The 113,975-nt window shown below is 71.0% G+C and carries 103 protein-coding genes and 2 pseudogenes (1 of these 105 cut by a window edge); 55 read left to right on the top strand and 50 right to left on the bottom strand.

The genetic code is table 11. From position 1 onward, the window contains the following. Positions 1 to 134 precede the first annotated feature (134 nt). The 3 genes from OG510_RS34985 (at position 135) to OG510_RS34975 (ending at position 4,906) form a co-directional block, all read left to right on the top strand. On the top strand, positions 135 to 1,901 hold the full coding sequence (locus OG510_RS34985; protein WP_406142035.1) for a hypothetical protein: 1,767 nt from the start codon (positions 135 to 137) through the stop codon (positions 1,899 to 1,901). 398 nt (positions 1,902 to 2,299) lie between these two features. Continuing rightward, positions 2,300 to 4,246 carry an amino acid permease gene (locus tag OG510_RS34980; protein ID WP_406142711.1) on the top strand — a complete coding sequence of 649 codons (1,947 nt, stop codon included), beginning with the start codon at positions 2,300 to 2,302 and terminating at the stop codon, positions 4,244 to 4,246. A gap of 159 nt (positions 4,247 to 4,405) precedes the next feature. After that, entirely contained in the window at positions 4,406 to 4,906 is a 501-nt protein-coding gene (locus OG510_RS34975; protein ID WP_406142034.1) for a hypothetical protein, read from the top strand. Positions 4,907 to 4,912: 6 nt separating this feature from the next. On the opposite strand, the gene OG510_RS34970 is transcribed toward OG510_RS34975, so the two are convergent. From OG510_RS34970 to OG510_RS34955, 4 genes are all read right to left on the bottom strand, one after another. After that, entirely contained in the window at positions 4,913 to 5,497 is a 585-nt protein-coding gene (locus OG510_RS34970; RefSeq protein ID WP_406142033.1) for a hypothetical protein, read from the bottom strand. 132 nt (positions 5,498 to 5,629) lie between these two features. Continuing rightward, complete coding sequence (gene htpX, locus OG510_RS34965; protein ID WP_406142032.1) at positions 5,630 to 6,535, bottom strand: zinc metalloprotease HtpX; 906 nt, start codon at positions 6,533 to 6,535, stop codon at positions 5,630 to 5,632. A gap of 204 nt (positions 6,536 to 6,739) precedes the next feature. Then, complete coding sequence (locus tag OG510_RS34960) at positions 6,740 to 7,954, bottom strand: cytochrome P450 (RefSeq protein ID WP_406142031.1); 1,215 nt, start codon at positions 7,952 to 7,954, stop codon at positions 6,740 to 6,742. Between the two features lie 52 nt (positions 7,955 to 8,006). After that, positions 8,007 to 8,198, bottom strand: coding sequence for a ferredoxin (locus OG510_RS34955; protein WP_164260341.1), 192 nt, complete (start codon positions 8,196 to 8,198; stop codon positions 8,007 to 8,009). 179 nt (positions 8,199 to 8,377) lie between these two features. Between OG510_RS34955 and OG510_RS34950 the strand changes: the two genes are divergently transcribed. Next, positions 8,378 to 8,839 (top strand): MarR family winged helix-turn-helix transcriptional regulator, encoded by a 462-nt coding sequence (locus tag OG510_RS34950; RefSeq protein WP_406142030.1) that lies wholly within the window; start codon positions 8,378 to 8,380, stop codon positions 8,837 to 8,839. A 214-nt stretch (positions 8,840 to 9,053) separates the two neighbouring features. On the opposite strand, the gene OG510_RS34945 is transcribed toward OG510_RS34950, so the two are convergent. Genes OG510_RS34945 through OG510_RS34935 form a run of 3 tightly spaced genes read right to left on the bottom strand, consistent with a single transcriptional unit; the run spans position 9,054 to position 12,718 of the window. Beyond that, positions 9,054 to 10,391, bottom strand: coding sequence for a M20/M25/M40 family metallo-hydrolase (locus OG510_RS34945; protein WP_406142029.1), 1,338 nt, complete (start codon positions 10,389 to 10,391; stop codon positions 9,054 to 9,056). Beyond that, on the bottom strand, positions 10,388 to 11,764 hold the full coding sequence (locus OG510_RS34940; protein WP_406142028.1) for a cytosine permease: 1,377 nt from the start codon (positions 11,762 to 11,764) through the stop codon (positions 10,388 to 10,390). Before OG510_RS34940 ends, OG510_RS34945 begins: the two co-directional genes overlap by 4 nt. Next, positions 11,765 to 12,718 (bottom strand): DUF1177 domain-containing protein, encoded by a 954-nt coding sequence (locus OG510_RS34935; RefSeq protein ID WP_164260349.1) that lies wholly within the window; start codon positions 12,716 to 12,718, stop codon positions 11,765 to 11,767. It abuts the gene before it with no gap. Positions 12,719 to 12,841: 123 nt separating this feature from the next. On the opposite strand from OG510_RS34935, the gene OG510_RS34930 reads away from it, so the two are divergent. The 3 genes from OG510_RS34930 to OG510_RS34920 all read left to right on the top strand — a co-directional run bounded on the left by OG510_RS34930 (position 12,842) and on the right by OG510_RS34920 (position 15,352). Next, complete coding sequence (locus OG510_RS34930; RefSeq protein WP_406142027.1) at positions 12,842 to 13,660, top strand: IclR family transcriptional regulator; 819 nt, start codon at positions 12,842 to 12,844, stop codon at positions 13,658 to 13,660. 62 nt (positions 13,661 to 13,722) lie between these two features. Continuing rightward, entirely contained in the window at positions 13,723 to 14,451 is a 729-nt protein-coding gene (gene pepE, locus OG510_RS34925) for a dipeptidase PepE (protein WP_406142026.1), read from the top strand. 253 nt (positions 14,452 to 14,704) lie between these two features. Further along, positions 14,705 to 15,352 (top strand): phosphatase PAP2 family protein, encoded by a 648-nt coding sequence (locus tag OG510_RS34920; RefSeq protein WP_406142025.1) that lies wholly within the window; start codon positions 14,705 to 14,707, stop codon positions 15,350 to 15,352. 58 nt (positions 15,353 to 15,410) lie between these two features. Here OG510_RS34920 and crcB read toward each other — a convergent pair whose 3' ends face one another. Together crcB and OG510_RS34910 are read right to left on the bottom strand one after the other, a co-directional pair. Next, on the bottom strand, positions 15,411 to 15,785 hold the full coding sequence (gene crcB, locus OG510_RS34915; protein ID WP_164260356.1) for a fluoride efflux transporter CrcB: 375 nt from the start codon (positions 15,783 to 15,785) through the stop codon (positions 15,411 to 15,413). Positions 15,786 to 15,849: 64 nt separating this feature from the next. Then, the gene (locus OG510_RS34910) at positions 15,850 to 16,344 is read right to left on the bottom strand and encodes a fluoride efflux transporter FluC (RefSeq protein WP_406142024.1); all 495 of its coding nucleotides are present in this window, start codon (positions 16,342 to 16,344) and stop codon (positions 15,850 to 15,852) included. A 322-nt stretch (positions 16,345 to 16,666) separates the two neighbouring features. Here OG510_RS34910 and OG510_RS34905 point away from each other — a divergent pair, with 322 nt between their 5' ends. Next, on the top strand, positions 16,667 to 17,416 hold the full coding sequence (locus OG510_RS34905; protein ID WP_406142023.1) for a DedA family protein: 750 nt from the start codon (positions 16,667 to 16,669) through the stop codon (positions 17,414 to 17,416). Positions 17,417 to 17,451: 35 nt separating this feature from the next. Here OG510_RS34905 and OG510_RS34900 read toward each other — a convergent pair whose 3' ends face one another. Together OG510_RS34900 and OG510_RS34895 are read right to left on the bottom strand one after the other, a co-directional pair. Further along, a complete protein-coding gene (locus OG510_RS34900; RefSeq protein WP_406142022.1) occupies positions 17,452 to 18,753 on the bottom strand; it encodes a PP2C family protein-serine/threonine phosphatase in 1,302 nt (433 codons plus the stop codon). A 69-nt stretch (positions 18,754 to 18,822) separates the two neighbouring features. Further along, on the bottom strand, positions 18,823 to 19,653 hold the full coding sequence (locus tag OG510_RS34895) for a hypothetical protein (RefSeq protein ID WP_406142021.1): 831 nt from the start codon (positions 19,651 to 19,653) through the stop codon (positions 18,823 to 18,825). Positions 19,654 to 19,878: 225 nt separating this feature from the next. Between OG510_RS34895 and OG510_RS34890 the strand changes: the two genes are divergently transcribed. Next, positions 19,879 to 20,136: a hypothetical protein gene (locus OG510_RS34890; protein WP_406142020.1), complete on the top strand. Its 258-nt coding sequence runs from the start codon at positions 19,879 to 19,881 to the stop codon at positions 20,134 to 20,136. Between the two features lie 179 nt (positions 20,137 to 20,315). Here the strand turns inward: OG510_RS34890 and OG510_RS34885 are convergent, their stop codons facing one another. Continuing rightward, positions 20,316 to 20,960: a DUF305 domain-containing protein gene (locus OG510_RS34885; RefSeq protein WP_406142019.1), complete on the bottom strand. Its 645-nt coding sequence runs from the start codon at positions 20,958 to 20,960 to the stop codon at positions 20,316 to 20,318. Between the two features lie 100 nt (positions 20,961 to 21,060). Continuing rightward, entirely contained in the window at positions 21,061 to 21,528 is a 468-nt protein-coding gene (locus OG510_RS34880; RefSeq protein WP_406142018.1) for a hypothetical protein, read from the bottom strand. 304 nt (positions 21,529 to 21,832) lie between these two features. Between OG510_RS34880 and OG510_RS34875 the strand changes: the two genes are divergently transcribed. From OG510_RS34875 to OG510_RS34855, 5 genes are all read left to right on the top strand, one after another. Then, entirely contained in the window at positions 21,833 to 22,852 is a 1,020-nt protein-coding gene (locus OG510_RS34875; RefSeq protein ID WP_406142017.1) for a cation diffusion facilitator family transporter, read from the top strand. A gap of 174 nt (positions 22,853 to 23,026) precedes the next feature. Continuing rightward, positions 23,027 to 23,293: a heavy-metal-associated domain-containing protein gene (locus OG510_RS34870; protein WP_406142016.1), complete on the top strand. Its 267-nt coding sequence runs from the start codon at positions 23,027 to 23,029 to the stop codon at positions 23,291 to 23,293. Positions 23,294 to 23,404: 111 nt separating this feature from the next. After that, entirely contained in the window at positions 23,405 to 25,663 is a 2,259-nt protein-coding gene (locus OG510_RS34865) for a heavy metal translocating P-type ATPase (RefSeq protein WP_406142015.1), read from the top strand. Positions 25,664 to 25,809: 146 nt separating this feature from the next. After that, positions 25,810 to 27,537, top strand: a complete 1,728-nt coding sequence (locus tag OG510_RS34860; RefSeq protein WP_406142014.1) for a helix-turn-helix domain-containing protein — start codon at positions 25,810 to 25,812, stop codon at positions 27,535 to 27,537. A gap of 279 nt (positions 27,538 to 27,816) precedes the next feature. Beyond that, entirely contained in the window at positions 27,817 to 28,206 is a 390-nt protein-coding gene (locus tag OG510_RS34855) for a hypothetical protein (protein WP_406142013.1), read from the top strand. Between the two features lie 88 nt (positions 28,207 to 28,294). On the opposite strand, the gene OG510_RS34850 is transcribed toward OG510_RS34855, so the two are convergent. Then, entirely contained in the window at positions 28,295 to 29,113 is an 819-nt protein-coding gene (locus tag OG510_RS34850; protein WP_406142012.1) for an MBL fold metallo-hydrolase, read from the bottom strand. Positions 29,114 to 29,269: 156 nt separating this feature from the next. After that, a complete protein-coding gene (locus OG510_RS34845; protein ID WP_406142011.1) occupies positions 29,270 to 30,310 on the bottom strand; it encodes an NAD(P)-dependent alcohol dehydrogenase in 1,041 nt (346 codons plus the stop codon). A gap of 94 nt (positions 30,311 to 30,404) precedes the next feature. Between OG510_RS34845 and OG510_RS34840 the strand changes: the two genes are divergently transcribed. Then, positions 30,405 to 31,025 carry a TetR family transcriptional regulator gene (locus OG510_RS34840; RefSeq protein ID WP_406142010.1) on the top strand — a complete coding sequence of 207 codons (621 nt, stop codon included), beginning with the start codon at positions 30,405 to 30,407 and terminating at the stop codon, positions 31,023 to 31,025. A 32-nt stretch (positions 31,026 to 31,057) separates the two neighbouring features. On the opposite strand, the gene OG510_RS34835 is transcribed toward OG510_RS34840, so the two are convergent. Further along, the gene (locus OG510_RS34835; protein ID WP_406142009.1) at positions 31,058 to 31,756 is read right to left on the bottom strand and encodes a TetR/AcrR family transcriptional regulator; all 699 of its coding nucleotides are present in this window, start codon (positions 31,754 to 31,756) and stop codon (positions 31,058 to 31,060) included. 101 nt (positions 31,757 to 31,857) lie between these two features. Between OG510_RS34835 and OG510_RS34830 the strand changes: the two genes are divergently transcribed. From OG510_RS34830 to OG510_RS34810, 5 genes are all read left to right on the top strand, one after another. Next, a complete protein-coding gene (locus tag OG510_RS34830) occupies positions 31,858 to 33,444 on the top strand; it encodes a methylmalonyl-CoA mutase (protein ID WP_406142008.1) in 1,587 nt (528 codons plus the stop codon). Between the two features lie 58 nt (positions 33,445 to 33,502). Then, entirely contained in the window at positions 33,503 to 35,071 is a 1,569-nt protein-coding gene (locus OG510_RS34825) for an acyl-CoA carboxylase subunit beta (protein ID WP_406142709.1), read from the top strand. 28 nt (positions 35,072 to 35,099) lie between these two features. Next, positions 35,100 to 35,306 (top strand): acyl-CoA carboxylase subunit epsilon, encoded by a 207-nt coding sequence (locus tag OG510_RS34820; RefSeq protein WP_406142007.1) that lies wholly within the window; start codon positions 35,100 to 35,102, stop codon positions 35,304 to 35,306. A gap of 126 nt (positions 35,307 to 35,432) precedes the next feature. After that, positions 35,433 to 37,202 (top strand): acetyl/propionyl/methylcrotonyl-CoA carboxylase subunit alpha, encoded by a 1,770-nt coding sequence (locus OG510_RS34815; protein ID WP_406142708.1) that lies wholly within the window; start codon positions 35,433 to 35,435, stop codon positions 37,200 to 37,202. 145 nt (positions 37,203 to 37,347) lie between these two features. Continuing rightward, complete coding sequence (locus OG510_RS34810) at positions 37,348 to 38,997, top strand: hypothetical protein (RefSeq protein WP_406142006.1); 1,650 nt, start codon at positions 37,348 to 37,350, stop codon at positions 38,995 to 38,997. 1,492 nt (positions 38,998 to 40,489) lie between these two features. Here the strand turns inward: OG510_RS34810 and OG510_RS34805 are convergent. Continuing rightward, entirely contained in the window at positions 40,490 to 41,245 is a 756-nt protein-coding gene (locus OG510_RS34805; protein ID WP_406142005.1) for an SDR family NAD(P)-dependent oxidoreductase, read from the bottom strand. A gap of 118 nt (positions 41,246 to 41,363) precedes the next feature. Further along, the gene (locus tag OG510_RS34800) at positions 41,364 to 42,161 is read right to left on the bottom strand and encodes an SDR family NAD(P)-dependent oxidoreductase (RefSeq protein ID WP_406142004.1); all 798 of its coding nucleotides are present in this window, start codon (positions 42,159 to 42,161) and stop codon (positions 41,364 to 41,366) included. A gap of 356 nt (positions 42,162 to 42,517) precedes the next feature. Here OG510_RS34800 and OG510_RS34795 point away from each other — a divergent pair, with 356 nt between their 5' ends. Then, positions 42,518 to 42,979, top strand: coding sequence for a MarR family winged helix-turn-helix transcriptional regulator (locus tag OG510_RS34795; protein WP_406142003.1), 462 nt, complete (start codon positions 42,518 to 42,520; stop codon positions 42,977 to 42,979). 92 nt (positions 42,980 to 43,071) lie between these two features. Continuing rightward, positions 43,072 to 44,250, top strand: a complete 1,179-nt coding sequence (locus OG510_RS34790) for a cytochrome P450 (RefSeq protein ID WP_406142002.1) — start codon at positions 43,072 to 43,074, stop codon at positions 44,248 to 44,250. A gap of 51 nt (positions 44,251 to 44,301) precedes the next feature. On the opposite strand, the gene OG510_RS34785 is transcribed toward OG510_RS34790, so the two are convergent. The 7 genes from OG510_RS34785 to OG510_RS34755 form a co-directional block, all read right to left on the bottom strand. Further along, a complete protein-coding gene (locus OG510_RS34785) occupies positions 44,302 to 46,293 on the bottom strand; it encodes an acetoacetate--CoA ligase (protein WP_406142001.1) in 1,992 nt (663 codons plus the stop codon). 62 nt (positions 46,294 to 46,355) lie between these two features. After that, entirely contained in the window at positions 46,356 to 46,934 is a 579-nt protein-coding gene (locus OG510_RS34780) for an RBBP9/YdeN family alpha/beta hydrolase (protein ID WP_406142000.1), read from the bottom strand. Beyond that, the gene (locus OG510_RS34775) at positions 46,931 to 48,271 is read right to left on the bottom strand and encodes an MFS transporter (protein WP_406141999.1); all 1,341 of its coding nucleotides are present in this window, start codon (positions 48,269 to 48,271) and stop codon (positions 46,931 to 46,933) included. The genes OG510_RS34780 and OG510_RS34775 overlap by 4 nt, the downstream gene beginning before the upstream one ends. 64 nt (positions 48,272 to 48,335) lie before the next feature. Then, positions 48,336 to 49,250 (bottom strand): TauD/TfdA dioxygenase family protein, encoded by a 915-nt coding sequence (locus OG510_RS34770; protein ID WP_406141998.1) that lies wholly within the window; start codon positions 49,248 to 49,250, stop codon positions 48,336 to 48,338. 61 nt (positions 49,251 to 49,311) lie between these two features. Then, complete coding sequence (locus OG510_RS34765) at positions 49,312 to 50,286, bottom strand: quinone oxidoreductase family protein (RefSeq protein ID WP_406141997.1); 975 nt, start codon at positions 50,284 to 50,286, stop codon at positions 49,312 to 49,314. Positions 50,287 to 50,409: 123 nt separating this feature from the next. Beyond that, complete coding sequence (locus tag OG510_RS34760; protein ID WP_406141996.1) at positions 50,410 to 51,468, bottom strand: 3-keto-5-aminohexanoate cleavage protein; 1,059 nt, start codon at positions 51,466 to 51,468, stop codon at positions 50,410 to 50,412. 395 nt (positions 51,469 to 51,863) lie between these two features. After that, positions 51,864 to 52,895 carry an AraC family transcriptional regulator gene (locus OG510_RS34755; RefSeq protein WP_406141995.1) on the bottom strand — a complete coding sequence of 344 codons (1,032 nt, stop codon included), beginning with the start codon at positions 52,893 to 52,895 and terminating at the stop codon, positions 51,864 to 51,866. A 114-nt stretch (positions 52,896 to 53,009) separates the two neighbouring features. Here OG510_RS34755 and OG510_RS34750 point away from each other — a divergent pair, with 114 nt between their 5' ends. Further along, positions 53,010 to 54,509, top strand: coding sequence for a long-chain-fatty-acid--CoA ligase (locus tag OG510_RS34750; protein ID WP_406141994.1), 1,500 nt, complete (start codon positions 53,010 to 53,012; stop codon positions 54,507 to 54,509). A gap of 28 nt (positions 54,510 to 54,537) precedes the next feature. Here the strand turns inward: OG510_RS34750 and pntB are convergent, their stop codons facing one another. The 3 genes from pntB to OG510_RS34735 all read right to left on the bottom strand — a co-directional run bounded on the left by pntB (position 54,538) and on the right by OG510_RS34735 (position 57,796). After that, positions 54,538 to 55,962: a Re/Si-specific NAD(P)(+) transhydrogenase subunit beta gene (pntB, locus tag OG510_RS34745; RefSeq protein ID WP_406141993.1), complete on the bottom strand. Its 1,425-nt coding sequence runs from the start codon at positions 55,960 to 55,962 to the stop codon at positions 54,538 to 54,540. After that, entirely contained in the window at positions 55,959 to 57,518 is a 1,560-nt protein-coding gene (locus tag OG510_RS34740) for a Re/Si-specific NAD(P)(+) transhydrogenase subunit alpha (protein ID WP_406141992.1), read from the bottom strand. Before OG510_RS34740 ends, pntB begins: the two co-directional genes overlap by 4 nt. Positions 57,519 to 57,661: 143 nt before the next feature. Then, positions 57,662 to 57,796, bottom strand: a complete 135-nt coding sequence (locus tag OG510_RS34735) for a hypothetical protein (protein ID WP_406141991.1) — start codon at positions 57,794 to 57,796, stop codon at positions 57,662 to 57,664. A gap of 299 nt (positions 57,797 to 58,095) precedes the next feature. On the opposite strand from OG510_RS34735, the gene rpmG reads away from it, so the two are divergent. From rpmG to OG510_RS34690, 9 genes are all read left to right on the top strand, one after another. Beyond that, a complete protein-coding gene (gene rpmG / locus OG510_RS34730) occupies positions 58,096 to 58,260 on the top strand; it encodes a 50S ribosomal protein L33 (RefSeq protein ID WP_406141990.1) in 165 nt (54 codons plus the stop codon). 47 nt (positions 58,261 to 58,307) lie between these two features. Further along, positions 58,308 to 58,565 (top strand): type B 50S ribosomal protein L31, encoded by a 258-nt coding sequence (locus OG510_RS34725; RefSeq protein WP_406141989.1) that lies wholly within the window; start codon positions 58,308 to 58,310, stop codon positions 58,563 to 58,565. 44 nt (positions 58,566 to 58,609) lie between these two features. Continuing rightward, positions 58,610 to 58,846, top strand: coding sequence for a 30S ribosomal protein S18 (gene rpsR, locus OG510_RS34720; protein WP_406141988.1), 237 nt, complete (start codon positions 58,610 to 58,612; stop codon positions 58,844 to 58,846). Between the two features lie 90 nt (positions 58,847 to 58,936). After that, positions 58,937 to 59,884, top strand: coding sequence for a metal ABC transporter solute-binding protein, Zn/Mn family (locus OG510_RS34715; protein ID WP_406141987.1), 948 nt, complete (start codon positions 58,937 to 58,939; stop codon positions 59,882 to 59,884). 11 nt (positions 59,885 to 59,895) lie between these two features. Continuing rightward, a complete protein-coding gene (locus OG510_RS34710; RefSeq protein WP_406141986.1) occupies positions 59,896 to 60,789 on the top strand; it encodes a metal ABC transporter ATP-binding protein in 894 nt (297 codons plus the stop codon). Beyond that, on the top strand, positions 60,786 to 61,667 hold the full coding sequence (locus OG510_RS34705) for a metal ABC transporter permease (protein ID WP_406141985.1): 882 nt from the start codon (positions 60,786 to 60,788) through the stop codon (positions 61,665 to 61,667). The genes OG510_RS34710 and OG510_RS34705 overlap by 4 nt, the downstream gene beginning before the upstream one ends. A gap of 321 nt (positions 61,668 to 61,988) precedes the next feature. Further along, positions 61,989 to 62,981, top strand: coding sequence for a dihydroxyacetone kinase subunit DhaK (gene dhaK / locus OG510_RS34700; protein ID WP_406141984.1), 993 nt, complete (start codon positions 61,989 to 61,991; stop codon positions 62,979 to 62,981). Between the two features lie 33 nt (positions 62,982 to 63,014). Next, positions 63,015 to 63,611: a dihydroxyacetone kinase subunit DhaL gene (gene dhaL / locus OG510_RS34695; protein WP_406141983.1), complete on the top strand. Its 597-nt coding sequence runs from the start codon at positions 63,015 to 63,017 to the stop codon at positions 63,609 to 63,611. Beyond that, positions 63,608 to 64,012, top strand: coding sequence for a PTS-dependent dihydroxyacetone kinase phosphotransferase subunit DhaM (locus OG510_RS34690; protein ID WP_406141982.1), 405 nt, complete (start codon positions 63,608 to 63,610; stop codon positions 64,010 to 64,012). The genes dhaL and OG510_RS34690 overlap by 4 nt, the downstream gene beginning before the upstream one ends. Positions 64,013 to 64,251: 239 nt before the next feature. On the opposite strand, the gene OG510_RS34685 is transcribed toward OG510_RS34690, so the two are convergent. Beyond that, positions 64,252 to 64,878 carry an LAETG motif-containing sortase-dependent surface protein gene (locus tag OG510_RS34685; RefSeq protein WP_406141981.1) on the bottom strand — a complete coding sequence of 209 codons (627 nt, stop codon included), beginning with the start codon at positions 64,876 to 64,878 and terminating at the stop codon, positions 64,252 to 64,254. Between the two features lie 483 nt (positions 64,879 to 65,361). On the opposite strand from OG510_RS34685, the pseudogene OG510_RS34680 reads away from it, so the two are divergent. Further along, positions 65,362 to 66,246, top strand: a pseudogene (locus tag OG510_RS34680) (family 16 glycosylhydrolase); the annotation flags it as partial. 105 nt (positions 66,247 to 66,351) lie between these two features. On the opposite strand, the gene glsA reads toward OG510_RS34680, so the two are convergent. Then, on the bottom strand, positions 66,352 to 67,674 hold the full coding sequence (gene glsA, locus OG510_RS34675; RefSeq protein WP_406141980.1) for a glutaminase A: 1,323 nt from the start codon (positions 67,672 to 67,674) through the stop codon (positions 66,352 to 66,354). Positions 67,675 to 67,771: 97 nt separating this feature from the next. Between glsA and OG510_RS34670 the strand changes: the two genes are divergently transcribed. Beyond that, entirely contained in the window at positions 67,772 to 68,905 is a 1,134-nt protein-coding gene (locus tag OG510_RS34670; protein ID WP_406141979.1) for a chemotaxis protein, read from the top strand. Between the two features lie 204 nt (positions 68,906 to 69,109). Here the strand turns inward: OG510_RS34670 and OG510_RS34665 are convergent, their stop codons facing one another. Continuing rightward, positions 69,110 to 69,604 carry a DUF5709 domain-containing protein gene (locus OG510_RS34665; protein ID WP_406142706.1) on the bottom strand — a complete coding sequence of 165 codons (495 nt, stop codon included), beginning with the start codon at positions 69,602 to 69,604 and terminating at the stop codon, positions 69,110 to 69,112. 447 nt (positions 69,605 to 70,051) lie between these two features. Between OG510_RS34665 and rho the strand changes: the two genes are divergently transcribed. Further along, entirely contained in the window at positions 70,052 to 71,200 is a 1,149-nt protein-coding gene (gene rho / locus OG510_RS34660; RefSeq protein ID WP_406141978.1) for a transcription termination factor Rho, read from the top strand. Positions 71,201 to 71,233: 33 nt separating this feature from the next. On the opposite strand, the gene pgm is transcribed toward rho, so the two are convergent. The 3 genes and pseudogenes from pgm to OG510_RS34645 form a co-directional block, all read right to left on the bottom strand. Then, on the bottom strand, positions 71,234 to 72,874 hold the full coding sequence (gene pgm / locus OG510_RS34655) for a phosphoglucomutase (alpha-D-glucose-1,6-bisphosphate-dependent) (protein WP_406141977.1): 1,641 nt from the start codon (positions 72,872 to 72,874) through the stop codon (positions 71,234 to 71,236). A gap of 212 nt (positions 72,875 to 73,086) precedes the next feature. Beyond that, positions 73,087 to 74,133 (bottom strand): annotated as a pseudogene (locus OG510_RS34650) (chitinase); the annotation flags it as partial. Between the two features lie 175 nt (positions 74,134 to 74,308). After that, a complete protein-coding gene (locus OG510_RS34645; protein WP_406141976.1) occupies positions 74,309 to 75,121 on the bottom strand; it encodes a class I SAM-dependent methyltransferase in 813 nt (270 codons plus the stop codon). Between the two features lie 138 nt (positions 75,122 to 75,259). Between OG510_RS34645 and OG510_RS34640 the strand changes: the two genes are divergently transcribed. The 4 genes from OG510_RS34640 to OG510_RS34625 all read left to right on the top strand — a co-directional run bounded on the left by OG510_RS34640 (position 75,260) and on the right by OG510_RS34625 (position 81,050). Then, positions 75,260 to 76,015: a TetR/AcrR family transcriptional regulator gene (locus tag OG510_RS34640; RefSeq protein ID WP_406141975.1), complete on the top strand. Its 756-nt coding sequence runs from the start codon at positions 75,260 to 75,262 to the stop codon at positions 76,013 to 76,015. Further along, positions 76,012 to 77,724 carry an acyl-CoA dehydrogenase family protein gene (locus OG510_RS34635; protein ID WP_406141974.1) on the top strand — a complete coding sequence of 571 codons (1,713 nt, stop codon included), beginning with the start codon at positions 76,012 to 76,014 and terminating at the stop codon, positions 77,722 to 77,724. The genes OG510_RS34640 and OG510_RS34635 overlap by 4 nt, the downstream gene beginning before the upstream one ends. Before the next feature lie 521 nt (positions 77,725 to 78,245). Continuing rightward, the gene (locus OG510_RS34630; protein ID WP_406141973.1) at positions 78,246 to 80,138 is read left to right on the top strand and encodes a glycosyl hydrolase family 28-related protein; all 1,893 of its coding nucleotides are present in this window, start codon (positions 78,246 to 78,248) and stop codon (positions 80,136 to 80,138) included. A 162-nt stretch (positions 80,139 to 80,300) separates the two neighbouring features. Beyond that, positions 80,301 to 81,050 carry a hypothetical protein gene (locus OG510_RS34625; RefSeq protein WP_406141972.1) on the top strand — a complete coding sequence of 250 codons (750 nt, stop codon included), beginning with the start codon at positions 80,301 to 80,303 and terminating at the stop codon, positions 81,048 to 81,050. 85 nt (positions 81,051 to 81,135) lie between these two features. Here the strand turns inward: OG510_RS34625 and OG510_RS34620 are convergent, their stop codons facing one another. Both OG510_RS34620 and OG510_RS34615 read right to left on the bottom strand, forming a co-directional pair. Further along, entirely contained in the window at positions 81,136 to 82,989 is a 1,854-nt protein-coding gene (locus OG510_RS34620; RefSeq protein ID WP_406141971.1) for a phospholipase C, read from the bottom strand. A 154-nt stretch (positions 82,990 to 83,143) separates the two neighbouring features. Then, on the bottom strand, positions 83,144 to 84,406 hold the full coding sequence (locus OG510_RS34615) for an EfeM/EfeO family lipoprotein (protein WP_406141970.1): 1,263 nt from the start codon (positions 84,404 to 84,406) through the stop codon (positions 83,144 to 83,146). 88 nt (positions 84,407 to 84,494) lie between these two features. Between OG510_RS34615 and OG510_RS34610 the strand changes: the two genes are divergently transcribed. After that, positions 84,495 to 85,370, top strand: a complete 876-nt coding sequence (locus OG510_RS34610; RefSeq protein WP_406142705.1) for a PaaX family transcriptional regulator C-terminal domain-containing protein — start codon at positions 84,495 to 84,497, stop codon at positions 85,368 to 85,370. Here the strand turns inward: OG510_RS34610 and OG510_RS34605 are convergent. The 5 genes from OG510_RS34605 to OG510_RS34585 form a co-directional block, all read right to left on the bottom strand. Further along, entirely contained in the window at positions 85,367 to 86,164 is a 798-nt protein-coding gene (locus tag OG510_RS34605; protein ID WP_406141969.1) for a 3-hydroxybutyrate dehydrogenase, read from the bottom strand. The two genes, OG510_RS34610 and OG510_RS34605, sit on opposite strands and share 4 nt — an antisense overlap. A 175-nt stretch (positions 86,165 to 86,339) precedes the next feature. Further along, positions 86,340 to 86,834 carry an NUDIX hydrolase gene (locus tag OG510_RS34600; protein WP_406141968.1) on the bottom strand — a complete coding sequence of 165 codons (495 nt, stop codon included), beginning with the start codon at positions 86,832 to 86,834 and terminating at the stop codon, positions 86,340 to 86,342. A 20-nt stretch (positions 86,835 to 86,854) separates the two neighbouring features. Further along, a complete protein-coding gene (gene lnt, locus OG510_RS34595; protein WP_406141967.1) occupies positions 86,855 to 88,471 on the bottom strand; it encodes an apolipoprotein N-acyltransferase in 1,617 nt (538 codons plus the stop codon). 57 nt (positions 88,472 to 88,528) lie between these two features. Then, positions 88,529 to 89,050 carry a hypothetical protein gene (locus tag OG510_RS34590; protein WP_406141966.1) on the bottom strand — a complete coding sequence of 174 codons (522 nt, stop codon included), beginning with the start codon at positions 89,048 to 89,050 and terminating at the stop codon, positions 88,529 to 88,531. A 59-nt stretch (positions 89,051 to 89,109) separates the two neighbouring features. Continuing rightward, on the bottom strand, positions 89,110 to 89,895 hold the full coding sequence (locus OG510_RS34585; RefSeq protein ID WP_406141965.1) for a glutamate racemase: 786 nt from the start codon (positions 89,893 to 89,895) through the stop codon (positions 89,110 to 89,112). A 58-nt stretch (positions 89,896 to 89,953) separates the two neighbouring features. Here OG510_RS34585 and OG510_RS34580 point away from each other — a divergent pair, with 58 nt between their 5' ends. Next, the gene (locus tag OG510_RS34580; RefSeq protein WP_406141964.1) at positions 89,954 to 91,192 is read left to right on the top strand and encodes a glycosyltransferase; all 1,239 of its coding nucleotides are present in this window, start codon (positions 89,954 to 89,956) and stop codon (positions 91,190 to 91,192) included. A 64-nt stretch (positions 91,193 to 91,256) separates the two neighbouring features. Here OG510_RS34580 and OG510_RS34575 read toward each other — a convergent pair whose 3' ends face one another. Further along, positions 91,257 to 92,561: a TerD family protein gene (locus OG510_RS34575; RefSeq protein ID WP_406141963.1), complete on the bottom strand. Its 1,305-nt coding sequence runs from the start codon at positions 92,559 to 92,561 to the stop codon at positions 91,257 to 91,259. Positions 92,562 to 92,844: 283 nt separating this feature from the next. On the opposite strand from OG510_RS34575, the gene OG510_RS34570 reads away from it, so the two are divergent. The 3 genes from OG510_RS34570 to OG510_RS34560 all read left to right on the top strand — a co-directional run bounded on the left by OG510_RS34570 (position 92,845) and on the right by OG510_RS34560 (position 96,844). Continuing rightward, positions 92,845 to 93,288, top strand: a complete 444-nt coding sequence (locus OG510_RS34570) for a DUF6643 family protein (RefSeq protein ID WP_406141962.1) — start codon at positions 92,845 to 92,847, stop codon at positions 93,286 to 93,288. 401 nt (positions 93,289 to 93,689) lie between these two features. Beyond that, positions 93,690 to 94,298 (top strand): hypothetical protein, encoded by a 609-nt coding sequence (locus OG510_RS34565; protein ID WP_406141961.1) that lies wholly within the window; start codon positions 93,690 to 93,692, stop codon positions 94,296 to 94,298. A gap of 89 nt (positions 94,299 to 94,387) precedes the next feature. Beyond that, entirely contained in the window at positions 94,388 to 96,844 is a 2,457-nt protein-coding gene (locus OG510_RS34560; RefSeq protein ID WP_406141960.1) for a right-handed parallel beta-helix repeat-containing protein, read from the top strand. Here the strand turns inward: OG510_RS34560 and OG510_RS34555 are convergent. Continuing rightward, entirely contained in the window at positions 96,804 to 99,245 is a 2,442-nt protein-coding gene (locus OG510_RS34555; RefSeq protein ID WP_406141959.1) for a hypothetical protein, read from the bottom strand. The genes OG510_RS34560 and OG510_RS34555 overlap by 41 nt on opposite strands. 226 nt (positions 99,246 to 99,471) lie before the next feature. Here OG510_RS34555 and OG510_RS34550 point away from each other — a divergent pair, with 226 nt between their 5' ends. Both OG510_RS34550 and OG510_RS34545 read left to right on the top strand, forming a co-directional pair. Beyond that, positions 99,472 to 100,305 carry a DeoR/GlpR family DNA-binding transcription regulator gene (locus OG510_RS34550; protein WP_406141958.1) on the top strand — a complete coding sequence of 278 codons (834 nt, stop codon included), beginning with the start codon at positions 99,472 to 99,474 and terminating at the stop codon, positions 100,303 to 100,305. A gap of 152 nt (positions 100,306 to 100,457) precedes the next feature. After that, a complete protein-coding gene (locus OG510_RS34545; RefSeq protein WP_406141957.1) occupies positions 100,458 to 101,159 on the top strand; it encodes an alpha/beta hydrolase in 702 nt (233 codons plus the stop codon). 41 nt (positions 101,160 to 101,200) lie between these two features. Here the strand turns inward: OG510_RS34545 and OG510_RS34540 are convergent, their stop codons facing one another. Then, positions 101,201 to 101,590, bottom strand: coding sequence for a hypothetical protein (locus tag OG510_RS34540; RefSeq protein WP_406141956.1), 390 nt, complete (start codon positions 101,588 to 101,590; stop codon positions 101,201 to 101,203). A gap of 216 nt (positions 101,591 to 101,806) precedes the next feature. Between OG510_RS34540 and OG510_RS34535 the strand changes: the two genes are divergently transcribed. Further along, positions 101,807 to 102,280 (top strand): SRPBCC family protein, encoded by a 474-nt coding sequence (locus OG510_RS34535; RefSeq protein ID WP_406141955.1) that lies wholly within the window; start codon positions 101,807 to 101,809, stop codon positions 102,278 to 102,280. Positions 102,281 to 102,310: 30 nt separating this feature from the next. Here OG510_RS34535 and OG510_RS34530 read toward each other — a convergent pair whose 3' ends face one another. Beyond that, positions 102,311 to 103,444, bottom strand: a complete 1,134-nt coding sequence (locus OG510_RS34530; RefSeq protein WP_164265665.1) for a PLP-dependent cysteine synthase family protein — start codon at positions 103,442 to 103,444, stop codon at positions 102,311 to 102,313. Between the two features lie 222 nt (positions 103,445 to 103,666). Here OG510_RS34530 and OG510_RS34525 point away from each other — a divergent pair, with 222 nt between their 5' ends. Then, positions 103,667 to 103,978, top strand: coding sequence for a hypothetical protein (locus OG510_RS34525; protein WP_406141954.1), 312 nt, complete (start codon positions 103,667 to 103,669; stop codon positions 103,976 to 103,978). Positions 103,979 to 104,117: 139 nt separating this feature from the next. Then, positions 104,118 to 104,621, top strand: coding sequence for an ATP-binding protein (locus OG510_RS34520; protein WP_406141953.1), 504 nt, complete (start codon positions 104,118 to 104,120; stop codon positions 104,619 to 104,621). Positions 104,622 to 104,700: 79 nt separating this feature from the next. On the opposite strand, the gene OG510_RS34515 is transcribed toward OG510_RS34520, so the two are convergent. Next, complete coding sequence (locus tag OG510_RS34515; protein WP_164265662.1) at positions 104,701 to 104,991, bottom strand: SHOCT domain-containing protein; 291 nt, start codon at positions 104,989 to 104,991, stop codon at positions 104,701 to 104,703. A 231-nt stretch (positions 104,992 to 105,222) separates the two neighbouring features. Between OG510_RS34515 and OG510_RS34510 the strand changes: the two genes are divergently transcribed. From OG510_RS34510 to OG510_RS34500, 3 genes are read left to right on the top strand one after another with little or no spacing between them, the layout of a single operon-like run. Further along, positions 105,223 to 105,798 (top strand): TetR/AcrR family transcriptional regulator, encoded by a 576-nt coding sequence (locus OG510_RS34510; protein WP_406141952.1) that lies wholly within the window; start codon positions 105,223 to 105,225, stop codon positions 105,796 to 105,798. Between the two features lie 37 nt (positions 105,799 to 105,835). Then, a complete protein-coding gene (locus OG510_RS34505; protein ID WP_406141951.1) occupies positions 105,836 to 106,417 on the top strand; it encodes a DUF4865 family protein in 582 nt (193 codons plus the stop codon). Beyond that, the gene (locus OG510_RS34500; protein ID WP_406141950.1) at positions 106,411 to 107,313 is read left to right on the top strand and encodes a phosphotriesterase; all 903 of its coding nucleotides are present in this window, start codon (positions 106,411 to 106,413) and stop codon (positions 107,311 to 107,313) included. Before OG510_RS34505 ends, OG510_RS34500 begins: the two co-directional genes overlap by 7 nt. Before the next feature lie 59 nt (positions 107,314 to 107,372). Here OG510_RS34500 and OG510_RS34495 read toward each other — a convergent pair whose 3' ends face one another. Further along, entirely contained in the window at positions 107,373 to 108,584 is a 1,212-nt protein-coding gene (locus tag OG510_RS34495) for an ROK family protein (RefSeq protein WP_406141949.1), read from the bottom strand. Positions 108,585 to 108,671: 87 nt separating this feature from the next. Between OG510_RS34495 and OG510_RS34490 the strand changes: the two genes are divergently transcribed. Next, a complete protein-coding gene (locus OG510_RS34490; RefSeq protein ID WP_406141948.1) occupies positions 108,672 to 109,907 on the top strand; it encodes an MFS transporter in 1,236 nt (411 codons plus the stop codon). Positions 109,908 to 109,928: 21 nt separating this feature from the next. After that, positions 109,929 to 110,672 carry a maleylpyruvate isomerase family mycothiol-dependent enzyme gene (locus OG510_RS34485; protein WP_406141947.1) on the top strand — a complete coding sequence of 248 codons (744 nt, stop codon included), beginning with the start codon at positions 109,929 to 109,931 and terminating at the stop codon, positions 110,670 to 110,672. A gap of 64 nt (positions 110,673 to 110,736) precedes the next feature. Here the strand turns inward: OG510_RS34485 and OG510_RS34480 are convergent, their stop codons facing one another. From OG510_RS34480 to OG510_RS34470, 3 genes are read right to left on the bottom strand one after another with little or no spacing between them, the layout of a single operon-like run. Beyond that, on the bottom strand, positions 110,737 to 111,402 hold the full coding sequence (locus tag OG510_RS34480; RefSeq protein ID WP_406141946.1) for a response regulator: 666 nt from the start codon (positions 111,400 to 111,402) through the stop codon (positions 110,737 to 110,739). After that, entirely contained in the window at positions 111,399 to 112,883 is a 1,485-nt protein-coding gene (locus OG510_RS34475) for a sensor histidine kinase (RefSeq protein ID WP_406141945.1), read from the bottom strand. Before OG510_RS34475 ends, OG510_RS34480 begins: the two co-directional genes overlap by 4 nt. A gap of 59 nt (positions 112,884 to 112,942) precedes the next feature. Beyond that, a complete protein-coding gene (locus tag OG510_RS34470; RefSeq protein ID WP_406141944.1) occupies positions 112,943 to 113,638 on the bottom strand; it encodes a TetR/AcrR family transcriptional regulator in 696 nt (231 codons plus the stop codon). Positions 113,639 to 113,782: 144 nt separating this feature from the next. Between OG510_RS34470 and OG510_RS34465 the strand changes: the two genes are divergently transcribed. Next, positions 113,783 to 113,975: the beginning of a nitroreductase family deazaflavin-dependent oxidoreductase gene (locus OG510_RS34465; RefSeq protein WP_406141943.1), read on the top strand. 257 nt of this gene lie beyond the right edge of the window; 193 of the gene's 450 nt are visible here — the first part of the coding sequence; the start codon lies at positions 113,783 to 113,785; its stop codon lies off the right edge, out of view.

Genomic DNA, 113,975 nt, shown 5'->3' with positions numbered 1-113,975 from the left:
CGGCCGCCCGCCGCCGCGGGCCCTCGGCCTCCCTGCCGTCCTAGCCTTCGAAACATCAGGCCGCACCGCGGACGCCGTCCGCGCGATGCCTGCCGCTGCTTTCCGGTCCGGGGTTCACCATGAAGGAAGCTGCCATGGACGACGGCCCGCCCGCACCAGGCCCGGCCACCGGAACGCGCCGGCCGACGGGTGGCCCCGACCGGGTGCTGCGGGCCGGGCGGCTGCCTGCCGCGGCTCCGCCGCAGTGGCACCGCGGGCTGACCGTCGTCGCGGTCGTCAGTCTGTTCATCGGCACCCGCGACCTCTGGACCCGGGCCACCGCGTCCCACCCGGCGGCCGCGGCGATCGTGACGGTCTGTTACGCGGGGATCCTGACGTGCGGTGTCCTCGCCCTGTCCGTACGCGGCCGCCGGGCCCTGGCCAGGGTGGACCTGGCGGTGCTGGGTCTCGCGATCACTCTGGTGATCTGCCAGTACTGGCTGGATCACGCCGGGTCCGACGAGGGTGTGCTGACCGCGCAGGCGGCGAACGCGATCCTGCACGGCCGGCCGGCCTACGGTCAGCCGTGGCCGTGGCTCTTCAGCACGCCGAAGGTCGGGGTCACCAAGACCATGTCGGGCGGCGCCGACTACACGTACGCCTATCCGCCGCTGACCGCGCTGATCGCCGCTCCGGTGCACGCCGTGGTGCACTCCACGGCCGCCGCGACCCTGGTGACCACCGCGGCGCTGCTCATCGGCACGCTCGCCCTGTGGGTGCTGCTCCCCGCGCCCTGGCGTCCCGCGGTCACCGCTGTCTGTCTGGGCTTCGGGCTGCTGCCCGGTTACGCGAGGTCGGGTTACCCGGCCGTGGTGGCCCTGGCCTTCCTGGTCCCCGTCGTCGTCCGCTGGCCCGACACCGGCGCGGGCGGTCGCCTGGGGCGGTACGGGGTGTTCCGGGCGGTCTGCCTGGGTGCGGCCTGCGCCAGTCAGCAACTGGCCTGGTTCCTCGTCCCGTTCCTGCTGATCGGTGTCCACGCCGTACGCCGCGGTGAGCTGGGCGGGCGGGCCGCCCGCGCGGTGACCGCCCGTTACGCCGGTACGGCTCTTCTCACCTGGGCGGTGTTGAACGCCTACTTCGCCGCCGACAGCTTCCACGGCTGGCTCAACGGCTCACTGCTGCCCATCACACAGGGCGCGATCCTGCACGGCCAGGGCGCCATGGGCGTCTCCTACTACTTCACCGACGGCAGCAGCCGCCTGGACTTCTACTCGTACGCGAGCGTGCTGCTGCTCCTGGGGCTGCTCGCCGCCACCCTGCTCTTCGTCCGTCGGCTGGGCCCCGCCCTGACCGTGCTGCCCTGGCTGCCCTTCTATCTCGCCACGCGCTCGCAGGACGGCTACTTCCTGCTGATGACCCCGCTGTGGCTGGCGGCCGCCGCCACCGTCCCGGCGTCCGCGCTCGCCACGGCCTGGCGGCCGATGATCCCGCGCGTGCGCTCGTTCCGTGCCAAGGCCGTGGTGGCGACCGTGCTGGTCGTACCGTCCCTGCTCTGTCTGACGGTGGCGGCCGCGAGTCCGCCGCCGCTGCGTATGACCGTGACGGCGCGGCTCGCCGACCGCCCGCACCGGGGCATCACCTCGGTCCGCGTGCACGCCGTGAACACCACGGGTCATCCGCTCTCGCCACACTTCGCCAGCCGTACCGGGCAGGGGACGTCCGGCTGGTGGACCATCCGATCGGGCCCGCACACCATCGCCCCGCACGCCTCCGCCTCGTACCTCGTCAGCCCGCCGGGCGGCTTCCGCAGGCTGCCCCGTGGCGGCGCCCGCTTCTATCTGATCGCGGTGAGCGACAAGCCGATGACCATCACCACCGCCGCACTGCCCTCGGCCGGGGACCACGGGGACGGGCCGCGGTGAGCGGGACGCGCGGGCAGGATCCCGGGGCGGACGGGCGGGAGCAGCCCGGCCTGTCCGGTTCGCTGGTCTCCGTCCCCGAGCTGAGCGAGGAGCAGTCGACGCTGCTGCGGCTGGTCGGGCGGGAGTGGGGGCGAGTGTCGGCGGCGCCCGCCGCCTGGCGCCATGCCCTGCCCGTCGACCCGGACGTCGGACGGTTCCCGGAGCCCGCGCAGATCGTGCCGGCCCGCTTCGGGCGTTTCGTGCCGGTGGCCCCGTTCGCGAGCCGGCCCGCCGGTTCGGGCGCACAGGACGTGGAGGTCGGCTGGGAGGAGGCGGGCGGGGCCGGCAGGACACGTTCCAGGATCCGGCGCGCCGTACTGGGGGCTCCGCTGCGCAGTTCGGCGGTCGCACGCGAGCGGATGCGGAAGCTGGTGGCGCTGCCGGTGCTCTCGGCGGACGCGCTGTCGTCGGTGGCGTACGGGCCCGAGGCGCTGCTGGCGGTGCTGGTGCTGGCGGGCGCGCCGGGGCTGCGGTACTCGGTTCCGGTGGCCCTGGCGATCGTCTTCCTGATGCTGGCCGTCGGGGTCTCGTACCGGCAGACGATCCGCGCGTACCCCCAGGGCGGCGGTTCGTACATCGTCGCGACGGACAATCTCGGCCGGGTACCGGGTCTGGTGGCGGCGGCCGGTCTGATGACCGACTACATCCTCACCGTCGCCGTCTCCATCTCGTCCGGCACGGCGGCGGTGACCTCGGCGCTGCCGGGTCTTGCGGGCGACGCCGTACCGATCGGTGTCCTGGTCATCGCCCTGCTCCTCGCCGGGAATCTGCGCGGGGTCAGACAGGCGGGCGCGCTGTTCGCCGCACCGACGTACGCGTTCGTCATCGCCATCGCCGCCCTCATCGGTTTCGGCCTCTACCACGCCGCGGGCCGGGACTTCTCCGCTGTGCCCGCACCGCCGCACCACGCGGTCGAGGGGGTCGGACTGCTGCTCGTGATGCGGGCCTTCGCGTCGGGTTCGACGGCCATGACCGGTATCGAGGCGATCTCCAACGCCGTACCGGCCTTCAAGCCCGTCGCCTGGCGCAATGCGCGCACCACGCTCTCCTGGATGATCGGGCTGCTGATCGCGCTGTTCGCGGGGACGGTCGCCATGGTCCACCTGGAAGGTGTCGTTCCGGAGCCGGGCGAGACGGTGCTGTCACAGCTGGCCCACCGCAGTTTCGGGTCGGGCGGCATGTACGTCTTCACGCAGGCGGCGACCGCTCTGGTGCTGCTCCTCGCCGCGAACACCGCGTACAACGACTTCCCCCGGGTGCTCTTCCTGCTGGCGCGCGATCATCACGCGCCACGGGTCTTTCTTCGGCTGGGCGACCGGCTGGCCTTCAGCAACGGGGTCATCCTGCTCTCCGTGGCGGCGGCGGTGGTCTATGTGGCCTTCGACGGGAGGACCGACTCGCTGATTCCGCTGTACGCCGTCGGAGTCTTCCTCGCCTTCACGCTCTCCCAGAGCGGCATGGTGGTGCACTGGTGGCGGGCGCGCAGCAGGCACTGGCGCAAGAGTCTGTGCTTCAACGCCACCGGGGCGCTGCTGTCGGCGGTCGTCTTCGTCACGGCCGGCATCACCAAGTTCACCGAGGGCGCCTGGCTTGCGCTGGTCACCGTGGCGCTGTTCCTGCTGGTGACCACGCGGATCCGCCGCCACTACGACACGGTGGCCGAGGCGCTGCGGCTGCACCCGCAGGCCATCGAGGTCCCCAGCCGTACGATCACGCCGCGCTCCGGCAGTTCGCTGCCCGCCGGGCGGAACCGACCGCCGGGCGGGGCGGAACCGCCGGAGCGGACAGAACCGCCGGGCCGGGCGGAACCGCCGTCCGGAGCCGCTCGGGAGGACCGTGAGCAAGAGGACCGTGGGCAGGAGCAACGTCAGCAGGAGGACCGTGAGTCCGAGGACTCACCGGAGTCGATCAGCCATCTGTCCGTCGTCCTGATCGACGCGCTGCACCAGGCGAGCATGCGCGCGCTCGCCTATGCCGCCTCCCTCCAGCAGCCGGTTCTCGCGCTGCACGTCAGCCCGGGTGACGAGGACGCCGAACGCTTCCGCGAGGCGTGGCTCCTGTGGGGCGACCACCTTCCGCTGCGGATCGTGATCTCGCCGTACCGCGCCACCGTCACCCCGCTCGTCGGCTACATCGAGTCGCTGCACCACCAGCGCCCGGATCTGACCATCACGGTGATCCTTCCGGAGATCGTGGTACGCCACTGGCGGCACCGGCTGCTGCACAGCCCGCTCGGCGGGCGGCTGCGGCGGGCGCTGCGGCCCCTGCCGAAGATCGTGGTGACGACCGTGCCGTTCCATATCTGAGTCCGCGTCCGGGGCCGCGTCCGGGCACCCGCCGTCGCCGCTGTCGTTGCCGTCGAGCGGGGAATACAGTGGAATCGACATAAGGATTTATCCGCTTTGTCTGCTGGTTGAAGCAGCTCCCGCCGCGCGGGACCGCGACCCAGGGAGGTCGGGCCGCCCATGAACTCGGAACGCGCCGAACGGCTGGTGACTGCGCTGCGCGCCCGTGGGGTGATGGCGCATGTGGTCGAGGTGGGTGTCTACCAGTTCGGGGTCCGTGTCGTCATCGACTGGAACATCGAGGCGGTCTGGGACACGGACGGCGCGGCGGGGCTCGACGCGCAGGTGCTCAGCGACGGGATGCTGGTGGGGTTCGTCCCGCACATCGCGGGCTCTGAGGACTTCACCGAGGAGCAGCTGGTCGACGCCATCGCGACCACCGGCTACTCGACCGAGGGACTCCGCCCGCCGCCCGACACCACCGGGGGCGGCACCGGCACCGGCACCGGCAGGAGTACAGACTCGGGTACCGACGCAGCCACCGGCACGGACAGCGCGAGCGGGTCCGGCCGCCCCGCAGACAGCCCGGACACCCCCGCTCCCCCGGTTCCGCCCGCCGATGACCGGCCGTCCGCCCCGCCCGGCCACCGCAAGCCGAAGGGCCACTGGTGGCAACGCTGACCGCTGTTACAGACCCGGCGCGCCCCAGACGGGGAACCAGCGGGCGAGGTCGGACTCGATACGCAGGTCGTCTCCCAGGACCGCCTTGACCTGGAGTTCCAGCGGGCTGTTCCGCTTCTCCGTACCGTCCGGCATCGGCGCGAAGGGGAAGAACGTACCCCGCTTGTACAGATAGACCAGCGCGAGCGGCCGTTCCTCGACGTCCTTGAACGCCAGCAGTGAGCAGAGCAGCTGCGGGCCGAACCCGCCGTCCTCCAGCAGCGAGTTGACGGCGTGCAGGTCGTTCACGAGAGCCGCCAGGTCGTCGGGCGGCTGCTGCGCCAGCAGCCAGGTGTAGCCGTACGAGTCCTGGCTGAACCGGACCGGGGCGCCGCCGCGCCCGGTGTCCGCGTCGAGCAGTTCCTCGACGTCCTGCTTGATCCGGGCGAAGCCGCCGCCCTCGACGCCCGCGAAGCAGACGGACCCCATCCCGGTGGGGGTGAATCCCGCGCCCGCCTGGAGGGTGAGCGCGGCGGACGGCACGGCGAACAGCTGGTCAAGGTCGGGGCGGACCGGCTTGCTCCGGCCGAGGATGCTGTCGAGAAATCCCACGGGGCGTACTCCTACGGGGTCAGGACGGCCGGACGCCGGACGCCCGCCGCTCTTCGGTCACGGACGGCCGCGCCGGACTCCACAGCAAGTCGCGGGCGGTGGTGTCATGGGCTGATGTCGTGGGCGACGGCGTCACGGGCGGGCGAGTTCGGTGGAGATCCGGGCGAGCTGGTCAAGGCGCTGTTCGAGCGTCGGGTGGGAGGAGAACAGCCGGCTCAGGCTCTCCTTCGAGGAGAACGCGGGCATGAAGTAGAGGGCGTTGTACGGCTCCGCCTTCCGCAGGTCCTCGGTGGGGATCCGCGCCATCTGGCCGTTCACCTTGGTGAGCGCCGAGGCGAGAGCCGACGGACGGCCGGTCAGCAGGGCGGCGGCCCGGTCGGCGGACAGCTCACGGTAGCGGGAGAGCAGCCGGGTCAGCAGGAAGCTGATCACGTACACCGCGGCGCTGACCAGCGGGACGAGCACGATGGCGAGGCCGAGCGGTCCCGCGTTCCTGCTGTTGCGGGCGAGTCCGCTCCACAGGGTGATACGGGTGATGAGCCCGGCCAGCACGCCGAGGAACGAGGCGATCGTCATCACCGCGGCATCGCGGTGGGCCACATGGGACATCTCATGGGCGAGGACCCCCTCCAGCTCTTCGGGCTCCAGCCGGCGCAGCAGTCCCGTCGTCGCGCAGACGAGTGCGGTGCGCTCGCTCCGGCCGGTCGCGAAGGCGTTCGGGATGTCGCTGTGGGAGATGGCCACTCTGGGTTTGTCCATGTCGGCGAGCGCGCAGATCCGGTCGATCGCGCCGTGCAGCTCGGGGGCCTCCTCCGGAGTGACCTCGTGCGCCCCCATGGTGACGGCCGCGATCTTGTCGCTGAACCAGAACTGAGCGACGAAGAGAACACCCGCGACCACCAGAATGATCGGCCAGGCGCCACGCAGCAGAACGAGCAGCACGCCGACCAGGACGACATACAGCAGTCCGATCAGGAACATGGTGCTCACCATGCGCGTGGTGAGACCGCGGTCGAGGGTGTAGCGGCTTCGTGTCATCTTCGTCTCCTGTAGCGGGTTCTCCCCCTTCGTCAATTGTCCTCCTTCCGTGTAAAGGCAGGGTATGCAGCGGGTTCTGTGATTTTTCCGTTCGGCCGGAAACTCCGCCCGCAGAATCGCTCGCCGGCCGGCCCGGACAGGAGCGCCGGAACGCCGGTGCCGCGGACCGCCCGACGCTCGGGGCGGTCCGCGGCACCGGTCGTGTCACCAGGCGACGGGCAGTTCGTGGACGCCGTAGACGGCCATGTCGGTACGGAAGGGGATCTCGTCGAAGGGGCGGTCGAGCCGCAGTTCTGGCAGCCGGCGCAGCAGAGCCGGGTAGGCGAGCTGCAGCTCGACACGGGCCAGGTTCTGGCCGAGGCACTGGTGGGGGCCCGAGCCGAACGCGAGGTGCCTGCGGGCCTGCCGGTCGACGTCGAGTCGGCCCGGCTCGTCGAAGACCTCGGGGTCACGGTTGGCGACGTCGGTCGCGCAGATCACCGCGTCACCCGCCTTGATGAGCTGCCCGCCGACCTCGATGTCCGCGGTGGCGACGCGGCGCCGTCCCAGGTGGGTGATGGTCAGATACCGCAGGAGTTCCTCGACCGCGCCCGCGACCCGCTGGGGGCTGCCGTCGCGGACCGCGGCCAGCTGCTCCGGGTTCTGGAGCAGTGCGCAGGTGCCGAGGGCGATCATGTTGGCCGTGGTCTCGTGCCCGGCGACCAGCAGCAGCCGCGCCTGTTTGGCGCATTCGTCGCGGGTGCTGATCCCGGGCACCAGATAGTCCGCGGCGAGCCGGCTGAGCAGATCGTCACCCGGGTCCTTGGCCTTCTTCTCCACCAGGTCGCCCAGGTAGTCGACCAGTTCCTGCGAGGAGTCCAGGGCGTCCTGCGCGCTGCTGCGGGTGTCGATGATGACGGCGCTCGCCCGCTGGAAGAACCCGTGGTCCTCGTACGGCACACCGAGCAGCTCGCAGATGACGAGCGAGGGCAGCGGCAGCGCGAAGGACGTGACCAGGTCGGCGGGCGGTCCGGCCTGCTCCATCCCGTCCAGCAGGTCGTCGATGATGCGCTGTATGCGGTCCCGCAGGGCCTGGGTGCGTTTGATGGTGAAGTCGCCGGTGAACCGCTTGCGCTGCTCGTTGTGCTCCGGCTCGTCCATCGTGATGAACGTGCGGTTGTGAGCACGGGTCGCCTCGCTGCCCGGGCTGAAGCTCGGATAGGAGGGCCGCCTGTTGTCGGCGCTGATGCGCTCGTCGCGCAGCAGCGCCACCTGGTCCGCGTGCCGGGTCACGTACCAGGCCGTGGCGCCGTTCCAGAGCGTGACCCGGGAGATCGGCTCCGAGGTGAGCAGCCCGGACATCTCCGGCGGCGGGTCGAAGGGGCATCCGGCGGCACGGCGGGTGCTGTACGCGGGTGCAGCGGTGGGGACCTCGGTCATCGTCGTCCTTCCACGGTGGGGAGTGGGGTGGTGCGGGGGCCGGGCCGCCCGGTCAGGACAGGGTGATGGCGGCGGCCGGACAGATCTGCGCGGCCTCCTCCACTGCGGCGTGCTGCTCGGCGGGCGGGCTGCTGTTCAGTACGACGACGATCCCGTCCTCGTCCCGCTGGTCGAACACCTCGGGGGCGGCGAGTACGCACTGGCCCGCAGCACAGCACTTGTCGGTGTCCACGGTGATCTGCACGTCGTTCCTCCAGCACTAGGGGATGAGCGCGTTACTTAACCAAAGTAACTTCTCACCCCGGACGCTAGTACTCCGCTCACCACCTCGGGAAGCCCCAGTGCATGCATAGGGCATCTTTCTGGCCACCGGATCCGTACGCGCGGGGAGCCGGAGCGGGCGGCGTACGGGATCATCGTGGCGTGGACCATCCCGAGCCCGGCGGCTCCGCCGCCCAAGACCTCTACCGATCACTCGCCGATCTCGCCTACACCATGGCGGGCAACCGCGCCCACATGCGGCTCCGCCTCCAGGCGGACGTCACGGTCGACCGTGCCTCGCTCGCCCTGCTGCGCACCCTCACGGCTGCGGGCTCCCCGCTGCGGATGGTCGAGATCGCACAGGCCCTGCTGGTACAGGCGCCGCATGTCACCCGGGAGATCCGCAGTCTGAAGGAGCGCGGCCTGGTGTGCACGGTCCGGGATCCGGGCGATCACCGGGCCCGCCGGATCGCCGTCACCGACGAGGGCCGGGAGGTCGTGGCGCGCGCGGAGGAGGCTGGAAGGCGCTGGCTCGACGACAGCCTGCGGGGCTTCTCGCCCGACGATCTGGTCACGGCCGCCGCGGTCCTCGACCGGGTCGTCGAGGCGTACCGCAACCCCTGAGCCGGCCCCGTTCACCCTGCCGGACGGCGCACGGACGAATGGCCGATTACCAGGTCTCCCCCGCCGCCCGCGAAGCCGCCCCGGGCCGCTCGCCCGCGCCGGCCGCCCGGTGAAACCGCCGCTCCGCTCGCCCGTACCACGCAGTACGCCCCCGGCGTCCAGGACGTCGAGGGCGTACGCGATCACGGGCCGGTGCGGGCCCGCGGCAGGGCGGTCAGGCGCTCTGCCAGAGCCGGGTCATGACCCGTACACCGAACCGCAGTCCTTCGAGCGGCACCCGCTCGTCCACTCCGTGGAAGAGCCGCCCGTAGTTCAGGTCGTGCGGGAGCTTGAGCCCCTTGAAGCCGAAGCAGCGGATGCCCAGGTGGGTGAACGCCTTGGCGTCCGTACCGCCCGGATTGCAGTACGGCACCGGGTGGCCGTCCGGGTCCTCGGCGCGTACCGCGTCGCACATCGCGTCGACCAGCGGACCGTCGAAGGTGGTCTCCATGGCGAGGTCGTGGTTGACCCACTCCCGGCTGACCGACGGCAGCAGCAGGGCGTCGATGGCGTCGATCAGCTCCTGCTCGTGACCGGGCAGGAAGCGGCCGTCGACGCGGGCCGTGGCCCGGCCGGGGATGACGTTCGTCTGGTAGCCGGCCTGGAACATGGTGGGGTTCGCGGAGTTGCGCAGCACCACCTGCATGAAGTCCGCCACCGGGCCGAGCCGGGCGAGGCTGCCCTCGATGTCGTCCTCGTCGAACTCGACACCGTAGAGCCGGGCGGCCTCGGCGAGCAGGGCCCGCACCGGCTCGATGAGCCGGATCGGGAAGGTGTGCCGGCCGATGCGGGTGAGGGACTCGGCGAGGTCGGTCACGGCGTTCTCGTCGTTGGGCGACGAGCCGTGCCCGGCCCGGCCGGTGGCGGTCAGCTCCATCCAGGCCATACCGCGCTGGGCGTTCTCGATCGGGTAGAGCCTGCGGGTGTCGTCGATGGCGAAGGAGAAGCCGCCGCCCTCGCCGATCGCCTCGGTGACCCCTGCGAACAGCTCGGGCCGGTGCTCGACGAGCCAGTGCCCGCCGAACTTGCCGCCTGCCTCCTCGTCCGCGAGGAAGGCCAGCACCAGGTCCCGGGAGGGCCGGGTGCCCGTCCGGGCGAAGTGCCGGGCGGTGGCCAGCATGACGGCCACCGTGTCCTTCATGTCGATGGCTCCGCGGCCCCAGAGATACCCGTCGCGGATCTCTCCGGAGAACGGCGGCACCTGCCACTCGGAGGCGTCCGCCGGTACGACGTCGAGGTGGCCGTGGACCATCAGCGCGCCGCGCTCGCGGTCGGCGCCCTCGATCCGGGCGATGACGCTGGCACGTCCCGGCGCGCTCTCGATCAGCTCGGATTCGATACCGGCCTCGGCCAGCTTGGTCACGACCCAGTCGGCGCAGGCGCGTTCGTTGCTGATGGGGTTGGAGGTGTCGAAGCGGATCAGCTCGGCGCAGAGGTCGATCACCTCGCGCTGTGCCTCTTCGGACGCGGGGACCGGTCCGGCCGCCGCGGTGTAGCTGTCGGGGGTGTTCATGCCGCTCCCACGGGGGTGTTGTTGTCGGCGACGGGGAGGTCGGGGGTGGTCTCCAGCGTCGATGTGCCGTACGGCTTGATCCAGCCCAGCAGGCCCAGCGCCGCGTACAGCACGAACGCGGTGATCAGCGAGTTGAGTGCGGGGATGCCGCCGTCGTAGAACTTGCCGACGCAGAACGCCGCGATCCAGATGACCAGGGACATCGGGACCCAGGTGGGCGAGGTGGCCGGCAGGGTCTGGGCCTCGCGGGTCTCGTCCAGCGGCTTGCGCATCCGCCGGACGACCCAGTACTCGGCCACGATGATCCCGCCGATCGGCGGGATGGCGACACCCAGCAGGGACAGGAAGTCGGTGAAGTGGGTCATGATGCCGACCGCGGACAGCAGGGTGCCCGCCAGCCCCAGCACGATGGTGACCACACCGCGGTGCAGGCGCTTGCCGAAGACGACCTGGAAGAAGTTGACGACGCCGAGCGAGGAGCCGTACAGGTTCCAGTCGTTGACCTTGGCGGTGGACATCAGGACCACGATGACGCCGATCGCACCCGAGGTGCTCAGCACGATGTGCGAGACCTGGTCGCTCTTCACGAGGTGGCCGAGCAGGACGCCCGTCATACCGACGATGTACTCGGAGAGGATCATCGACGAAGCGCTCTGCAGGAAGACGTGCGAGCCCTTCCTGTTGAAGCGGGTCATCTCGGGCGCGACGATCGCACCCGTCATGAAGCCGCCCGCGATGGCGGTGGCGGCCACCGCCAGCGAGATGTGCTGGGCCGGCGCCGGCGAGTGGACCAGGTCCATGAAGGAGTGCTTGGTCAGGGTGGAGATGACCGACCAGGCGACCAGCGCGAAGAACAGCGGCGTGACGATCTTGGCGAAGACGGCCATGTACTTGAAGCCGAAGATCACCAGGAGCGTGACCGCCAGCCCCGCGAGCACACACCACATCCAGGAGGGCCCGCCGACCAGCGAGGAGACACTGTCTCCGAAGATCGTGTTCTGTACGCCGAACCAGCCCACCAGGCTGACCGCGATGACGAAGCTGACCAGCGCCGAGCCATTGCGGCCGAAGCCGACCCAGCGGGTGAGCAGCGGCGTCGCCAGCCCCTCGCGCATTCCGGCCAGGCCGATGGCGAAGATGACGATCTCCAGGGTGACCGCGCCCAGCGTGAAGGCGAGGAACGCCTGGCCGAAGGTCATCCCGACGCCGATGGTGGCGCCGAGCGTGAACTGGGAGATGGACCCGGACTGGGCCAGCCACTGGAGCAGCATGCTGCCGAAGCCGAAGCGCTTGTCGCGCGGGACACGGGAGAGCGCGTAGTCGTCGCTGCCGATGCCCTTGGTGACTGCGTCAGCGGGTGGTGAAGTAGCCATTCATGACTCCCTGGGCGGGCGGCCGAGGGTCTGCAGGTGCGACAGCGACCCATAGCGGTTGACGAGATTGTCGAACTCCACCGCGTCGTGGAAGTCCAGTTGCCCGCCGGCGTAGACCTTGGCGGTCTCGACGGCGAAGCGGGCGGCGGACGCGATGTCCGTCTCATGGCTCGCGCCCGTCTGGCATCCGGGCACCGCGGCAGCCGACGTGATCGCGAGGCCGACGACCGGAGCGGCGGTCGCCGTGGCAGGCTGCAGAATCGAATTGATGTGGTGTGCCCCATTACCGTACGGAGTGATGTCCTGTGTCGTCACGGGGTAAGTGACCAACGGCTCACCCGTCACGACGGCGAGCAGCTCGCCGAGCTGCTCACTCACCCGCAGCACCCAGCCCTCCTTGACGGTGGGCGACAGGGCGAGGCCCTTGTGGTTGATGATGCGGTTGCCCTTGGTGGTGTCGATGGAGAGGACCGCCTCCATCTCGTCCGTCACCTCGTGGCGGTTCATGGTGGCGATGTCCACCGGTGAGCCCATGAACGGCACCGGGTCGTGCGGCTCGGTGGGCGCGTCCGGGCAGATGTGGGTCGCCACGATCACGTCACCGGGCAGGATGTCGCCCCGGCGGCGCATGTCGAGCAGTTTGGCGGCCGTGGCCAGCGCCGCGGCCGCGCCGTCGGCGTCCGAGACGAGGCCGGTCACCTCGGGCCTGGCGCCCACTCCGCCGAGCCGGCCGACCACACCGAGGGTGCGGGCCGTGCCGCCCGACGACCGGCCGCGGCTGCCCGGGATGCGGATCTGTACGAAGTCGGTGGATCCGCGCTCCCCGGCCACCGTGGTGACCCCGGCGCCCGACCCCTCGGGACCCGCCACCGCGTCGAGGTACTCGACGACGCGCTTTCCGTCGGCCGCGGGATCGTCCAGCAGATCCACGATGTCCAGGACGTACTTCAACATGAGGGGCCTTTCTCGCTGCGTCAGCACCCGCTGAGTTCCGGGGGTGCTGACAGCAGATTCGGGATCCGATAGCGTTGAGCGCAACTGTTTCCCTCTATTTGCAATTCGGGTCTGGATGGTGAGATGACGATGGCCGAGATCGACCTGGACCGTCGCAAGCCCGCGGGCGCGCTGCAGACCGTCGACCGGGCGCTGCTCGTGCTGCTGGCCTTCGAGCGCACCCGCCCCGACTGGGGGGTGACCGAGGTGGCCGCCGAATTCGGCTGGGACACCTCCGTCGCCCAGCGCCTGCTGTCCACGCTGGCGGGCCGCGGTTTCCTGGTCTCCGACCCGGCCACCAGGCGCTACCGCATCGGCCCCGCCGTACTGCGGCTGAGCCGGCAGTGGGAACGCTCGGGCTCCCTGGAGCTGCTGGCCGGTCCGGTGCTGGAGGACCTGTGCCGCACCACGGGCGACACCGTGCTGTTCTGCCTGCCGGACAGCTTCCACATGCGCTGTGTGGCGGCGGAGGAGGGCGAGTCGGGGCCGCTGCGGTACTACCCGCTGGTCGGCGAGCTGTATCCGGCGCACGCCGGCGCGACCAGCAAGTCGTACTACGCGTTCCTGCCCGACGACCAGCGCCACCGGCTCTTCCGTGCCCGCCCGATGGCCCGCTTCACCGACCGTACGGTCACCGACGCCGATCTGCTGGAGCAGGAGTTCCTGCGCATCCGCTCCCAGGGGTACGCGTGGACGGTCGGCGAGTACGACAACGGGATCGCCACGGTCGCCGTCCCGGTGTTCCTCGGCCGGGAGCCGTACGGCAGTCTCAGCCTGGGCGGCGCCGAGGAGCGCTTCTCCGACGGCCCCGAGCCCCGGCTCGACAGTCTGCGGCAGGCCGCCCAGCTGCTTGAGAAGCGGCTCACCCACCCGCCCCAGCACTCCCGCCGCCCGCGCGCCTGACCCCACCCCCGTCCGACCCAACCACCCATCCCCCACTGTCCCTTCACCGAAAGAGCGCCACCGTGAATCTGCTGCTGCTGTCCAACTCCACCCAGTACGGGCGCGGTTACCTGGAGCACGCCCTGGACACCGTCACCGGCTTCCTGCCGCGGGGCGCCAGGCTCGCCTTCGTCCCCTACGCCCTGGCCGACCACGACACGTACACCGCGCGCGTGCGCGGCGCCCTGGAGCCGGCCGGGATCTCGGTGCGCGGGGTCCACGAGAGCGGCGATCCGCTGGCCGAACTGGCCGCAGCGGACGCCGTGTTCATCGGCGGCGGGAACTCCTTCCGGCTGCTGAGCGCTCTGTACCGTACGGGTCTGCGCGAGGCCGTACGCGACGCGGTGCGCGGCGGGCTCCCCTATATGGGCGCCAGCGCCGGCACCAACATGGCCGCCCCCACCCTGCGCACCTCCAACGACATGCCCATCGTGCAGCCGCCGTCCTTCGACACGCTCGGTCTTGTGCCGTTCCAGATCAACCCGCACTACCTCGACCCCGACCCGGGCAGCACGCACAAGGGCGAGACGCGCGCCGAGCGGCTGACCGAGTTCCTGGAGGAGAACGACGTACCCGTACTGGGCCTGCGCGAGGGCAGCTGGCTGCGGGTGGAGGGACCGGCGGCGACGCTCGCCGGGGAACGCCCGGGTGTCCTGTTCACCCGGGGCGCGCCCGCCCGCGAGCTGCCGGTGGACTCCGACGTCTCCGCACTGCTCACCACCGAGCCCCGTTTCGACTCCCCGGCGTCCTGAGCGCGCCCACCGTGTGAACACAGGCACCGGCTGAGGGGCCGGACTCCGTGTCCGGCCCCGGACGGCCGGGGCCGGGCCCTGCTGTCCGGGGCCACGGTCCGTTCAAGCGGGCGTCACCCGCCGTCCATGATTTGGCTCCCCCCTGGGCACCGTCTACAGTCCGTCTACAGTCCTGTAGATCCATTCAGACCGTGGATGCCGTACGTCTCCCGCGGAGCATGGCAGCCCCGACCGAGCCTGAGAGTTCCGCCTGATGACTGCTGTCTCCCCGGTGCCGCTGGCCTTCAACGGCTCACACATCGACGGTTCGCTGTTCACCACCGTCACGGACTTCGCACGAGACACCCGGTGGCTGAACGCCCCGCTGGAATCGTGGACCAACATCGGCCTCGGCGTGTTCGCCGTCCTGATGGTCGTCGGATGGTGGCAGGCCCGGCGGCGCGACAGCGCGTCGATGGCTCTCGCACTGGCCGTGCCGGTGAGCGTCGTGGTCGCCTTCGCCGTGGCCGAGGTGGTCAAGAAGCTCGTGTCGGAGGTGCGGCCCTGCCGCTCGATGCCGCACGCGTTCATCGTGGAGACCTGCCCGGTGCCGTCCGACTTCGCCTTCCCCAGCGGCCACACCACGACGGCCGCGGCGACCGTGGCGGCCCTCTATCTGCTGAACCGGAAGCTGAGCGCCATCGCCGCGGTCTTCGCGCTCTTCGAGGCGTTCACCCGCGTCTATGTGGGCGCGCACTACCCCCACGACGTGCTCGGCTCGGCGATCCTCGCCCTGCCCATCGCGTTCCTGACCAGCCTGGCGCTGCGCCGCCTCGGCACCCCGCTGGTCGAGCGGCTGCGTACCGGGGTGCTGGCCCCCGTGCTGACCGCGGGCCCTGCCGGGTCCCACGCGGCGGGCTGACACAACCGAGCGGACGGCCGCCCCTTCGGTGGGAGGGCCTCAGCTTGCTGGGAGCGCCTCAGCCCCAGAACGCCTGGGCCAGGGACGCTCCCACGAAGGCCGCGCCCAGCCCCGCCACCACACTCGCCGTGACATTGGCCGCGGCGAAGAAGCGGGCCCCGTCCTGCGCCAGCCGCAGCGTCTCGTACGAGAACGTCGAGTACGTCGACAGCGCCCCGCAGAGCCCCGTACCGATGAGCAGCTGCACCTGGGACGACGCGGCCCCCGCGGCGACCGCGCCGGTGACCAGCCCCAGGACCAGACACGCCGAGACATTGACGGCGAAGGTCCCCCAGGGGAAGACGGTGTCGTGCGACGCCTGCACCCTGCGGTCGGTGAGATAGCGCAGCGGGGCGCCGACCGCGGCCCCCACGATCACCAGCAGCCAGTTCAACGTTCCTCCTCGTCATGGCCGGTACGTCCGGCGCTCTCACGGATGTGCGCGGTGGCCCGCCCGGTCATGGCCGTCGCCCCGCGACGAGACGCCGGGTCAGGGTGGTGGTGGTCCGGACGGCGGCGAGCGCGGCCAGCAGTGTCAGCGCCAGACTGGCCAGCGCCGTACGGGCATGGCCGCCATCGACCAGCCCCTGGATGTCCACGGCGTAGGTGGAGAAGGTGGTGAAGCCGCCCAGGACGCCGGTGCCGAAGAAGGGGCGTACGAGCGGGTGCACCGACCTGGCCTCGGTGATGAGCACCATGAACACGCCGATGACCGCGCAGCCCACGGTGTTGACCACGAGGGTCGTCCAGGGGAAGGCCCCGCCTGCCGTGGGCCACAGGAGCCCGGCGCCGTACCGTGCGGACGCGCCGGCCATCCCGCCGAGCGAGACAGCCGCCAGGACCGGCCACTGGGCTTCCCGCGCTCCGTCGCGCCGCGCGGGAATGGCGGTGGCGGTATCGGGGTTCGAGCTGACGGGGTCGTCCACCGTCGGGGCGTGGGGCTGTGTCGTCACGTGGTTCTCCTACTCGGCGGTCACCGCACGCACCGGGCGCGCGTCATCGCAAGTAGGGACCGTTGGCGGCGCCATCGCCGCAGTTCGGATACGGCGGGCCCCACCGCCGCACGGGAGACCACCGGCCTCCCGACCTGCCTGATCATACCGTGGCCGGTCACAGCCCGCTCCGGACGCCTGCGGCCCGAGAGGTAGCGTCGCCGTAGTGCGGATCGGCGCGGCGGCTGACAGCCTCGGACACCACGGCCCGCGCTCGCTCGGGGCCGCGAACAGCGCTGGCAGACCATGACGGCGGGGACATGGCGGCAGGGAAGGAGACACGGTGGGCACGATCACCGACTGGCTGTCCGGGCTGTCCGGGGCCGCGGTCTACGCCGTCGTCGCCGCTCTGGTCTTCTGCGAGGACGCGCTGTTCTTCGGCTTCGTCATCCCCGGCGAGAGCGCTGCCGTCATCGGGGGCGTACTGGCCGCGCAGCACCAGGTGTCCGTCTTCTGGCTCGCTCTCATCGTGGTGGCCGCTGCCATCGCCGGGGACTCCGTCGGATACGAGATCGGCCACCGGTTCGGCCCGCGGCTGCTGGCGTCGCGATCCCTGCGCCGCCACCGGGACGGCATCGAATCGGCCCGGGACCTGATCCGCCGCCGGGGTCCTGTGGCCGTGTTCCTGGGCCGCTTCGTGGCGTTCTTCCGCGCGGTCATGCCGGCGCTCGCGGGCGCTTCCGGCATGCGGTACCGCACCTTCCTCCTGTTCAACGCGCTCGGCGGACTCGTCTGGGGTGTGGGCTTCACACTGATCGGCTACGCAGCGGGCAACGCGTACAGCAGCATCGAGCACTACGTCGGCCGGGGCGCCGCGCTGCTGTTCGTGGGGCTGGTCGTGGTCGTCCTGGTCGTCAGGTACGTCCGGCGGCGCCGCAGGAGTGGCGAGGAGGCCGAGGACCCCCGGCCCCCTCAGGACCCCGAGGACCCCGAGGACCACAAGGACCCCGAGGACCACAGAAGCGGCGGGGCGTCCGTGGACCCGGACGACGGCGCCGCCGACAGCACCGGCACCGCGCACCCGAGCGACTGAGCGGCTGAGCGGCTGAGCGGTCGGGGCCCGGAGCCTCAGGAGCGCGGGGGCACGCGCAGTGCCAGGATCGCGATGTCGTCGAAGTGGCCGTCCGTGAGCCGCACCAGCAGTTCGTCGCAGAAGGTCTCCAGCGGCTCACCCGCCAGACTCGCCGTGTGCTGACGCAGCCTGGTGAACCCCCTGCCGATGTCCTCACCGGGCCGTTCGATGAGCCCGTCCGTGTAGAGCAGCAGGGTGGAGCCCGGTTCCAGCACGGCCAGCGCGTCCTCCCGCTCGATGGCCGGGTCCACTCCGAGGAGCGGGGCAAGGCCCTCCTCCAGGAGTCTGCTGCCGTCGGCGGGGCTGGTCAGCACCGGGGGCGGGTGCCCCGCGTTGGTCCAGTGCACGAACCACGGCCCGGTGGGGGGCGTGTAGAGGCGCGCGATGACGCTGGTGACGAGTTCGATGGAGCTGAGCCCCTGCATCACACCGTCCAGCCTGCGCATCACACCGGCGGGCGAGTCGCCGCTGTCGTACGCCAGCGACCGCAGCATGTTGCGCAGCTGCCCCATGCCCACGGCCGCGGCGAGATCGTGTCCGACGACGTCTCCGACGGCCAGCACGGTGGAGCCGTCGCTCAGCCGGAAGGCGTCGAACCAGTCACCACCGACTTCGGCCCCCTCCCTGGCGGGCACATACCGTGCGGCGAGTTCCAGGTGCTCGATCCCCGACAGGTCGGGCAGCAGCGAGAGCTGCAGCTGCTCGGCGGTGCGCAGCTGGATCGCGTACAGCCGGGCGTTCTCGACGGCGAGCCCGGCCCGGTGCCCCAAATCGACCGCGAGGGAGGTCTCCTCCTCGCCGAACGGCTCGGCGGACCCGGTACGGACGAGGCTCAGCGCGCCGAACACCTCTCTGCGCACCTGGAGCGGCACGATCAGCACCGTCCTGGCGTCGAGGGCGCGGTAGAGCTCCAGCTGCGCGGACTGGAGCGAGCCGGCCGGCGCGTACCCTCCGAAGCCGGTCACCGTCACCGGTCCCGCGCCGCGCAGCACCCGGGCCAGGGGCGCGGCGAACTCGTCGGACCAGGGCAGGCTGTCCGGCGCTGGTGGCAGCTCACGGCCCGGGTCGCGGTGCACGGCGGCCAGCCTGCGTACCCCGCCGTCCGCGACGAGATCCACCACACACGCGTCCGCCACCTGAGGGACGATCAGTCGTGCCAGCCGGTTGAGTGCCTCGTCCGCGTCGAGAACGCTCGACAGGGCGGTGCTGGCGTCGGCGAGCAGCCGCAGCCGGGCGGTCGCCCGCTCCAGATCCTGTCCGACCGCCGCGAGCCGGTCCTCCGCGTCGTCTGTGGCCACACCGCCAGTCTGCACGAGACGTACCGGGTCACCACCGGGGCGACGCGGAGGAAGGATCCCGCGGGCGGTTCACATACGCCCCTGCCAGGAGACCGACGAGTTGATGGTCGGGCTGGAGTTCGCGTCCCACTGGTTGAGGATGCCGTCCCAGTCGTGCATCGGACCGGTGGTGAAGTCGGCGAGCGGCGGCTGCTGGTCCCAGGGGGTCTGCTGGTGGACCTGCTGGTGCTGGGCCGGGTCGTACCACTGCTGGGAGGGTGCGGCGGCAGCCGCCTCGGCGCCGGAGCGGCGGTGGCGCCCCGACCGGTCGGGGGGCGGCGCGGCGTAGGTGAGGTGGCCCTGGGTCTCCAGATAGCGCGCCCTGGCGACCAGGTGCGCCAGGTCGAGACCGAGCTCGTTGGCCAGTACGGAGAGGTCGACCCCGGTGCTCCAGGCACCGACGAGAACGGCGTCCACGGCCGGGGAAGCGGCGGGTTCCTGGACCGGCTCGTCGGGAACGGGAGGGACGCCGGGAGCCTGCGAGGGGCGCGGCGCCGGGATGGTGGCACGGAACTGCTGGGCGGCCTCGGGCGCCTGCTGCGCCTGGCTGCTGTCGACGCAGTCCACCGGAGGCGGCTCGGGATGCTCGGGGGCGTGCTCCGCCAGGAGCGCCTGGGCCACCGCGCGGGCGTCGTCCTTGCCCACGGTGCGCCGGGCGATGCGTACCTCGCGTTCCGGGAGCCCGAGCAGTCCCGCGACGGTGCTGTCGCTCCCCAGCGTCACCGCGAACGCGGCGAGCGTCCGAGTACGCACCGCGTGTCCCTCGTCCAGCGCCCCCTGGGCACGGCGCACCTCTTCGTCATTGGCGCAGAACGCCTGTGCCAGCACAGCATGCCGCTCCCACAGCTCCCTTGGATCCATGGCCGGATCAACGCTGGATTGCCCGTTTTGAAACGACTTAACGTTGAATTACATCGAAGAGGGTAAATCACAGCTTATCGTTCTGTCCGTGGGGAGTTACTCCGACGGGCGGTGGTCGTTACCCCCGTCATGAACGCACGCGCGCCCGCCACCACCACAGCCAGGGGTTCAGCGGTATTCATCCCGCCACCCGCACAGGCCCCGCTGCTCCCCACGCCGCAGCCGGTGGCATCTCAAGGCCCTCCCCCGTCAACGGGAAGGCATGCCGGCGCTTACACGTTCGGCCGAACGGACTCCAGGACACCGCTGTACTCGGAGCTGGCCGCCCAGTGGACAGCACGTGGCGCCACGGTACCGGGTGCCCCCGACCCGGAGTGGCAGCGCCTGGTCTCGTACGACGCCCTCATCGTCGAAGTCGAGTCCGTCCTGCGGGACTTGCGCCCCCACCGGGCCCAGGAGACCCGGCTGCTGCCCGGCGCCTGACCTCTCCAGCGCAGATACGAGCGCGGATACGGGACAAGGGGCCGGCCGTACGGCAGCGCACGGTTCCGGGCCCTCCGTGACGAGGGCCCGGAACAGGGGTTACGCAGCGCCCGGCGGACCGTGCCGGTCACGGCCCGCCGGGCGCGGAGCGGGGCTCAGAGCGGGGCGCGGAGCGGGGCTCAGAGCCGGTCGAGGATCTTGTGCATCCTGGCGACTTCGGCCCGCTGGTCCTTCACCACGGCGACAGCGAGCTTCTTGGCCGCGGGGTTGCGGCCCTTCTTCTGCTCGTCATCGGCCATCGTGATCGCGCCCTCGTGGTGGCCGATCATCATCTCGGTGAACTTTCTGTCGAAGTCCTTGCCCTTGGCGGCCTTGAGTCCGGTCATGGCCTTGGCGGTCATCATGCCGGGCATGGACGAATCACTGCCGTGGTCCATGCCCGGCATGCTGTGATCCATGGACGGGGACGCGGGCTTGCCCCACGACGACAGCCAGCCCTGCATCGTGTTGATCTCGGGGCCCTGAGCCTTCTCGATGTCGGCGGCCAGGCTCTTGATCTCCTGGTCCGATGCCCGGCCGTCGGCCAGTTTCGCCATCGACACGGCCTGCTGGTGGTGCGGGATCATCATCTGCGCGAACGACACGTCCGCCGCGTTGAAGTTCCCCGCCGCCGGGGCGGAAGCACCGCTTCCGTGGTGGGTACCTGACGTGGACGATTCAGTGCCGCCGGAGCCGCAGGCCGCGAGTCCCAGCGCGAGAGCGGCGACGGCACCGGCGGCCACACCGGCGCGGCGGCGTGCGGAGGAGTACGAGTGAACAGACATGGCGGGGTCTTTCCGGGTGGGCGCGCCGCAGGGCGCGCAGGGTGAGCGGGAACCGTTGCCGGATGCCCGGGCCGTACCGGCCGGGTCCGGCGCGGCCCTGTCACGCCCGCGCGATACACACCTGCAGCAGCAGACTTCGCCCGCTTCTCGGCGGCCCTCTCCGGCCGGTGCGGCCCGGGAGCAGCGGCCGGCCGCTCAGCGCCCCGGCTGCCAGGAGTGCGCTGCCGGCCACCCCACCGAGGCCCGCGGGCTTGAGCAGGGTGTGGTCGCGTGCGGGGGTCGACACACAGACCGCCCCGCGCATCTCCGACTCGGGGCCGGCCCGGAACGCGGAACCGGAGTGAGCGGTGGCCGGATGGGCGGCCTCGGCCTCGGGCGCCATCGCGGAATGGCCGTGACCGCCGGGCATGACGGCCGCCGCGGAGGCGGTGGCGGACACCCCGTGGCAGCCGCCGGCCGCGGAGGCCGGTGCGCCGTGCATCAGGAACAGGCCGAGGAGCAGCGCGCACATCACGGCCGGCCGGGCCATGACCCGCATGACCCGTCGGCGTGCGGCTCCGCTGCTCACCCGACTCCCCGCTCTGCGTGTTCCGGCTCTTGTGTTCCGGTGCGCCGTCCTGCCGACCGCCACTCGCTCAGGGCGGCCCGGCCGTCACCGTACGGCCCGACGATACCCCGGCCTGGTATCGGACGCCCGGCCGGGCCCTCTCCCCCGCACCTGGCGGGTGACGCGGCGACCTGCCCGCCCGGCCCCGCGCACGGTGCGCGGGCAGCGCCGTTATCGACACTGGTAACCGACATCGGTGCAGCCTTTGCACGGATGGCCCGTACTGAGGTTCACTGCCGGTCTGCGACCGCACAGGGGGCATCACGTGAGCAGCCACGATCACCACCATCCGGGCTCGGGTGACCACGGGCACAGCCACGGCGTGGCCCAGGACGCGGACCGCCGCTGGCTGGGCGGCGCCCTCACCCTGATCCTCGTCTTCATGGCCGGGGAAGTCGTCGTCGGACTGGCCTCGCACTCCCTCGCCCTGCTCTCCGACGCGGCCCATATGCTCACTGACGCCGCGTCCATCGTCCTGGCACTGGTCGCGATGCGGCTGGCCGCACGCCCCGCCAGGGGCGGCTACACCTTCGGCCTCAAGCGCGCCGAGATCCTCTCCGCCCAGGCCAACGGCATCACCCTGCTCGTGCTCGCCGCCTGGCTGGCCTACGAAGCGGCGCGGCGCCTGATCGACCCTCCGACGGTCACCGGTGGCCCGGTTCTGGTCACCGCGCTCGTCGGAGTCGCCGTCAATCTCCTCGCCGCCTGGTGCATCTCCCGGGCCAACCGCACCAGCCTCAACGTCGAGGGCGCCTACCAGCACATCCTGACCGACCTGTACGGCTTCATCGCCACCGCTGTCGCCGGTGTGGTGGTGCTGACCACCGGGTTCGCCAGGGCCGACGCCATCGCGACGCTGGTCGTGGTGGCCCTCATGGTGCGCGCCGGCGCCGGGCTCGCCCGGGCATCGGGCCGCATCTTCCTGGAAGCCGCCCCCGCGGGCACCGACCCGGACGTCCTCGGCGACCAGCTCGCGGCGCAGGACGGGGTCGTGGAGGTCCACGATCTGCACGTCTGGCAGATCAGCTCCGAGCAGACCGCCCTGTCCGCCCATGTGCTCGTCACCCCGGCCGGTGACTGCCACGCCGTACGCCGCGGCCTCGAACGGCTCCTGGCGGACCGGTGGAACATCACCCACACCACCCTCCAGGTCGACCACGCCCATACGGCCGCTGCCGTACAGGACCTCACCATCGGCGCCGCCCCGCCGTCCGCCGCCCGTTCAGCGGCGCACTGCGAGGACGCCCACGGGCCCACGCACCACGCCGGGCCGCACGATCACTGATCCCGCAGGGGCGGGCAGGGACGGTATACGGGCGGCTCCGCCCGCCGCGGTGACCCGACAGGCGAGGGAATACCCCCCTTGGGTATGGTGTTCCTGTCTTCGGGAAGACGGGTGCGCAAGGCGAGACCCTGCTCCATCCGACTGCCCGCTCACAGCGATCCTAAGGAAGATGCGATGACCTCCCAGGCAGACTCCCGCTCCGGTGCCGCGACCGACGTCGCGGCCGGCCCCCTCACCACCACGTACCAGGTGTCGGGCATGACCTGCGGCCACTGCGAAGGCGCGGTCTCGGAGGAAATCTCGGCGATCGACGGCGTGACCTCGGTGCAAGCCGTGGCCGCCACCGGCCGGGTCACGGTCGTCTCGTCGGCGGCACTGGACGACGAAGCCGTCCGCGCCGCCGTCGACGAGGCGGGCTACGAGCTCACCGGCCGTCTCTGACGTTCCGTCCCGCCCGGGGCCGCTCCGTCCCGGGCCTGGGATTCCACTCCGGTCCGTACCGCCCCGCTCATACGGAAGCCGTACGCACCGGACTCCCCCAGGAGACACGCAATGACCACTACGGCTCACCAGGAACCGGTGGCTCCGGCCGCCGAAGTCGAGCTCTCCATCGGCGGGATGACCTGCGCGTCGTGTGCGGCGCGCGTCGAGAAGAAGCTCAACAGGCTGGACGGTGTCACCGCCACGGTCAACTTCGCGACGGAGAAGGCGAAGGTCTCGTACGGCGAGGGCATGGATGTCGCGGACCTGATCGCCACCGTCGAGAGAACCGGCTACACCGCCGAGGAGCCGGCGCCGCCGGCGGCCGAGGAGCCCACGGAGTCCGGACCACCGGCGGACGACGGTGAAACGGTCACGCTCCGGCAGCGGCTGCTCGTCTCACTGGCTCTCTCCGTACCCGTCGTCCTGATGGCGATGGTGCCGGTCCTGCAGTTCGACAACTGGCAGTGGCTCTCCCTGACGCTCGCCGCCCCCGTCGTCGTCTGGGGCGCCCTGCCGTTCCACCGAGCCGCCTGGACCAACGCCCGGCACGGCGCCGCCACCATGGACACCCTGGTCTCCATCGGCACGCTGGCCGCGCTCGGCTGGTCGCTGTGGGCCCTGTTCTTCGGCACGGCCGGAATGACGGGGATGCGGCACGGGTTCGAGTTCACCGTGTCGCGCGCCGACGGATCGTCCTCCATCTATCTGGAGGCCGCGGCCGGGGTCACCACGTTCATCCTCGCCGGGCGCTATCTGGAGGCGAAGTCCAAGCGGAAGGCGGGCGCCGCACTGCGTGCGCTGCTGGAGCTGGGCGCCAAGGACGTGACCGTGCTCAGGGACGGCCGCGAGACCCGGGTCCCGGTGGCCGCACTGGTCGTGGGCGACCGCTTCGTCGTACGTCCCGGGGAGAAGATCGCAGCCGACGGCGCCGTGGTGGACGGGGCATCGGCCGTCGACGCCTCGACGCTGACCGGTGAGTCGGTGCCGGTCGACGTACGGACGGGCGATCCCGTCACCGGGGCCACCGTGAACGTCTCGGGCCGGCTGGTCGTCGAGGCCACCCGGGTCGGCGCCGACACCCAGCTGTCCCGGATGGCGCGGCTGGTCGAGGAGGCCCAGAACGGCAAGGCCGAGGTGCAGCGCCTCGCCGACCGGATCTCCGGCGTCTTCGTGCCCGTCGTCCTCGTCATCGCGCTGGGCACGCTGCTGACCTGGCTGGTGGCGACCGGGGACGCCACCGCCGCGTTCACCGCGGCCGTGGCCGTACTGATCATCGCCTGCCCGTGCGCCCTGGGCCTGGCCACCCCGACCGCGCTGATGGTCGGGACGGGGCGCGGCGCGCAGCTGGGCATCCTCATCAAGGGCCCGGAGGTCCTGGAGTCCACCCGCCGGGTCGACACCGTCGTACTCGACAAGACCGGCACCGTCACGACCGGGCGGATGGCCCTCCAGGACGCCCTCACCGCGCCGGGTGTCGGCGAGAAGGAACTGCTGCGGCTGGCCGGCGCGCTGGAGCACGCGTCCGAGCACCCCATCGCCCAGGCCATCGCGGCCGGCGCCACAGAGCTGGCCGGTCCCCTCCCCGTGGCCGAGAACTTCGAGAACGTCGCCGGGCTCGGCGTCCAGGGCATCGTCGACGGGCACGCGGTGCTCGTCGGCCGGGAGAAGCTGCTGGCCGAGTGGGCCATCGCGCTGCCGCCCGGGCTCGCGGACGCGAAGGCGGCGGCGGAGGCGGAGGGGCGCACAGCGGTCGTCGTGGCCTGGGACGGTGAGGCCCGGGGCGTGCTCACCGTCGCCGACGCCGTCAAGGAGACCAGCGCCGAAGCGGTCGCCCAGCTGCGGGCGCTCGGCCTCACGCCCGTACTGCTGACCGGCGACAACAAGGCGGTGGCCGAGTCCGTGGGCCGCGCCGTCGGGATCGACGAGATCATCGCCGAGGTACTGCCGCAGGACAAGGTGGACGTCATCAAGCGGCTGCAGGGAGAAGGCCGTTCGGTGGCGATGGTCGGCGACGGCGTGAACGACGCGGCCGCACTGGCCACCGCTGATCTGGGCCTGGCCATGGGCACCGGCACGGACGCGGCCATCGAGGCCGGGGATCTGACGCTGGTACGGGGCGATCTGCGCGTGGCGGCGGACGCGATCCGGCTCTCGCGCAGGACCCTCGGCACCATCAGGGGAAATCTGTTCTGGGCCTTCGGCTACAACGTGGCGGCGCTGCCGCTGGCCGCGGCCGGGCTGCTCAACCCGATGATCGCCGGGGCCGCCATGGCCTTCTCCTCGGTCTTCGTGGTCACCAACAGCCTGCGGCTGCGCTCCTTCAAGTAGCCACGGCGGTACGGAAGATCCGTCGGGCCCCGGCGCGGCACCCGCTGCGCCGGGGCTCTCCATGACAGGGACCACTTCTGTCCCGTCCGTGCGGCCGGAACCGTTTCGCCTGAGGGGACACCGCTCCCTTGGATAGCCTGCTGGTCATGGCTGTCCACGGGGGAGACGACCGTCGTTCGGAGCAGGCCGCAGGGCAACTGGCCGCACTGTTACAGGTCTTGAAGCAGCGCAGCGGTCACAGTTACGGGGTTCTGGCCGGGCGGGTGTTCACCACGAGCTCCACGTTGCACCGGTACTGCACGGGGGCGAGCGTTCCGCAGGACTGCCGGGTGCTGGTGGCTTTCGCGGAGGAGTGCGGTGCGGGGCCGGGCGAGCTGGAGGACCTGCTCCGCCTGTGGCGGGCGGCCCGGCGCCGGCTCCCCGAACCGGCACAAGCGCAGACACAGGCACAGCCACCGGCACCCGCACCCGCACCCGCACCCGCACCCGCACCACCTGACCGGCCACCGCCCGCAGCGGCGACAGGTGAAGCGCCCGCAGCGAGCCCGCAACACCGGGCGAGGTGGCGGCTGCCGCGTACGGCGCTGGTGATGGCCGTGGTGCTGATCGCGGTGTTCATGATGTCCGGGAGCGGGGTCCAGGAGCGCGGGCGGCGCGCTGTCGCGGATCCCGGCGGGCCCGGGATGTCCTGGGTGTGGGCGCCTGATCCGGTCGACCCGGCCGGGTTCGGGGTGACGCTCAATTCCAACACCGGTGCCATGCCGTCGTTCCGGGTCGGCGGTGTGCGGCTGTGGGACAGCGGCACCCGCTGGGCGGACCTGGAGCCACGGCGGGGCGCGTTCGCCTGGGCCCCGCTCGACCGGCTGGTGGCCGGGGCGCGCCGCGCGGGCAGACCGGTGTTGTTCGTGTTCGGCGGGACACCGGCCTGGGCCGCTCCGGCGGGCGGCCGCTCGCTCTACGCCGATGACTCCCGCACCGCACCGCCCGACTCGCTCGCCGACTGGGACCGCTTCGTGCGGGAACTCGTCCGGCGGGACCGGGGCAGGATCGCGGCCTATGAACTGTGGGACACCGCGGACGACCAGCATTTCTACACCGGGAGCGCCGCGAGGCTCGTCGAGATGGTCCGGCGTGCGGCCGGCATCATCCGGCACGCCGATCCGGGCGCGACCGTGGTCTGCCCCTCCATGGAGCGGGCCGGTGAACCGGCCGGGAAGGACTTCGTACGCCGGTTCGCGGCGCTCGGCGGGTACCGGTTCTGCGATGTGGCGGGCCTGAAACTGCGTCAGCGGCCCGGCGCGGAGCCACCGGAGCAGCTGTACGAACAGGTGCGTACCGCGTACGAGACCCTCCACTCGGCCGGCGCGGGGATTGCGCTGTGGAACACCGGGCCCGCCTACGACATCCCCCACGGGCCGCGGCTGACCGGGACGCGGGCGGCGGACTATGCCGTACGCACCTATCTGGTCGGACTGGCTGCCCGGGACCTGCATCTGGAGCGCACTTACCTGTACAGCTGGGGCGGTACGCGTGTCCCGGTCGTACTGCAGGCGGAAGGCAGACCGCCGACCGCCGCGGCGCGCGCGGTCGGGCAGCTGCAGGACTGGCTGGCAGGGGCGAGCACGGTGGGGTGCGGCCACGGCCCCGCGGCCGGCCTGCCCGCAGCGGTGTGGCGGTGCGACTTCCGCAGGCCGGGGGGCGCCGGACAGGAGAGCGTGCTGTGGGCCGGCGAGGGACGCACGGCTGTTCCCGTGCCCGCGGGCGCCGTGGCGGTGGCACGCATCGGCGGCCGCCAGGAGCCGCTCCACGGCCGCACCCTGACGGTGACCGGTACCCCCGTCCTCGTCCTGAGCCGCCCCCACGGCCGCGGCTGACCTTCCCCTCCTCCCCTCCCCCGTCCCACGACCGTCCCAGCCGCCGGCGTCCCCGCAGGCCAGGCGGTATCTCCCAACCCGCCGTCCCGGAACGCTCCGTCGGGGTCGTCCCCGGGGGTGCGGCCGACCAAGGTGGGTGCCGTCCTCGTCCGACGGGCACCAGGCAGCGGTTCCTCGCGCCCCGGCACGGCGGACGCCGGTTTCACCGGAGACGGTTTCACCGCTTCAGCAGAGACGGTTCCCGCGCGGACCGTTTCCCACAGACGGGAGAGAACAGATATGCCCAACCAGCGTGAGAAGGCCAGGATCCGCCGGATCGCCGCAGTGACCGCAGGTGTGGCGGCGCTGCTCGGGGGTTCGCTGATGACCGCGTCGGCGGCGAGCGCCACGATGACCCCGGCGAGCACCACCAAAGCCTATGTGGGAGGCGGGCACGCAGGTTACAACACCGCCAACCACCACGCCTGGGTCTGCGACGACAAGAGCGACGGGCACTCGGTCTACGGGGTCTACTACTTCGCGGACGGCAATACCCAGTACACCCTCAGCGACAAGGACGGCCACAACTCCAACTGTGCCGACGCGTACTTCGACAAGAGTGCGACCAGCTACAAGGTCTGCCTCAGCAAGGCGGGCATCGACCCGTGCAGCGGCAGGGTCTATCCCTGACCACGAGGAGACCGGGGGAAGCTGAACCAGGTCCCGGGCCCGCGCCGCACCGGCGAGGGCCCGGGGCCTGTCCCGTACCGACCGCGGCTCACGGTGGCGGCCGTTCGCCGCGCAGCCGTGCGATGTAGCGGTCGGCCGAGCGGCGGACGGCCGCTGCGCCGTCGCCGATCACGACGCGGCCCCACCAGCCGCCGTAGACACGGTCGAAGGCGAACCGTTCGACTCTGCGGGCGATGTCTTCGACGGTGTGCTCGTCGAGGGGGATGAAGTTGGGGAAGCTCCACATGAAGCTGACCCAGCGCCGGTCCTGGACGACGGCGACGGTGTCGCCGGTCAGCAGCGCGCCCCGGCCTTCGGAGCCGGCGGGCCAGTGCAGCACGGAGGCTCCGTCGAAGTGGCCGCCGATCCGGGCCAGGGTCAGTCCGGGAACGGGTTCGGCTTCGTCGTCGAACAACTCGATGCGGGGCGAGGGCCGTTGGATCCACTGCTGGTCCGCGCGCGGGATCAGGACCCGGGCGTCGAAAGCCTCGGCGAACTCGATGTGGGCGCCGTAGAAGTGCGGATGGGACATACAGATCGCGTCGATCCCGCCCAGCCGGGCGATCTGCCGTTTCGCGTCGTCGTCGAGCAGGGGCACGCAGTCCCACAGCACGTTTCCGTGCGGCGTACGGACCAGCAGAGCGCGCTGGCCGATCGCGACCGAGGGCTGCACACCGATCCCGACGAGTCCGGGTTCCTCGTCACGCAGTTCGTTGGTGTGGTCGCGGGCCAGTTCACCCATCGTGGTCCAGCGCTGTCCCTCCGGACCGACGTACTGGCGCTCGTCCTCACAGACGGGACAGTGCGCCGGAGGCTGTCCGGTGTCCGGGTACTGCACGGCGCAGGTCGCACAGATCCACTCAGGCATACGGCCGGGTCTCCTCTCTCAGCCCCCGTCAGCCATGGTTCCGTGTCCCGCCGTCACGAACAGGCAGGGTCCGCCGACCCTATCGGCGTCACCCGCGCTTTCCCCTTCCCCGCGTGCCCGCGCGTCGACGATGCCATGGCCCGGCCAACTGCCGCCTCAGTCCAGGTCGGACATGTCGAGCACGAAGCGGTAGCGGACGTCGTTGCGCCGGAGGCGGTCGAGTGCCGTGTCCACCTGTGCCGACGGGAGTACTTCGACGTCGGCTGCGATGCTGTGGTCCGCGCAGAATTGGAGCATCTCGGCTGTCGCCCGGCGGCCCCCGCTGCCCCCGGAGCTGAGCTTCTTGCGGCCGATGAGCAGATCCATGGCCTCGACGGTGACGGGACCGAGGTACCCGAGGAGGCTGAGGGTGCCGTCCATCGCCACCAGCTTCAGATACGGGGCGAGGTCGTGAGGGGCGGAGATGGTGTCGATGACGACGTCGAAGGTGTCACGCGCCGTGGCCATGCGCTGGGGGTCGGTGGAGGCGATGAGGTCGTGGGCGCCGAGCTCGCGGGCGTCGTCGCGCTTGTCCTCGGTGCGGCTGATGACGGTCGTGGTGGCGCCGAGTGCCACCGCCATCTTGACCGCGAGGTGACCCAGGCCGCCGAGCCCGGCCACGGCGACACGGCTGCCGGGGCCCACGCCGAGGGAGCGCAGGGGTTCCCAGACGGTGACGCCGGCGCACATCAGCGGGGCGGCTGCGGCCGGGTCGAGACCTGAGGGGAGCCGGTAGGCGAAGGTGTCGCGCACGACGTACTCGCGGGAGTAGCCGCCCAGGGTGGTCGACCCGTCCTGCCGGTCGGTGCCTCCGTAGGTCAGCGTCGGGAAGGAATGGCAGAAATTCTCCTGTCCGGCTTCGCACATGGCGCACACGCCACAGGAGTCGACGATGTTGCCCACCGCGACGGCGTCGCCGACCGAGAAGGCGGTCACCTCCCGTCCGGTCCCGGCCACCACGCCGGTGAATTCGTGACCGGGCACCAGGGGCGCCTCCGTGTCCTGGTCGTGGGCGCTCAGGGCGTGCAGGTCGGTGTGGCACACACCGCAGTGGTCGACCCGCACCGCGATGTCGTCGGGGCGCAGGTCACGGCGCTCCAGCGAAGTGCGCCGCAGCGCCGTCGGCCCCGCCGCCTGCCATCCGGTGGTCGTTCGCATTCCCACTCCTTAAACAGACTGTTCGGTCTGTCGAAGTCTAAGCACGACCCGACCGCCAAGGCAAACCAACTGTTCTGTTTGGTAGGCTGCGGGCATGCCGGAACAGCCCCAGACCTCGCGAGGCGCCGCGACCTACCAGCGCATCCTGGACGCCGCCACCGAAGAGTTCGCCCAGCACGGCATCGCCGGGGCGCGCATCGAACGCATCGTGAAGGCAGCGCACACCAACAAGGCGCAGCTCTATGCCTACTTCGGCGACAAGGAACGGCTCTTCGACGCGATCTTCCTCAGCTCGCTGGAGCGGATCACCAACGTCGTACCCATCGACGCCGACGATCTCGCGGACTGGGCCGTCCGTCTCTACGACGAGTATCTGCGCCGCCCCGACCTCATCCGGCTGGCGACCTGGACACGGCTGGAGCGCCGGCCTGCCGGGCACCTCGTCGAGACCCATCAGCACTACGACGACCACAAGCTCACGGCCATCGCCGAGGCCCAGACCGCCGGGCGGATCCGCGCGGGCGACCCGTTCGACATCATGGCCGTGGTCATCGCCATGTCCATGGCCTGGTCACCGGTCAGCAACGTCTACGCGGCCGGCAACCAGGAACCCGATGCCGTACATGAGCGGCGCCGCACCCTGCTCCGCGACTGTGTCCGAAGCGCCACCGCGGCCGACAGGGGCGACACGCCCCCCGCCGACAAGGCCCCCTGACCCCCGGCGGCCGGATCAGCCCGCGGGCCGGATCAGACCGTGGGCCCGCGTTCGGCCAGCCGCCTCAGCGAGGGAAGCAGAGCCTCCAGGTCCTGCTCGGTACGGAAAGCGACGATCATCGTGTCGGCCCCCGCCGCCCCCGCCGCAACGTTCTCGCGCTCCGGCGGTCCCGAAAAGAGCGCCAGAACCTCACGCATCGCCTCGTCCACCTCAGCCACCGGCTCGGAGCACTCGTCGCGGAGCCAGCGGCGCAGCACATGGTTGTGGGCCGAGACCACCGACGCCGCCATGAGCTCGGCCCGCAGTGAGGCCGCCGCCGTCGGGTCCCCCATCCAGTCCGCGATGAACTCGCGGAAGAGCCGCTGATAGCGCGCCACACTGGCGATCTCCCGGTCGCGCAGGGCGGTCACCTTGCTGGTGAGCGCGTAACGCCGGCGGGCGAGGTCGCCTTCGTCGATGTAGTGCAGGAGGACCAGGCGCACCGCGTCCGACACGGCGACCAGGGCGGTGCTCTGGCTCGACGTGGCCAGCCGGTCCCTGATCAGGTCGAGGAGCCGGTCGTGATCGGGGAAGATCACCGCTTCTTTGGACCGGTAGTGCCGGAAGAACGTCGTACGCCCGACTCCGGCCCGTTCCGCGATGTCGTCGACGGTCGTCTGCTCGTATCCGCGCTCGTCGAAGAGCGCGAAGGCGGCGTCCGCCAGGCGGATTCGCGCGGGTGGCTTGCTCATGACGGCCCATCCTCCCCTGTCTCGCAGGCCGAGACCACTTGCCCACTACAATGGTACTGAGTACCGTCTCACCGATATCCAGTACCGCAGGAGGTTGGGATATGGGTTCTCTTGCAGAGAGCGAGTCAGGACTGCCGATCCAGACGCTCTACGACGGCTGGTCACTGGCGGACTTCGACGCGGACACCAAACTGGGCAGCCCGGGGAAGTTCCCGTTCACCCGGGGCGTGTATCCGTCGATGTACACCGGCCGGCCATGGACCATGCGGCAGTACGCCGGGTTCGGCACGGCGAAGGAGTCCAACGAGCGGTACCACGAGCTGGTGGGCGCGGGCACGGGCGGCCTGAGCGTCGCCTTCGACCTGCCGACGCAGATGGGGTACGACTCCGACGAGCCCGTCGCCCGCGGCGAAGTGGGCAAGGTCGGCGTGGCGATCGACTCGGTCGAGGACATGCGGACGCTGTTCCGGGATCTGCCCCTGGACCAGGTGTCGACATCGATGACGATCAACGCACCGGCCTCGGCCCTGCTCCTGCTCTACCAGCTGGTGGGTGCCGAACAGGGCATATCCGGCGACCGGTTGACGGGCACGGTCCAGAACGACGTGCTCAAGGAGTACATCGCCCGCGGCACCTACATCTACCCGCCGAAGCAGTCACTGCGCCTGATCAGCGACACCTTCGCCTACTGCCACCGGGAGATGCCCCGCTGGAACACGATCTCCATCTCCGGCTACCACATGGCCGAGGCCGGAGCCACGCCCGCGCAGGAGATCGCCTTCGCCCTGGCCAACGCGAAGGAGTACGTACGGGCCGCGATCGCCGCCGGGCTCGATGTCGACGACTTCGCACCGCGCCTGTCGTTCTTCTTCGTCGCCAGGACCACGCTGCTGGAGGAGATCGCGAAGTTCCGCGCCGCCCGCCGTATCTGGGCGCGCATCATGCGCGACGAGTTCAAGGCCAGGAACCCCAAGTCGCAGATGCTGCGCTTCCACACCCAGACCGCGGGGGTGCAGCTGACCGCGCAGCAGCCTGAGGTCAACCTCGTCCGGGTCGCCCTCCAGGGCCTGGGCGCCGTCCTGGGCGGGACGCAGTCCCTGCACACCAACTCCTACGACGAGGCCATCGCCCTGCCCACCCAGAAGGCCGCCCGCCTCGCTCTGCGCACCCAGCAGGTCATCGCGTACGAGACCGACGTGACCAGGACGGTCGACCCCTTCGCCGGTTCCTACGTCATGGAGTCGATGACCGACGACGTGGAGGGCGCGGCCCTGGAGCTGATCGAGGCGGTCGAGGACCGGGGAGGTGCGGTCGCGGCGATCGAGCAGGGCTTCCAGAAGTCCGAGATCGAGAAGTCCGCGTACCGGATCGCGCTGGAGATCGACAAACGCGACCGGACGGTCGTCGGCGTCAACCAGTACGCCATCGACGAGGAGGAGCCCTACGAGCCGCTGCGGGTCGATCCCCGTATCGAGACCGACCAGTGCGAGCGCCTGGCGGCCCTGCGCGCCGAGCGCGACAACGACGCCGTGCAACGTGCCCTGGACGCTCTGCGCTCCACCGCGCAGGGCACCGACAACGTGCTCCCCCCGATGCGTGAGGCGCTGCGGCACCACGCAACGGTCGGCGAGGTCTCCCATGCCCTGCGCGACATCTGGGGCGTGCACGTCCCCCACGACACCTTCTGACCGACGATCCTCCGGGGTGGAACAACCAGTGAAAGCCACAGAAGTGAACGCCACAGACATGCACACGACCGCGGGCAAGCTCGCCGATCTCCAGCGCCGTACGTCGGAGTCGACACACGCGGGGTCGGCACGCGCCATCGAGAAACAGCACGCCAAGGGCAAGCTGACGGCCCGCGAACGGATCGACCTGCTGCTCGACGAGGGGTCCTTCACCGAACTGGACGAGTTCGCCCGGCACCGCTCCACCCACTTCGGTCTCGACAGCAACCGCCCGTACGGCGACGGGGTCGTCACCGGTTACGGCACCGTCGACGACCGCCCGGTCGTGGTGTTCTCGCAGGACTTCACCGTCTTCGGCGGGGCCCTCGGCGAGGTATACGGCCAGAAGATCGTCAAGGCCATGGACTTCGCGCTCAAGAACGGCTGTCCTGTCATCGGGATCAACGACTCCGGCGGTGCCCGCATCCAGGAGGGCGTGGCCTCGCTGGGCGCCTACGGTGAGATCTTCCGCCGCAACACCCATGCCTCCGGGGTGATCCCCCAGATCAGCCTGGTCGTGGGCCCGTGCGCGGGCGGCGCGGTGTACTCGCCCGCGATCACCGACTTCACGGTGATGGTCGACCAGACCTCGCACATGTTCATCACGGGGCCCGACGTCATCAAGACGGTCACGGGTGAGGACGTCGGCTTCGAGGAGCTGGGCGGCGCCCGTACGCACAACTCCACATCCGGTGTGGCGCACCATCTGGCGGGTGACGAGAAGGACGCGATCGAGTACGTCAAGAGCCTGCTGTCGTACCTGCCGTCCAACAACCTCTCCGCCCCGCCGGCCTTCCCCGAGGAGGCGGACCTGGAGACCTCGGACGTGGACCGGGAGCTGGACACGCTCATCCCGGACTCGGCCAACCAGCCCTACGACATGCTCACCACGATCGAACACGTCCTGGACGACCACGAATTCCTGGAGACCCAGGCGCTGTTCGCCCCGAACATCATCACCGGCTTCGGCCGGGTCGAGGGCCAGTCCGTCGGTATCGTCGCCAACCAGCCGCTGCAGTACGCCGGCTGTCTCAACATCGACGCGTCGGAGAAGGGCGCCCGCTTCGTGCGGACCTGCGACGCGTACAACATCCCGGTCATCACCTTCGTCGACGTACCGGGCTTCCTGCCGGGTGTGGACCAGGAGTACGGCGGCATCATCCGGCGCGGCGCCAAGCTGATCTTCGCGTACGCCGAGGCCACTGTGCCGCTGATCACGGTGATCACCCGCAAGGCGTTCGGCGGCGCGTACGACGTGATGGGCTCCAAGCACCTGGGCGCCGACCTCAACCTCGCCTGGCCCACCGCGCAGATCGCCGTCATGGGCGCCCAGGGCGCAGTCAACATCCTGCACCGGCGCACGCTCACCGCGATCGACGACCCCACGGCCCAGGACGAGCGGCGCCGGGAACTGATCCAGGAGTACGAGGACACGCTGCTCAACCCGTACGTCGCGGCCGAACGCGGCTATGTCGACGCGGTGATCATGCCGTCCGAGACCCGCCGCCACATCGTCCGGGGCCTGCGGGCCCTGCGTGACAAGCGCGAGTCACTGCCGCCCAAGAAGCACGGCAACATCCCCCTGTAGGACTCTCCGCACACCATGAGGAGCCGCTGTGATCAAGGTTGTCCGGGGAAACCCCACTGCCGAGGAACTCGCCGCCATGGTCGCGGTGTTGTCCGCCGACCGCACCGCCGGCCCCACCGGCGGCCCCGCCCCTGGCCCCCGCCCGGCCGGAGCCTGGGGGTCCCCTCCCCTTCTCCTGCGTACTCCGCACACCTACGGCCCCGCCGGGTGGCGCACCCCGGCCCTGCCCCACTGACATTCCGATCGGAGCAACCATGAACAGCCCGCGACAGCGCATACGCCTCGGCGGCGCCCCTCGCATCATCGATATCCCCGGCCCGCTCAGTGGCGGACGGCCGACCGCGCGGGAGGCGTCGGCGTGCTGACGAAAGTACTCATCGCGAACCGCGGCGAGATCGCCGTACGCGTGGCCCGGGCCTGCCGGGACACCGGGATCGGGAGCGCGGCGGTCTACGCGGACCCCGACCGCGACGCTCTGCACGTCCGCGCGGCGGACGAGGCGTACGCCCTGGGCGGTGACACCCCCGCGACCAGCTATCTGGACATCGCCAAGGTGCTGGCGGCCGCCGCCGACTCCGGCGCGGACGCGATCCACCCCGGCTACGGCTTCCTCTCCGAGAACGCCGAGTTCGCGCAGGCGGTCCTTGACGCGGGGCTGATATGGATCGGGCCGCCGCCGCAGGCGATCCGCGACCTGGGTGACAAGGTCGCCGCCCGGCACATCGCGCAGCGTGCCGGTGCCCCGCTGGTCCCCGGAACCGCCGACCCGGTCTCCGGCTCCGACGAGGTGGTCGCCTTCGCCGAGGAGAACGGCCTGCCGATCGCCATCAAGGCGGCCTTCGGCGGTGGCGGCCGCGGCCTGAAGGTCGCCCGCACCCTCGAAGAGATCCCCGAGCTGTACGACTCGGCGGTCCGCGAGGCCGTCGCCGCCTTCGGGCGCGGTGAGTGCTTCGTCGAGCGCTACCTGGACAAGCCGCGGCACGTCGAGACCCAGTGCCTGGCCGACAAGTTCGGCAACGTCGTCGTCGTCTCCACCCGTGACTGCTCGCTCCAGCGCCGCCACCAGAAGCTGGTCGAGGAGGCGCCCGCGCCCTTCCTGAGCGAGGAGCAGAACGCCGAGCTGTACGCCGCGTCCAAGGCCATCCTCAAGGAGGCCGGTTACGTCGGCGCGGGCACCGTCGAGTTCCTGGTGGGCCTCGACGGCACCATCTCCTTCCTGGAGGTCAACACCCGCCTCCAGGTGGAGCACCCCGTCACCGAAGAGGTCAGCGGCATCGACCTGGTGCGCGAGATGTTCCGTATCGCCGACGGCGAGGAACTGGGCTACGACGACCCGAAGCTGCGCGGTCACTCCTTCGAGTTCCGTATCAACGGCGAGGACCCGGGCCGCGGCTTCCTGCCCGCCCCGGGCACCGTCACCACCTTCGCCCCGCCGACCGGCCCCGGTGTCCGCCTCGACGCGGGCGTCGAGTCCGGCTCGGTCATCGGCCCCGCCTGGGACTCGCTGCTCGCCAAGCTGATCGTCACCGGCGCCACCCGCGAGCAGGCCCTCCAGCGAGCCGCCCGCGCCCTGGACGAGTTCACCGTCGAAGGCATGGCCACCGCCATCCCCTTCCACCGCGCGGTCGTCAGGGATCCGGCCTTCGCTCCCGAACTCACCGGCAGCGAGGCGCCGTTCACGGTCCACACCCGCTGGATCGAGACGGAGTTCGTCAACGAGATCCCGCCGTTCGTGGCGCCCGGTACGGGCGAGGCGGAGGCGGACACCCGCGAGACCGTCGTGGTCGAGGTCGGCGGTAAGCGCGTCGAGGTGTCACTGCCGTCGTCCCTGGGCCTGGCGCAGGCCGGTGCGACGGGGCCCGGGGGCGCCAAGCCCAAGCGCAGGGCCGCGAAGAAGTCGGGTTCCGCCGCGTCCGGTGACGCGCTGGCCTCCCCGATGCAGGGCACCATCGTCAAGGTCGCCGTGGAGGAGGGCCAGCAGGTCACCGAAGGTGAACTCGTCGTCGTCCTCGAAGCGATGAAGATGGAACAGCCGCTCAACGCCCACCGGTCGGGCACCGTCAAGGGTCTGACCGCCGAGATCGGGGCCTCGCTCACCTCGGGCGCCGTCATCTGCGAAATCAAGGACTGAGCGACCGGCGGGAGTGGGGTCGGCGGCTCGGAGAGGCCGCGACTGGCGCAAAACCCTGCCGCTGGTGGGCTCGTGCGCCATCCTGGCCGGGTGACCCGGGAGCGAAGGGCTCTCGGGCCGCCCGGCCAGGAAAAGAGTTGGTCTCGTGCCCGACCCGGATGGGGAAGCGACTGCGGACAACATCCTGGCCCGCTGGGATGTGGCGCGTCGGGGGGCGACCAGCCGGGCGGTTGCCGACGCGGACTTCCATGTCTGGCTGATGCGCACCCTTCCGGTGCTCGCTCGGCAGCTCGGGCCGGCGCCCGATGAGGATCTGGCGCACTGTATGACCGTGGGCGCGACGATCGAGCGCTGCGTCGCGCTCGGCCGGTTCGACGACTCGCTGATTCTGACCGACTGGCTGGTCGGCCTGTACGCGCCGCGTGGCGACGGCCTCGCCCGGCGGACGGTCTCGGGGGCGACCGGCCTCTACCGTGACGCGGCCCTGCTGCCCGAGCTGCATGCGCACGCGACCACGTCGCTGAGGCGGATGGTCGAGTTGATCCCCCAGAGGGGAGACACGGAAACGCAATGGCTGAGCTGCAAGGCGCTCATGGACCTCAGCACGCTCCTCGTCATCGGCAGGGATACGCACAACAACCGGCAGCGCACACAGGCGAGTATCGACGTCTGCGACGAGATCATCGAGCGCTGGCAGTCGAGCGGCGAACCCTGGCTGCGGGTGAATGTCGCCGCCACCATGGTCAACAAGGCCATCAACTGCATGGAAATCGGCGAAGAACGGGCCGCCGGGCGGACCTACGCGCGCATCATCGAACTGTTCGCGGCGGACACCGCCGATCCCGGAAACAGCAAGCTGAGCGAGCATGTCCGGATCGCCAGGCATGCGCTGGACGTACTGGAAACGGTGCGCATACCGGAGCCGGAGTTCAAGACCGGATACCTGGACGCGATGATGCGGGCAGCCCGCCGGACAGGACGTTACGACCCGGAGGGGCTCGTCGGCGTCCCGCGCGACTACGACGTGCATTCCATCCGGCTGGCCGGTCGGATCCATCGTGCGACGACGAACCTCGTACGGCGGTCGGCGTGCTCGGGAGATCCCACCGTTCTGCTGCTGCGCAACTTCGAACTCACCGAGTCGTCGTTCGTGGGCTCGCCGCCCCATTCGGTGGTGGGGCAGGACGATCCGGACGGGTATGCCCGGGTCATTCGTTATACGGACGGCCTGCGCGTACTGAACCGGATGGCCGAGATCACTGATGTCGTTCAGGTAGCCAACACCGGGGCCGCCGCATTGGGGATCGACCGTCAGATGGGGTCCCTGCTCGGCATCTCCACACGACTGCAGCGGTTCCTGTATCTGCCGGACGACGGCTGGCCGGCCGTCGTCCGTACCCTCATCGTCCTCGCCGAGCGTGTCGTCGTCTGGGCGGCGGAGAAGACCCCCGCGCTGCTGCGGGAACTCGAACTGATCAAGGAGTTGGGGCGCACCGGCGACAGCGTCGTACTGCTGGAGAAGCCGTTGCCCGGGCCGGTGGGATCGGTGGGATCGGTCGGGCCGGTGGGGTCGGTCGGGCCGGAGCACTTCCAAGGCTCCGTTGCGGCCCTCGCTCCGGACGACCCGGCCCTGGCCGGGTTCCCGGTGATCGTGCGTGCCCAGGATGTCGCGGCGGTCGACCCTGAGGACAGCGCCTTCCTGCACGAGCTGACCGGTCCCGTCACCGCACTCGGCCGGCGGCCGGTGCATGAGCGCGTGGCCCGGATACGCGGGCGGCTCGACGCACTGCGGTGAGGTGGCTCCGGGGGATGCCGCTCCATACGCGGGGAAGCAGGCGCTCAGGATGTGTTCAGGTTCACGAGGGGAAGCGCCGGGGACTCACCCGGCCGGCATGTACAGGGCGCCCCAGACCCGTTCGCCGCCGCGCTTGCGGGTCTTGGCGTGGTGGGGCTGCATCGAAGCGTTCGGGCCAGAGGGGCTGGCCTGTTGCTCGGCCGAGGGGGGCGTCGGGACTGCCGGCGAGGGCCGGGAGGCCGATGACCCACCAGGCGTCTCGTTCGGTGGCGAGGACGCGCCCGGCAAGGTCGTCTTCGTGCCGGCGGGTCTGGATCAGGCAGATGGCTCCGCTCGGTTCGAGTCGGGTCTGCAGTACGGAGGTCCACCAATCCCAGAAGGACCGACACCTCGGGGTGTCACCTTCGTACCTGGTTCACTCGTCGATCAAGACAAGAACCGGCGGGCCCTGCGTGCTGACAATCCATGAGTCCTTCCCGATCAAGGGTGGAACCAGGAGCGTCACCACCACCTTCACCTTTACCATCACGCTGACCTGATCCCGCTGCCATACCCATAGCGAGGAAAACGCATGCTTCGAGTCCAGCAACTCGCCGAAACCGTACTCCACGATCTGCGCGCACAGCGCCCAGATCTGGAGCCCCGCGTGACATGCACACCCGCAGAGGACCCACCGGGGAGCGGCGCTGTCCTTGTGGTCGACGCCTCTGGCACAGGATGCGGGTTCTCAGTGGATGGTTCAGAAGGTGAGGACGAAGTCATTTCCGCCCTCGCCGACGGAATTCCCACAGCCTTCGTCGAACTGTTTCAGGTAGGACTACCAGTAGTTCCTGGAACTCAGCGCCCCGCAAAACCAGTGACTGTTGACGGTATCGTTTCATGGCAGGGCCCGAAGGGTCTATCCAATTGGTCCTGCCCCGTCGGCGAGCTCAACTAACTGACGCCACAACAAAGCCGTGCAGCGGGTAATCGATTCCAAATGCGTAGAACTCTACATAAGCGGCATCTGTTCAGCCAAGCCAGGCCGCTTAGGCGTTTTGGAACCGGGCGGCGCGTCCGGCGCGCCGCGCTGAGTGCGCAGCCACCAGGCGAGCTGGTAGTTGCGGCAGGCCCGAAAGGGGGCCGAGTTCCGGCGTGGCCCGGTCGGGGGGATGTTGTGCTCGCCCCATCCCGTGATAGGGCGAGTGTTCTCCAGGTGGACAAAGAGGCCAGGCACGAGGGCGGCTCCTTCCCACTGCTCTCCCGAGGCGCCCTCGAAGGACGATTACGCCCCCGCCCCCACCGCCTTCACGCTCCCCGGAAGGCCGGGCCTGATCGTGGTCTCCTCCCGTTTCCCTGCCCGACGGCCGGACCTGGCAGACGGGGCGGGGTTCAGCCGGCGTACGGGACCCCGCCGGGGCCGCCCCGCGGACTTCCGCCTGACCAACAGCGTGCCCGCACACGCCCGGTACGCCGGAGCAACCGCCCCCCGGTCAGGTAACCGCGAGCGCTCTCAGCGGAGCTTGACCGAGCCCCCGTCGGCCATGACGGTCTGTCCTGTCATGTACCGCGCGTCGTCACTGGCGAGGAAAGCGACGATGGGGGCGACATCGCGGTCCGGGTCGCCGAAGCGGCCCAACGGGACGGCGGCCGCGGACTGCGCGTACTGCTCGGGGCGCGCCTGCGCCCACTGGACCACACCGGCTGTCAGGGCCATCGGGCAGACCACATTGACCCGGATGTTGAACTCCGCCCACTCGTTGGCGGCCACACGGCTCAAACCACGGATCGCTTCCTTCGTCGCCGCGTACGACGCCTGGTTCGGCTGGCCGTTCAAACCGGCACCGGAGCCGAAGTTGATGACGCAGGCGTTGCCGGTCCTCTTGAGTTCCGGCAGGGCGGCCAGCATGAAGTTGCGAGTAGCGTACAGACCGGTGTCCATCGCCAGATTCCAGTCGTCGTCCGTCTGCTCCTCGAAGGGCTTCTGGCGCGACACGCTCGCGTTGTTCACCAGTACGTCCAGGGCCCCGAAGCGCTCAACGGCCGTAGCCACGGCCGTATCGGCCACGTTCCGGTCGGAGACATCGCCCCGCAGGAAGACCACGGCGTCACCCAGCTCACCGGCGAGCGCCTCGCCGGCCTCCTCCTGCAGGTCGACGATGACGACCCGGGCCCCGCGTGCGACGAACAGTTTCGTGATGGCGCCGCCGATACCGGAGGCACCCCCGGTGACGATGACCGACTTGCCGTCCAAGGTGCGAGAACTCATGAAGCGGTTCCTTCCGTGATGGCCTGCGTGATTGGCTGCGTGGTGGCCTGCGTGACTGCCGGCGTGGTTGCCTGCGACGCAGAAGTGCTGGGGATACGGGTTGCTCCGGATGTGCGGCTCAGGCGGGGAGTTGATCCCGCCGCCCCGGTACGGCCGAGGACTGCATGGTCATCCCCCCGTCGACGACCAGCAGTTGGCCGGTGAGGTAGCGGGACTCGTCGGAGGCGAGGAACACCATGGCGTGGCCGATGTCCTCGGGGGCGCCGAGATAGGGCAGGGCGTTGCCCTTCTTCAGGCTCTCGATGACGCTCGCCGGCAGGTTGTTCTCCAGCGCCGGTGTCATGACGGCCCCGGGTGCGACAGCGTTGCACCGGATGTTCTGCGGCCCGTACTGCACGGCAATGGACTTGGTGACACTGACCACCGCCGCCTTGACCGCCCCGTAGGACGTCTGCAGGACGTCACCGACGAGTGCCGCGACCGATGCGGTGTTGATGACCGAACCGCCACCGGCCCGGATCATGTGGGGGATCGCGTGCCGCGAGCCGAGGAGCGTACTGGTCACGTTGCGGGCGACCGCCCGGTGGAACTCCTCCATGTCCATGCGCAGCAGGTCGAGGTCGGTTCGCGGATCGGTCCCGCCCACGTGGTTGCAGAGCACGTTCAGGCCGCCGAACTCCCTGACGGTCCCGTCGATCATGTCCGCGATCGAGCTCTCGTCGGTGACATCCACCGTGACGGGCAGGGCCAGGCCGCCCGCCTTCTCGATGAGCGCCGCCGACTCCGCGGCCGCCGCGGTGTCGTAGTCGGCGACCACCACCCGTGCGCCTTCCCGGCTCATGAGTTCCGCCGCCGCACGGCCGATGCCACTGCCGGCTCCGGTCACCACGGCGACCTTGTCCTTGAGGCGTTTCATGGGGTTACTTCCTTGCTGAGACGGAGTCCGCGTGTGGGCGGACCGGCGCAGGTGCCATGGAGGGCGTGGTCCGCCGCCGGCTGAGTACCGGACAGGCCGCACGAACGGGAGCGCCTCGGCGCCCGGTCCCCCGCGCGCCAGGGCGCGTCCGGCAGATCCGGCGGGGCCTGCCGGTCTGCCGGGCGGGTCTCCCACACAGTTCTTCTACGCGGTTCTCCCACCGACACGACGACCCTGCATGATGTGCATGTTACATACACAAGGTAGCCTGTGCAACGGCACCGGAGCAAGGCGCCGGTACGGAGCACGGCCATGGACACCGGCGGAGCGGGACGAGAGGAAGGGCACCGGAACAGATGAAGGAGCCGAGCAAGCAGGAGCGCCGCCTTGGCGATCTGGAACGAGAACTGACTCTGTTGTCACGGCATTTCATCGCCTCGCGCGGCCCACGGATCGGGCAGAGCCTGGACCGCTCGGCCTACGTTCTCCTCACACGGCTGGAGACCGGCGAACCGCTCACACTCAAGGAGCTGGCGCACACCTTCCAGGCCGACGTGTCCACCATCAACCGCCAGATGAGCGCCATGCTCCGCCACGGCCTGGTCGAGCACATCCCCGCCCCCACCCGAGGAGCCGCACGCACGTTCCGGCCCACCCCACTCGGCCTGGAACGCCTGGAGGCGGACAGGGCGATCAGCCGGGCGGGGACCGCCAGACTGATCGAGGCGGCGGGCTGGAGCGAAGCGCGGACCCAGCAGTTCCTCACGCTGATGGTCGAGTTCAACCACGGCATCGAGCAGCTGGAGGGGCCCGCATAGGTCCACTGCCGTGACGGCGCCCGGACAGCGGCGCGCCCGCCCGCCCCGACCGTCCCTCACGGGCCGGCCGCAGCCAGTCGGAGACTGGGAGCATGACCGACCCGACTCAGGACCCCCGCTTCCTGCAGGACCCCTACCCCACCTACACGGCCATGCGGTCCGCATGCCCGGTGCAGCCGGTGCCCACCGGCCCCGGCGGGCACACCAGCTACCTGGTCACCGGTTACGCGGAAGCCAGGCAGGCCCTTGCCGACCCGCGGCTCTCCAAGGACACCGCCGCCTTCTTCGCGGGTAAAGGGTCACGGCGTCGCCTTCACCCCGCGGTGGCACACAACATGCTGGCCGGCGACCCGCCCCAGCACACCCGGCTGCGCAAACTGGTCACCCAAGCCTTCACCACGGGGGCTGTGGCAGAGCTGCGGCCGTTCATTGCCCGGGTCACCGGCCAACTGCTGGATCAGTGGCCCGACGGCGAGCGGTCCGACTTCGTGGCCGGGCTGGCGGTACCGCTGCCGGTCATCGTGATCTGTGAACTGCTCGGCGTCCCGGACGAGGACCGGCCCGCCGTCCGGCGCTGGTCCGGAGAGCTGTTCGCGGCAGGCAGGCCCGATGTCATCGACGCGGCCTCGCACTCCCTGGCCGGCTACATGACGCGCCTCATCGCCGCCAAGCGCCTGTACCCCGGCGGTTCTCTTCTCGACCGGCTCATCTCGGCCCGTGACGGAGACGACCGGCTGAGCGAGGATGAGCTGGTCTCCCTCGCGGTGCTGCTGCTCGTGGCCGGGCACGAGACCACCACCAACTTCCTCGGCAACGCCGCCCTGGCACTGCTCCAGCACCCGGACGAGCTGGACCGCCTCCGGAGGAACCCGGACGACATCCCCGCCGTCCTTGATGAGCTGCTCCGGTTCGACTCCCCCGTCAGCACGGCCACCTTCCGGTTCACCACGGAGGCCATCGCCCTCGGCGGCACCGACATCCCGTCCGGTGTTCCCGTACTGGTCGCGCTCGGGGCCGCCAACCGTGACCCGGACCGGTTCCCTTCGCCCGACCGGCTCGACCTGGACCGTAACGCCGCCGCGCATCTCGGCTTCGGTCACGGTATCCACCGCTGCGTAGGCGCTCCCCTGGCCAAGGCCGAAGCGGACATCGCCTTCCGTGCGGTCCTGGCCCGCTTCCCCGGGATCCGGCTAGCCGAACGGTCCGACCGACTGGAGTGGCGGCGCACCCGACTGGTCCGCGGGCTGGTGTCGTTGCCCGTCTTGACGTAACGACCGGGCCGCCCGACGGAGCGAGGACACGTCCGACGGCGGAAGGCATGTCTACCGGGACGAGACGGCGAGGGCAGCGAAGGCGGCGAACCAACTCAGCATCTCGGGATGGGTGATGGCCCCCGCGCTGCTCACATCGGCGGCGTCGGTACCCTGGATGATCCGTTTCACCGGGACCTCAAGCCGCTTGCCCGTCAGGGTGCGGGGCAACGCCGGCACCTGGGTGATGGCGTCCGGCACATGGCGCGGCGACAGCTCACTGCGGATGGTCCCGGCGATCCGTGCGCGCAGCCCGTCGTCCAGCACCGCGCCGTCCCCGAGGGCCACGAACAGCGGCATGAAGTACCGGCCGTCCGGCATCTCCGCCCCGATCACCAGGCTGTCGGCGACCTGGGGAAACCGCTCCACGACGGCGTAGATGTCGGCCGAGCCCATCCGTACGCCCATCCGGTTGAGCGTCGAGTCCGAGCGCCCCGCCACCACGACCGTCAGGTCCCGGTCGACGGTGACCCAGTCGCCGTGCCGCCACACACCGGGGTACATGTCGAAGTAACTCGCCCGGTAGCGCGCCCCGTCCGGGTCGTCGACGAAGTGCAGGGGCATCGACGGCAGCGGTGCGGTCACCACCAGTTCGCCCTGCTCACCGACGACCGGCCGCCCCGATGCGTCCCAGGCGTCCAGGGCCACACCGAGTGCCGGGCACTGGATCCGGCCGGCCCTGACCGGGAGCAGCGCACTGCCGCAGGCGAGCACCGAGCAGATGTCGGTGCCCCCGCAGATCGACTGCAGCCACACATCCGGGCCGAGACGGTCCTGCGCCCAGCGCCAGGTACTCGGCGGCAGCGACGAACCGGTCTGGAGGACGGTGCGCAGCCCGCTCAGGTCCAGCTCGGCCGCCGGGTGCGCGTCCGCCTTCTCACCCGCGATCAGATAGGCCGCCCCCACGCCGACCACGCTCGCCCGGGTCTGCTCGGCGACCCTCCAGACCCCGTTGACGTCGGGGCGGGTGGGGCTGCCGTCGTAGAGGACGATCGTCGAGCCGTGCATCAGGCCCGCGACCATGAAGTTCCAGACCATCCAGCTGGTCGAGGTGTGGAAGAAGTAGCGGTCGTCGGCGCGGAGGTCGGCGCCCAGACCGAGCGCCTTCAGCAGCTCGACGACGATACCGCCGTGGCTCTGCACGATCCCCTTGGGAAGCCCGGTGGTGCCCGAGGACCACAGGGTCCACAACGGGTGGTCGAAGGGAACGTCGGCGAACACCAGGGGCTCGTCCCGATCGAGCAGGGCGGACCAGCTGTGCTGTGCCACGTCGTCGCGGGCCGTCCAGCGGGAGCCTGCCGGGGCGGGCCGCAGGTGGTCGACGGCCACCAGATGCCGCAGTGTGGGCAGCCCGGCCGTGATCTCCTCGACCGCCGGGAGCCGGTCGTACTCCTTGCCGCCGTGGCGGTAGCCGTCCACGGCCAGCAGCACGGCCGGGCGGGCCTGGCGCAGCCGCGCCAGCACGCTGGGCGTACCGAAGTCGGGCGAGCACACGGTCCACACCGCGCCCACCGCGGCGGCGGCCAGCACCGCGATCACGGCGTGCGGGGTGTTCGGAAGATATCCGGCGACCGTGTCGCCGGGCTCCACTCCCAGACGGCGCAGTGAGGCGGCCAGCGCAGCGACCTCCCGTCGCAGCTGTGTCCAGGAGGTCTCCACGGGTACGCCGCCCTCGCTGACGCTGATCAGCGCCGGGCGCTCATCGGACGGCTCGGCGAGGCACCGCTCGGCGAAGTTCAGACGCGCGCCGGGGAACCAGGAGGCGGTGGGCATCGAGGCGTCCGCCAGCACCGTGTCGTACGTGGAACGGGCGGCCAGGCCGTAGTAGTCCCATACCGCCGACCAGAACCCGGGTATGTCGGTGGTGCTCCACCGCCACAGTGCCGGGTAGTCGGCGAACCGCAGTCCCCTGGTTCGGTCGAGCCAGCGCATGAAGCCGGCGACATTGGATGCCTCGGCCTGCGCCTGCGAGGGGGACCACAGCAGGTCGGTGTCATCATTCATCGCTGCTCCCTTGGCACATGGGTGGGGTACACACAGGTGGGTCCTTCGCGGTGCGGTGGGCGTCAACCCTGTTCGATCTCGCGTATGAGTTCCTCGGCCCGGGGCCACGGTCCGTACCCGGAGCCCGGGTTGAGGTGCCCGACCGCGCCGAGCCGGACGAGGCGGCTGCCCCAGCACTCGGCGAGCCGGGCCACGCGCACCTCCCTGCCCAGCGGGTCGTCGCTGCTCGCCGCGACGACGCTGGGGAAGGGCAGGACGGCCCGCGGGACGGGCGTCCAGCCGTTGCTGCGGAGCACATCGGGGGTCGGACGGCCGTCCGGCAGCGGTGTGTCGAAGTCCGGCGGGGTCGCAAGCAGTGCGCCCACGACCGGACGGCTGGTGGTCCGCGCCCAGTGCACGGTCGTCATCACCCCGGCGCTGTGGGCGACCAGCACCACGGGCCCTGGGGCCTCCGCGACCACTGCCTCCAGTGCCGCGACCCCGGCCGTGCGGCTGAGCCGGTCCTCCGTCAGCGGTGCGACGGTGAGCACCGCGCGCCCTGCCGCGGTGAGCCGTTCGGCCAGGATGGTCTGCCAGTGGTCGGGCAGGTGGTCGCGCAGTCCTGGTACGACCACGATCGTGGCCTCGGTGGGGGTACTCATGCGGTCACCGCCGTGGTTCGGGTGGCCGCTGAGGTGGCGCGCGCGGCCAGTCGGATGATGTCTCGTTCGTAGTGCCGGCGCCCGACGGCGAAGCACAGTGCGGCGACCGCCGCGACCAGCGGCATCAGCCGCAGCGCGGCGAGCAGGCCGAGGCGGTCCGCGACCATGCCGGTCACCGCGGATCCCGGGGCGAGCCCGAGCAGGCTGTTCGCCAGCGTGAGGGTGCCGAAGGCCGTACCGGAGATGGCGCCGGGGGTCAGATTGGCCACCATCGCCGCGGCCGGACCGGCCGTCGCTCCCGACACCAGGGAGCCTGCCGCCAGCAGCAGCATCTGTACCGTCCCGGTCGGTGCGCCGAAGGCGGCCGACAGCAGGACGAGGGAGAGCAGGCTGCAGACGATGGAGGTGGCCCACTTACGGATCTGGAGGGTCCGCCCGACACGGTCGGCGACGACGCCGCCGAGAACCATGCCGACCCCGGTCAGCAGCGCGAACAGGCCCGCCGTGACACCCGCCCGGCCGGTGGACATGTGGTAGTAGCGGTTGAAGAAACTGGGCAGCCAGGCCAGCAGGGCCCCCGGCAGGAACAGTTGGAGGCCGCTGCCCGCATAGGCGCTGACCACCGAGACCGACGAGAAGAGCTGGGGCAGGAGCGACCGCAGCCTGACCTTGGCATGCTCCTCACGGCGGCCGGCGGTGGCGTCCCGCCGCGGGTCGAGCCGCCTCTCGGTGACCACCACGGCGAAGGCCACGGCCAGACCGAGACCGAAGAACCCCATGACGCCGAACGCCCAACGCCAGCCGAAGTGCTGGGCGATCACACCGCTGAGTGCCACACCCAGCACCGAGCCGAACGAACCTCCCCCCATGAACGCCCCGGAGAGGGTGGCGCGGAGCCGGGCCGGGAACACGCTGAGGACGAGCGCGATACCGACGCTGCCGTACGCGGCCTCTCCGATGCCGACGAACAGCCGGGCGAGGAACATCTGCCCGTAGCCCGCCGCCACCGCACAGGCGAGTGTGGCCAGACTCCACACCACAGCGGCGAGCACCAGGCTGCGTACCCGGCCCCAGCGGTCCGCCAGGAAGGACGTCGGAAAGGTCAGCACACCGACCGCCAGCGCCACGACGCCGCTGAGCGAGCCCAACTGCGCGTCGGTGAGGCCCCATTCCGCTTTCAGCAGCGGGAAGACCGAGTTGAGTACCTGCCGTGACATGTAGTCGGACAGCAGCAGTCCGAAACTCAGGGCGAAAACGACCCAGGCGTAGCGCCGGGAGACGGCCGGTGCGGGAGAGCAGCCTCCCGGCGCCGGATCCGCGGTGGTGCGAAGACCCATCGGTGCCACCTCTTCTCCATCCTGGTCTTCTGATACCGGCCCGCTCCGGGAGGAGCCGCTCTCCTCAGAACGGCCGGTCACCGACGATCCCGCTGCGCTCCATCTTCCGGACGGCCGGCCAGTAGTCCTGGACGGCGTAGTGCTGGGTGGAGCGGTTGTCCCAGATGGCGAAGCTGTCCGGCTGCCAGCGCCAGCGGACCTGGTACTCGGGCACCGATGCCTGGCTGAGCAGATAGGTCAGCAGATTGCTCGCCCCCGGCGCGTAGTCGATGCCGAAGCGCACGTTCCGCGGCGTGTGGTAGTTGGTGAAATGCGTGGTGAAACTGTTGACGAAGAGGATCTCCTCGCCCGTTTCCGGATGGGTCCGCACCACGGGGTGTTCCGCGTCGGGGTACTGGGCCTTCAGCGCGTGGCGCCGCTCCTCGGGCATCACCGCGCCGAACGATGACTCGATGCTGTGCCGGGCCCGCAGACCCCGGATCTGTGTCTTGATGTGTTCCGGCAGCCTGCGGTACGCCTCGGCCATGTTGATCCAGATGGTGTCCCCGCCCACCGGCGGTGTCTCAACACAGCGCAGCACGGCGCCCATCGACGGGTTCTCCCGCCATGTCCCGTCGGTGTGCAGCGCGTTCTCGTAGTGCTCGGGCGCACTGTCCAGGTCCTTGTAGATGCGGACCAGCCCGGGGTGCTCGGGGTCGCTTCCGACCACCGGGTGGTCCTCCAGCGGCCCGAACCGGGAGGCGAAGGCGACATGCTCGGCACGGGTGATGTCCTGTCCGCGCAGGAAGAGCACCTTGTGTTCCAGGAGCAGTGCCCGGATCTCGGCGAAGAGGCCGTCGTCACGTGCGGCGTCGGCGAGGTTCACGCCGGACAGCTCGGCGCCGATGCTGCAGGTCAGGGGTTCGGCCCTGAGTGACTGCAGGACTTCCGGCCGGACGAGGGCCGGGGCGGCCGCGCTCGGTGTGCTGGTCGGGGTCATGGTGGTACCTCCTGTGCGGGCTCGTGGTCCGTGTGGCACTTGCGTAAGCGGACGAGAGAAGTCAGAGGACGAAGACGGAGGATCCCGTCGTCCGGCCGCTCTCCAGGTCCCGGTGTGCCTGGGCGGCGTCCTTGAGTGAGTAGCGCTGATTGATCTCGATCTTGATGCGGCCTGAAGCGACATGTCCGAAGAGTTCACCGGCCAGTTCGGCGCGCTCCGCCGGATCGGCGATGTAGTCGGCCAGCGCCGGACGGGTCACGAAGACCGATCCGTGGATCGCCAGCTGCGGGGCGTCGATCGGCGGCACCGGGCCGGAAGAGGTGCCGAAGCACACCAGCAGGCCGCGCCGCCGCAGCGAGGCGAGCGAACCGGCGTACGTGGTCGCCCCGACGCTGTCGAACACCACCGGCACACCGGCGCCGCCGGTCAGCTCGCGCACCCGCTCGGCCACGTTCTCCCGCCGGTAGTACACGATGTGGTCACAGCCGTGGGCGCGGGCGAGCTCCGCCTTCTCCTCGGTGGACACCGTGCCGATCACGGTGAGGCCCAGCAGCCTGGCCCACTGGCAGACGATGAGGCCGACACCGCCCGCCGCCGCATGCAGGAGTACGGTGTCGCCGCGCTCGAGCGGATGGATCCTGCGGAGCAGGTACGAGGAGGTGAGCCCGCGCATGGTCATCGCGGCTGCCGTGTCGAAGCCGATCTCGTCCGGCAGCTTGATCAGCGAGTGCGGGGGCATGACCCGTTCGGTGCTGTAGGCCCCGAGCGGGCTGCCGGTGTAGGTCACGCGGTCGCCATCGGCGAAGCCTGACACACCGTCGCCGACCGCCTCGATCACGCCTGCGGCCTCCACTCCGAGCCCGGCGGGCAGCGGGGCCGGGTAGAGCCCGGTACGGAAGTAGGTGTCGGCGAAGTTCAGGCCGACCGCTTCGTGGCGGATCCGGACCTCGCCGGGGCCGGGGTCCCCGACGTCGGCCTCCTCGCAGCGCAGTACTTCGGGGCCGCCGGTCTCGTGGAAGCGGATGACGTGTGCCACGGAGAACTCCATTGCTGTCTTTTTTGGGGCGGGGTGGGGTGGGGGCGGGGCTGGGCGGGGCGGCGGCGGTCGCGGAAGCCGGGGGCCTCCCGTGACCGCCGCCGGTCCACGGGTCGGGAGCAGTCAGCTCTTGGGGTTGCGCAGCATGGATCCGCGCTGCCCGGGGCGCCGGTTCGGCACCATGCCGAGCTGCGCGAGGGTCTCGTCGACGTCGGCGTAGTACTGGCCGAGCCGGTAGATCTTCCTGGCTTCGAGCCCGGTCGCGATGGGGCGGCCGAGGTTCTCCGAGATCCTGACCATCTGTTCCACCTGGGCGACGGAGCTCATGCGCTCTCCCTTGCGGCCCCACAGGTTGTCCTCGTTGCCGACCCGCACATGGGTGCCGAGCGCGATCCCGATCGCGTTCATCGGCGCGACGGCGCGCATGGAGCTCTCGATCGTGAGGACGGCGCCGTCCGGGGTACGGCGGATGAACTCGATCAGATCGGCAGGGTGCCGCCCGGCGAAACCGCCGCCGATCGCCACATAGTTGAGGATCAGCGGGCCGGTGTGGACGCCGGCCCTGATCAACCGCTCCACCGTCTCCAGCTGCGCCAGCGTGGCGAGTTGGAAGTGCGGCTGGATGCCTTTCGCGTGGAGCCGCTCGAGGTGCTCCAGATAGAAGTCAGGGCCTGCCTCGACCACCATGTCGCGGTACGCCTTGTACATGGCCGGGTTCGCGATCGACGTTCCCTGGAGGTCGTCGTCGGTCATGATCTCGACGATGTTCATCTGGCTGGTGTTGATGGCGATCGTGACCTGGTCGGGCTGGGGATCGAGATCGGCCAGCAGGTGGCGGGTGTCGTAGCTGAGCCACTTCGCCTCGTCGCCCTCGCCCTCGGGGGCGAAGGAGATCGATCCGCCGATCTGCAGAACCATGTCCGGCACGGCCTCGCGCAGCCGGCCGATCAGCTCGTTGAACATGGACATGCGCTTGGAGCCGTGGCCGTCGAGCTCGCGTACATGGATGTGCAGCACGGTGGCGCCCGCGTTGTAGCAGTCGACGGCGGCCTGGACGTGCTCGTCCATGGTGAGGGGGATGTCATCGGCGTCGCCGGGCAGCCACTCGGGTCCGTAGGGCGCCACCTGGATGACCAGCGGTTCCTGGTTCTCGGGATACAGCGAGTCGTCGTGGAAATGCACGGTCCGTCTCCTTTGTCGGTGGGGTGGGGCCCGCACGAGCCTGAGGGGGAAAGGGCGGGTGTGCGGGGCGGGTGTGCGGCCAAGTCCGCCCCGGTCCGCGCATCGGTCCTCGCATCCGGTCCTCGCATCGGTGCGGCTCGGCCGGTGGCTGTACGGGCTGTCCTCGCGGGGCCGTCCTCGCGGACCGGCTTCGTTGCGGTGATTCCAAAGGTAGGAGCCGGTGAACGCCCTTGCTTAACCCTGCGGGACGGGGGACTTGCCGTTTGGGGACATGCCCGTGACGGTGCGGGGCGGACCGGTGGGCAGCTGAAGATGCCGGAGCGACCGGTCCTGACGTACCGGGACACGAAGGGGAGAGGGAGGGAAAGGAAAGGAAGAGACGGGACGGACCCGGGTCAGCGGGGGTCGGGCCTCGTGAGGGCGGAGCCGGTCGTCGCCCGGCCGCGCCACTCCCTGGGGCTGCATCCGAACTGCTCCCGGAACCAGCGGGAGAAGGCACTGGCCGTGGAGAAGCCGAGCAGATCGGAGATCTCGGTCAGGGAGCGGCGCGGGTTCACCACGAACTGCTCGGCCAGCCGGACGCGTACCGAATTCACGAGCGACGAGAACGTCTCGCCCGAGCGCGCGAGGCGTCGGTGGACGCTACGCCGGTCCACGTTCAGACTGCGGGCGATCCGGTCCACCGAGCACCGCCCGGTCGGCAGCAGGACCTCGATCAGCTCGCGCACCTGGTCCACCGTGCCGGTGTCCCTGGGGACGGCGACGGCCTCGATGTACTGCCGGGCGTAGTTCCTGAGCAGCGGGTCGGACGTCGTGTTGGGCGAGTCGAGATCGCTCGCGCGGAAGTTGATTCCGCTGAATTCCCGGCCGAATTCCACCGCGGGGCCGAAGACCCGCTGATGCGTACCGCGGTCCGCCGGCGCGTCATGGGCGAAGTACACGGAGAGCGGCAGCCACTGGGGGCCGAGGAACATACGCAGCACCAGGTGGAACGCGCCCACGGCCAGCTCGGTGGCCTGCCGGGTCTCCAGGGCCTCACCGAAGTCGAGCCCCACCTTGAGGGTGGCCAGGCCCTCCCGCTCGGAGAGCCGGGCGTGGAGCGCCTCGTTGTACATGTGTTCATGGTGCAGCAGCAGTTCCAGACCGCTGCGGACGTCCGGTTCCTCGCGGAGGGCGATGCTGATGGGGCCGAGACTGCCGAGGCGCCGGAACTCGGACATCCGCAGTCCGAAGTCGTCGAGGCCGGATTCGGCCGCCGAGATCGCCAGCAGCCGGGCGACGGCCGCACCGGAGATCCACCGGTCCTGCAGCATGAGGGCAGCGGCGTCCAGTCCCACGTCCTCCATCGACGACTGCGGGTCCATGCCCAGCGAACGGCTCAACTCCACGTATCCGTTGAGTGCCGCAGTGCGAACCAGGGGTCTCATCGCACTCCTCACCGACCTGTCCCCGAAAGGTAAGTAGACCGTCCCGCCACGTCAAGCACTCGCATGCCGCGCGATCTAGCGTGTGTGGCTCCGCAGGCCCAAGGAGGCAATGACATGACCAACCTCGCCACGTTCCTGGTGCGCGCCGCCCGGAAGCACGGCGGCCGGGTCGCCGTACGCGAGTCCGAAGCCGTCATGACGTACGCGGACCTGGACGACGCGAGCGCCCGGGTGGCGGCGCTGCTGAGCGCAGGCGGCGTACGGCCCGGCGACCGGGTCGCGCTGGTCATGCCCAACATCGTCTGCTTCCCGGTCGCCTACTACGGCATCCTGCGCGCGGGCGCTGTCGTGGTGCCGGTGAATCCGCTGCTCAAGGCACGGGAGATGGTGTTCGTGCTCCGCGACTCCGGTGCGCGGACGGTGGTGACGTCCGCGATGCCGGCGGACGAGGCGACCAGGGCCGCGGCCGAGACCGGCGCCGAAAGCCTGCTCATGGGCTCGGCGGCGTTCGATGCCGGGCTGCGTGCCGTATCGCCGGTGTCCGGGGCCGACGAGCGGGCGGCGGGCGACACAGCGGTGATCCTCTACACCTCCGGTACGACCGGCACCCCGAAGGGCGCCGAGCTCACGCACGGCAATCTGATCAGCAACACGGTCACCGCTGCCGAGACGCTCCTGACGTTGGGCCCGGACGACGTGCTCTTCGGCGGGCTCCCCCTGTTCCACGCGTTCGGGCAGACCTGCGCCCTCAACGCCGCGATCGTGGCGGGGGCGGCCCTGACCCTGCTGCCGCGGTTCGATCCGCGCGAAGCGCTGGAGATCATGCGCAGGGACCGGGTCACCGTGTTCCTCGGTGTGCCCACCATGTACACCGCCCTGCTCAGGACCGGGATCCCCGACGGCGGCGCCCCCTCCCGGCTGCGGCTGGCCGTATCCGGGGGTTCGGCGCTGCCCGTCGAGGTGCTGCACACGTTCGAGCAGGACTTCGGCGTCGTCGTACTCGAGGGGTACGGGCTGTCGGAGACCTCACCGGTGGCCTCGTTCAACCATCCGGACCGGCCCCGCAAGCCCGGCTCGATCGGGCTGCCCGTCCGCGGCGTCGAGATGGCTCTGGTGTCGCCGGACGGCACGCCGGTACGTCCCGGCGACGTGGGTGAGATCGCGATCCGCGGCGAGAACGTCATGAAGGGCTACTGGAACCGTCCCGAAGCGACAGCCGAGGCGTTCCACGACGGGTGGTTCCACAGCGGCGACCTCGCCCGCGCCGACGAGGAGGGCTTCTACTTCATCGTCGACCGCAAGAAGGACTTGATCATCCGCGGCGGTTACAACGTCTACCCGCGGGAGATCGAGGAGGTGCTGTACGAGCACCCGGCGGTGGCCGAAGCGGCGGTCGTCGGGGTCCGTCATGACCTGCACGGCGAGGAGGTGGCCGCCGTGATCGTGCCGCGGGAGGGCGGCCGGGTCACGGCGGACCAGATCCGTGAATTCGTCCGTGCGCGGGTGGCCCCCTACAAGTATCCGAGGATCGTGACGTTCACCGAGGAGCTCCCCAAGGGCGCGACGGGCAAGATCCTCAAGCGCGACATCACGGTCGGGAGCCCGGACCGGTAGGCGGCGCTCACCCCGATACCCGCGCCGGTCAGAGCGCTTTGAGGATCTCTTCGACCCGCAGCTTGGCGTCGCCGAAGAGCATCCGGGTGTTGTCCTTGAAGAAGAGCGGGTTCTGGACACCGGCGTACCCGGTGGCCATGGACCGTTTGAACACGATGACGTCCCTGGCCTCCCAGACCTGGAGGACAGGCATCCCGGCGATCGGCGACCCCGGCTGGTCGATGGCGGCCGGGTTGACGGTGTCGTTGGCGCCGATGACGAGGACGACGTCGGTGGCGGGGAAGTCCTCGTTGATCTCGTCCATCTCCAGGACGACGTCGTACGGCACCTTCGCCTCGGCGAGAAGGACGTTCATGTGCCCCGGGAGGCGGCCGGCCACGGGGTGGATGCCGAACCGTACGTTGATGTCCCTGGCCCTGAGGGTCTTGGTGAGCTCGGCCACGGCGTGCTGCGCCTGCGCGGTGGCCATGCCGTACCCCGGTGTGATGATGACGGATGACGCGTCAGCGAGAAGCCCGGCCGCGTCATCGGCCGTGATCTCGCGGTGCTCGCCGTAGTCGCCCTCGTCCGCGGCGGATCCGGCCTCGACGCCGAAGCCACCGGCGATGACGGAGAGGAACGACCGGTTCATGGCCGTGCACATGATGTAGCTCAGATACGCACCGGATGAGCCCACGAGGGCACCGGTGATGATGAGCAGGTCGTTGCTCAGCAGGAAGCCGGCCGCCGCTGCGGCCCACCCGGAGTAGCTGTTGAGCATCGACACGACCACGGGCATGTCGCCGCCGCCGATGGATACCACCAGGTGCCAGCCGAGGAAGAGCGCCAGCAGCGTCACACCCGCCAGCAGGAGCAGCCTGGTGAGGTCCGCGTCCTGCGAGGTCAGGCAGTAGACGACCGTCATCACGGCCATCGCGGCGAGCAGGAAGAGGTTCAGCGCGTTGTGCGCGGGCAGCGCGAGCGGGGAACTCCTGATCTTCGCCGACAGTTTCAGGTACGCGACGACGGATCCGGTCAGGGTCACCGCGCCGATGAAGACTCCGACGAAGACCTCCACGTCGTGGATGGTCGGGTAGGCGACGTGCTTCTCGTACGAGCTGTTCCAGCCGACCAGGACAGCCGCGAGACCGACGAAGCTGTGCAGCATCGCGATGAGTTCCGGCATCCCGGTCATCTCGACGCGCCGGGCGAGGGTGATTCCGATGACGGCGGCGATGGCCATGGCGGGGAGGATCAGTGCCAGCCCGGAAAGCCCGCTGCCCCCGGACGACGGGCCGCCGTCCGTGGTGCCCATGACGGCGGCCACCACGGTGACGGTCAGCGCGATCGCCATGCCGGCGATGCCGTACCGGTTGCCCATGCGGGCGCTCTCGTGCTTGGACAAGCCGTTCAGGGCGAGGATGAAGAGCAGACCGGCGACGATGTAGGCGCCCTGGACGAGGGTGGGGTTCATCGGGACGCGTCCTCTTTCTTGAACATCTGCAGCATGCGAGCCGTCACGGTGAAGCCACCGAAGACATTGATGGTCGCGACGAGGACACCCACGAAGGCGACCACCCGGCTGCCGTACTCCCCCACTTGCAGGAGCGCGCCGACGACGATGATCCCGGAAATCGCGTTCGTCACCGACATGAGCGGTGTGTGCAGGGCGTGATGGACATTGCCGATGACGAAGTAGCCGATGACGACCGACAGCATGAACACCGTGAAGTGGCTGAGGAACGGCTGCGGGGAGAACGCGGCCAGTACCAGGAACAGCGCGGCGGCGGCCCCGATGACGCCGGTGCGGGCTCCCCGGCTCATCCGCTTCTTGCCGGGTTTCGACGGCGTCGCTGCAGCGGCGGCCGGAGCCGCGGGCGCGGCGGAGACCTGTACCGGCGGTGGCGGCCACAGCACCTCACCGTCGCGGCATACGGTCATACCCCGCTGGACGACGTCCGCCATGTCGAGGGTGAGCCGGCCGTCCTTCCCGGGCGTGAGCAGCTTCATCAGGTTGACGAGGTTCTGTCCGAACAGCTGGGATGCCTGGGTGGGCAGCCGGCCCGGCAGGTCCGTCCAGCCGAGAATCGTCACGCCGTTGTCCGTGACGACCTTCCGGTCCGCCACCGTGCCCGCGACGTTGCCGCCGTTGGCCGCGGCCATGTCGACGACGACGCTGCCGCGCTTCATGGCAGCGACCATGTCCGCGTCGAGGATCCGGGGCGCCGGGCGGCCCGGAATCAACGCGGTGGTCACGACGATGTCGACCGTCGGAATGATCTCGCGGTACATGGCCGCGGTCCGCCGGTTGAACTCCTCACCCATCTCCTTGGCGTAACCGTCCGTGGACGGGCCGGTCTCCATTCCTTCGAGGTCGGGGCGGAGGAACTCCCCGCCCATCGACTCGACTTGGTCCGCGACCTCCGGCCGGGCATCGAACGCCTTGACGACGGCCCCCAGGCTGTTCGCCGTGCCCATGGCGGCCAGCCCGGCGACCCCCGCCCCGATCACCAGTACCGTCGCCGGCGGCACCTTGCCCGCGGCCGTCACCTGGCCGGTGAAGAGCGAGCCGTACTCGTTCGCCGCTTCGATGACCGCCCGGTACCCGCCGATGTTCGCCATCGACGACAGCACGTCCAGCGCCTGCGCGCGGGAGATACGGGGGACGACGTCCATGGCGAGCGCCGTGACGCCCCGGGCGGCGAGAGTCTCCACGAGGCCGGGGGCCAGTGCGGGCGCCAGCAGACCGACCAGGGTCTGCCCCGGGCCGAGGCGGGCGGCTTCCGCGTCGTCCGGGGGGTTGATCTTCATCACGATGTCGGCGTCCCACACCTCCGGTCCGGCGGTCTCGGCGCCGGCCGCGCGGAAGGCCGCGTCGTCGAACGCCGCGCCGTCACCGGCGCCGGCCTCGACGGACACGGCGTACCCCAGCCTGATCAACTGCTCAACGGTCTTCGGGGTAGCGGCAACCCGGGTCTCACCCGGTTTGGACTCGAGCGGGACACCAATACGGCAAACGGTCGGCGGCATGGCCGGGCTCCTTGGACGGTTCGGTCAGTTGGTGACGAGCGGCGTTCCCGCACAGGAGAACGCCATGATGAACACAGTGGCGGCAACAGCGAGGTGGGCCTCCGTACGACTCGGGGCGGATTCGACGCGGACCTCCGTGGCGATCAGCGATGCTCCTCGTCCGGGACGATTCCGACAAGGCCGCCGAGGCGGGACCGGTGCCGTACGGGAGTGCCGAGCGCGACCCGGTCAGCCACGGCACGCTTCAACTGCAGGTGCGCGGCGTGCTCCCAGGTCATGCCGATCCCGCCGTGGAGCTGGATGCACTCCTAGGCGGTACGGACCCCGCCACCTCGTCGCACACCGACGCTGCCACAGCCACCGCAACCGGGGCATCGCCCGGGTCGTCGGCGAGCGTGACCGCGGCGTACCGGGCGGCGGCGCGGGCGCCCTCAACAGCGATGTGCAGGTCCGCGAGCCGGTGCTAGACCGCCTGGAAGCCACCCACGACCCGTCCGGGCACCCGATCGTGGGCGGGCACGCAGGTCCCACCACCCTCCCTATCGATAATGGAAATCATTGTCGTATGCTACTCGCCATGGCCCGCAACGAGGTACGCCCGATCATCAGGCTCCGCTCCACCGCAGGGACCGGCTACACGTACGTGACCCGCAAGAACCGCCGTAACGACCCGGACCGGCTGGTCCTGCGCAAGTTCGACCCCGTCGTCCGACGTCACGTCGAGTTCCGCGAGGAACGCTGACCGCGTCGGCTCCTCCCGCCCGTCGGCACCCGATCGAGAGACCACCCATGAAGCCTGGAATCCACCCCACCTACCGCCCCGTCGTCTTCCGCGACAAGGCCGGTGACTTCGCCATCCTCACCCGGTCCACGATGACCAGCGACAAGACCGTCGAGTGGGAGGACGGCCACACCTATCCCGTGGTCGACGTCGAGATCTCGTCGGCCAGCCACCCCTTCTACACCGGCACCGCCCGCGTGCTGGACACCGCCGGCCGCGTCGAACGCTTCGAGCGCCGCTACGGACGGGGCGGGGGCCACCGGTGACCCCCGCCGCCCGACCCGTCCCGTCACACCGCCGAGGGAACCTCATGCCCCGTTCCGCCAAGGCTGCGCTCGCGCACAAGAGCCGGCCGAACCCGCTCGACGCCGCCGGAATCACGTATATCGACTACAAGGACACCGACCTGCTACGGAAGTTCATCTCCGATCGGGGCAAGATCCGCAGCCGCCGTGTCACCAGGGTCAGCCGACAGCAGCAGCGCCAGATCGCCACGGCCATCAAGAACGCCCGGGAGATGGCCCTGCTCCCCTACTCCAGCCGCTGAAGCACCACTCGACGGCCTCACCCGGTTCGACACCACACCATGGTCACCACCGCCCCGATCCCCCTTTCGCTTCTGTCCTGGAGGACCCCCATGCCCATGTCCCCGTCCCCCCGACTCGCGCTGATCACCCTCACCGGCGCCTCACTGGCCCTCCTGGCCGGCTGCGGCACCTCGTCGTCCGATTCCGGTAACGACGGCAGCACAGCGCAGGCTGCCACGTCCGCCTCGAAGGTCAAGGTGGTCGCCTCCACCAACGTCTACGGCGACATCACCGAGCAGATAGGTGGCGACAAGGTCAACGTCACGTCGATCATCAGCAACCCCGACCAGGACCCGCACTCCTTCGAGGCCAACACTCAGAACCAGCTGGCCCTTTCCAAGGCGAAGGTCGTCATCGAGAACGGCGGCGGCTATGACGACTTCATCGACCGCATGCTCAAGAGCAGCAACAACTCCTCCGTCGAGTTGATCAACGCCGTGCAGGTCTCCGGCAAGACCGCCCCGGAGGGCGGTGAGCTCAACGAGCACGTCTGGTACGACTTCCCCGCCGTTTCCAAGATCGTCGACCGGATCGCCGCCGCTCTCGGCAAGGCCGACCCCTCGGACGCCGCCACCTTCTCCAGGAACGCCGGGACCTTCAAGGACAAGCTCGCCGGGCTGGAAGCAAAAGAAGCGGACATCAAGAAGGCACACAGCGGCGACGGCATCGGCATCACCGAGCCCGTGCCGCTGTACCTGACCGAGGCGAGCGGGCTGGTGAACAAGACCCCTGACGCATTCAGCGAGGCCATCGAGGAAGGCGACGACGTCTCCCCCAAGGTCCTGCAGGAGACCCTGAAGCTGTACAGCGCCAAGCAGGTCAAGGCGCTCGTCTACAACGCGCAGACCTCCGGGCCACAGACCGAAAAGGTCAAGGACGCGGCCAAGGCAGGGGACATCCCCGTCGTCCCCGTCACCGAAACCCTGCCCAAGGGCAAGGACTATCTCGGCTGGATGACGGCCAACGTCGACGCGCTCGCAGCCGCGTTGGGCAAGTGAGCGGGCACGACATGGCCTCCGTCCCCCAGGCCCGCCGGGCCGGCACCGATCACCGGGGCAACGGCTCCGCCCCGGTGATCGGCCTGCGGGGCGCTGCCCTGTCCTACGGCGAGCGCACGGTGTGGCAGGACCTCACTCTCGACGTACGGCCGGGCGAGTTCCTGGCCGTGCTCGGGCCGAACGGCTCGGGCAAGAGCAGCCTGGTGCGGGCCCTGCTTGGCCGGGAGCCCCTGTCCGCCGGAAGTCTGACCGTCCTGGGCCGGTCCCCGCGCGAAGCCGCCCGGCGCATCGGCTACATCCCCCAGCAGGCGGAACTGTCCGCCCAGGCGCTCCTGCGCGCCCGCGACCTGGTCCGCTTCGGCATCGACGGGCACCGGTTCGGGCCAGGTCTGCGCCGGGCCGCCGTCCGCCGCGAGGTGAACGAAGCGCTGGAGGCGGTGGGAGCCGCCGCCTACGCCGACGTACCCCTCGGCATGCTGTCCGGCGGCGAACGCCAACGCGTACGCATAGGCCAGGCGTTGGCCACCGACCCCCAGATCCTGCTCTGCGACGAACCGCTGACCTCGCTCGACCTGCACCATCAGCGGGCCATTACCCAACTGATCGACGCCCGACGCCGCTCCCACGACACCGCGGTCGTATTTGTCACCCACGAGATCAATCCCATGCTCGACCTCGTGGACCGCGTCCTCTACCTGGCACCGGGCGGCCACCGCGTCGGAACGCCGGACGAGGTGCTCACCTCCGAGTCGCTGTCCCAGCTGTACCGGACGCAGGTCGATGTCGTGCGGGTGCGCGGCCGCGTCGTGGTCGTCGGCACACCCGACGATCCGGCAGCCCCGCCCCACCACGCCGACACCCACACCCACACCCACACCCACACCAGGAAAGGAGTACGTCCATGACGTTCGCCGACGGGATCTGGCAGCAGATCTTCAGCTTCGACCATTACGGCGAGCTTCTCGCCCTGGTGCGCAACTCCCTCATCGCCGGCGCGGCGCTCGGCCTGATCGGCGGTCTGGCCGGGATCTTCGTCATCATGCGCGACCTGCCCTTCGCGGTCCACGGCATCAGCGAGCTGTCCTTCGCCGGCGCCTCGGCCGCACTTCTCCTGGGCACGAACATCGTCGCGGGCTCCATCGTGGGCTCACTGCTCGCGGCCGGCGTGATCGCCCTCCTCGGGACACGGGCACGCGACCGCAACTCGGCCATCGGCATCCTCATGCCATTCGGCCTGGGTCTCGGCGTGCTCTTCCTGGCCCTCTACAAGGGCCGGGCGGCGAACAAGTTCGGTCTCCTGACCGGCCAGATCGTCGCCGTGGACACCCCGCAGACGGCCTGGCTCCTCGGAACCTCAGCAGTGGTCCTCACCGCGCTGGTGGTGATGTGGCGTCCGCTGACGTTCGCCGGCGCCGACCCGGACGTGGCCGCCGCGCGAGGAGTGCCGGTACGTGGACTCTCGTTCGCCTTCATGATCGTGCTCGGGCTCGCCGTAGCCCTCTCCGTGCAGGTCGTGGGCGCCCTGCTGGTCCTCACGCTGGTCGTCACCCCCGCCGCGGCCGCGGCCCGTGTCACCTCATCGCCGGTCCTGCTCCCCCTGCTCAGCGTGGTATTCGCGGTGGCCTCGATCGAGGGCGGCATCCTGCTGGCCCTGGGCAGCTCCATCCCCATCAGCCCCTACGTCACCACCATCTCGTTCGGCATCTACGTGACGTGCCGATTCGTCGGCGCCCACCATGCCCGGCGGTGGGGCAGCCGAACAGCAGCTCCACAGCCCGCCTGAGAGAGAGTCAGTGCGCTCACCCCCCGCCTGGGCGGTGCATCTCGATTTCGGTCATGGCTCCGTGACCATCCCGCGAGGGCACCGACGGCACCGGGGACAGCTGTTTCGTGCGACTCATGTCCGAAACACATGTCTGTGAGGCGTGACCTTCAGGGGTGACCGTTCGATACTGAACCCCCAGTCGGCATTCGGTCAGCGTCCGCCCCGTCGGAACCCGCCGCACACCGCCGGGGACGCGATGATCAACAACTGTCCGAATGCAGCTCGACCTGCCGAGACTCAGGTCAGCGCCCGAAGTGCCAGCCCCACCCGGAGGTACATATGAACATGCTGATCAATGTCCCGGAGACCGTGGTCGCGGACGCCCTGCGCGGGATGGCGGCCGCCCACCCGGAGCTGTCCGTCGATGTCGAGAACCGCGTGATCGTACGGCGTGACGCGCCCGTGGCCGGAAAGGTCGCCCTGGTGTCGGGCGGCGGGTCGGGGCACGAGCCGCTGCACGGCGGGTTCGTCGGGCGCGGGATGCTCTCCGCCGCCTGTCCCGGTGAGGTGTTCACTTCACCGGTGCCCGATCAGATGGTGCGGGCCGCGGCGGCCGTCGACAGCGGCGAGGGCGTGCTGTTCGTCGTGAAGAACTACACAGGCGACGTGCTCAACTTCGACATGGCGGCCGAGCTCGCGGAGGACGAAGGCGTACGGGTCGCGAAGGTGCTGGTCAACGACGACGTGGCAGTGAGCGACAGCACGTTCACCGCCGGCCGGCGCGGCACCGGGGCCACTCTGTTCGTGGAGAAGCTGGCGGGGGCCGCGGCCGACGAGGGTGCCCCGCTGGAGCGGGTCGAGGCCGTCGCCCGGCAGGTGTGCGGGAGCGCGCGGTCCTTCGGGGTCGCGCTGTCCGCCTGCAGTACGCCGGCCAAGGGCGGCCCCACCTTCGACCTTCCGGCCGGGCAGCTGGAGTTGGGGGTCGGGATCCATGGCGAGCCGGGGCGTGAGCGGCGCGCGATGATGACCTCGCGGGAGATCGCGGACTACGCGGTGGACGCCGTCCTGGAGGACCTGAGGCCGGACCTTCCGGTCATCGCGCTGGTGAACGGCGCCGGGGCGACTCCCCTGCTGGAGCTGTACGGCTTCAATGCGGAGGTGCACCGCGTACTGGCCGAGCGTGGCGTGCCCGTCGCCCGTACGCTCGTGGGGAACTATGTGACCTCACTCGACATGGCAGGCTGCTCGGTGACGCTCTGCCAGGTGGACGAGGAGCTGCTGCGGTTGTGGGACGCGCCGGTGAACACCGCCGCGCTGCGCTGGGGCTGCTGACCGTCCCGTGCACCGAATCACCAAGGAGGACCTGTGCTCGACGCTGAATTCTTCCGCCGCTGGATGGCCGGGGCGGCCGCAGCCGTGGACAGGGAGGCGGACCGGCTGACCGAACTGGACTCGGCCATCGGCGACGCCGACCACGGCAGCAATCTGCGGCGCGGCTTCGCCGCCGTGCAGGACACGCTGGAGAAGGAGGCCCCGCAGACGCCGGGCGCGGTGCTCACGCTGGCCGGGCGGCAGCTGATCTCGACCGTCGGCGGGGCGTCGGGACCGCTGTACGGGACGTTGTTGCGCCGTACCGGGAAGGCGCTCGGCGACAGCCCGTCCGTCGACCGGGAACAGCTGGCCGCGGCGCTGAAGGCCGGGACCGAGGCGGTGAGCCGGCTGGGCGGAGCGGCCGCGGGCGACAAGACGATGCTGGACGCGCTGCTGCCGGCCGCCGACGCGCTCGGTGAGTCCTTCGAAGCGGCGGCCCGGGCCGCGGACGCCGGTGCGGTGGCGACCGTACCGCTGCGGGCGCGCAAGGGCCGGGCGAGCTATCTCGGTGAGCGCAGCATCGGTCACCAGGATCCGGGAGCGACATCGTCGGCCTTGCTGTTCAGCGCCCTTGCGGAGGCCGCCGGATGAGCGCGCTGGTGGGGATCGTCCTGGTGTCCCACAGTGCGCCGGTCGCGGCGGCTGTGGCCGAGCTGGCCACCGGGCTGGCGGGCGGGGCGACGACGGCGCCGGTCGCCGCCGCGGGCGGAACACCGGACGGCGGGCTCGGGACCAGCTCGGAACTGATCTCGGAGGCGGCCGCCGCGGTGGACAGGGGCGCGGGTGTGGCGGTGCTCGTCGATCTCGGCAGCGCGGTGCTGACCGTGAAGGCGCTGCTGGCCGAGGGGGACGAACTCCCGGACGGCACACGCCTGGTGGACGCCCCGTTCCTGGAGGGCGCGGTGGCCGCCATGGTCACCGCTTCGGCGGGTGGCGACCTCGACGCGGTGGAGGCCGCGGCCGTGGAGGCGTACGACTACCGGAAGGCGTGAGCGCGTCCGGTCGTTCGTTGACTTCGCCTCGCGGGCCGATCCGGTGTGGGACGCCCGGGATCCTGGGGTCGTCCCCGTCTGCGCCGGCCGGGCGGGCGGGCGGGCGGGCGGCGGCGCATCGGCGGGCGGGCAGGGGCGCATCGGCAGGACAGGGCCGCCCGTGGAGCGGCCCGTACCTGACCTGCTCCGCACACAGAACTGCCGGCGCCTCCCGCAGGGGCGCCGGCAGTCGTGGAAGATCAGTTCTGGCCGCTGCGACGCTTGCGCGCGGCGAACATGATGCCGCCACCGGCGAGAATGACCACGGCAGCCGCACCCGCGATGAGCGGCGTGGAGCTGGACGAACCGGTCTCGGCCAGGTCCGACGGCGCAGTGGCGCTCGGCGACGGCACGGGAGCCGCGGCCGCCGGGCTGCTGGGTGCGGAGCTCGGAGCCTTGCTCGGGGCGGGGGCCGCGGAACTGGGGGCCTCCGTCGGGGTCTGCGTGACCGGCGGCGCCGAGGGCGGCGGCGTGGCACAGACGGGGGCCGTCTTCGTGTCGTCCTTCGAGAACTGGTCCCCGTCACCGGCCTTCACGACCAGGTGCACGGTGAGCGGCTTGGTGTGCTCACCCAGCGGCAGCGTCTTGCTGATCGACGAGCCGAACTTCTCCGTGGGAAGAATGTCCTTCCCGTCCACGCTGACGGTCACGGTGTTGGTGACGCCGGCGTTGTACGCCGTCAGGTCAAGGGTGACCTCGGAGCACGAAACGCTCCACGTCGGAGTGTGTGCCTGAGCCGGGACAGCACACAGTCCGACGCCGACCACGCTCGCCGCTGCGGCTATGAAGGCCCCCCGGAGCCGCCACGATCTATTGGAAACGGTCACAAAATCCTCCACACTTGCTGCGCCGCCCGTTTGGCGGTGCGCGCGCAGGGTACCGCCCCGGTGCCACCGCTCGCACAGGCGCCCCGTACTTCACTCCGGTGACCAACCGTCGGCCATGATCGCCCAGTTGGTGCCCGGCGTCCGGGCCTCTGCCGCTCCGGTGATTTCCGGGCCGGTCCGGTGGCGTGGCCGGACGGGCCGTCATACCCCTCCCGTACAGATTCTGTTTAATTCCCGAACACACAACACGGACACATCTCCCTTTTCATTTCCATGCGTTCAGGCATGAATTCACCTTTACCCGGAGTGGTACATACCAAGACCTTGACAGCAGGTTGGTTCACTTCTTAAATCTCGAAGTGAACCGCGCACCCCCCACCCCGGTCGCCGCACCTTCTGGGCGACCCCGTTGCGCATGTCTGTCATATCCATGTCATACATGCCCATTCAGTGCACCTGATCCGTGCACCGGAAGGGAGAGCCATGGCCTCCTCACGTCTGACCCGGCGGCTCCTCGTCGCCGCCGCGTCCGCCCTGCTGATCGCCCCCGTCGTCGCGTCCACCGCGAACGCAGACTCATCCGCCGGCCGCCCCGCGGCGAAGGCGGCCGGCGGGACCTTCTCCGACACCTTCGACGGGCCGGCCGGATCCGCCGTCGACGGCAGCAAGTGGCAGACGGAGACCGGCGACAACGTCGACAACCACGAACGCGAGTACTACACACCCGGCAGTGACAACGCGGCGCTCGACGGCCAGGGCCATCTGGTCATCACGGCGCGCAAGGAGAACCCGGGCAACTACCAGTGCTGGTACGGCTCGTGCCAGTACACGTCGGCGCGGCTGAACACCTCGGGCAAGTTCTCGGCCGCGTACGGCCATGTCGAGGCCCGGATGAAGATCCCGAAGGGACAGGGCATGTGGCCCGCCTTCTGGATGCTGGGCGACGACATCGGACAGGTCGGCTGGCCCAACTCCGGTGAGATCGACGTCATGGAGAACGTCGGCTTCGAACCGTCGACCGTGCACGGCACCATCCACGGCCCCGGCTACTCGGGCGCGGCGGGCATCGGGGCGCCCTACTCGCTCCCCGGCGGCCAGGCGTTCTCCGACGACTTCCACACGTTCGCCGTCGACTGGGCGCCCGACTCCATCAAGTGGTCCGTGGACGGGAACGTCTACCAGACCCGTACGCCCGCCGATGTGGGCGGAAACCAGTGGGTGTTCAACAAGCCCTTCTTCCTGATCCTCAACCTGGCCGTCGGCGGTGACTGGCCCGGCGACCCGGACGGCAACACCACCTTCCCGCAGCAACTGGTCGTCGACGACGTGCAGGTCACCACCAGCAACACCGCCGCGCCCGCCGCCGGGCCGGCCAAGTAACAGGCGAAACGCCACAGGGGCGGACCCGCGACCGCGCGGTTCCGCCCCGACCGGCCCGCGGCCCCGCAGCCGACGGGCGCAGCCCCCAGCCCCTCAGCCCGTCGGCTGAGGCGGGTCAGCCGTCTCCCCCGCCGACCGTCCGCTCTCGCACCAGGCCACCGCCTCCGCACGCGAGGCGAACCTCCGCCACGGCGTCAGCCGCGCTCCGGCCGGTGCGTGCGGATCGACCACGACGGCCACCCGGTGCCCCTCTCCTTCGAGCCGGGTCAGCGCGGAGGCCACGACCGACGCACCCGACGGTTCGATGCTGGTGACGTCCAGCAGGTCGAGCACCACCCAGCCGCCGGACTCCGGGACCACTTCCGACAGACCGTGCAGCAGCCGTTCGGCAGCGGTGAAGTCCAGCGCGCCCTGGGCGGCGACCAGGCCCGTCCGTGTCCCGTGGTCCGCCTCGGTGATGGTGGGGGCGGACAGCGTCGGATGGCGCATCAGATGGAGCCCGAACCGCTCGGACAGTTCCCGCAGGGCCTCGATCCCGCGCACCGGGGTGCCCGTGGCGTCGAGCGGCGGGCTGTGCACGGCGACCCCGAACCGGTCCGGGCTCACCGCGATCAGCCCGCCGGACACCCCGCTCTTCGCCGGCAGGCCGACCCGCAGCAGCCAGGCGCCGGACGCGTCGTACATCCCGCAGGACGCCATCACCGCGAGCACCTGGCAGGCGACGGTCTCGGACACCACCGTCTCGCCGGTGACCGGGTTGACGCCCCCGTTGGCCAGGGTCGCCGCCATCACCGCGAGATCACCGGTGGTGACCCGTACCGCGCACTGCCGGAAGTAGGTGTCCACGATCGAGGGCGGGCCCGGCAGCGCTCCGAGACTGCTCATCAGATACGCCAGGGCGCGGTTGCGGTCGCCGGTCTCCGCCTCCGACGCGTGCACGGTCTCGTCGACGTCCAGACGGCGGCCCGCGAAGCGGCTCAGACAGTCCAGGATGCGGTCGGACCGCTCCCCGTCGGTGGCTCCCGGCACCAGGGCCGTGGTGGCGATGGCCCCCGCGTTGATCATCGCGTTGTCCGGCCGCCCGGTGTCCGCCTCCAGGCTGATCGCGTTGAACCCCTCGCCGCTCGGCTCGGTCCCCACCCACCGGGTCACCTCGTCCAGACCGAGCAGCGAGAGGACGAGCGCGTAGACGAACGGCTTCGACACCGACTGGATGGTGAACGGCACATCCGCGTCGCCCGCCTCGTACCGGTGTCCGTACATGCTCACCAGCGAGAGGCCGAACGTGTCCGGATCGGCGAGCGCCAGCTGCGGGATGTAGTCGGCGATCGCGCCGTCCCGCAGCGCACCCAGCCGCTCGTGGAGCTCAGCCAGGGATTCCGTCACCACGTCGAGTACCGGGCCGTCCTTCGCCATGCGGCATGTTAATCACGGATCCCGGCGGGCCGCGTCCGGATGCAGCCGTGCGGCGGCTGATGGATCGTGAAGGGGCACCAGTACCAGAAAGGGAGTCATGGAAACCAACGCTCTGACGCCTGCGGTCCTGCAGAGCCTGCGCAAGAAGCAGCCCCACCCGGTGGTGTCCCTCAGCATGCCGACGCACCGGCGCGAGCCCGACAACGCCCAGGACGCGGTACGGCTGCGCAATCTCGTGACCGAGGCGGGCCGCCGGATCGACGCCTGCACCGAGGACGGCGGTCCGCTGCCGCGGGAGGTGCGGGCCGGACTGCATGCCCAGCTCGACCGGGCGCACGCGGCCGTCGACCTGCGGTACTCCCTGGACGGCCTGGTGATCCTCGCGAGTGCCGACGAGTACCAGACCTGGGAGCTGCCCAGGGAGGTGCCGGAGCGCGTGGTGATCAGCGACAGCTATCTGACCAGGAACCTCGTCGCCGCACGGGCCCGGGCGACCCCCTACTGGGTGCTCGTCGTCGCCGCGAACCGCGCCACCCTCTGGCACGGCACCCAGGCGACGGTGCGCGAGCACACCGGCAACAGCTTCCCGGTCACCCCGGACGAGCTGCAGACCGATGTGGAGCGGAAGGAACGCATCGGCGACGTGGCCAGCACCTTCCAGGACGAGGAGACCAGGCGGTTCTTCCGTGACGTGGACAGCGCGCTCGCCACGGTCCTCGCCGCGACGCCCCGGCCGCTCTACGTGGTGGGGCTCGCGCCCGCGCTGAGTCTCCTGGAGGACGTGGGGACCGCCACCCGGCACGCGGCGGGCAAGGTCGTCACCGGCGGCCTGGTGAACGGGCCTGCGCCCGAGCTGCACAAGGAGCTGGAGCCGAGCCTGCGCGAGTCCCGGGAGCGTACGGCGGAACGGACCGCGGAACGGCTCGACGCGGCGCGCGGCAGGCGTACCTTCGCCGCGGGCCTCGACGAGGTGTGGGAGTCGGTACGGGAGGGGCGGGTCGCCCTGGTGGCGGTCGAGGAGAACTTCCAGCGGACCGTACGGGTGAAGGAGGGCCATCTGATCCCGGTCGACCCCCAGGAGAGCCGGCCCCCGGCCGACGGGGAGACCGTGCGCGAGGACATCGTCGACGAACTCGTGGAGCTGGCGCTCGACACCGGCGCCGAGGTCGTCTTCGTCCGCGACGGCACGCTCGCCGACCACGACCGCATCGCGGCCGATCTGCGTTACTGACCGGCCCGGTCCGCGCTGCCGACCGGCCGATCCGGGATACCGGCCTGCCCGTCCCGGATACCGGCCCGCACATCCAGGACACCGGCCCGCCCGTCCAGGACACCGGCCCGCACATCCAGGACACCGGCCCGCCCATCCAGGACACCGGCCCGTCCATCCGGGAACCCGACCTGCCCGGCCAGGACACCGGCCGGCCGATCCGCGTCAGCGATCGCCTGGCCCGCGGCCCTCGGCCGTGGGGTCGGCGACGGTGTGCACAGCGGCCTCCTCCGCGGAGGCCGCACCGCCGTCGACGCCCACGTCCTCCGCCAGCATGTCCTTCTCCGCCTCCTCGTGCGCCCCTTCGTCCGGCGCCACAAGCCGCCCGGACCTGCCGTCGCCGACCTCGTCGTCCAGCACCTCCCCGTCGCTGTCGGACGCGTCGCCGATGCCGTCGCCGCCCTGGGCGCGGAGCAGCGCCGGGTCGGGCCGCTCCTCGGCCAGGCGCTGGTCCAGCGTCTCGCCCTCCTGCTGCTCCTCCTGGGTGGTACCCGGGTGGTCGACGCCCAGCGGCCGTTCCGGCGGGGACCAGCCCTCGTCGTACGGATCGGATGCACGGCCGTTCAGGGTGTCCTCGCGGTCGAGAATGCCCGAGTCGTCGGTGACTTCGCTGCCGTCCGGCTGGTAGACGTCGTCACCCCTGGCGTCGTCCGCTCCCATCGCCACGGTGTGCTCCTTCGTCCGTCCGTCGGTCCGTCCGTTGCTGTCTCCGGGCCGCTCGCCCGTCGGGACCGCTCGCACTTCCAGCGTGCTCGCATATCCGTGCCACGACAACGCCGCAGGTCCCGGACGGCCCAGCGGGAGCCACCGGCCTCCCGGCAGGCACCGGCCGTGGCGGTCGGGCGGCGCCGTGCAGGAGGTGTGGTACGGTGCGATAAGCACTTGTGTACGCCCCTCACTGGGCGCCGGTGCCAGTTACCGCATTTATCGCGTATCGCGTTCTCTTTGCTGCTGCGCCTTTCTTCTCATGATCGGCGATCCGGCTCACAAGCACCACCTCTCCCGGCCGCGGGCTCTTCCGCCCGTCGTACGGGGCGTGACGACACCGCCCCCGCCGGGTCCCTCATCGGCATGCCGCGAGACGGCCTGCCCGCGAAAGGATTCGCCATGACCACCACACTCGAACGCCCTCCCGTCAGGGAGGACCTCTCCGTCGCCGCATCCGGTGTCCTCGATGTCACCGGCCGGGGGCACGGCTTCCTGCGCACGTATGCCGGGCCGGGCTCACGTCCGTCGCCCGACGACGTCCAGGTGACCACCGCTCAGATTCGCCAATTCGGCCTTCGCGCGGGCGACTTCGTCGAAGGAACCTGTGCGCGGCCCGGCTCCCCCGCTCGGGTCGACCGGGTCAACGGCCGCCCGCCCGAGGCCCTTCGGGGCCGCCGGCACTTCCGTGACCTGACGCCGCTGCACCCGCGTGAGCGGCTGCGGCTGGAAACGGCGGGCGGCGGCGCGGCCACCCGCCTCGTCGACCTGATCGCCCCGATCGGCAAGGGGCAGCGCGGCCTGATCGTCGCGCCGCCCAGGACCGGCAAGACCGTACTGCTCCAGCAGCTCGCGGCCGCCGTCGCGCAGAACCATCCGGAGTGCCATCTGATGGTGGTGCTGCTCGACGAACGCCCCGAGGAGGTCACCGACATGCGCCGCTCCGTACGGGGCGACGTACTCGCGTCGACCTTCGACAGGCCCGCGAAGGAGCACATCGCCCTCGCCGACCTGGCCGTGGAGCGCGCCAAGCGCCTGGTCGAGCAGGGCGAGGACGTCGTCATCCTGCTCGACTCGCTGACCCGGCTCTGCCGGGCGCACAACAACGCGGCCGCGTCGGGCGGCCGGACCCTGTCGGGCGGTGTCGACGCCGCGGCGGTGCAGGGTCCCAAGCGGCTCTTCGGCGCCGCGCGCCTCGCCGAGGAGGGCGGCTCACTGACCATCCTCGCGACCGCGCTCGTCGACACCGGGTCCCGCGCCGACGACTACTTCTTCGAGGAGCTCAAGAGCACGGGCAACATGGAGCTCCGGCTGGACCGCGCACTGGCCGACAGGCGCGTCTTCCCCGCTGTGGACATCACACCTTCGGGCACCCGGCACGAGGAACTGCTCCTCGGTGAAGCCGAGTTGACCGCCGTACGGGGGCTGCGCCGGGCGCTGCGCTCCAGGGACGGGCAGACGACGCTCGAAGCGCTGCTGGACAAGCTCCGGCACACTCCCGACAACGCCGCCTTCCTGCGCCAGATCCACCGCACGGTCCCCGGCGCCTGACCTCCCGGCGCCGCGGAGCCGTGCCGCGGGGCGTCAGCCGGCCAGCGCGGCCGAGACCACCGCCTTCGCCTCCTCCTGGACCTGCCCGAGATGGCCGGCCCCCAGGAAGGACTCCGCGTAGATCTTGTAGACGTCCTCGGTGCCCGACGGCCGGGCCGCGAACCAGGCGTTCTCCGTGGCCACCTTGATGCCGCCGATGGGCGCGCCGTTGCCGGGCGCCTCGGTGAGCACCGAGGTGACCCGCTCGCCCGCCAGGGTGTCGGCGCTGATCTGCTCGGGCGAGAGCCTGGCGAGTACCGCCTTCTCCGCGCGGTCGGCGGGGGCGTCGATCCGGGCGTAGGCGGGCGCGCCGAACCGCTCGGTGAGCGCCGTGTAATGCTCGGACGGGGTCTTCCCGGTGACCGCGAGGATCTCGGAGGCGAGCAGGGCCAGGATGATGCCGTCCTTGTCGGTGGTCCACACCGACCCGTCGCGGCGCAGGAACGAGGCGCCCGCCGACTCCTCGCCGCCGAAGCCCAGCGAGCCGTCCATCAGCCCGTCCACGAACCACTTGAAGCCGACCGGCACTTCGACCAGTTCGCGGCCGAGGTCGGCCGCCACCCGGTCGATCATCCCGGACGAGACCAGGGTCTTGCCGATGCCCGCGCCCGCGGGCCACTGCTCCCGGTGCTGGTACAGGTACGAGATCGCGGTGGCCAGGTAGTGGTTGGGGTTCATCAGCCCGGCGTCGGGGGTGACGATGCCGTGCCGGTCGGCGTCGGCGTCGTTGCCGGTGGCGATCCGGTACTCGCCGCACCGCTCGATCAGCGACGCCATCGCGTACGGCGACGAGCAGTCCATCCGGATCTTCCCGTCCCAGTCCAGGGTCATGAACCGCCAGGTCGGGTCGGCGAGCGGGTTGACCACGGTCAGGTCGATGCGGTGCTGCTCGGCGATCCGGCCCCAGTACGCGACGGACGCGCCGCCCAGCGGGTCGGCGCCGATCCGCAGACCCGCGGCGCGCACCGCGTCCAGGTCGAGCACGGCGGGCAGGTCGCTCACATACGTACCGAGGAAGTCGTAGCGCCCCGTCGTGTCGGCGGCCAGCGCGCGCGTGTACGGCAGCCGCTGTACGTCCTTGAGTCCGGCGGCGATGATCTCGTTCGCGCGGTCCTGGATCCAGCCGGTGGCATCGGATCCGGCCGGGCCGCCGCTCGGCGGGTTGTACTTGAAGCCGCCGTCGGCGGGCGGGTTGTGCGAGGGCGTGACCACCACACCGTCGGCGAGGCCGGAGGTCCGGCCGCGGTTGTACGTGAGGATGGCGTGCGAGACGGCCGGGGTCGGGGTGTACCCGTCGGCCGAGTCGATGAGCAGGGTCACCCCGTTGGCCGCGAACACCTCGACGGCGGTCACCCTGGCCGGCTCGGAGAGCGCATGGGTGTCGGCGCCGATGAAGAGCGGGCCGCTGGTCCCCTGCCGGGTGCGGTATTCGCAGATCGCCTGGCTGGTGGCGGCGATGTGGTCCTCGTTGAACGCGGTGGCGAAGGACGAGCCGCGGTGCCCCGATGTCCCGAACGCCACGCGCTGGGCGGGCTCGTCCGGGTCCGGGTGGAGCGCATAGTACGAGGTCACGAGCCGGGCGACATCGGTGAGGTCCTCCGGTCGCGCCGGCTGCCCCGCTCGTTCGTGCGCCATGTGTCCACTCCTCCGTATCGGCTGTCACGCTCAGTTTGTCAGCTCATCCTCCCGGGTCTGTGACGTGTTCGGCGGATGCCCCGCCGTGCGGCGGGCGCGTTCACCCGGCTCCTGCCTGGTCAACGCGCCCGCCTTCCGAACCGGTTGGCCGGTTCAGGGGGCACTCATCGTGATCCGGCGGCCGGATTTCCTTGGCGGGCCGGCGCCTGCGCGCTGCCGCCGCCGGTGAAGGGGGCGAAGGTGTGGCTGAAGTACCAGGTGTCCTGCGCGATGCCGGAGCAGGTGTCCGAGCCGCCCGTTCCCGGGCAGCCTCCGTTGTCGCGCTGCAGCGCCCAGAAGGAGAGGGTGCTGAGCCCCTTGCTGGTGGCCCAGTCGTAGACCGAGGCCGCGTCGGCCGTGGTGAAGGTCTCGGCGGCCCCGAAGTCGTCGATGCCCGGCATCTCGATGACGCCGATCATCCCCCAGAGCTGCGCCTCGGACTTCGACGGGTACAGCGAGGCGAGCTGCTTCTCCAGACCGGTGGTCGCGGTCTTGGTGTCGTCCGCCATGTTGTGGGTGGCGTTGTCGTAGTAGTCGAACGTCATGAGGTTGACGACGTCGATCTTGGCGCCGTAGGTGTTCGCGCTCTTCAGTACCGCGAGCCCGCTGCTCGCGAGCCCGCCCGTGGTGGTGGGCAGGGTGTAGGAGAACTGCACCGAGCGGCCGTTGGCGGCCGCCCAGTCCTGCACCTTCTTGATCGCCTGGTTACGGCGGTCGATACCCGCCTTGTTGGTCAGGGAGTTGTCCTCGATGTCCATGTCGAGACGGGAGACGTCATAGGTCGTGATGACCTTTTCGTACGCCGCCGCGATGGAGTCCACATCGGTGCAGCTGTCGGCGATCTCGGTACCGCCGTCGTCCGCCGCGTACCCGCCGAAGGACGGGATCACGTCGCCGCCGCGCGAGCGCATCGTCGTGATGTCCGCCCCGTAGACGGAGGAGGACACCGGCTGACCGCTGTCGCCGTTCCAGTAGGGCGTGCAGGAACCCTGCGCTTCGGTCTGGAGGAATGCCATGGTCAGGTACTTGGCGCCGGACTGCTGCGAGAGGTCCGCGAGGCTGTCGCCGTTGTACGCCTCGAAGTACGGGGCGAAGACATGCGCGGGCAGGGGTGTCGCGGCCGCGTGCGCCGCGCCGCCACCGGCCAGGACCATCCCGGCCGTGGCCGCGGCGGTCGCCAGGGTGGCCAGCAGGGCGCGTACGGATGTCTTACGTCTCATGGGGGCTCCCAGTGGTGAGACAACAGGCGGATCGGGCCCCATGATTGGTCTGGACCAAGAGCGCGTCAAGGGTCCAGACCACTTCGTTCCCGAGTGTTTGCCCGCCACTCCCCTTGCCAGGCAGTCGAATTGACGGCCCATCAGTCCATTTGTGACGCCTCGCCCGCCCGCCAGGTCACCCCCGCCGGGCGACGACGAGGCGCCAGTGCGGGCTGCCGTCCGGCCTGCGGCCGAACTCCTCCAGCGGCAGCAGCTCCACCGAGAACCCCGCCCGGGTCAGATCGTCCCGCACGGCGCCCAGCGGGAACGTCCGGTAGTACATGACGAACCGCGGCCGCCACAGCAGATTGCGCACCCGCATCGCCGAGTCGAAGCCGAGCAGGGTCCAGTAGAGCGGGTCACGGAAGGACTGCGGCGCCCCGACGGGGAACGCGAAGACTCCGCCGGGCCGCAGCGCCCGGTGGACCCCGGCGAACAGGCCGGGGCGTTCGGCGGGCAAGAAGTGGCCGAAAGCGCCGAAGCTCACGGCCAGATCGAAGGCGCCGCTGAACGGCAGATCCCGGGCGTCGGCGCGCACCCAATCGGCCGCGGGCGATCCCGTACCCGTCTCCGCCGAACGGGCGGCGGCCAGCATCCCGGCGCTGAAGTCCACCCCGGTGACCCGCTCCGTGCAGAGGGGGCGCAGCGCCCGGACCCCCGCTCCCGTTCCGCAGCAGACGTCGAGGCCCGCCCCGAACGGGCCGAGCGGACGCAGAGCGCCGCCGACCGCGTCCAGGACGCGGTCGGGCGTACGGAACGGCGTGCGGTCGAACTTCGGCGCCAGCAGGTCGTAGCCGTGCTCGACCGAAGAGAGCGCCTGCACGGTCAGCTCCCGCAAGGTCGGACCCTGAGGGGCGAACGGCCGGCGCAGGCCGGTGAGCGCGGCCGCGGCGCGGGAGGACAGCGTCGGGGCGCCGCGCTCCGCGGGCTCTTCGGCGAGTGAGGACATGGGCCGTGCCACCTTTCAGAGGGTTCAGATTACGCGGGCGGCGGCCCGGGGGGTCCGGCCCGCGCCGTCCTCGTGCCTTGTGCCGTCCCGAACGGGGTGGTTCAGTGGTTACGGAAGATATGAATCGGGGTTCAGACCATGGCGTACCGACCGACGGCCCGTACGGAGGCGACCAGGACCGCTCATCGCGAGCGCCTGCTGGAGGCCGCCCGCAGCCTGCTGGCCGAGGGGGGATACGCCGCCGCGGGTGTCGCCGCGCTCGCGGCGCGTGCGGGTGTCTCCACCGGCATCGTGTACAACCACTTCGCGTCCAAGCAGGAGCTGCTGGCCGCGGTCTTCCGGCACACCGCCGGTCATGAACTCGCCGCCGTACAGGCCGCGGTACGGGCCGAGCAGGACACCGCGGCCCGGCTCAGGGCGCTGGTCGAGGTCTTCTCGTACCGTGCGCTGAAGTCACCGCGGACCGCCTGGGCGCTGCTCGCCGAGCGGGTGGATCCGCTGGTGGAGGCGGAGCGCCGCACCTATCGCGGCGGTTACCACACGCTGGCCGGGGAGATCATCGCGGCCGGGGTCGCCGCGGGCGAGCTGCCCGCGCAGGACCCCGGCCTCTCCGCCGCCGCGGTGATCGGTGCGATCGGCGAGGCGCTGCTCGGCCCGCTCTCGCCGGTCGGCGACCAGCACGAACCGGGGCCCGTGGTCGCCGCGATCACCGCCCTGTGTCTGCGGGCCGTCGGCGCGCCGGACAGCGGCCCTGCCCCGCCCCCGCCGGCCGCCGACGCGCCGGGCACCGCCCCCGGCAGGCTCCCGCCCGGCCGCACCAGGGCCGGCACGCCCCCGCGCCGATCCGGCCGTACCACCGGCAACCACCCGCCAGCAGACAGGATTCAGCCATGACGGAGCACCCCTCCCCCGCCGGTCTCCCGGACGCGCCCGCGCCGCGGCTCACCCATGAGGTCGTCAACCAGGTGCCGCCCCGTGTCGGTATCGACGAGTACGCCGCCAACGCCCCGCTGACCGCGGCCGTCCAGGAGTTCGGCGCGGGCCACCACGCATCCGAGCTGCACGGGATCGGCGCTCTCGTCGGCTCGGGCGAGTTCCAGGAGTGGGCCGAGCTGGCCCACACCAGCCCGCCCGCGCTGCGGACCCACGACCGCTACGGCAACCGGGTCGACGAGATCGACTTCCACCCGGCGTACCACGAGGTGATCGGCGCCTCGGTACGGCACGGCACCCATACCGCGGCCTGGGCCGACCCCAAACCGGGTGCCGCGGTGGCGCGGGCGGCCTCCTTCATGCTCTTCGCCCAGATCGAACCGGGCCACGCCTGCCCGATGTCCATGTCGCACGCGGTGGTGCCGGTGCTGCAGCGCGACCCGGACGTGGGCCGTGACTGGCTGCCCGGTCTGTTCAGCCGCACCTACGACCCGCGGCTGATCGCGCCCGGCCGCAAGGCGGGGCTCACCTTCGGTATGGGGATGACGGAGAAGCAGGGCGGCTCCGACGTACGGTCCAACACCACCCGGGCCGTCCCGCTGCCGTCGGACCCGGACGGCCGCGCCCATCTGCTCACCGGCCACAAGTGGTTCTTCTCGGCCCCGCAGTCCGACGCGTTCCTGGTCCTGGCGCAGGCCGAGGCCGGGCTCACCTGCTTCCTGGTGCCCCGGGTGCTGCCGGACGGCACCCGTAACTCCGTCCGTATCCAGCGCCTCAAGAACAAACTGGGCAACAAGTCCAACGCGTCGTCCGAGGTCGAGTTCGACGCCACCTGGGCCCAGCGGGTCGGCGAGCCCGGCCGCGGGGTGCCGACCATCATCGAGATGGTGAACCACACCCGGCTCGACTGTGTGCTGGGCTCCACGGCCGGGATGCGGCAGTCGCTGTCCGAGGCGGTGTGGCACGCCACGTACCGCACCGCGTTCGGCGCCCGGCTGGTGGAACAGCCCGCGATGACCGCCGTACTCGCCGATCTGGCCCTGGAGACGGAGGCGGCCACCTGGACGTCGCTGCGGCTGGCAGCGGCGTACGAGGAGGACAGCGGGGAGTCCGAGGTGTCGTTCCGGCGGCTGGCCACGGCCGTGTCCAAGTACTGGATCTGCAAGCGCGGTCCGCACCACGCCTATGAGGCGCTGGAGTGCCTGGGCGGCAACGGGTACACGGAGGACTGGCCACTGGCGCGCCGCTACCGCGAGCAGCCCGTCATGGCCGTGTGGGAGGGGTCGGGCAATGTGATCGCGCTCGACGTCCTGCGCGGGATCGCCAGGACGCCACGCTCCCTCGACGCGTTCTGGGACGAGCTGGCGAAGACCGCGGGCGCACATCCGGTCCTCGACGCGCATACCGAGCGGCTGCGCCGGGAGCTGGCCGCTGATCTGCGTGACCCGGTCGCCGCGCAGACCCGCGCACGGGCCACGGTCGAGGGGATGGCGCTGGCGCTGCAGTCGTCACTGATGCTGCGGTACGCACCGGACGCGTCGGCCGGCGCGTTCATCGGCGCCCGGCTCGGCGAGGACCGCGGACACCAGTACGGCATCCTCCCGCGCGGCACGGACGCCGCGGCGATCGTGGCACGCCACTCGGGCCCGGCGGGAGCACCCCTGAACTGACCTTGTTACGGAGAGAACTGACGCCTGATCACCCGGGCCGACTGTCCAGCAGACGCTGCCCGCTGCGCACCGCGGCGGTGGGCTCCCGTACGACGAGACGCGGCCGGATGAGCAGGGACCACCCGGCCGCGGGCGCCGCAGGCGGCTCGACCTGAGACCTTCCTGTCAGCTTGGCTCGACAACGCCCGGCTGTGGCGACCTCTGCGTCCCGGCGCCGCCCACATCCTGAACGCGGTCGACCGAGCGACCTGGCTCCGCCACGTCCGCGAGTTCCTCGCCTCTCTCCCCGCCACGTCGGCGTGAGCGCACCGCTCCGCACGGGTCGGGCCGGGTCGGTCGGCATGTTCCGGGCACGAGGACGGCGCCGAGTACGACCTGCCGCGCACCTTCGAGCCAGCACCGCAGTCGCGATTTTGCATGACTGGCATGCTTTCTTGCGCAGACTCATAGACTTTCTTCGGCCTCGCTTCTAGCCTTTCGGCGTCCGCAGAGCCCCCCACGAGCCGCAAGGACGTATGTCTGTGCCCCCTCCCCCAAGACGCCGCCTGCTCCGCCGCGGTATCTCCGTATCCCTCTCCATGGCACTCGCCCTGGCCGGAACGGCCGCCGCCGCGGTCATCTCCAGTGCCCCCGCCGCCTGGGCGGCGGGAGTGCCGGCCCCCTCACCCGTCGGCGTTTCCGGCCGGGGCGCCGACGTGCCCTTCAAGGAACAGGAGGCCGAGTACGCCGCCACCAACGGCACCCTCATCGGCCCCGACCGCCTCTACGGCCATCTGCCGTCGGAGGCGTCCGGACGTCAGGCGGTGACACTCGACGCGACCGGCGAGTACGTGGAGTTCACGCTCACCGCACCGGCGAACGCGATGTCCTTCCGGTACTCACTGCCCGACACACCGGACGGGGCCGGCCGGGACGCCTCCATCGATCTGAAGGTGGACGGCAACCAGCTCAAGAGCGTGCCGGTGACCTCCAAGTACAGCTGGTACTACGGGGGTTATCCCTTCAACAACAACCCCGGTGACACCAACCCGCACCACTTCTACGACGAGACCCGCACCATGTTCGGCTCGACGCTGCCGACCGGGACCAAGGTCCGCCTCCAGGTCGCGTCGACGGCGCAGTCGCCGACGTTCACCATCGACCTGGCCGACTTCGAGCAGGTAGCCGCGCCGATCCCCGAACCCGCTGGCGCGCTGGACGTGGTGAAGGACTTCGGCGCCGACCCGACCGGGGCCGCCGACTCGACCGCCGAGATCCAGGCGGCCGTCGACGCGGGCAAGACCCAGGGCAGGACGGTCTACATCCCGCAGGGCACCTTCCAGGTACGGGACCACATCGTGGTCGACAAGGTGACACTCGCCGGAGCGGGCCCCTGGTACAGCGTGCTGACCGGACGCGACCCGACCGACCGCAGCAAGGCCGTCGGCGTGTACGGGAAGTACGCGTCGGCCGGCGGCAGCAGCGACGTCACCCTCAAGGACTTCGCCATCATGGGCGATATCCGTGAGCGCGAGGACAACGACCAGGTCAACGCGGTCGGCGGCGCACTCTCCGACTCCACGGTCGACGACGTGTGGATGCAGCACACCAAGGTCGGCGCCTGGATGGACGGCCCGATGGACAACTTCACCATCAAGAACAGCCGCATCCTCGACCAGACCGCGGACGGCGTCAATTTCCATATGGGCGTCACCAACTCCACCGTCACCAACACCTTCGTACGCAACACCGGCGACGACGGCCTGGCCATGTGGGCGGAGAACATCCCGAACGTCAACAACAAGTTCACGTTCAACACCGTGGTCCTGCCGATCCTGGCGAACAACATCGTGACCTACGGCGGCAAGGACATCACCATCTCCGACAACGTGATGGCCGACACCATCACCAACGGCGGCGGCCTGCATATCGCCAATCGCTATCCGGGCGTCAACTCCGGCCAGGGAACGACCGTTTCGGGCACCACGACCGCCGCGCGCAACACCCTGATCCGGACCGGGAACAACGACTTCAACTGGCAGTTCGGCGTGGGCGCCATCTGGTTCAGCGGCCTCAACGAACCGGTGAACGGCGACATCGACATCACCGACAGCGAGATCCTCGACAGCTCGTACGCGGCGATCATGCTGATCGAGGGTGCGACGAACGGTCTGCACTTCGACCACGTGAGGATCGACGGCGCCGGGACGTACGCACTCCAGATCCAGGCGCCTGGCACCGCCTCGTTCACCGATGTCACCGCCACCCACATCGCGCAGCCGAACCCGATCCACAACTGCATCGGTTCCGGTTTCGAGATCACCCAGGGCACGGGGAACTCCGGCTGGTACGCGGACCCGCCGGTCTGCACCGGCACCTGGCCCGACCCGGTGTGGACCAACGGCGGCGTACCGCAGGGCAGCGGCACGAGCTGAGCACCGGCCGCACCGCACTCCCCGCGGCCGGCACACACCGGCTGATCTCCCGCTCCTCCGGCGCCCGCCGTGCGGCACACGCATGGCGGGCGTAGCCTCGTCGTGTACGTCTCACCGCCCTTGACCAGGCACATTCAGGAGGCGACGTTGACAGGACACCGCATGGCCAAGCCACTGGCAGCGGGCGCCGCAGCAGCCGTTCTGACGATCGCTGCGGGCGGCTCAGCCGTGGCGGACGGCGGGACAGGGTCGCTGTCGGCCCAGGAGATCGCCAAAAAGGCACATGACGCCCTCTACGGGACCTCATCGCTGCACATCAGTGTCCACGGGAGATTCGGCTCACGGGGCACCCCCACCTCGATGGACCTCACGCTCGACCGGCAGGCCAACTGCCGGGGCTCGGTGAGCCTGGGCGGCCAGGGCTCCGTCGAGATCATCAAGAGGGGCGGCAAGGTCTGGATCAAGCCGGACGCGGCCTTCTGGAAGAACCAGGTGCCGGGAGGCAGCGCCGCCGAGGCCGTCATCAACGGGCGCTATCTCGAAGGGTCGTCGAGCGACTCCCCGCTGCAGGGCCTCTCGAAAGTCTGCGATCTGGACTCGTTCCTCAAGACGAGTACGGAGTCGGGCACTTCGGGCGGCCGGCTGACCAAGGGCAAGGTGACCAAGCTCCACGGGATCGAGGTGGTCCCGGTCAGCGGGGTACGCGGCGGCCAGCGGGAGACCCTGTACGTGGCGACGCACGGCAAGCCCTATCCCGTCCAGGTCACGGTGAAGGCGAAGGACGGAACCACCCTGGCGACCGTGGGGTTCTCCGGCTTCGACAAACCCGTGCCGTCGAGCACACCGTCGCCCGACCAGGCGGTGAACATCTCGAAGCTCAAGACCCAGGTCGGCCCGGCGGCCTCCACCTGAGAACGGCGGGGGGGGGCAGCGCGCCGGACAGCAGCGCCGGGGACCGGGCCACCACGGCCCGGTCCCCGGCGTCATGCCGTACGGCTCAGGCCGCGCCCCGCCCGGAGCGGCGGCGGACCGCAAGCGTCACACCCGCGCCGCCGACGACCACTGCCGCCAGCACACCGGCGGTCAGCAGACCCGGCCGGGAGCTTCCGCTGCCGGAGAGTTCCTCGATGGCGACGTGCTGCCGCTGCGGGTCGGTGATCCGCGCGGCGGCCGGCGCCACCGGCCTGATGGGGCCGGCCGACTTGACGGAGCCGTCCTTGTTCAGCAGGACCTGCTTGCCGTTGGGGTGGCGGAAGTCGAGCATCCCGGCCAGCGATCCGGCCCGGGTGTCGAAGGAGTGGTCCCCGATGCGGCCGGTGTGCCAGTTCTCCTCGACGAACTTGATGATGGAGGTCTGCTCGGTCCGGGTGTGGTCGATCTTGTTGACCTTGCCGTACGGGGAGATGACCATCAGCGGCTGCCGGGCGCCGGGACCGCACCGGTCGGCATAGCCGCCCGCGGCCTTCGGGCCCTTCTGGCACGCCGGTGAGTCCACCGTCTTGCCGTTCGTCTGCTTGCTGGTGTCCTGCGAGCCGTTGCGCGGCTTGGCGTACACGTGGTCGTACCAGCCGTCCGAGTCGTCGTAGGCGAGGACGACCGCCGTGTCCTTCCACTGCGGGGACTGCTGGATCTTGTTGATCTGACCGATCAGGAAGTCCTGCTCATCGGTGGGGTCGGAGTATCCGGCGTGCCCGTCCTGGTAGGAGGGGGCCTTGAGGAAGCTCACCGACGGCAGATGGCCCGACGTGAGGGCCGCGTCGAAGTCCGTCAGGTCGTAGTTGTGGTTGGCCTGCCCCGCGTGACCGATCTCGGCGACCGACTTCGGCGCCACGTGGTGCGGGTTGGCCGTCGACGCGTAGTACTGGAAGGGATCGTGGTGCGGGCTGTAGTCCACGACCTGCTCGCCGCCGACGTTCGCGTGTGTGGTGCCGCCGCACTTGGCGAGGTGGTCCGACGTGCCGTCCCACGGGGTGCTCGGCCGGAAGCCGCCCTGGAACCAGCCCCAGCTGACGTTCTTCTCGTTCAGCCGGTCACCGATGTTCTTGCCGCCCAGCATGGCGAGGGAGGACTTGCTGGTGTGGTCGTTGCCGGAACAGTCGTCGTAGGCCGGGTCCGGGTCGGTGATCATGGTGCCGACGCCGTGCGCGTCCGGCGACGCCACCGCCGCCGGGTCGGGCTTGTCGGTCCGCTCGGGGTGCTCGGTGGAGGAGGCGGGGTCGGTGGAGACCACACCGTGCGTCTGGCCCGAGACCAGCTCGATGGCGCCCGGGGTCGACGGCCCGTAGGCGGAGCCGAAGGAGTTGTCGTTGAGGGCGTAGTGCTGGGCGTAGTTCCACATCGCGGTGACGGTGTTGCCGTCGAAGTAGTCCATGCCCAGGCCGGGTTCACCGAAGAGGTTGCCCGAGCACTTGCCCGAGTCGGTGTTCTCCACGAACTTGTCGGCCTTGCCGCCGTTGTACGCGTACTGCTCCGGACCGTACGAGTGGTTCTGGTCGCAGGTCATGGCCTGGTCGGGGGTGAGCCGCTTGGGCAGGTACTGGTTGGGGTTCTTGTCGAGCAGCCCGGCGGTACGGAGATTGTCGATGTCGTGGGGCGTGCGCGGGGAGGGCGTGAACTTCGTGCCGTCGGTGTTCGCGGCCTGCGGGTACGTCGCGAAGTAGTGGTCGAAGGAGATGTTCTCGTCGAAGAGCACCACCAGGTGTTTGATGGGGGTCGCCGTCGCACTCCCGTGGTGCGCTGTGGCGGGCCCCGTCGCCCAGACGGGTGCGGCGCCGCCGAGTACGGTCAGCGCGGCGGCACCGGCCAGCGCTCCCCAACGGCGCGCGCCTGCTCCTCTGCCCTTGCTCCCCATGCGGATCCGCCTTCCACTTCTGCCTGGTGCACCCTGTCATGCACGTCTCAACATCCTGACACGATGCATCACGATGACACGGGAGTGAACACCTGGCATCCGGTGGGAAAACAAAATTGAGCAAACAAACTGTTGAGCGGGAACCGAAGGCCCGTCAGGACGACCGCCGTACGTCACAGAGAGCCGCGATGTCCGCGAGCCGCTCCACCAGTCCGCTGACCGCGGCGTTCACCTTCTCGCGCTCCGCGCGGCCGAGCCGGGCGGGCGCGGTCCAGTGCCCTCCGTGCTCCTGACGGTCCAGCACCGCCTGGGTCCGGTCGAGTTCGGCGTCCAGGGTCTTCAGCCCCGGGTATCTGCCGCTGAGCACCGGGCGCAGCCTGGACAGCACGACCCGGGTGCCGTCGAGATTGGCGCGGGCGGTCGCGAGATTGCTGCCGCTGCCGTAGTCGGTGCGGCCCGTCAGCTCGAACTGCACGGTATTCTCCAGGATTTCGTGCGCCCGCAGCCCCAGGTCGAGTGGGTCCATCCGGGCCTGCCGCCAGTCCGTTCGCAGCGCGACCACGTCCTTGACCAGCCGGTCGGCGAACGGCCGCAGGGCGGTGGCGGACTCGCCGTGCCACAGCCCGTACTCGATGCGGTGGAAACCGGTGAAGTCCTTGTCGTGGACGCCACCGGCCAGCCCTGCGGTCGTTCCGTTGATCGCCGCGTCCGCGTCGCCGAACGTGCCGTACGCGGCGCCGAGCCGCTCGTAGTCGAGGTGCGCGGTGAGCCAGGCTTTCCTGGCCCGTGCCGGGTCGTCCGCGCGGACCGCGGTGTCGAGCTGCCGCGCGGCGCCGACGAGTGAACCCATCCGGCCGGTGACCCACTTCTGGTAGCTCAGCGTGGGCGGGATCAGATCGTGCTGGCTGACGGGCACCGCGGCCGGGCCGCTGCTGCCACTCTCACCGCTACTGTCACTTTTCCCGCTACTGCCGCTGCCGTCGCCGCCGGACGGGACCCGCACGGTGGGACCGGTGACGGACGCGGCGTCGTCGGGGAAACAGCCGAACGCGTAGGAACCCGAGGCGATGGTCACCCGGAGCGCCCGGGTGGTGCCGGGCCCGAGCCCCTCCACCTCGCCGTACACAGCGCCGCTCGACGCGTCCTTCAGATACACCTCGACCGGCACGCTCGACGTGTTGTGCACATCGAAGACCTGCGTGCCGGGACGCGGGTCGTGCCAGCCCGTTCCACAACTGCCGGCCGACGCGTCGACACCGGTGTGCCGCAGACCGTCGGAGTGTCCGGCGGCGGAGTGGCCGTGACCACTCAGCAGCCCGGCGGCTCCGGCGCCCGCGAGCGCCAGTGCGGCGGCCAGCACCGCCCCGCCGGCGATCAGTACACGGCGCGAAGGTCGTACGGTCTTCCTGTCGGGCACACCGGCCTCCTGACACAGCACCACGCGGAGGAACGACATCGTAGACCGTGGAACCGGAACACCCCGTTGATAGCCTCCCCGGGTGACGATCGCAGCAGAAGCGGATGAGCCCGCGAAGGGGGAGCCCGCAGCCGGTTCCGCGCAGCCACGCCAGTTCATCGTGACGGTGTACGGCCTCTACTCCAGGACCGAGGGCGGCTGGCTCTCGGTGGCCACCCTGATCGGGCTGCTCGCGGACCTCGGCATCGAGGCCCCCGCCGTACGGTCGTCGATCTCCCGGCTGAAACGGCGGGGCCTGCTGCGGGCCGAACGCCGGAACGGCTCGGCGGGGTACGCGCTCTCCGACGAGGGCCTCTCGGTCCTGCGGGAAGGCGACCTCCGTATCTTCCGCAGGGACCGCGCCACACCGGCCGACGGATGGCTGCTCGCGGTCTTCTCCGTACCGGAGTCGGAGCGCAGCAAGCGGCATCTGATGCGGTCCCGGCTGACCCGCCTCGGCTTCGGCACGGCCTCCGCGGGGGTCTACATCGCCCCCGCGCATCTCTACGACGCCACGGCCGAGATGCTCCGCCGCCTGGAACTGGACGGCTACGCGGACCTCTTCCGGGCCGACCATCTGGCGTTCGGCCCGCTGGAGGAGAAGGTCAGGCAGTGGTGGGACCTCGACCAACTGGAGCTTCTGTACGGCGAGTTCGTCCGTAAGCACGCGGATGTACTGGACCGTCTGCCGGCCCCTTCCGACACCGGCCCCGGCCCGGCCGGGCGGGACGCGTTCGTGGACTACGTCCGTGTGCTGACCGACTGGCGTCAGCTCCCGTACCTCGACCCGGGCCTCCCGGCTGAGCTGCTCCCGGACGGCTGGGTCGGGATCCGGGCGGCCGACCTGTTCTTCACGCTCAGGTCCCGGCTGGAGGACGGTGCGCGCGCCTACGTCGCGGGAGGTCTGGGCCCGGAGGCCCGCTAACGCGCGCTCCACCCGCCGTCGAGCGAGAGCGAGGTGCCGGTGATGAACGCGGCCTGCGGCGCGCACAGGTAGGCCACGGCCTCGGCGACCTCGTCCGGCTCGACCAGCCGTTTGAGCGCCGATTCCTTCAGCAGGACCTCGCTGACCACCCGCTCACGCGGGATCCCGTGCGCGGCGGCCTGGTCGGCGATCTGCCGCTCGACCAGCGGGGTGCGCACATAGCCGGGGTTCACGCAGTTCGACGTCACACCGTGCGGGGCGCCTTCGAGCGCCGCGGTCTTGGAGAGCCCTTCGAGGCCGTGCTTGGCCGACACATACGCCGACTTGTACGCGGAGGCGCGCAGCCCGTGCACGGACGACAGGTTGACGATGCGGCCCCAGCCCTGGGCGTACATGTGCGGGAGGGCGCCCCTGATCAGCCGGAAGGGTGCTTCCAGCATCACGGTGAGGATGGTGTGGAAGACCTCGGGCGGGAAGTCCTCGATGGGCCGGACGAGCTGCAGGCCCGCGTTGTTGACGAGGACGTCCGCGCCGGCGGCGGCCCGCTCCGCTGCGTCGAGGTCGGTCAGGTCGAGCCCGTACGGTTCGACCGCGCCTGACAGCCCGGCGGCCCGGCCGGCGAGCGCCGCGAGCCCGGCCTCGTCGCGGTCGACGGCCCGCACGGTGGCACCGGCTGCGGCGAGGCGGAGCGCACAGGCGGCGCCGATGCCACCGGCGGCCCCGGTGACGAGTGCGGTACGGCCCGCCAGATCCAGGCCGAGGGGTGCGGGTGCGGAGGCAGGATGCTCGGTCATGGGGCCACAGCCTAAGGGCTGTCCCGCAATTCCTGGTGGATCAGCGTGCGGCGTCAGATGCGGTGCATCGCAAGGCGGAGGGACGTCCGCATACTGGGTGTATGTGGACGTTCCGACAACGCGGCGAGGTGCCGTAGCTGTCGTCGCGCGCCCGCCGGGAATTGCGGGACAGCCCTTAGGCGTCGAGGGCGGGATCGAAAGTGGCCGGTTCGAACCAGGTGGGGCCTTCGGCGAGGGACCGCTTGATCCGTGTCAGTGCGAAGTCGGCCAGTTCCGGCAGGGCGTCGACGGGGAACCAGCCGACGTCCAGGGACTCGTCGTCGTTGACCCGGGGCGCTCCCCCGGTGGCCCGGCAGAGCAGGCTGATGTCCATGAACTGGCAGTGGTCACCGTTCGGGTACTGGATCTTCTTCAGCGCCTGGACGAGGACCACCCGCTCGACCACGCACCGTACGGCCGTCTCCTCGTAGACCTCCCGTACGGCCGTGTCCGCGGGCTGCTCGCCCGGCTCCGGGATGCCACCGATGATCGACCACTTGCCGGTGTCGGCGCGCCGGTTGAGCAGCACCCGCCCCTCGTCGTCGAAGACGACGGCGCTCACACCGGGCAGCAGAAGCAGCTGGTGACCGGCGGTGGCCCGGATCTCGCGGATGAAGTCAGGAGTAGCCATGCCCCGACCCTAACCGGCGATCAGACGTGCTCCCTCACGGCTTTCCTTCGGCGCACCGTGCGGGTGGCCGTCCAGCCGACGCCGCCCGCCGCGAGTGCGACGAGCAGCCATTCGGGGAGCGTTCCCATCCGGGTGGCCGGGGTCTGCGACGAGCGCTTCGGGACATCCGCCACCAGGGCGTCGGCGGTGAACATCTTGGTCTTCTGCGCGATCGAACCGTCCGGCCTGATGACCGCGCTCACGCCCGTGGTGACGGGCACCATCACGGCCCTGCTGTGCTCCACGGCCCGTACCCGTGACATCGCGAGCTGCTGGTAGGTCATCTCGCTGCGGTCGAAGGTGGCGTTGTTGCTCGGCACGGAGATGATCTGCGCCCCGGCCTTCACCTGGTCCCGCACGGCCCAGTCGAACGCCGCCTCGTAACAGGTGACGGGGCCGACCCTGGTGCCCGCCATGTCGAAGTCGGCCGCCTTGTGCCCGGGTACGAAGTCCTTGCGGACCAGGTCCACGTCGGAGCTGAACAGCCGGAAGAACGACCGGTAGGGCATGTACTCGCCGAACGGCTGCAGCTGACGCTTGTTGTACGTGTCGACGGGGCCCTTCTTGGGGTCCCAGAGGATCTGCTGGTTGAGCGGCGACCCCGCGCCGTTGTCCGGGGTGACGACGGCGCCGACCGAGAGGGGCGCCTTGATCGCCTTGGCCGCCTCGTCGATCTCGTCGTAGGCGTCCGCGTTGAGGTACGGATCGATGTCCGACGAGTTCTCCGGCCACAGCACCAGGTCCGGCTGCTTGGCCCGGCCCGCCTTCACATCGGCGGCCAGCTTCAGCGTCTCCTTCACATGGTGGTCGAGGACCGCGCGGCGCTGCGTGGCGAAGTCGAGTCCCATCCGGGGAACGTTCCCCTGGATGAGGGCGACGGTGGCCGTGCCGTCCTGGGCGCTGTTGCTGACCAGCGGGAGCGCGGCGAATCCGGCCGCGACGGGGGCTACGGCGAGAACGGCGGCGGTGAGGATCCTGCGGTCCGCGAAGCGCCGCAGCGCGGCCCGGCGGCGTACCAGCTCGCCCAGGCCGAAGCCGCACAGGACGACGGCGAAGCCGAGCAGCGGTGTCCCGCCGACAGCGGCCAGCGGCAGGAAGACACCCTCGGGCTGCCCGAAGGCCACCTTGCCCCAGGGGAAACCACCGAAAGGCACCCGGGCCCGGGCCGCTTCGACCGCGATCCACACCGCGGCGCCCCACAGCGGCCCGAGCGGCAGGCGTGAGACATAGGCGATCCCCGCGCCCGCGACAGCGATGAAGAGCGCTTCGACGGCTGCCAGGCCCAGCCAGGGGCCGGGGCCGACCTCGACGCCCGTCCAGACCAGCAGCGGCAGCAGATATCCCAGGCCCGCCAGATAGCCGAGGCCGAGTCCGGCCCGGGCCCGGCGGCCGTACAGAGCGAGCCCCAGTACGGCGAAGGCGACGGGTGCCAGCCACCACAGGGGCCGCGGCGGGAAGCTGGCGTACAGCAGCAGGCCGGACGCGGCCGCGGCGGCGGGCCGCAGGAGACGGCGGGCCAGCCGCCGTACACGCGTCTCTTCGACGGGCGGCGGGGCGAGCCGCTCGGACTCGTCCGTGGGTGTGGTGGGGGCGCTCACCAGGCGGAGTCTACGGTGGCGGGCTGTGCGTCCGGCAAGCGCGGCCCGCGGGCCCGGTCAGCCCGGCGAGAGCCGCAGCCGGTCGCGGATGATGCGGACGGCCGCCTCCGCGTCGTCGACGGTCACGGTGAAGCTCCGGCCGTCCCACAGGGTCAGGACCAGGCCCTCCCCGCGGCGCACCACCACGGCGGTGCCCTTCTCGGGGCGCCACCGGTACCCCCAGCCGCCCCACTGGCGCGGGGTCACGGCCGGATCGAAGTCGGCGCCCACCACATGGTCGAGCAGGATGCGGCGGCGCGGCAGCCCGATGTAGCCGCAGCGCACCTCGAAGGTGTGGTCGTCGACCTTCACCGCGACATGGACGAAGGCGAGCGTGCCGTAGAGCATCAGCAGGCCGACCAGCACACAGCCGATCACGGCCATCAGCAGGGGCGCGCCGTCCGCTGTCCAGGCGGAACTCACAGCCAGTTCGATCCCGAGCGCCAGGCACGCGGCCCCGGCGAACGAGAGCAGCCACTGCACGTGGTTGGTCGCCTGGCCGGTCCAGACCCGGGAGCCGGGCTCGCTGTGGTCCCTCATGCGTAGCAGCCTACCCACCTTCCGCGAGGGCGGCGGTGGTCCGGCGGAGGGCGCGAGGCTCAGAGCGCGGGGCTGACGGCCTGGAGCAGGCGCCCTTCCAGATAGGTGAGCGCCGCGGTGGGGAGGGGCGCCTCCTGTCCGCCGAGGAGCACCGTCAGCCGGGTGCCCGGGGTGCCGCCGGACGTGGGCACGGCCCCGATCCGGCGCAGCGCCTGGGCGGCCACGGCCCCCGCCGAGCCGTACAGCTCGGCGCCGGGGCTGCCGTGCCGCCGGACGGCGTCGGCGATCCGCTCACCGACCAGTTCGTAATGGGTGCAGCCAAGGACGACGGCCCTTACGCCGGACGGGGTGAGCGCGGCCGCCGCGGCCACGGCCCGGTCGATCGCCGCCTCGTCGGCGTACTCGATGGCGTCCGCGAGGCCGGGACAGGGCACTTCGGTGACGTCGGCGCCGGCGGCGAACTCACGGATCAGTGCGCGCTGGTAGTCGCTGCCGGTGGTCGCCGGGGTCGCCCAGATGGCGACGGATCCCCCGCCGACGGCGGCGGGCTTGATGGCGGGCACCGTGCCGATGACCGGGACGTCCGGTTCGAGCGCGGCACGGATGGCCGGCAGGGCGTGGACCGATGCGGTGTTGCAGGCGACGATCAGGGCGTCCGGCCGGTGTGCGGCGGCCGCGCGTGCGACCGCCAGGGCGCGGGCGGTGACGTCGTGCGGCGCGCGTGGGCCCCACGGCATGCTGCCGGGGTCACTGGAGAGCACCAGATCGGCGTCGGGCCGCTGACGGCGTACAGCGGCGGCCGCCGCGAGGAGGCCGATTCCGGAGTCCATGAGCGCGATCTTCACTCGGTCACCCTAGTCGACAGCTCGTCCGGACCGGCCCCGGTGGGGCAGACTTCGGCGGATGAGCGCCATTGCCTGGATCGCCGTGTGTTCGCTGGCCGTGTGGATGTGGCTGCTGCTGGGGCAGGGTCTGTTCTGGCGGACCGACCAGCGGCTGCCACCGCGCACCGCCCCCGCCGTCTGGCCGTCCGTGGCGGTGATCGTGCCCGCCAGGGACGAGGCCGCGGTCCTGCCGCTGAGCCTTCCTTCGCTGCTGGCCCAGGAGTACCCGGGCGAGGCCGAGATCTTCCTGGTCGACGACGGAAGCTCCGACGGGACCGGAGAGCTGGCCGCCGGTCTGGCCGCACGGCACGGCGGGCTCCCGCTGACCGTCGTCTCCCCCGGTGAGCCCGAGCCCGGCTGGACGGGGAAGCTGTGGGCGCTGCGCCACGGGATCGCTCTCGCGCGTGCCGGGGATCCGGAGTATCTGCTGCTGACGGACGCCGATATCGCCCATGCGCCGGACAGCCTGCGCGAGTTGGTGTCCGCCGCAGGTTCGGCGCGGCTCGATCTGGTGTCCCAGATGGCCCGGCTGCGCGTCGAGAGTTTCTGGGAGCGGCAGGTCGTCCCCGCTTTCGTGTACTTCTTCGCCCAGCTGTATCCGTTCCGGTGGATCAACAGGCCGGGGGGCCGTACGGCGGCCGCGGCCGGGGGCTGTGTGCTGCTGCGGACCGAGGCGGCGGAGCGTGCCGGGGTCCCGGAGTCCATCAGGCAGGCGGTCATCGACGATGTGTCGCTGGCCGGGGTGGTGCGGCGCAGCGGCGGCCGTATCTGGCTGGGGCTCGCCGATCGGGTGGACAGTGTGCGCCCGTACCCGGGGCTCGGCGATCTATGGCGGATGGTCTCGCGCAGCGCGTACGCCCAGCTCAGGCACAGCCTTCTGCTGCTCACCGGCACGGTGCTCGGTCTCGCGCTGGTCTATCTCGCGCCGCCGCTCACGCTGGTCGCCGCTCTGCTGCTGGGTGACGCCCCCGCCGCGTGGGCGGGCGGGCTCGCCTGGCTGGTGATGGCGGGGACCTATCTGCCGATGCTGCGCTACTACCGCCTGTCGCCGTTGCTCGCGCCGGCCCTGCCGTTCACCGCGCTGCTGTATCTGGTGATGACGGTCGACTCCGCGGTGCAGCACTACCGCGGGCGTGGCGCCGCCTGGAAGGGGCGGACCTACGCCAAACCGGAAGCGCGACCGGACCGGGGCGCCGCCTCCCCCGCGGCGACCGGGACCGGGCCCGAGGTCCCGCCCGGGGCCGCGCAGGACCTCTGAGCGTGGCCCCGGGCCCTGCCGTCGGCCTTTCGTGGCCGACGGCAGGGCCTGGTACCGCGGCTGCTCACTTCCTGCCGGGCGTCCAGTTCATGCCCCAGCCGTACGTCTGGTCGACGGTGCGCTGCGGGCTGACGCCGCGGTCGGGCACCAGATAGCGGGCCTCGCGCTGGACGACGAGGTCCCCGGCGTTGTTGGTGATGAGGGCGAGCGCGCAGACCGTTGACGGCACGGTGCATTCGTCGAGCGAGAAGTCGACGGCCGCGCCGTGCTGCGGCTGGAGCGTGACCGTGGCATGCAGATCGGCGAAGCTCTTCGCCCCTTCGTAGATCGTCACGAAGATGAGAACCCGTCTGATGCTGTTCTTCTGGTCGAGGTTGATGGTGAGGTTCTCGCCCGCCGAGACGGAGCCGGTGCGGTCGTCGCCGTCGAGGTGGATGTACGGCGGCCTGCTCAGCGACCCGAACGCGTTGCCCAGGGCCTGGACGACGCCCTTGCGGCCGTCGGTCAGTTCGTAGAGCGCGCACAGGTCGAGGTCGATACCGGAGTTCATGGCGACGGCCTTGCCGAGCTTGGCCGCCCAGCCCTTGGGCTGCTGCTGCCGGGTCTCCCAGTTGAGGTTGACCCGCATGGACCCCGATGTCCCGCCCTGCTTGGTGAGGGAGACGGCGGGCGCTTCCTTCGTCAGGGTGACCTTGCTCAGCCGTACGGGGGCGGGCGGTGCGGGCGGTTCTGCGGGCGGCGGGGCGGGGGCGCTGTACGGAGCGGCGGGAGGCGGTGACGGGGCCGCCGGCGGGACGGGTGGTGCGGCGGCCGGAGCCGCCGGGGTCTGCGGGGCGGACCGCTGGGCGTCGTCCACGCTGATCCCGAAGTCCGTGGCCAGCCCTTCGAGGCCGCTGCCGTACCCCTGACCGACCGCGCGGAACTTCCAGGCGCCCTGCCGCCGGTAGAGCTCACCGAGGAGGAAGGCCGTCTCCACCGTGGCGTCCTGGCTGTCGAACCGGGCGATCTCGGTACCGTCCGCCGCGTCGAGCACCCGGATGTGGAGACCGGGCACCTGGCCGAAGGTGCCCCCATCGGCCGATGCCGCCAGGACCACCCGCTCGATGGCGGGCTCCACCAGCGCGAGGTCGACCGCGAGCGTGTCGGTCGCGGTGTCCGATGTGGTCGTCTTCCCCTCGTGGCGGACCGCTCCGGACGCGTGCTGCGGCTGGTTGTAAAAGACGAAGTCGGCGTCCGTGCGCACCTTTCCCGATGCCAGCAACAGGGCCGAGGCATCGACATCGGGCACCCCAGGACCTGGCCGCCATCCCAATTCGACCCGCACGGCCTGAGCCGACACCGGAACATTGGTTCCCTTAAGCATTGACATGCTCGCCCCCAACTGGCGTCGTGAAGCCGTAGATTTCCGTACGGCCAACCTAATCCCAGCCGCCGTGGAGTGCTCCTGAGGAGCGCAGGAAGATCGTTGCGCCATCTGGCGGCAACCCGCCGGTAACCGGCCCGCGAGCAGGCCACTACCTGATCAGAGTCGGCCCTGACGACCGTTTTTGGCAAGTTCGCTCGCATTGGGGATCCACAGTCACCCGGAACGCGCAAAACAACCCTCTTATCGGGCTCCCCAATCAGCACATCGTGGGCTTAACTTATGTGCCATGACGTCCCCCCGTGCGACCTACGGTGGCGGTTACTACTCCGCGCCGTCCTTCCCGGACACCCCTATCTACGATTCTCTTGTCGCAGAGCGGGGCACCCCTCAGATCGCTCCGATCCGAGTCCCCTCGGCTTACGACACCGGCAACAGCTACTTGCCGGCGCTGCCATCGGCCCTGCCCGCGCTGCCGGCCGGCCCTTCGCAGCAGGGGCAGTCCTACGGCTATCCGCAGCCCATGGCGCACCCCGCGCCGATGCAGCAGCACGCGCCGACGCCGTACATCCCTCCGCAGGCCACCGGGGGGCGCGGCTACCCGGGACCGCAGCAGCAGCCGCAGCGGCCCGCAGGCGCCGGTTACGAGGCGATGCGGCCCGCGGCTCAGCGGCCGGCGCCCTCGCCGTACGAGGATCCGTACAACCGCCCCTACCAGGGCCGGGGATACTGACCGTCCTTCCTGCACCACAGAACCGGACGGCAGGACGGCTCCCCTGGCGCCACCGGTGCACGCGGTTCTGCACAGGATCCACATCCGTCCGGCCAGGTCCCTCACGGGGTGTGCGCCGGGTCCGGCCGCGGCCGGGCCCCGGGACCTGCCGGAGAGCGGTGGTGGACGCGCGCAGGCGTGGCCGTCCGTGAGCAAGGCGATCAGGCCGTTGCCCAACAGCGGTGCCCACGGTTCGCGTTGGCGGCCGGTGTGCATCCTCGTACGGGACCCCCCTATCTTTCCCAGGGAACTCACAGATACGGCAGGCGCGTTGTACTTGCGTGAGATTGCTCTCGCTGCGCCCGGCCGCAGGCAGGCCGTGCCCAGTGAGGTCAGGACGGATACGGAAGGGGGTGCGGGACGTGCGAGCAGCAGCCGGGGTGTGGCGTTGGCGGCACAATCCCCTGCGCCGTGGGACCGATCTCGCCGAGGCGTGGGTGGCGCTCGTCGCGGTGCTGCTCATCGCTGTCGCGGCGCCGCTCGTGGGATGGCTCTGCGGCTCTCTCACCGGCAGCGCCCTCCAGGACGCCGCCCGGATCCAGCGCAGACACCGGCATACGACCACGGCGACGGTGGTGCGCCCCCTGCCGGAGCCATCGGTGGTGCCCGCCAACCCGGACGGGATCTCGGACGCCCTGCCCCGCGGCCGGGCCGCCGCCGTATGGACCGGGGTGGACGGCAGCCGGCACAGCGGCGCGCTCTCCACGTTCAAGGCCGACAATCGCCCCGGTGACCGCCTGCGCGTCTGGACCGACGACAGCGGGCACCTCGTCAACAGACCCATGAAACCGCGTACGGTGCGGGCCCGCGCGGTGCTCGCGGGGTTCGGCTCGGCCGCGGCGACGGCGGGGCTCATCGTCGCCGGGCGCCGTCTCGTCGTATGGCGGCTGATACAGCGGCGGTACGTGAGACTCGACCGCGCCTGGAGCGAAGCCGGTCCCGACTGGGGACGCACGGGCACCGGCAGCTGAGACCGCCTCTCGCGTCAACTCCCGCGTCCAGCGCGCGCTACGGTGGGGCCACATCCGTCGGGCACACGAGGTGGGGGCACAACAGCGCCATGGCACAGGGCACGGTCCAGGTGACGTACACCGGAACATCCAGGTGGCGGCGCCGCACAGGCGAGTACATCTCCCTCTCCGCAGCCCTGGAGGCCGCAGGTGACGGTGACGTCCTCACGGTCGCTCCCGGCACGTACCGCGAGAATCTCGTCGTCCAGCACGCGATCACCCTGCGGGGCACGGACGGAGCGGTCGGCTCGGTGCGGATCGCCCCCGCCGACGGCATCCCGCTCACCGTGCGAGCGTCCGCGGTCGTCCAGGACCTCCAGGTCGAGGGGCAGGATTCGTCCGCGCCCGCGCTGCTCGTCGAGGAGGGCACCCCGGAGCTGCTGGATCTGCGGATCGTCACCCGCTCCGCCGTCGGCATCGAGGTGCGCGGGGCGGCCAGGCCGACCGTGCGCCGCTGCACGGTCGACAATCCGGCGGGCGTCGGAATCGGTGTACTGGACGGCGCGGGCGGGGTGTTCGAGGAGTGCGAGGTGGTCGCGGCCGGCCAGTCGGGCATCTCGGTGCACGGCGGGGCGCATCCCAGGATCGAGCGCTGCCGGGTCCATCACGCGTCCGGGGCCGGGCTGAGCGTCTCCGGCGACGGCAGCGGCCTGGAGGCGTTCGGCTGCGAGATCTACGAGGTCAAGGGCACGGGTGTGCAGATCGCCGCGCGCGCATCGGCCCACCTCACGGACTGCACCGTCCACCGCACGTCGGCCGACGGTGTCACGCTGGACACGGACGCGGTGCTGACACTGTCGGACTGCGACATCCATGACATCCCGGAGAACGCGGTCGACCTCAGGTCCCGTTCGGTGCTCACGCTGACCCGCTCGACCGTCCGGCGCTTCGGGCGCAACGGCCTCTCGGTGTGGGACCCGGGCACCCGGGTGGACGCCAACCAGTGCGAGATCCACGACAGTACGGGCGACTACCCGGCCGTCTGGGTCAGCGACGGGGCGACGGTGGTGCTGGACTCCTGCCGGGTGCACGACGTACCGGACGCGATCTTCGTACTGGACCGCGGTTCGCGCGCCGACGTGGTCGACAGCGATCTCGCCCAGGTGCGGAACACCGCGGTCTCGGTGAGCGACGGCGCCACGGCGCAGCTGGACGACTGCCGTATCCGGGAGGCGTCCACCGGCGCCTGGTTCCGCGACCACGGCAGCGGCGGCACGCTCAGCGGCTGCACCATCGACGGCGCGCAGACCGGAGTGATCGTCACCAAGGGCGCCGATCCGAGGATCGAGCGCTGCACGGTGACCTCACCGGCCGAGGCCGGCTTCTATGTGTCGGCCGAGGGACGCGGCACGTTCCACAACTGCCGGGTGACGGGCAGCGGCGGTTACGGCTTCCATGTCATAGACGGCTGCCGCACGACCCTGACCCGCTGCAGGACCGAGCGGTGTGCGCGCAGCGGTTACGAGTTCGCCGACGGCACCCTCGGTGAGGGCGGCGCCGGCGGTCCCGTGGTCGAGGACTGCACCAGCGACGAGAGCGGCCTGCTGACCGGCCCGAGCGGGGCTCCCGCCGTGGCGGCTCCAGCGGTGGCGACCGCGACGCAGACGGCCGGTCTGCTCGGCGGGCTGCCCGCACCGCGGCCGGCCACGGCCGCCGATCCGTCGGCCGCCGCCCCGTCGCCCGTGGACGCGCCCATACGCTCCTCGGTGGACGTCCTGGGCGAACTCGACACCCTGGTGGGCCTGGAGAGCGTCAAGCGCGAGGTGCGCGCCCTCACCGACATGATCGAGATCGGCAGGCGGCGCGCCGCCGCCGGGCTCAAGGCCGCGTCCGCCCGCCGCCATCTGGTCTTCACGGGCTCCCCCGGCACGGGCAAGACCACGGTGGCCCGGCTGTACGGCGAGATCCTCGCCTCGCTCGGAGTGCTGGAGCGCGGGCATCTCGTCGAGGTCTCCCGGGTGGACCTGGTGGGCGAGCACATCGGCTCGACGGCCATCCGCACCCAGGAGGCGTTCGACCGGGCCAGGGGCGGGGTGCTCTTCATCGACGAGGCGTATGCCCTCTCCCCGGAGGACTCGGGGCGGGACTTCGGCAAGGAAGCCATCGACACCCTGGTCAAGCTGATGGAGGACCACCGGGACGCGGTGGTCGTGATCGTCGCCGGGTACACCGCCGAGATGGAGCGTTTCCTGGGGGTCAACCCCGGTGTGGCGTCCCGTTTCTCCCGCACCATCACCTTCGGCGACTACTCCCCCGACGAGCTGCTGCGGATTGTCGAGCAGCAGGCGGACGAGCACGAGTACCGGCTCGGCGACGGTGCGCCGGAAGCCCTCGTGAAGTACTTCACGGTGCTGCCCAAGGGCCCCGCCTTCGGCAATGGCAGGACCGCCCGGCAGACGTTCGAGTCCATGGTGGAGCGGCACGCCGGCCGGGTGGCCCAGTTCGCCGAGATGTCGACCGACGATCTCAGTCTGCTGTTTCCGGAGGATCTGCCCGAACTGCCCTGACCCGCCCGGACGCGGAGTCTTCCGCACCGGGCCCGGCCGGGACCCGGTGCGGTGTCTGCCGCGGCACCGTCGCCGCCAGCCGGTCGAGCAGTGCCGTGCGCTCCTCGGCGAAGGCCGGGTCGGCCTGGTAGTCGGAGTGGCCCAGGACCGGGTCGGGCAGCGGGTGTTCGCGGGTTCTGCCGTAGGCCACCGGGTCGAGCAGCGGCCCCCGGTCGACGTCGCCGCCGCGCATCACCCAGCCCCCGATGGGGTCGGTGGCCCGCCACAGATTGCGCCAGCAGGGCACTTCGCCGTGCAGCCCGGCCAGGCAGTCGGGCCCGAAGTACGCGGGGAACCACCGCCCGTACAGCCGCTCCAGGGGTGAACCGTAGGTGAGCAGGGCGACCCTGCGGCGGGTACGAGCGGGCAGCTGCCAGACCGCGGCAGCCGCCAGCACGCTGCCCTGCGAGTGACCGGAGATGACGAGCCTGCCGCCGGTGAGGTCGGTCCAGGTGAACATGCGCCAGGTCAGGTCGGGAACCGCCCGCTCCGCGTAGCAGGGCGGTGCGAAGGGGTGCGCGGCGCGCGGCCAGAACGTACCGACGTCCCAGAGGATCCCCACGCTGCGCCGGGCCGACGCGTCGCGGTAGGCGCGCCTGCCCAGCGCGACGAACAGTATGAAGCCGAGACCCACCAGCCAGGACCCGGCCGCCTGTACGGCGTCGGCGGCGGACGCGATGAAGCCGGGCGCCGTATCGGCGGCCCGCCCCGGCACCTCGTCGCTGAGCCAGGACCCGACGAGCGCGCCCCCGCCGAGCAGCAGTGTGGCGGCCGAGACGATTCCGACGAACGGCGGTGCGGCGTCGGTGAGCTGGGCCCGGGCGCGGACCCCGGCGATCTGCCGGGTGCGCACCGTGTCCGGCTTCTCCCCCGGATAGTCCGTCATGAGGGTCCGTGCGATCCGGTGTGCGCGGCGCACGGTGCGCAGAGCGTAGTACGCGACCGGGAGCAGCAGCAGGAACAGCAGGACCGGGATGACGGACGCCTGCCAGCTGAGCAGCACCGGCGGTCCCGTGATGGAGCTGGTCCTGCCCATACCGGGGGTGCCGGGCCCGTCCAGCCAGTCGGCCACGCGCTGGGCGACCCCGCCGGTCATCACTCCGCCGAGCGCGCAGGCCAGCAGGGCGACGGCGGGCCCGCCGAGTCCGCGCAGCGCGGTACGGGTGTGGGGCGCCCGGCGGTACATCGCCATGGCGACGGCGGCCAGCACCACGACGAGGGCGAGCTGGGCGAGGGTCAGGATGCCGAAGGCGCGGTCCCCCGGGAGCGTGCCGCCCGACCGCCAGCCGGGCCTCGACCAGGCGGCGTAGACGGCGGAGAGCGCGAGGAGCGTGAGTGCGCCGCCCGGCAGCAGGGTGACGACGGCCCGGTCCAGCTCTTCGTCGAGCCGGGTCTCGGTGCGGCCTCTGCGGCAGACCACCCAGACGACAACTGCGGCCACCACAAGGAGCGTTCCCTGAAGGAGCCAGCCGATGGCCTCCAGGAGTGTCGCGGACGAGCGGCGGTCGAAGGCGGCGGTCGCGAGGGTGAGCGCGGCGGCGACGGTGAGGAATCCGGCGGCGGTGTGCGCGGCGCGCAGCCGGGCGACCAGCCTGCGCCCGTACCAGAATCCCGGCCTGCCGAGCGCGGGGCGGCCGCCCTCCCCGGCCTCGATGTCCCCGGCCTCGATGTCGCCTGCGTCGGTGTCCCCGGTCTCCCCCGGCTCTCCGGCGGCCGCCGCTCGGGCGTCGTCGCCCAGCGGCTGCTGTGACTCGTACGCACTCCAGGTGCGGTTGGAGAGGTACCAGAGCAGCGCGGTCAGCGCCGTGGGGACGAGCGCGGCGGCGGCCAGCCGCCGGCCGGGCTGTGCCCACCAGCCACCGTGTGCGGCGGCCAGGAACCCGAGCCAGGACTTCCCGTCGGAGCAGCCGGGCGATCCGGCGCACTGCCAGGCCGTCAGGTCGAGAGCCACCTCGCAGGCCGCCGCAACGAGCAGCACGGTGAGGCTGAGCGCGACGAGCCGCACCAGCACGCCGTACAGCCGGACCGTCCGTGCTCCGCCGCGGCCGGACGGCAGCATCCAGTGGGCGAGGTTGACCACCATGAAGGGGAGCAGCAGCAGCCACAGGGCGCGGGCGCTGTTGCCCGATGTGAGGTTGGACCAGACGTATGCCTCGGGGACGGGGCTCTCCCGGGTGTCCTGCGGGTGGGCCTCGGCGTCGGTGTCGTCGGCGCGGCGGTAGACGGCCGCCGTCTCGTCACCGGTGATCCGGACGGTGCGCGCGTCACCGAGCATCTCCTGCGGGGTGGCTCCGCCGACGCCGTGAACGAGGAGTTCGAGGGCGGGGCCGCCGCTCTCACCGGGGGACGGGGGTGGGGACACTGCGGTGGCTCGCTCTCGTGGAGGGGACGGTCGGCGGTGCCGGTCCAGAATCCTGGACGGTCGCGGCCCGCCGCACGGCTCTCACTGAATCTCCCCCCGGAAGAGGTGCGGCAACCAGTGGCGCGGCGGGGAACTGTGCGTGCGAGGATGAGGGATCCCCGGTGGCCAGGGGCAGCTCCCGCAGCTCCTGGCACCGCATCGGCGCGTGGAAGGACCGGACCCTGCGGTGAGCGACAATCAGAATCTGCTCGCGGAGCAGCGTCGCGCGCTGATCCTCGACGAGGTACGGCGCCGGGGCGGCGTCCGCGTCAACGAACTCACCCGCAAGCTCAATGTCTCGGACATGACGGTCCGCAGGGATCTGGACGCGCTGGCCCGCCAGGGTGTCATCGAGAAGGTGCACGGCGGCGCGGTGCCGGTGGTCGAGGCGTCCACGCACGAGCCGGGGTTCGAGGCCAAGTCCGGGCTCGAACTGAGCGCCAAGGAGGACATCGCGCGGGCAGCGGCGGCGATGGCGGCGCCGGGCAGCGCCATCGCCCTGTCCGGCGGGACCACGACCTACGCCCTCGCCCAGCATCTGCTGGACGTGCCCGATCTGACCGTGGTGACGAACTCGGTGCGCGTCGCCGATGTCTTCCACGCCGCCCAGCGGATCGCGGGCGGCAGCGGACAGCGGTCGGGCGCCGCGACGGTGGTGCTGACCGGCGGGGTGCGTACGCCGTCCGACTCGCTGGTGGGCCCGGTGGCCGACCAGGCGATCCGGTCGCTCCACTTCGATGTGCTGTTCCTCGGGGTGCACGGCATATCGGCAGAGGCGGGGCTGTCCACGCCCAACCTCGCGGAGGCCGAGACGAACCGCAGGTTCGTGCAGTCCGCGCGGCGGGTGGTGGTGGTCGCCGACCACACCAAGTGGGGCACTGTGGGGCTGAGTTCGTTCGCGACACTGGAGGACGTGGACGCGTTCGTCACCGACTCGGGGCTCTCCGACGACGCCCGCGAGGAGATCAACGAGTATCTGCCGGGCCTTGTCGTGGCGGGTGGCCGCGAGGCCATCGGCTGACGGCGCGGGTCAGGCCGCCCGCCGGTCCGGCGGCGCGCTCCCCGGTCCGCGGGCCAATCCGGACGGCCGTCGGCCACGAAGGACCGTGCGGGGGCCGGACGGCACAGCCGTACGGTCCCGGGAGCCACCGGCCAGGAAAGGAAGTCCCGCGCGTGTCCGAACGGCGCGATGACGGCGTGCAGCAGCCCGCCCTGATACTCACCAGGCCCTGCAAGGCCCCGAAGGCCGCGGTGCTGCTGTTGCACGGCGGCCGGGCCGACGGTCTGCGCCCGCCGCCGTCGTGGAATCTGCCGGAGGCCCGGATGCGGCCCATCGCCTCGCGGATCGCCGCGGCCACGGCGGGGCACTCCGTACTGCTGGGACGGATCCGCTACCGGTACCGGGGCTGGAACGGCGCCCGCGCGGACGCTGCGTACGACGCGCGGCGCGCCCTCGATGAACTCGCCGCGGCCGCGGGCGGCATCCCGGTGGTGCTCGTCGGGCACTCCATGGGCGGCCGGGCGGCGCTGAGCGCGGCCTCGCACCCGTCGGTACGCGCGGTGGTCGGCCTGGCCCCCTGGTGCCCGCCGGACGAGGCGGCCGGTCATCTGGGCGGCCGCACGGTCGTACTGCTGCACGGGGACCGGGACCGTACGACCGATCCCGGGGGAAGCGCCGCCTTCGTGCGCAGGGCACGGGAATCGGGCGCGCGGGCGTGCGCCCTGACGGTCACCGGCGGGGATCACGCGATGCTCCGCAGGCCGGGCCTCTGGCACACCCTCACGGCCGGTACGGTCGCGGGGCTGCTGGAACTGGGGCCGCTGCCCGGCGCGGTGGACCGGGCGCTGGACTCCGGGGCGGCCCAGGCGGTGTGAGGCGGGCCGGCCCGACCACAGCACCTGGGCCGTGACCGGTCTCAGCCCGTGGCGGCGCCGCGGCGCGCGGTCCGGCTCACCTTCGCCGCCCAGGCGACCAGCGGCAGTTGGAGCGGCAGCCGGGCGAGCGCCGCCGCCTTCAGCGGTGTGGGCCGGTGCCGCCAGTCGTACGCCATCTGCACATTCGCGGGGAAGACCGCCACGAAGAGACCGGCGGCGGCGCGTGCGCTGACCCTGCGGGTGGCGGGCACCGCCACCCCCGCCGCGAGCAGCAGCTCGACCGCGCCGCTGACCTGGGTGTACGTCCGGGCCCTGCCGGGCAGCCAGGGCGGCACCGTGCTGTCGAACGGGCGCGGGGCCAGGAAGTGGGCCGCTCCGGCACCGGCCAGGAGGGCGGCCAGATACTTCGTCGGACGGTCAGCGGCCGGCATGGGGCCTCCAGAGTTCGGTGCGCTGCGGCGTCCACATCGCACAGGTGCGCGTACGGAGTGATTCTTACTTCCCGGTAGCTTCCTTGGGAAGCCCGGCGGGTCCCCTGGAAAGCCCGGCGTCGCGCCGACGACCGCTTCCCCCGGTACAGACAGCTGATAAGCCGTCAGCTATGGTGTGCTGGCCCGTTCCCCGCCCACGTCTGGAGGTGCGGCCCGATGGCTCACCGGCTCCGCCCCGTCGAGCTCGACTTCGCCGAGACCGCACCGCTGCGCCTGGTCTTCGCCGCAGGCGTGTCCGCCGCCCCCGACGCCGTCTACCGGGCGCTGGCCGAGGACGTAGCGGACTGGCCGTCCTGGTTCACCGCGGTCACCATGGCCAGGGCCACCGACGGGGGTCGCGAGGTGCGGCTCAAGGGCGGCACCCGCTTCCTGGAGACCGTGCTCGCGGCCGACCCCGCCGCCCGGTACGCCTACCGGGTGGACGAGACCAACACCCCGGGCCTGCGGGCCCTGCTGGAGGAGTGGCGGCTCACCGCGACGGACTCCGGGACCCGCGTCCAGTGGACGTTCGCGGCGGACGGACCCGCTCCGCTGCTGGCCGGGATCCGGTTCGGCCGGTCCGGCCTCGGGCGGGCCTTCCGCGACGCGACGCGCAAGCTGGACGGCCGGATCGCCGCGGCGACGGCGTGAACTCAGGCCCTCACTCGGTGACTCGGGTCCTCACTCGGTCCAGACGCCGGTGGCCAGCAGCCGTTCGATGGCCGCGGTGTACGGCGTGATGTCGAGGCCCTGCTCCTCCAGCCAGCTGTCGGAGTAGTACTTGTCCAGGTAGCGGTCGCCCGGGTCGCAGAGCAGGGTGACCACGCTGCCCGTACGGCCGTCGGCCACCATCTCCGCGACGATCTTCAGCGCGCTCCACAGCCCCGTACCGGTCGATCCGCCCGCCTTGCGCCCCATGACCCGGTCGAGTGCGCGGACCGCGGCGACGCTGGCCGCGTCCGGCACCTTCATCATCCGGTCGATGGCGCCGGGCACGAAGCTCGGCTCCATCCGGGGCCTGCCGATGCCCTCGATACGTGAGCCGCAGTCGCTGGTGGCGGTCGGGTCGTTCCGGGTCCAGCCGTCGAAGAAACAGGAGTTCTCCGGATCGGGGACACAGATCCGGGTGTCGTGCTGCATGTAGTGCACATAGCGGGCGATGGTCGCGGATGTGCCGCCCGTCCCCGCCGTCGCGACGATCCAGGCGGGCTCGGGGTACCGCTCCAGCCTCAGCTGCTGGTAGATGGACTCGGCGATGTTGTTGTTGCCCCGCCAGTCGGTGGCCCGTTCCGCGTACGTGAACTGGTCGATGTAGTGACCGCCGGTCGAAGCGGCGAGGGATCCTGCCTCCTCGTACATCTTCCGCGAGTCGTCCACGAAGTGGCAGCGGCCGCCGTGGAATTCGATCAGCCGGCACTTCTCCTGGCTGGTGGTGCGCGGCATGACGGCGATGAAGGGGACGCCGATGAGCCCGGCGAAGTACGCCTCGGACACCGCGGTCGAGCCGCTGGACGCCTCGATGACCGGCTTCCCCGGCCTGATCCAGCCGTTGCAGAGTCCGTAGAGGAAGAGCGAGCGGGCGAGCCGGTGCTTCAGGCTGCCCGTGGGGTGGGTGGACTCGTCCTTGAGGTAGAGGTCGATGCCCCACTCCTCGGGGAGCGGGAATCGCAGCAGATGGGTGTCGGCGGACCGGTTCGCGTCGGCCTGCACCTTGCGGACCGCCTCCTTGAGCCAGGCCCGGTACTCCGGGTCGCTGCGGTCCACATCGGCGGTCGCCGCGGCTCCGCCTCCAGGTCCCTGTGCGCTCGTACTCACGCGTGCCGCCCCTCATGGTGTCCGCTCCGCTGTCCGTCCGTGACGATACCCGCCCCACCTGCACAAACATTCACTTTGACCACCCATAGGGCTGACTTGCGGAACCGCGGGACATAACGGCACATGCCAGTTCGGCCCGGTTACCCCCGGTGCACTGGTGCGCGGGCCCGCATCCCGGCACACTGCCGTGAGGGAGACGAACGGAAGAGGGCGGGGAGAACGATGTCGGAAGCGGAATTCACTGCGACGGGTGTACGGATCGAGCGGTGGACCCGTTCGCTCACCCGGGCCGGACAGGTCCTGATCAAGGACGGCAGACTCGCCCTGCTCACCAGCAGCGGACGCGAGATCGACAGCGCCCCGCTGACCACCGTCAGCGCGGGAAAGCCGTGGTTCGCCAAGGTCGGCCGCATGGTGGCGACCGTCAACGGCACCCGCTACCGGCTGACCATGGGCCAGCGGAATGTGCCCCTCGACAGCTCCAGGTCGGTCGCCAGGTTCCTGGACGCGGTGCACCGGGGCAGCAGGCGCTGACCCGGGCGCGAGTTGCGAAGCCCCATCCCCTGGGTGACTCTGGTGTCACATCACTAACGGTTCACCGGCGGTCACGCTGAGAACAGCTCTCCGCCGGACACTTCGTCTTCTTCCGGACCTCATTCGGGGAGTCGCAGCCGTGATCACCCAGCCGACCAGGCATTGCGCCGTAGAACTTCAAGCCCTTCCGTCCCGTATCGGGCAGGTCCGCAGAATCGTATCGGCGCAGCTGCGCTACTGGCATCTCGATCCTCTGATCGACCAAGCAGCGCTGGGCGTCACCGAGTTGCTCACCAATGTCCACCGGCACGCCCAGCCGGACAAACTGTGCACCGTCGAGATGGATCTGCTGCTCGACCGGCTCACGGTCTCGGTCCACGACCATGACCCCCGGATGCCCCTGGTGTGCGACGCCGAGCAGTTCGCCACCTGTGGGCGCGGGCTCTCGATGATCGCCGCCGTCAGCGAGTGCTGGGGCGTGCGGCCGCAGGGAGCGACGGGCAAAGTCGTGTGGTTCACGCTGCCGGCCGCGCCGCCCGCCACACCGCTCGACCTCGCCCACCGCACTCCGGTGTACGGCGCCACGACATCGGGGCCGTTCGCCTACGACCGCCCGTCGGCCGACTCCGCGCTGGTGAGCTGACCCGACGGCCGTACGACGGTGGGGCGGGCATCGCAGCGTCGCTGCGATGCCCGCCCCACGGTGGGACGATGCCGGCGGGTCAGACGGGCCCGCTTCTCGATGTGGGACCGAACTGTTCGTCGAGGACGGACAGCCGGCGCCAGTACTCCTCCTCGTCGATCTCGCCGGAGGCGAACCTGCGGCCGAGAATCGCGATCGGGGCGTGCTCGCCCTGGGCGGAGCGCATCTGGCCGGGGCCCTGCCACGGGCCTCGCCTGCCGCGCCACACGGTACGGCGCAGAACGGTGACGACCGTGAAAATGACCGCCGCCCAGAGGAACGGGAAGAGCAGGATCCACGGCCCGGGTCCTGCGAAGGCCAGCGTGTTCATGTCGGTTCAGCTCCTCGGTGGGAAGGCTCTCCACTGTTTTCCCTACTGACATCGAGCTTCCCGCTCCGGGAGGCCGATGGCGTCGTACGGCCGGCGGCCGTGCGCGTGCGCCGACGTGAGTACGAGGGGACTTCCGGGCTGCTTCCCGGACTGGTGCTTCCCGGCCACTTTCCAGGCCGCTCTTCCCGCCCCCTCCCCACAGCCCTCTCGCTGGATTCTGTACCTACTAGTATGTACATTGACCGTATGAGCACTGCTGAGCGGCTGATCGAGTCCACCCGCGAGCTGCTGTGGGAGCGCGGCTACGTGGGCACCAGCCCCCGGGCGATCCAGGAGCGCGCGGGCGCCGGGCAGGGCAGCATGTACCACCACTTCGCGGGCAAACCCGATCTGGCGCTGACAGCGATCCGGCGTACGGCGGAGGAACTGCGCGCCACGGCCGAGACCTCGTTGGGGGGCGACGGTTCCGCCTACGAGCGGATTTCGGCCTATCTGCTGCGCGAGCGCGATGTGCTCCGCGGGTGCCCCGTCGGAGGGCTGACCATGGATCCGGACATCATCGCGAGCGACGAACTGCGCGCCCCGCTCGACGAGACACTCGGTTGGCTGCACGGGCGGCTCGCCACCATCGTCGAGGAGGGCCGGCAGCAGGGGGAGTTCAGCGCGGCGCTCACCCCGCAGGAAACCGCGGCGACCATCGTGGCGACCGTACAGGGCGGCTATGTGCTGGCCCGCGCGGCCGGTTCACCCGCCGCGTTCGACAGCGCGGTCGGCGGGCTGCTCGCCCTCCTGGCCCCGCCCGCCTGACCGTCTGCCCCTGACCGCCTCACCCGAGGAGTACGCCATGCACGCGATGCAGTACGACATCACCCTGCCCGCCGACTACGACATGGGCATCATCCGCGACCGGGTGGCCACCCGGGGCCATCTCCTCGACGACTTCCCCGGACTGGGGCTGAAGGCGTATCTCATCCGCGAGCGCGGCCCGCAGTCACCGGTGAACCAGTACGCGCCGTTCTACCTCTGGGCCTCCCCCGCCGGCATGAACTCCTTCCTCTGGGGGCCTGGCTTCCAGCACATCGTCGACGACTTCGGGCGGCCCGAGGTGCAGCACTGGACGGGTCTCGCCCATGAAGAGGGAGTGGCCTCAACCACCGTGCCACGCACCGCAGTCCGGCGGAGACAGCCCATCGCTCCCGGCACCGATCTGCCGTCGGCGGTCGAGGACGCCGTGACGCGGACGGCACGCTTCGCCCGGCTCGACGGGGTCGTGTGCGCGTCCGTCGCCGTCGATCCGCGCCGCTGGGAACTGGTCCACTTCTCACTCTGGGCCGACGACGCCCCCGAAGCGGTGGGCGACCGTTTCGAGGTACTGCACCTGTCGGCGCCCGAGCGCCCCGCGCTGACCGGGGGCAGGCAGTGGTGACCACCGTCCGCACCGTACTCGGCGACATCCCGGCCACCGAGCTGGGAGCGACCGACGCGCACGATCACCTCTTCCTCCGCAGTCCGCTGCTGCCAGGACAGGAACTGGACGATCCCGTAAGGGCCGGAGAGTCGCTGCGGGAATTCCTGCGCCTCGGTGGGCGGTCGGTGGTGCAGTGGACGCCGCACGGCATGGGGCGTGAGCCCGCAGCACTGGCGGCGCTCGCTCGCGGGACCGGCGCCCATCTGGTGGCGGCCACCGGACTGCACCGAGCGGCGCACTACCGGCCCGAGCCGCTGAGCAGGATCGTCGGGACGGCTGCCGAGTTGTTCGTCTCCGAGCTGACGGAGGGCATCGGGGACACCGGCGTGCGGGCCGGACTGATCAAGGTCGCGGGGGGCTTTCACGGGCTGGACGCCCACGCCCGGCAGACGATGCGGGCGGCGGCGTCGGCACATCACCGCACGGGTGCGCCCATCGCCGTACACCTGGAGCTCGGAACGGGTGCGATGGACGTACTCGGCCTGCTCTGCCGCGAGTTGGACGTACCACCACAGAGTGTGGTCCTCGGCCATCTCGGCCGGTGCCCCGACTCCGTCGTGCACCACGAGGCAGCCGAGGCAGGGGCGTTCCTCGCGTTCGACGGGCCTTCGCGCGCGAACCACGCCACCGACTGGCGGCTGCCGGAACTGCTGCTCTCCCTGGCGGACGCGGGGTACAGTGACCGGCTGCTGCTGGGCGGGGACACCACGACGCCGGATACCCCGGGCATGTCCCACCTGCTCGGACCACTCCGCTCACGGCTGGAACTCACCCTGGGGGAAAGCCTCCTGGAGCAGATCTTCAGCGGGAATCCGGCGCGCGCGTTCGCGCTCGCGCCTCACCGGAAGGGCTGATCCCCGGCCGTCCAGCCCCTCAGCTCCTCAGTCACTCAGTCACTCAGTCACTCAGTCACTCAGCCGACGATGGAGAGCGGGTCGTCGAGGACCGGCTGCCAGGCCAACTCCGCCGCTCCGACCAGGCTGTTGTGGTCCAGCGTGCAGGGCAGGATCGGCACGCCGCCGCTGCGCCCCCACAGGCTGCGGTCGGCGACGACGGCGCGCAGCCGCTCCGGGTCCGCGTCCAGCAGCTCGCGGTGGAGACCGCCGAGGATGATGCGGTCCGGGTTGAGGATGTTCACCAGACCGGCCAGACCGAGTCCGAGGCGGTCGACGATCTCCTGGGCGGCGATCCGTACCCCCGGGTCGTCGTACTCCGTACGGAGAATGTCCCGCGACTGCTGGAGCAGTGAGCCCTCGGGGCCGGGCGTGCGTCCTGCGGCGGTGAGGAACGCCAGCGGGTCGGTCTCGACGTCGAGGCAGCCCCGGCTTCCGCAGTAGCAGGGGCGGCCGTCGGGGTTGACCGTGAGGTGCCCGACCTCCAGGGCCAGGCCCGAACTCCCCGTGTGCAGACGGCCGTCGAGGACCAGGGCGCCGCCGACACCGCGGTGCCCGGTGGCCACACAGAGCAGATGCTGGGCGCCTCGGCCCGCTCCGTGGCGGTGTTCGGCGAGCGCCGCGAGGTTGACGTCGTTGCCGGTGAAGGCGGGGCCGGTGATGCCTGCCGCGCGGACCCGGTCGGCGAAGATGTCGCGGACCGGCTCCCCCGCGGGCCATGCGAGGTGCAGCGGGTTGAGCGCCGTACCCTCCGGTTCGGCGACCGCCGACGGCACCGCGAGCCCCGCTCCGACGCAGCGCAGACCGCTGTCGCGCAGCAGCGCGGCACCCTCGTCGACGACAGCCCCGAGGACCTGCGCCGGGTCGGCCGAGACCGTGACACAGCCGGGCGATGTGGCGACGGCCCGGCCGCCGAGCCCGACGAGCGCGGCGCGGAAGCCGTCCGCGTGCACCTGGGCGGCGAGTACGACGGGTCCTCCGGTGTTGACCGACAGCCGGTGCGACGGCCGGCCCTGGGAGCCGGCGGCGGCGGGGCGGGAGTCGACCTGGATCAGCCCGAGCGATTCGAGCTCGGCCGCTACGGCTCCTGCGGTGGCCCGGGTGACTCCCAGCTCCGCCGTGAGCACGGCCCGGGTGGGAGCGCGGCCCGTGTGGACCAGCTCCAGCGCCGGTCCCAGCGCGCTGCGGCCACGCTCCAGCTTCGTCCGGTTGGTCGTCACCTTGCCGTTCATGGGGGCGAGTCTCCCATGATCCCGGGCGGCGCAAGACGATCCGGTACCGCCCTTGTTCACGGCCACCGCTCCCCCTATCCTTCTTTTGTGCCGAATCTAAACAAAGTCGGGACGGCTCTTGCGGGAGGTCCGGGCGAAAACAGCGCCATACCCTCCCTGCTCCGTCTCCGGGTCACCCTCACCGTCTTCTTCGCCCTGGACGGATTCCTGTTCGCCGGCTGGGTGGTCCGCATCCCCGCGATCAAGCAGCAGACCGGCGCATCGGCGAGCGCGCTCGGCCTGGCGCTGCTGGGGGTGTCGGCCGGGGGCGTGATCACGATGATGCTCACGGGGCGGCTGTGCCGGCGCTTCGGCAACCATCCCGTCACCGTCGCCTGCGCGGCCCTCCTCTCGGTGAGTATCGCGCTGCCGCCGCAGATGCACTCGGCGCTCACCCTCGGCCTGGTCCTGCTGGTGTTCGGCGGCGCGTACGGCGGGCTGAACGTGGCGATGAACAGCGCCGCCGTCGATCTGGTCGCCGCGCTCCGCCGCCCGGTGATGTCCAGCTTCCACGCCGCTTTCAGCCTCGGCGGCATGGTCGGCGCGGGTGCGGGCGGACTCGTCGCGGGCCGGCTGTCGGCGTCGTCCCACCTGCTCGGCCTGACCGCCGTGGGCCTCCTGGTGACCTGTGTGGCCGGCCGTGATCTGCTCCGGCATCCCGTCCCGTCCGTCCCGTCCGCGCCGCGGACCGCCGTACGGGAGACGGCGAAGCCCCGCCGCCTCGACAGCCACAGCAGGCGGCTGGTGCTGGTCTTCGGGACGATCGCCCTGTGCACCTCGTACGGGGAGGGGGCCATGGCCGACTGGAGCGCCCTGCATCTGAAGCAGGACCTGCACGCGCATCCGGGCCTCGCGGCCGCCGCGTACTCGCTCTTCGCGCTCGCCATGACCGTCGGCCGGTCCACCGGCACCGCACTGCTCGAACGGCTCGGCCAGACCCGCGCCCTCGTCGGCGGCGCGACCCTGGCGGCGGCTGGCCTGCTGCTGGGGGCCCTCGCGCCCACGGTGTGGCTGGCCCTGATCGGGTTCGTGATGGCCGGGCTCGGACTGGCCAACAGCTTCCCCGTGGCGATCGGCCGGGCAGGCGCGCTGGCGGGCCCCGGCGGGGTCGCCACCGCCTCCACCCTGGGCTACGGGGGCATGCTGATCGGCCCGCCCGTGATCGGCTTCCTCGCCGACTGGCTGACGCTGCCCATCGCCCTCACCACGGTGGCGCTGCTCGCCGCGGTCGCCGCGCTGATCGGGTACGCCAGCCGCAACGCATCGGCGCCCGCGGCCGCCTGACGCCCTGGCACAATCGCCCGTATGGATCCCCTGCCGACCGGCACCTTCATCTCGGCCCTCGACCGTGAGGGGCGTCTGCTCGCCACCGCCGCCGCCCGGGCCGGCACGGGGGCCGCGGTGCCCACCTGCCCCGGCTGGGACGTACGGGATCTGCTGCGGCACACCGGCTCGGTGCACCGCTGGGCGACCGCCTTCGTCGCGGAGGGGCACACCCGCTTCCACCGGCCCGCCGCCGGGCCCCGTACCGACGGGGACGAACTCATCGACTGGTTCGGGGCAGGACACCGTTCGCTGGTGGCCGCGCTGGCCGCCGGACCGGAGGATCTGGACTGCTGGACCTTCCTGCCCGCGGCGTCACCGCTCGCGTTCTGGGCCCGGCGGCAGGCACATGAGACCGCCGTGCACCGGATGGACGCCGAATCGGCGCTCGGCGCCGAACCGGGCCCGCCGGAACCGGAGTTCGCCGCAGACGGCATCGACGAGCTGCTGCGCGGGTTCCACGCGAGGCCCAGGAGCCGGGTGCGTACGGAGGGGCCGCGTACGCTTCGAGTACGGGCCACCGACACCGGGGACGTATGGACCGTGCACCTCTCGGCGGAACCGCCCCGCGCCGAGTACACCGGCGAAGGCCCCGCCGACTGCGAGCTGAGCGGGGAGGCCGCACTGCTCTACGCGACGCTGTGGAACCGCCGTCCGCTCTCCGGCCTGTCCGTCACCGGCGATGCCGCCCTGGCCCGGTTCTGGCGGGAGAACTCCGCGGTCTGAGGAACGGGCGGGGTGTTCGGGGCAGAGTTGACGCCAGAGCCACGGCCTGAGCCACGGCCCGTGTTCAGCCCAGCCAGCCGGGGCGCACCAGCCCCGACTCGTACGCCAGCACCACGAGCTGGGCACGGTCGCGGGCGCCGAGCTTCACCATGGCGCGGCTGACATGGGTCTTGGCGGTGAGCGCGCTGACGACGAGCCTGCGGGCGATCTCCTCGTTGGAGAGGCCGATACCGACGAGCGCCATCACCTCGCGCTCGCGTTCGGTGAGCCGGCCGAGGCCGACGGCTTCGGCGGGTTCCTTGGAGCGCGCGGCGAATTCGGCGATGAGTCTGCGTGTCACCCCCGGCGAGAGCAGTGCGTCCCCGTCGACCACCGCCCGTACCGCACGCAGCAGTTCGTCCGGCTCGGTGTCCTTGACCAGGAAGCCGGAGGCCCCCGAGCGGATCGCCTCGAAGACGTACTCGTCGAGCTCGAAGGTGGTGAGCATGACCACCTTGACCCCGTCCAGATCGGGGTCGGCGGTGATCTTCCGGGTGGCGGCCAGACCGTCGAGCACCGGCATCCGGATGTCCATCAGCACGACGTCCGGCCGCAGTTCGCGCACCAGCGTCAGCGCCTCGGCACCGTCGGCGGCCTCGCCGGTCACCTCGATGTCCGGCTGGGCCCCGAGCAGCGCCTGGAATCCGGCTCTGACCAGGGACTGGTCGTCGGCGAGCAGGACACGGATCACGGTGACTCCTCAGGTGCGGCGGGTGGTGCGGCGGGCCCGGTGGGTGGTGCGGCGGGCGGACCCGCGGTCGGCCCGGTGGGCGGTGGGCCGGGCGGCGCTGCGAGCGGCGCGTCGGGTGGTCCGGGGCTGGGCGCGGAAGCCCCGCCGGTGAACGGGATGACGGCCTCGACCCGGAACCCGCCACCCTGGCGCGGCCCCGCGTCGATCGTGCCACCCAGGGCGGCCGCCCGCTCCCGCATGCCCACCAGGCCGTTGCCGCTGCCTCCCGCCTCGTCGTGGGTGGCCGGTCCTTCGTCCTCGATCCGCAGGACCAACCGCTGCGGGGCATAGGCGAGGGTGATGCGGGCGGTACGTGACCCGGAGTGGCGCACCACGTTGGTCAGCGCCTCCTGGACGATGCGGAAGGCGGCGAGGTCGGCACCGGGCGGGAGCTCTCTGCGCGCTCCTTCGGTGACGGTGTCCACGGTCAGACCGGCGGCGGACGCCTGCTCCACGAGTTCGCCGAGCCGGTCGAGTCCAGGGGCCGGGGCCCGCGGGGCCGCGCCGGGCGCCCGCAGGGTGTCCAGCACCTGGCGCACCTCCCCCAGCGCCTCCTTGCTCGCGGCCTTGATGGTGGTCAGAGCGGTACGCGCCTGCTCGGGGTCGGAGTCCAGGAGAGCGAGCCCGACACCCGACTGCACATTGATGACCGAGATGCTGTGGGCCAGTACGTCGTGGAGCTCACGGGCGATACGCAGCCGCTCCTCGTCGGCGCGGCGCTTCTCGGCGGCCCGGCGTTCGGCACGTTCGCGGGCCCACCGCTCGCGCCGCACCCTGGCCAGCTCGGAGGCGGCGAGGATCGCCACCACCCAGGCGGTGACCGCCAGTTCCTGCCCCCAAGGGGCGGCGTGATCGCCGGCGGGCGGCAGCCGGCGGTAGAGCCAGTGCGCGGCCAGGACGTGTCCGGCCCAGAGCATGCCGACGGCGGACCAGGCGGCATAGCGGTGACCGGCGACGATGGCGCCGAAGCAGCCGACGGCGACGGTGAGGAACACGGGGCCGTACGGATATCCGGCGCCCAGATAGACCATCGCGCAGGCCGCGGTGGCGAAGGCGGTGAGGACCGGGTACTTGGTGCGGAGCAGCAGGAACGCCTGCCCGGCCACCAGCAGCAGCCGGGCCCACACATCGAGCGGGGCGCGGCCGGCCTGCTCGTGGGCGGCGATGGTGGTGCCCACCAGGACGATCACGGTGAGGACCAGCGTGGAGCGCCAGGGCACCCGGCCCGCGGGCGCCCCCTCCCAGTGCGGCCGCCACCGGCCGGGGCCGTCGTGCTCCCACGCCCCGTGCCGCCGACCGGGCCCGCCGCGCCCGCCGCGCCCGGACCGCCCGCCGGGCCCGCCACGCCCGCGCGCCGGACGGTCCTGGCCGGGCCGTCCGTGCGCCCGCGACAGACCGCCCCTCAGGGGTCCGCGTCGCTGGTCGGTGCCGGGCTCGTCCATGGGAGCAACGCTAGACCGGCGGGGGCGCCCGGGGCGTCAGCCAGGCGTGGCGGTCACGTCTACTCCCGGCGGAGTAGACCGACGGAGTCAGCGAGCCCGTCCGCGGCCCGTTCGAAGAAGGCGTCGCGATCCGTCACCACCTGTTTGAACTGGCCGAAGACCTCGAAGGTGATCAGCCCGAACAGCTGCGCCCAGGCCGCGGTGAGTGCGAGGGCCGCGGCGGGCGGCAGGTCCGGGGCGATTTCCGCCGCCAGTCGGTCCGCCTCGGACCGCAACACGGCAGGCACCGGCGGAAGCGCGACGCCGTCGCCGCGGTAGGCGTCGCCGACGATGGAGATCAGGACGAGGGCCACCCTCGACGCGGGGCCGACGGTCGCGCCGGGCGCGGTGTAGCCCGGTACCGGGGAGCCGTAGATCAGGGCGTATTCGTGCGGACGGGCGAGCGCCCAGCCGCGGACCGCCGTACAGACGGTGACCCAGCGGGAGCGGGGCGCGGCCCGGCCCGCTCCGGCGAGAGCGGCCTCCGCGGTCTCGCCGATCGCGTCGTAGGCGTCGACGATGAGAGCGGTGAGGAGTTCGTCACGGCTCGGGAAGTACCGGTAGAGCGCGGAGGAGACCATGCCCAGTTCGCGCGCGACCGCGCGGAGGGAGAGGTTCGCGGCGCCCTGGTCGGCGAGTTGTCTGCGCGCCTCGTCCTTGATGGCCGCGGTGATCTCGGTACGGGCTCGTTCTCTGGCTCCTCGGACAGCACTCATGGTGGCCAGTCTGCCAGATTCCAGATCACTGACCAATAACGAGAGCAGTGCTCTTGCTTTGGATCGGCAATCAGTGCACACTGCTCTTAAGCGAGAGCAGTGCTCACACTTTCGCTCGTCTCACACATCACTGAGGAGAACCCCATGACCACCTACGTCAGGAAGCCCGGCTGGTTCACGGTCCAGGTGCTCAACCGGACGGTCGCCTGGCTGACCAGGCGCGGCGTCAGCGTCTGGGGGTCCCGGATCCTGGCGGTGCGCGGACGCAAGAGCGGCCAGTGGCGCCGTACCCCGGTCAATCCGCTGAGGCTGGACAACGGCGAGTATCTGGTCGCCG

It is taken from the genome of Streptomyces sp. NBC_01089, from assembly GCF_045162975.1.
Lineage (GTDB): Bacteria > Actinomycetota > Actinomycetes > Streptomycetales > Streptomycetaceae > Streptomyces.
The sequence above is the reverse complement of the archived record's forward strand: the minus strand, read 5'-3'. Positions and strand labels throughout refer to the sequence as shown.

Excerpts from the sequence above, each read along its gene's own strand:
- OG510_RS34980 (WP_406142711.1), top strand. The coding sequence starts at position 2,300 with ATGCGGAAGCTGGTGGCGCTGCCGGTGCTCTCGGCGGACGCGCTGTCG.
- OG510_RS34940 (WP_406142028.1), bottom strand. The coding sequence starts at position 11,764 with ATGGCTACTTCACCACCCGCTGACGCAGTCACCAAGGGCATCGGCAGC.
- glsA (WP_406141980.1), bottom strand. The coding sequence starts at position 67,674 with ATGGCGAAGGACGGCCCGGTACTCGACGTGGTGACGGAATCCCTGGCT.
- OG510_RS34670 (WP_406141979.1), top strand. The coding sequence starts at position 67,772 with ATGGAAACCAACGCTCTGACGCCTGCGGTCCTGCAGAGCCTGCGCAAG.
- OG510_RS34690 (WP_406141982.1), top strand. The coding sequence starts at position 63,608 with ATGAGCGCGCTGGTGGGGATCGTCCTGGTGTCCCACAGTGCGCCGGTC.
- OG510_RS34575 (WP_406141963.1), bottom strand. The coding sequence starts at position 92,561 with ATGTCAATGCTTAAGGGAACCAATGTTCCGGTGTCGGCTCAGGCCGTG.
- OG510_RS34515 (WP_164265662.1), bottom strand. The coding sequence starts at position 104,991 with ATGAACACGCTGGCCTTCGCAGGACCCGGGCCGTGGATCCTGCTCTTC.
- OG510_RS34770 (WP_406141998.1), bottom strand. The coding sequence starts at position 49,250 with ATGACCCCGACCAGCACACCGAGCGCGGCCGCCCCGGCCCTCGTCCGG.
- OG510_RS34870 (WP_406142016.1), top strand. The coding sequence starts at position 23,027 with ATGACCTCCCAGGCAGACTCCCGCTCCGGTGCCGCGACCGACGTCGCG.
- rho (WP_406141978.1), top strand. The coding sequence starts at position 70,052 with ATGACCACCACACTCGAACGCCCTCCCGTCAGGGAGGACCTCTCCGTC.
- OG510_RS34935 (WP_164260349.1), bottom strand. The coding sequence starts at position 12,718 with ATGTTGAAGTACGTCCTGGACATCGTGGATCTGCTGGACGATCCCGCG.
- OG510_RS34750 (WP_406141994.1), top strand. The coding sequence starts at position 53,010 with ATGACCAACCTCGCCACGTTCCTGGTGCGCGCCGCCCGGAAGCACGGC.
- OG510_RS34600 (WP_406141968.1), bottom strand. The coding sequence starts at position 86,834 with ATGGCTACTCCTGACTTCATCCGCGAGATCCGGGCCACCGCCGGTCAC.
- OG510_RS34790 (WP_406142002.1), top strand. The coding sequence starts at position 43,072 with ATGACCGACCCGACTCAGGACCCCCGCTTCCTGCAGGACCCCTACCCC.
- OG510_RS34625 (WP_406141972.1), top strand. The coding sequence starts at position 80,301 with ATGGCCAAGCCACTGGCAGCGGGCGCCGCAGCAGCCGTTCTGACGATC.
- OG510_RS34525 (WP_406141954.1), top strand. The coding sequence starts at position 103,667 with ATGTCGGAAGCGGAATTCACTGCGACGGGTGTACGGATCGAGCGGTGG.
- OG510_RS34960 (WP_406142031.1), bottom strand. The coding sequence starts at position 7,954 with ATGACCGAGGTCCCCACCGCTGCACCCGCGTACAGCACCCGCCGTGCC.
- OG510_RS34540 (WP_406141956.1), bottom strand. The coding sequence starts at position 101,590 with ATGCCGGCCGCTGACCGTCCGACGAAGTATCTGGCCGCCCTCCTGGCC.
- OG510_RS34475 (WP_406141945.1), bottom strand. The coding sequence starts at position 112,883 with ATGGACGAGCCCGGCACCGACCAGCGACGCGGACCCCTGAGGGGCGGT.
- OG510_RS34845 (WP_406142011.1), bottom strand. The coding sequence starts at position 30,310 with ATGCGAACGACCACCGGATGGCAGGCGGCGGGGCCGACGGCGCTGCGG.
- OG510_RS34590 (WP_406141966.1), bottom strand. The coding sequence starts at position 89,050 with ATGAGGGACCACAGCGAGCCCGGCTCCCGGGTCTGGACCGGCCAGGCG.
- OG510_RS34495 (WP_406141949.1), bottom strand. The coding sequence starts at position 108,584 with ATGAACGGCAAGGTGACGACCAACCGGACGAAGCTGGAGCGTGGCCGC.
- dhaK (WP_406141984.1), top strand. The coding sequence starts at position 61,989 with ATGAACATGCTGATCAATGTCCCGGAGACCGTGGTCGCGGACGCCCTG.
- OG510_RS34830 (WP_406142008.1), top strand. The coding sequence starts at position 31,858 with ATGGGTTCTCTTGCAGAGAGCGAGTCAGGACTGCCGATCCAGACGCTC.
- OG510_RS34945 (WP_406142029.1), bottom strand. The coding sequence starts at position 10,391 with ATGAACACCCCCGACAGCTACACCGCGGCGGCCGGACCGGTCCCCGCG.
- OG510_RS34840 (WP_406142010.1), top strand. The coding sequence starts at position 30,405 with ATGCCGGAACAGCCCCAGACCTCGCGAGGCGCCGCGACCTACCAGCGC.
- OG510_RS34755 (WP_406141995.1), bottom strand. The coding sequence starts at position 52,895 with ATGAGACCCCTGGTTCGCACTGCGGCACTCAACGGATACGTGGAGTTG.
- htpX (WP_406142032.1), bottom strand. The coding sequence starts at position 6,535 with ATGACACGAAGCCGCTACACCCTCGACCGCGGTCTCACCACGCGCATG.
- OG510_RS34885 (WP_406142019.1), bottom strand. The coding sequence starts at position 20,960 with ATGTCTGTTCACTCGTACTCCTCCGCACGCCGCCGCGCCGGTGTGGCC.
- OG510_RS34740 (WP_406141992.1), bottom strand. The coding sequence starts at position 57,518 with ATGCCGCCGACCGTTTGCCGTATTGGTGTCCCGCTCGAGTCCAAACCG.
- OG510_RS34640 (WP_406141975.1), top strand. The coding sequence starts at position 75,260 with ATGGCGTACCGACCGACGGCCCGTACGGAGGCGACCAGGACCGCTCAT.
- OG510_RS34805 (WP_406142005.1), bottom strand. The coding sequence starts at position 41,245 with ATGAGTTCTCGCACCTTGGACGGCAAGTCGGTCATCGTCACCGGGGGT.
- OG510_RS34620 (WP_406141971.1), bottom strand. The coding sequence starts at position 82,989 with ATGGGGAGCAAGGGCAGAGGAGCAGGCGCGCGCCGTTGGGGAGCGCTG.
- OG510_RS34825 (WP_406142709.1), top strand. The coding sequence starts at position 33,503 with ATGCACACGACCGCGGGCAAGCTCGCCGATCTCCAGCGCCGTACGTCG.
- OG510_RS34580 (WP_406141964.1), top strand. The coding sequence starts at position 89,954 with ATGAGCGCCATTGCCTGGATCGCCGTGTGTTCGCTGGCCGTGTGGATG.
- OG510_RS34835 (WP_406142009.1), bottom strand. The coding sequence starts at position 31,756 with ATGAGCAAGCCACCCGCGCGAATCCGCCTGGCGGACGCCGCCTTCGCG.
- OG510_RS34705 (WP_406141985.1), top strand. The coding sequence starts at position 60,786 with ATGACGTTCGCCGACGGGATCTGGCAGCAGATCTTCAGCTTCGACCAT.
- OG510_RS34985 (WP_406142035.1), top strand. The coding sequence starts at position 135 with ATGGACGACGGCCCGCCCGCACCAGGCCCGGCCACCGGAACGCGCCGG.
- OG510_RS34485 (WP_406141947.1), top strand. The coding sequence starts at position 109,929 with ATGGATCCCCTGCCGACCGGCACCTTCATCTCGGCCCTCGACCGTGAG.
- OG510_RS34605 (WP_406141969.1), bottom strand. The coding sequence starts at position 86,164 with ATGACCGAGCATCCTGCCTCCGCACCCGCACCCCTCGGCCTGGATCTG.
- OG510_RS34860 (WP_406142014.1), top strand. The coding sequence starts at position 25,810 with ATGGCTGTCCACGGGGGAGACGACCGTCGTTCGGAGCAGGCCGCAGGG.
- OG510_RS34510 (WP_406141952.1), top strand. The coding sequence starts at position 105,223 with ATGTACATTGACCGTATGAGCACTGCTGAGCGGCTGATCGAGTCCACC.
- rpsR (WP_406141988.1), top strand. The coding sequence starts at position 58,610 with ATGCCCCGTTCCGCCAAGGCTGCGCTCGCGCACAAGAGCCGGCCGAAC.
- OG510_RS34505 (WP_406141951.1), top strand. The coding sequence starts at position 105,836 with ATGCACGCGATGCAGTACGACATCACCCTGCCCGCCGACTACGACATG.
- OG510_RS34930 (WP_406142027.1), top strand. The coding sequence starts at position 12,842 with ATGACGATGGCCGAGATCGACCTGGACCGTCGCAAGCCCGCGGGCGCG.
- OG510_RS34735 (WP_406141991.1), bottom strand. The coding sequence starts at position 57,796 with ATGACCTGGGAGCACGCCGCGCACCTGCAGTTGAAGCGTGCCGTGGCT.
- OG510_RS34895 (WP_406142021.1), bottom strand. The coding sequence starts at position 19,653 with ATGGATCCAAGGGAGCTGTGGGAGCGGCATGCTGTGCTGGCACAGGCG.
- OG510_RS34855 (WP_406142013.1), top strand. The coding sequence starts at position 27,817 with ATGCCCAACCAGCGTGAGAAGGCCAGGATCCGCCGGATCGCCGCAGTG.
- pgm (WP_406141977.1), bottom strand. The coding sequence starts at position 72,874 with ATGGCGCACGAACGAGCGGGGCAGCCGGCGCGACCGGAGGACCTCACC.
- OG510_RS34865 (WP_406142015.1), top strand. The coding sequence starts at position 23,405 with ATGACCACTACGGCTCACCAGGAACCGGTGGCTCCGGCCGCCGAAGTC.
- OG510_RS34570 (WP_406141962.1), top strand. The coding sequence starts at position 92,845 with ATGACGTCCCCCCGTGCGACCTACGGTGGCGGTTACTACTCCGCGCCG.
- pntB (WP_406141993.1), bottom strand. The coding sequence starts at position 55,962 with ATGAACCCCACCCTCGTCCAGGGCGCCTACATCGTCGCCGGTCTGCTC.
- OG510_RS34850 (WP_406142012.1), bottom strand. The coding sequence starts at position 29,113 with ATGCCTGAGTGGATCTGTGCGACCTGCGCCGTGCAGTACCCGGACACC.
- OG510_RS34710 (WP_406141986.1), top strand. The coding sequence starts at position 59,896 with ATGGCCTCCGTCCCCCAGGCCCGCCGGGCCGGCACCGATCACCGGGGC.
- rpmG (WP_406141990.1), top strand. The coding sequence starts at position 58,096 with ATGGCCCGCAACGAGGTACGCCCGATCATCAGGCTCCGCTCCACCGCA.
- OG510_RS34775 (WP_406141999.1), bottom strand. The coding sequence starts at position 48,271 with ATGGGTCTTCGCACCACCGCGGATCCGGCGCCGGGAGGCTGCTCTCCC.
- OG510_RS34975 (WP_406142034.1), top strand. The coding sequence starts at position 4,406 with ATGAACTCGGAACGCGCCGAACGGCTGGTGACTGCGCTGCGCGCCCGT.
- OG510_RS34715 (WP_406141987.1), top strand. The coding sequence starts at position 58,937 with ATGCCCATGTCCCCGTCCCCCCGACTCGCGCTGATCACCCTCACCGGC.
- OG510_RS34535 (WP_406141955.1), top strand. The coding sequence starts at position 101,807 with ATGGCTCACCGGCTCCGCCCCGTCGAGCTCGACTTCGCCGAGACCGCA.
- OG510_RS34795 (WP_406142003.1), top strand. The coding sequence starts at position 42,518 with ATGAAGGAGCCGAGCAAGCAGGAGCGCCGCCTTGGCGATCTGGAACGA.
- OG510_RS34635 (WP_406141974.1), top strand. The coding sequence starts at position 76,012 with ATGACGGAGCACCCCTCCCCCGCCGGTCTCCCGGACGCGCCCGCGCCG.
- OG510_RS34645 (WP_406141976.1), bottom strand. The coding sequence starts at position 75,121 with ATGTCCTCACTCGCCGAAGAGCCCGCGGAGCGCGGCGCCCCGACGCTG.
- OG510_RS34560 (WP_406141960.1), top strand. The coding sequence starts at position 94,388 with ATGGCACAGGGCACGGTCCAGGTGACGTACACCGGAACATCCAGGTGG.
- OG510_RS34470 (WP_406141944.1), bottom strand. The coding sequence starts at position 113,638 with ATGAGTGCTGTCCGAGGAGCCAGAGAACGAGCCCGTACCGAGATCACC.
- OG510_RS34725 (WP_406141989.1), top strand. The coding sequence starts at position 58,308 with ATGAAGCCTGGAATCCACCCCACCTACCGCCCCGTCGTCTTCCGCGAC.
- OG510_RS34800 (WP_406142004.1), bottom strand. The coding sequence starts at position 42,161 with ATGAAACGCCTCAAGGACAAGGTCGCCGTGGTGACCGGAGCCGGCAGT.
- OG510_RS34665 (WP_406142706.1), bottom strand. The coding sequence starts at position 69,604 with ATGGGAGCGGACGACGCCAGGGGTGACGACGTCTACCAGCCGGACGGC.
- OG510_RS34920 (WP_406142025.1), top strand. The coding sequence starts at position 14,705 with ATGACTGCTGTCTCCCCGGTGCCGCTGGCCTTCAACGGCTCACACATC.
- OG510_RS34785 (WP_406142001.1), bottom strand. The coding sequence starts at position 46,293 with ATGAATGATGACACCGACCTGCTGTGGTCCCCCTCGCAGGCGCAGGCC.
- OG510_RS34780 (WP_406142000.1), bottom strand. The coding sequence starts at position 46,934 with ATGAGTACCCCCACCGAGGCCACGATCGTGGTCGTACCAGGACTGCGC.